The sequence below is a fragment of the Shimazuella sp. NTD248 genome, assembly GCF_059510395.1.
On the sequence record NZ_JCAJZT010000001.1, the window covers coordinates 403,701 to 516,259 of the forward strand.

Below are 112,559 nucleotides of genomic sequence, written 5' to 3' on the forward strand. Positions count from 1 at the left end.
AATAAATACGAGACCTACTTGCTGATTTGTTTGATTTACGATTCTCATCCATGCGACTCCTCTTTCTAATGTCTTTGTTCTTAATGATAAAGAGGTTCCATGACAAATACTGTCAGTGTATATAAAAATATAAATCGTAGATTAGCAGATTACGTTTTACTTAACCTTAAAGTAAAAAACCCAGTACACCTAAGTACTAGGTTAATCATTTTCAAATGCAACTGCATGGGCGATACAAGGGATGTTTTCTCCTTGTTGATACGAAACAGGGCTGAGCAGTGCACCTGTAGCGATGACAAGAATGCGTTCTAGCTTACCTTGTTCCACTTCTTTCATCAGCTTTCCATAGGTGACTACTGCACTGCTGGCACAGCCGCTTCCACCAGCAAAGGTTTCCTGTTCAGGCTTATAAATCATCAGCCCGCAGTCGGAAAATTGCGCTCCCATGTCATAACCTGCTTGAAATAAAAGTTCTCTTGCGATTGGATGTCCGACAGTAGCTAAGTCACCTGTAACAATGAGGTCGTAATCTGCTGGTTTTCTGCCTGTATCTTGAAAATGCGAAATAATAGTATCTACTGCCGCAGGAGCCATAGCAGAGCCCATATCAAATGGATTTTTTACTCCGCGTTCCATCACTTTTCCGATTGTGGCATAGCGAACGCGAGGGCCAGTATCGGCTTTCCCTAATACCGCTGCCCCAGCTCCTGTAACGGTCCACTGGGCTGTACTTGGTTTTTGTCCACCGTATTCGGTCGGATAGCGGTATTGCTTCTCTGCTGTACAATTATGACTGGATACTCCTACAATAGCATGCTGGGAATATCCAGCATTCACAAACGAAGCACCGATTGTCATCGATAGCATAGACGAAGAACAAGCACCGTATATCCCCATGAAGGGAATTCCTAATTTTTGTGCGGAAAAAGAGGCAGTGATATTTTGGTTTAATAAATCCCCTGCTAAATACACTCCGATGTCAGTCGGCAGCTTTCCCGATTTTTGAATAGCTGCATCTACCGCAGTGGAAAGCATCTTTCGTTCTGCTTTTTCCCAAGTGTCCTCTCCTGCATATAAATCATCAAACGTGTGATCTAAATGTTTTCCGATGATCCCCTCAGACTCCATCGGTCCACCGACAGCAGCAGAAGCTAAAACTCTTGTGTCTGGGTTGAATTCCCAAGTTCTACCGATCATGTTTTAGCCTCCTACCGCCATGATGACCAATGTCCGAATCAAACTGACTACAAAGGCAGAGAATACACCCCATACGATAACAGAACCGGCTAATTTAAACATATTTCCACCTACACCGAGCACATAACCTTCTGATTTATGCTCTAAAGCAGCAGAGGCAATCGAATTCGCAAAACCAGTGACTGGCACTGCTGTACCTGCTCCAGCCCACTGCCCAATGTTGTCATATACCCCGAAACCAGTTAAGAGGCATGTAATGATGACTATAGTTGCGACTGTCATACTGCTTGCTACATCTTTTGGATATCCAAAACCTTTATAAAGCATGTTTAAAGCTTCACCGATAATACATATAAAACCGCCTACGAAAAATGCCTTTAAACAGTTTGCTAAAACTTTTGGTTTTGGACGATGTTTTTGCGCCAATTTATCATAAGCTTGATCTTGTTGGATTTGTCTAGCTTGTTGAGTGGACAATGAAATAACCTCCTAATAATAACAACGTTATTTTTTGCGTTTGGAGGTTATTTATACAAGATTCAATGGTTGTCTTGAACAGATTTCACTCTTGAAAATAAAAAAAACCACTGCAATAGTGATCGAAATGTACCCTATAAAAAGTGGTTGCCCTCAACTGGATGCTGAGGGCGGTGAGTGGTGTCCATCCCATAGCTAAAATTCAGCTATGAGACGGACGGACCTCTCCGGTCGCAGCCTGGAGGGCTACGACCGAAATTATGGTGCTGGCATCCCGCCCTTCCTACCCGCCGAAGCGGGTAGGCTGGGGCCTAAGCCCCTGGCGGGATTTTGGGGCTCCCGCCCCCTTAGTGGCGCTCAGCGCCACTGAGTTTGTGGCGACTCTCCCGCCACCGAGTTATGGCGACTCTCCCGCCACCGAGTCGTGGCGCATCCGCGCCACTGCGTTGGCTCTCTGAGCCACCAGAAGTTTTATATATTCCACGCCTACTAGCGGTTCACAGGACGACGTATCCTACACACTACACTTCCTCATGCGCACATTCCCAGTCAGTAAACCTGTGGGCTCCTCTTCAGCTGTGTTCGCAGAAATATCAAGGACTAATGTCCTCAACAAATCAGCGACTACAGCATTGTATGAGAAGCTTGTTATTCCTCCACAGATTATACCTTCTGGTACAGTACGCACTCAGTTGTGCAGCTTTACAGATACGCCGCCCCTTCACCCGGGTTCGACATAATCAGTATATCATGAAAGCAATTGAAATGCGTGTTGAAAATATAAATTTATTTGTAATTTATTAAGATGTCAAAAAAGCTACCAGCAATAAAACACTGGAAGCTTTATAAATTTTTATAAATCGTTAGAAGTATGATGATTATGTGTTTCAGAAATTTCACTTAAGGCATCACTTGCCTCATTTTGATATGGTGAGCGGACCGCCATATCTCCTAAAGATACAACACCAATCAACTGATTTTGATCAACAACAGGCAGACGTCTAATTTGTGCTTCAGCCATTTTTTCAGCTGCTTCATCTACTGACATTTCCGGTGTACCATATACCAATTGAGATGACATGATATCCTGTAATGGAGAGGAATTCGGCTTTTTTTCTGCAATTCCACGAGTGACGATATCCCGGTCCGTGATGATCCCTTTTAATTGCCCATTTTCACAAACAGGTATCATTCCGACATTTTCATTTCTCATCATCGTAGCAGCTTCAAACAAATTGTCATCTGGAGATAGATGAGCGATATCTGTTGACATAATATCCCTTACCTTATGCATCTATCAATGCCCCCTTTTGCGGTTAGCATAACCGCATTTCATAAGGGACATGCATCTTACATAAAGGAAGCAAGTAAAGTCGGTTTATTCGTTTCAAGAGAAGCTTCATGCAAGTACTGGACAGCCCCTTTGACCAGCAGCTCCAACCCTAGTTTCATCGCTTCTTCATCCACATCAAATCTCGGATGGTGATGAGGAGCTGTAATTCCTCTTAATTCGTTACCAGCACCAACAAAGCAAAAAGTTCCCGGGATCTCATTTAAATAATAAGCAAAATCTTCTCCGCCCATCATCGGGGCCATCTCTTCGACTTTGTCTTTTCCTACAATCGATTCAGCGACTTTCCACAAACGCGCTGTTTCCATATGATTGGTGACAAGCGGGGGATATCCTTTGCGAATTTCAATTTCGTAAGCAGCTCCATACATATGGCAAGTATCATGCACTACTTCTTTAATTCGGCGAAGCAAAAATTCACGAATATCCGGGGAAAAAGCGCGTACTGTCCCTTTCCATTCACAAGACTCGGAGATGACATTGGATGCATCACCACCATGGATACTTCCTATGGAAATAACAGCTGAACGAACAGGATCGATTTGCCGGCTGATGATGGATTGGATGTTGACAATGGCATGTGAGGCAACAGCGATTGCATCGGTTGTCGTGTGGGGCAGCCCTCCATGACCACCTTTACCAATGATGTTGACGGTAAATACATCGCTCGATGCAAGCATAGGCCCCGAACGAAAACTCATATATCCAGTAGGAAGCGGGGACCAGAGATGCACAGCATAAATTGCGTCTACTCCCTCTAAAACTCCCGCCTCAATCATGGCTTTAGCACCACCTGGCAGCATTTCTTCGGCATGTTGAAAAATAAATAAGATATTTCCGTATAATTGCTCTTTCATTGTCGTAAGAATAGATGCTGCACCCATTAACATTGCCATATGTCCGTCATGTCCGCATGCATGCATCACCCCTGGCACACGAGAACGATAGACACAATCTTTCTCATCTTGAATGGGTAAGGCATCCATATCAGCACGCAGGGCAATCGTTGGACCGGGATGACGACCGCGAAGCAGACCTGTGACGCCGCCGCCTCCAACTCCTGTCCGCACTTCTAATCCTAAACTTTCCAAGTGTGCTGCCACACGCTTGGAAGTTTCTCTTTCTTGAAATGAAACCTCCGGATATTGATGAAATGTTCTTCTCCATGTCACTACTCGCGGAAACAATTCCTCGATCCACTGTTTCATATATTTACTGCTACGTTTACACATAGACACATGTCCATGTGAAAATTGTTCGATGTTTCCTAATCACTCGTCGAAATAAGATAAAAAAAGGAAAAATAAAAATATTCTGCACGAGTATTAAGAAATCATACCTCCATCTCACCTATTTTCAGCATAACATTCAGACACATATCTAGTTGTAGCAGTGTACACCTGCCTTTCTTTGAATTTTTTTCGATTTGTAGTACAAGCACATCCAATGGAAATTGTTTTCACCTCCTTGTAAATTCCCGAGATTGTTACCTTGCTTTCAGATGGGGTAACATACTATCATGATTTAAGTAGAGATCAACATACACTTTAGGGGGTACTAATATATGCTTTTTCCTGAAGCAAAAACAAAAGGATTTAAAAAAGAATTTAAAGAAATTGAGCACCTGATGAAGAAACTCGGTTTCGCTCGGTGGGCTTGGGATTACAGAAAAGTTACATATGATTACAAATATACTGCGGATGGAGTCGATTATTACCTGCGTCTGCCATGTCGTGTGATAAATGACAAACAATTGGAAAATCCAAAAGCTGTCGTAGAAACAGATACCCCTGTTTTTGCCCGTCATTTCTTTCCACATGGATTAGATAATGATACCCTTGTACCAGAAAAACTCCAAGAGGAAGTTCACGAAAAAATTAACGAGTTGGAAAAAAATTTATCAGCATAAATGAAAAGAGAAGAGGTGGAAGGATTTCCTTCACCTCTTTTCGGTTCTATGTAGGGAAAAAGGGAAAAAGAAAACTACCCGATTGGCAGCTTTCTTTCCTATACAACATCTAACCTATACCATTTTCTAAACTTTCTTCATCAAAATGGTTGTCACTTTTTTGACTGTTTTTTTCTTTTATTTCAACGCCTTCAACTTTTACGTTTACTTCGACTACATTTAGTCCTGTCATATTCTCAATTGCTTGTTTCACTTCTTTTTGCAATCTGCGGCATACATCATGAATAGGGACACCAAATTCTACAATAACACGAAGACTGACGGCTGTCTCCACCTCACCGGCTTCCACTAAGACGCCTTTTCGCATATTCTTCCCGCCAACACGTTTGGCCCAGCCTTCTGTAATACCCCCAGACATACTGGCAATACCATTTACTTTACTTGCGGTTAAACCAGCAATAACGGCTACTACATCATTAGATATTTGAATCAGATTCTGTTCTGCCATATTGTTTGCTACTGCATGCTTACAAGTAGCATGTTATCCCCCTTCCTGGTTGTCATGGTGGACGAGGAAATCTATGTCGGAAAATTCGCAAGTAATTGTTACAGTTACATTTTATACAATTTACGGTACTATTTCAAACGCTTTAGCTCACTTTGTAGCCAGCGATTTTTACCATCATCTGAACTTGTGGATGAGTTAAATTAACTTTATATCCATAAAATATTTTATCTTCTATCTCTATCTCATAAGGAAGTAGATACTTTCCTTTGACCAATCGATTAAACAAATGATTGGATTCTAACTCATCAAGATGGAATTTGCGTGACATATCATTTTTAATCCATGTGCTCCCATAACTTTTTCCTATGTTGTTCGGATCACGATACCATTCATAAATTTGGACAACTGTATTGTGAATTAAACGATCTACCTGAGAGAGAGTACTTAATTTTTCGACATTTAGAAATTCAAGTAAGTTATGTGCTTGATCACAGAACTCATGCAGTTGAGCCGACTTGGATAAACTTTCATCCCATAAACAAAATAACTCTACCCTTTTTCCTTTTGACCATAAGCGATCTAAAAGAGGAATCATATCTTGATCTGCACTTACGATAACATACGTATGAATTTCTGGTATCTGATACAAGACCTCCATGGTATCTAAACACAGTTGAATATCAGCAGCATTTTTACGTTCTTTACCTTCTCGCCCATTACTGTATACTTGATTTACATGGACTCGTTTTTTTTGTAAACTCATCATGGACAAGTCGACTTGTTCAAAATCGGCATATGCTTCCATCATACGAATCGAATCTTTACCATAATACTCAGTTAATCGCACAAACAAGTTATGGGAGTCATCGGGATGGTCGGGGTCCATATGGTACTTCTTTAGCCCGTAATAAACATTTTCTAAATCGATGAAAATAGCTGTATCCTTCCGATAATCCACTTGCAGCCCCTCCTTCCATATTTAAGCATGTTGGGAATATTCTCTGAAATTTATTGTTTTCCTGCTTTTTTCTGGTGATAATCATTCGACTTTTGAAGGAAACATATTGACAAATTTCGTGTTTTTTGTATGTCCATTGCCAATTAGCAAATGATAACGCAAAGGAGTTAATGCTATGAATCAAAAATGGTTTTACCCTGTACTCATTCTTTCTACCATCGCCAGCGCAGCAGCAAAATTTCTCGGCGGCAATCAATCCCTCCAGTTTGCCCTCGCTTGTCTATCCTTATTATTTTGGGCAGGCTTGCTAGGAAAGGCTACTGAAAATGTAGCACATTATGCTGGAGAGAGGTTAGGCGGATTATTGAACGCCACATTTGGAAATGCAGCGGAATTAATTATCGCCATCTTTCTCGTAAAAGAAGGACTATTCGACATGGTGAAAGCCAGTATCACCGGTTCTATTATCGGTAACTTACTACTGGTGTTAGGATTGAGCGTTTTTGTTGGCGGATTAAAATTTAAAATTCAAAATTTTAACCCGCTTCTGGCCGGCCATAATGCGTCCTTGATGATGCTTGCAGTCATCGCTTTAGTCGTTCCTGCTGTCTTTCTTAAAGATCTGCCTGCTGTTAAGATCAATAATGTGAGCCTTATTATCGCTTCTGTACTTATTATCGGTTATTTATTATGGCTCTACTTCTCCCTTGTTACACATAAAAAGGAACTTGGCGAAAACATTGATGGGGCCCCAAACCGCGAACATGAAGAGCCTGATTATTCCATGGGAATGTCCATCTCGCTTCTCGTCGTTTCTACTGTGTTTGTTGCCATCCAGAGTGAATGGTTAGTACATACGGTTGAACATGTAGCAAAAGCATTAGGTTGGTCAGAATTATTTGTCGGTGCTTTCTTGATTGCCATTATCGGCAATGCCGCAGAACATAGTGCTGCTGTCTTCTTAGCGATGAAAAATCGCATCGGTGCTGCTGTAGAGATTGCGATCGGCAGTAGTTTGCAGATTGCCTTGTTTGTAGCTCCAGTACTTGTATTTGTCAGCCTTTTGTTTCATAAACAGATGAACTTAATTTTTACAGCATATGAATTAACTGCCATTGGCGTATCAGCCATTATCGCATCTTCTATCTCCAGGGACGGCTCGACGAACTGGTATGAAGGAACCCTGCTCTTAATCGTCTATATTATTTTAGGTACAGTATTCTTTGTTGTTTAGTCCACCTGCTAGGTGGGCTTTTTTCTTTGCTTCTCATAGGAAAATAACAGATAAAGAAGAAGTAAGAGGAGATAGGAGGAATGGAAAATGTCCGTTTGGCGCTTTGAAAGAGAAGTAGAAAATATAAAAATCGAGATTTCCCGTTTGGAAAAGGTCATGAATGAAAAACAAGATGACTTCCAACTTGCTACGAGAAGAGGAGACGAGTCCAAAGCAAGACAAGATCGAAGAAGACAGCTGCAAATTAGCAGCAAAATCCGCATGCTGACTCGAGAGCTGATCTTAGCAGAAAGAAAGCTGGAGCAAATTATGGAAGAGACAAATACAAAAATATCCCCTACAAATAGTGGGGATATGCTAACTTTCTAAAAGAATCGTATATAAATCTGCTAATTTTTGTTCTAGTTCATGTAAAAGTTGCTGACCATCTTCTCGATAGATCAAACCAACTCGAACTGCAAAATCGATCTCCCGAGACAATCCAAACATTTGCGTATCTAGAACTTCTTCGTATAAAGGACATTTAGGTAGAGTTAAGTTGGCGAGTTGGACTGCGATCAACTGCTCTATCTTTTTTGCATCTTCTCGCAAAAGGAACAATGCCTTCTGTTTACTATCAGTCTCTATTGGAGCGGTCAAGAATGAAACCCCCTATCTACCGTAGGTACACGGTTCTTCTTGAATATCTATGTTCATTATAAATATCGTAATGCACCTATGCTACAATTAGTTTATCATGAATAAGATCATTTTTGCAAAAGACTATAGAGAAGAGGATAAAAGCTTATGCATGACATCATTCTAGTAACTGGAAATGTAAAATTTAAAATCACACTCGATCCCACCATATGGATCTTTGATGACCGTCGTTTTGAACTCGAAGACCGCATCCCAGAAACCAATGGATTAGCTATTGAAATAGAACCCTTCATCCACAATACAGTACCCGCTGAGGATACTACGCATGCTGTCTGCCATCTTCAAGACGGGGAAAAATTTCATGTTCCTTTAGCAGCTCTACTGTCCAGTTACCTCTGTTTTGCCATTGATGGAAAACCGATCAAAGAAGGTGGACCTGCACTTCTATACTTTGCAGATGGTTCGAATAAGGATAATCCAATAAGAGGTATTAGAGAAATAGAAATGGCCTAGAGTGCCTCTTATTTCCCTTATTTGGAAAAGACGAGGGCACAAAATGAATCAAAAATTGATCAACACCATTAATAAACACGGACCACAAAATCCTAAATTAAAGCTTGTAATCCACTTATTAGCTTTAATCTTCCTTTTTGCAGTTGGTTATTGCCTCTTGTTTTTATTAAATGCACATCTCGTCACCGCCATATTAATTGTTGGCTGGACTTTTTTATTTCCCATTGTCTCTTTGCCTCTCACCATTCGAGCTTGGAAACAGTATAAAAATTAAGAAATTGGCGATCATTGTCCGAACTAAAGGAGATGATCGCCTTTTTTTACTGTTACTTTAAAATGCTATTTTTCATGTACCAATTACAGGCTGTTTGTTAAACTACTGTTCTCTATTCGTATAATGTCTTTTTTTTACTATTGTAGCTTCAGTTTTAAAGCAGGGCGCACGCCGTCACGAGCCAGACTGACATTTGCATAGCTGCGAATACTGTAACTTGGACCGACAAAAAACGCACGTGAAGACTTGTTTCCTTGTGTTCGCAGCCACCACCAGGAACAGCCAGCTTCTTCATCATTTCTGATGATATAGTTATCTTTGTTCGTTTTATCGTATACATATAAACTGCATCCATCGGGTTTTTTCGTTTTGGCAAATTCCGTTCCAACTGCCTGCCGCAAATTCTTGCTGTGCATATCAGATAAATCCTTTATCTCAGTAACGCTGAGCAAAAAAACTTTGTCCTTTGTGTCTGGGGTGCCTTCTCCATTGTCTGTGCAATGAGTCGTCTTTATAAATTCCTTTTCGGTGACATTGAATGCAGTGTTGTAGAATCCATCGTTCAGCCACTTGCGCAAATCACAGTCACACCACGTAATATCCACACAATCATGCCATGTAGTATCCGCACTTATACCGTGATACCGTTTGCAGTCTAAAATGTACTCGCTCAAAAGAAACAGCTCTCCGTCTGAATTTCGCAGTACCCGCCATTTTATCGGAGTCCTGTCCGTGCCATCCTCCGTCTGTGGATAGGTGCCGAAAATAATAATTTCACCAGACTTTGCTTTTCGCACGGTATTTTGGAATTGTGAAGTCGTTTTCGAGCTTGATTCGGATTTCAGACTTTGCGAGGTCAGTTTGTCCTCATCATAATAGGAATGGAACATGTATGAACCTCTTCTTTCGTTATATAGTATTGGCAAACTTTCATAGGCTTATATTAAACACTGTCTGCGTTTATTTCTAATGAATCGGAAGATTTGTATTTCATAATCGGAATCATAACCAATGCACCGATCAAAAGGAGCATACCTGCACCCGTGTAAATCGATACAAGCGAATAGGTGCTTTTCAAAGCTCCAGCAAAAGACATGGATAATACCATCATTCCCATAAACATCGGATTGAGCAATCCGTTCACTCGTCCAACAATAGAGGAATGGGACCATTTTAAGATCATGGTACTAATCCCAATATGAATACATGGCGTTACCAGCCCATTTATAAATTGTATGGTCAGCGTTAGTGTCACACTTGTTGAATATCCAATGATAACCGTACAAAGTGCACTAGTCATCATTCCAAATGCCAGCAGATATTGCGGTTGGATGCGCTTTGCGATAACCGCAATGACCCCGCCTCCTATCAGCATGGCTCCCCCGCTCACCATCAACATGTACTGCAAAAATTCTTTTGATTTACCCAATCTCTCTGTGACGATGAACAAGTTGAGTGCTTGAATCAGGCCGACAGCCAAACCAGCCAAAGCAAACGTAACTCCAAGGGTTCTGAGCAACGGTCTCTTCCATACATAACGAAAACCTTCCATAAATTCTCTTTGAAATTGGTTCTTTTCCATTTTTGAAGCGGGTTTGATCTTATCTTTTGGCAATCGTATGAGGACAAGAGCCGAAAACAAAAATACAAATCCCATGACCATAATCGATATTTCCAGTCCGAAGTTGCTGTAACAAAACGTTCCCAACATGGGGCCAAGAATCGAGAAAGTTGCCATTAACGACTGAAATAACGCCATCATTTGCTGTAACTGATGCTCAGGAACATGCTCCTTAATAAGTCGCATTCCCGATGGTTGTGAGAACTGAGACAAGATAGCCGAGATAAACGTTACAAAATATACCAACTGCCATGTACCAAAGTGTATAGCTGACAAAACTAGAAATACCGAGACGGCAGAAAGCAAATCGCACCAGATCATAGTCTTTCTTGGCATCCAACGATCTGCAAACGTTCCGCCAATAAAGGAAAATACAAATATTGGCGAAAATTCAGCCAAACTGATTAACGATATCGAATATGGATCATTGTGGGTTTTATCTGCGACATACAGCAATATAGCGAAATTCCGCACCCATATTCCAATCTGCAAAAGTATATTTGATAATATAATTGTTTGCACGAATCGATTGCCGACCAAATTTGACTCCTTTACAGCTTCTTGCTTTGAGTTCAAATTTATCCACTCCTTTTTTCGTTCATCTTTATTCCTTTTAACCTGTGTACAATCGTACTACATTGACGCAATCTTTCGGTTTATAAACAAAAACTACTTGATTTCTCTAGTTTTTTTTCATTTAATATTGTTGCTGAACTTTAAACTTACACTTTAAGTAATGGGGAATCCGATGGATATTTTCTATACACCTAAACAAATTGCCGAACAACTAAATGTCAGTACGACAACCTTACGAAGGTATGAAGAGCTGGACTTGATACCCGATGTTCCAAGAACAGCCAGCAACCGCAGATACTATACACCTTCACATCTGCAAGCCTTTACCAGCCTTCGAGCACTGCTTAAAGGATATAATATTCCTACTGCCTATGAAGTAATGAAAAAGATAAAACAAGGGCAAACAGAAGACGGGCTTTGGTTAATCAATCAGCAGTTACACGATATACATATGGAAAAACAGCGAGTGGAATCCATCCTAAACATGATCCAACAAACCGATTTTGCAAAATACAAAAATAATAAGATAACCGATGCGATGACAATTGGGGAAGTCGCAAAAATATGCGGAGTCAATCCCTCCGCCATCCGACATTGGGAAAAAGAAGGATTGATTCGATCAGAACGAAATACTCAAAATGGATACCGGATATTTACAGCCCGTGAACTAAGAAAAATTATCGTGATCAGCAGTTTAAGAAAAACGGTTTACTTCATAGAAAGCATGAAGCAGCTGCTCGATGATCTGGACACAAGAAACTTGGAAAGCGTCAAAATTTCCTTTCAACGTGCTATCAAACAACTAAATGATCAATTGACAAAACAATATGAAGCGATCGCTGCAATGATGAAATACATCCAAATGAGATGAAGCTTTGCATAACTAGGCAAATTTCATTTACTACTTCAGTTGAGTAAAAAGAGAAACAAATAATCCCAGCGAAGATACCCGTCCAAGCCTTGAGCACAAGTCTCGTTAAGTCGCTATACACCTAGTCTTTCTTTGTTTGGCTGTAGGGTATTTTGTATTTCGGAGGACAGTCGTGGAAGACATGGATAACCTGTTCACGAAGTGATAGGATTAGGCTCAATGCTGTCAGGATAGCAGCTCCATGGCTGCGCGTTCTTTATCCGCAATCTCAAGCAAAAGTTTCGACGCATGCTGTAGCTCTTGTTGGTTACCTGTTCTCCCCATAAGGTCGATCGAAGCAGAAACACTGACCCACATTGGAGCAATCTCCGTAAACAAATGGTGGGCTTGTTCGATTTTCGGGTCTTCCAATAGATCAATACATTCTTTTAGGAAATCCCTGTACAGATTCCGAAACAAAGCACCGCCGGTTCCAGCACGCTCCATCAACAAAGCTGTCAGGTATAAATCATGTTCGATATTGTTACTGCGGGATGGCCACTTCAAGATTTCAGCGCTCATTTTAACAATGCCTTTATTTCCTATATTGCGAATGGGCGGGTTCAAATAGTCATACGAATTCTTGGTCAAGGAAGCACGTACAGCAGGAATAAGCGGTGGCAAGGCGTCGATCGGCTCAAGTGTAAAAGAACGATTCCTGGAACTCATGGACCCCTTCGCGTTTCTGGCCGCAGCCAAGCTGGTCAACCGCGTCTTCACCAATCCTCCCTGTTGTCTAGTGTCCGCCATATAGGCATATTCGTCATCGATACCGTATAGGACCGCATAGTGACCGGCAAAGTGCACTTTGTTCATGAAATAGTCCAAGTAATAAGAGTCCAATTTCAACCCGACCGGAATGCCGTGTCCGATGCAGCTTTGTACATTCTTCCACGCTTTATCGACAGACGATGTTTCTTGGATTCTGACGGTCAACCCCAGCCGGGCAGTAAGATTGGCCGTCAATACATCCGGTTTCACCCTTCCTCCGATGAACGGAAAGTCCATCCTCTTCGAGTCCCAATATATAAATCCGAGCCCTTGCCCAAGTCCGAACAGCATCGGTTCCGACAGCTGGACTCCCCCAAATTGCAGCAAATTCCCTATGGCGGTCGTTTCACAATGTTCGCCTTGATAGAAAACGAAACCATCAATGATTTTGGTCATATTCCTCTGTCTCCTCTAACAATTCTTTAACTAGATCAGCAACAAACGCTCGCTCGCTTTCGATGAGGCTTATCCGATGCAAGAATAGCGCTCTTACGTTCAGCGGCAATCGAACGCCGCCTTGCGATTCATACTCTAGCTCTATCTTTTTTGAAGTCACTCGAAGAAAATCCAACCGATTTCGCAGAGCTTCCACAGCTTCGTCCTTCCCGACAAGATGCAAAGCAGCTAGGCCAAGATCGAAACGGCTGTCGCGCTCTCTTGCAGATGACAGGCTGTCTAGTATTTCTTGTTTCAGTTTGGCAATACCGGTTTTGGTGAGGGAAAAACGATTCGGCACAGGTCCCTTGCCGGATTTTCCGTCGGATTCCTCGGTTACAATCCAACCTTTATTGCTCAGCTTCTTCAGTCCTGCGTAGATCGAAGTCGTACCGATATTCGCCCATTCCCGATAACCGCGTTGATCGACTAATTTTTTAATATCGTACCCGGAAGCCTGACGACATTCCTCAATCATTTGCAGCAACATGAATTCTACATTGGAAATTGGGTGCATGAAAGAGCTCCTTTATTTTAATAGTTCATGTATGTAATATAACACTAATGAAATAGAAGTTCAATAATCAGATCTATTAGGGAACATGGCTTATCAGCTTTGATTGACTGAATTTCTTGCCGTGATCGCTGAAGAAATAGGCGGGGCTGACCGTCCGGTGTTCATGAGGGGATTGAACTAACCTGACAACATTGGGTTATATTTTAAAAATAGCATCTATCGTAAATTACTCCATTTTTTTATAAAGAAAATTGACAAAACAATCGAATCGTATAAAGTTACACGTAAAGGATACAAGGTGATTTCATGGATAAAGAGACAATTATACAAGTATTATCAGAACAATTTAAATTAGTAAGAACCGAATTTGACTACCATCAAGAAGAAATGGCTATGATACTTGGAATTTCTAAAAAAACACTGGTACAAATTGAAAAAGGCCGTCAAACGGCAACATGGATACAGATCGTTTCCTTAAGTGCTCTCTTCCAAAACAGCACCATACTACAAAATGCATTAGGCGGTAATCCACTAGAAGTCCTTCAAACGATTGCTCACACTCACTATGAGCGACAAAGACCAAAAACGTTAGGCGGGAAAGTTTGGTGGGTGGAAAAAGAAAAGCAGAATGGATTTGTTTTACAGAAAAATGTGATAACAAATCATTACCGCATATTGGATCACGAAAACCGCCGATGGGACAGCTCGTTTGATCAGGATTTCATCTATGAGCGCTTTAAAGAAAGAATTAGTTCGAAGGAAAGATAGGGGTATTTTTATGTTTTTCCGTATGGGGTTTCATTATTTAGGATTCTAAAGTTATTTTGTAGAGACTGTGATTTCCAATACGAATAAAAGAACTTGGCTAAACAAAATAACGTAATATTTTGGATAAATCTCTTGTTAGAGCTTTATCCTTTTTGTAGGATTCATTCCGGTGATAATTCGGAAGAATATGAGGCTACTCCTTCCATGATTACTTGTAAAATAATATTACTCATTTGGTCTGAAGAAATGGATATCGGTTTTTGACTCCATTGGACAGTTGGTCCAAATATTGCCCAACTCACAGTATTTACTATTGTTTCAAGAGTACTAATATCTTGTCTGTCATCATGTATTCTTTGTTTTATTAATTCAAACAAGAACTGAGTTAATTCTTGATGGATTACTTGCTCAAGAAGGGGAGCTGGTACAATTGAGGGCGGATTTTGATGATGGTATTTATTCTCAAAACAATCTAATATCGTTCTGATGATTATATGCAAGGTCTTTTTATCCCATTTGGGTTCGGGAGGGAGTGCATCCTTTAGCAATTGTTGGAAATTTCTGCGAATGAAACTATCCAGTAATGTATATTTATCTGCAAAATGGAGATAGAAAGTCCCTCGATTTACATTAGCTCGATCTGTAATATCTTGGATGCTCATTGACATAAAGCCTTTTTCACGAATAACTTCCCTAAACGACTGTTGTAGTAATTGACGCGTGCGCTGAACACGTCTATCTTCTCTCCTTTTTGAATTCTCCATAGACTATCCTCCTCTTTCCATCCATTACGATTTTCTCAACAAGTTTTCTATTATGTTCAATATTCAACATCAACACATATCTGATTATTGAGGATTCGTGTATTCATTCTTAGTATAGAGGATAGGAAATGATATAGAAATATAAAAAGTATAAAGGAGAAAAAATATGCAACCACCAGTATCGATTCGTGAAAAATATACAACAGCTATTCATGCACTTAGAGATATAGCCAATGGATACTATTCTTTAGGAAGATTTGATGATGCGAAACAAGTTATTCGTCAATTATTTTTACTAATAAATAAAAAGGAAGTACTACAAGAGGATCATCTTAAACTATTACTTGCATACGGTAAAATACTCGTTGTTAATCAATTTCTTAACAATACGGACACTGAACTTATGTTTTCGGTCATTTCCGATGCAAAACAAATTGCGGAAGATACAAATGATCAACCAAGGTTAGCAGATTCCTTAAGCTTGCTTGGACAGGCACATTATTTCTCTACCCTCAATAATAGTGCATTAGGGCACTTTCCTCCCGAAAAATTGGATGAAATATTAAGGTATTACCAGCAAGCATTCAATCTTCGAAAAGCATCCCAAAATACGAAAGGAATTAGCGAGTCTCATTTTTTAATGGGGAATGTCTATCAGTTTAGACAACAATATGATCTAGCTCAAGAAAACTTCATTGAGGCTAAGAGAGTTGCTGAACAATATGATCATCTATCTGAAAAAGCTGAACCAGCCCGTCACCTAGCATATCTAGCATTAATGAAAAGTGATTTAGATCAAGCACTTCACTACGCATTGGAAGCTCTAAATTTTCGTGAAGAAGAAGGATTTAAACCCTATATTCCCTTAGATCATCTTTTAATTAGTGATATCTATTTAAAAAAAGAAGATACATCAAAAGCTTTGTTTCATACTCAGCAAGCACATGCGATTGCTGAAGAACTCGGAATAAAAAGACTGTTAGCCAATGCCTTCATTAGTTTTGGGGATATTCAAACAACCAAAAACGAGATTTTGCAGGCGAGAAGCAATTATGAAAAAGCTCTTGTACATATGCAAGAGATACAACTTCCCTTTGGCATTTCCAAAGCTAAAGATTGCCTCAATCGACTTAATAGGAAACACCCCAACAAATGAAAAAAGACTTGAGAACCACTAAGTCGATGGAACTCAAGTCATTTCGTGTTATACAGATAACTTAGGTATAACCCGTTTCTTATTCGTCCTGAGGCCATGTATTAGAATACACCTCAGAAGTGAAACGGGTACTTTGTGCCGCTTGACTTGGATTTGTGTATGTTTGTTAGCAAATTTGCTCCAGAGAGTAAAAAGTAATAAGTAGGACGCCTCACACAGATGGGGCGTTTTCTTATGTGTATAGCGTTTAAAAAGGTAGACCACTGAGGGAATAGCAAAATGTCTTCTATATAGCGTGAGAGGTAATGCAACTGGATGGCTTCAGTTCATGACAGACCACTATATCAACACAACATCAATTAAATGAAACCTTTGCCAAATCCAAGACGAGGTAAAATGAATTTAATGGCAATTAAGATTAAGAAGATTATCATCGAATCACCTCTTCCTATCATTGGAGTATCAGTAGCTATATATCTTATGTGGTGGTTTTTAAGTTTGTAAAGGTATCTAACCTATTTTTTTGTTCAATGTAAAATTAATTTGGGAGTTGAGATATGCACGCGGGTGGTTTTCATTTGGAGGGGAACCAATCCATTGCAAATTGTTTCCAATCATATTTTTATGCCAATAAAAAGGCACTGAAGTAAACATCTATAATGATTATTTCTTATATGACAAGTAAATATATTAGATAGGAAACAATATTCTATAAAAGTGTAATTAAAATCTAGTAGACACCATTCCGCTGATGAACAGGTGTCTATTTTGATCCAGTTGTTGAAGTGAATGATTTATCATCATAACCCTTTATACACATTAAAAATGTTGCTGACTTAAAAACCAGTCTAGTTTGACTGGTATGGTAGTTGATCTTATGAAGTTACTGTTTCATCATCATCACCCATATAGGTAATCGAAAAATTAAAGTATGTCATAAAAATCCCCCTTCATTGTCTGACCAAGTTTTCTCTGAAGAAAATATAACTTCTCCGCCCATTGAGAAAATTCTTTTCTGTCATTAATTTTATCAAAACAACCAGCCAATTCATACACAGCAGTATACTTTTGTTCTAAGTATCCATGTTTATCGCAGAGTACAACTGCTTCTTTAAATAATGAGATAGACTTCTCGTATTTTTCTTGCTTTTTTGTACAAATCCCAGATACAATCAAGATTTTTGTTAATCGAACATCATCATTGATTTCCCTACCTATAAGTAAAGCATTTTCCATACACTCTTGAGCTTTTGACCATTCATGTTGAGTTGTATACAAATTGGTCAAATAGGTATAAGCATCTGCATGTCTTCGAGGGGATTTTCGCTCAGCATCTATGTCTAAAACAAGATTAAAATATTCGTGAGCTAGTTCATATTTTCCCTGTTTTAAATAAATGCTACCTAGGATATTTAAAAAATCAAGCAGTAAACTTTTTGGCAATAAGTTTCGCTGGGTAATCTCAATACTTTCCTTGCAACATTGTTCTGCTTTTTCTAGTTCATTATTCTTTATCAAAAGAGAACAATGAGATTTATATAAGTGTAATTTCACTTGTATTCTCTGAATCTGATGAATGGATGACCAAATTTGTTTTATGCACTTGAATGCTTCTTTGATTTGTCCTGATTTGTTTAAATAAAATATGTTGTTACAGATTAAGGCATATTTAATTTCATTTTGTTCTTCTATTTGAAATTGCTTTAGACCTTTTTGTATATAACGAATTGCACCATGAATATCGTTTTGCCTATAAAAACACGTACTTAGCTCGTTATAACATTTTGCAACCAAGTGTTGTTTCGCTAAAAATACCTGTTTTTTACAAAGATCAAGCGTCTTTGTCCATAGTTTTTGTGCTCTTTCGATGTTATGAAGAAAAAATACATGTAATCCCTTCAAGTAATTAGCATAAGGAAATAGAGCGTGATATTCCTTAGGCATATATCTATTAAGAAGGTCTTTTGCTTGTGTTAAATCCCCATCATTTAACATGTTCTCCACGCATTCCAACTTGCGACGCAATGTCTCCATCTCCAGCAATTCCCGCCGTTTTAGCTCCTCTACTCCCTCTCGATCATACCCAAGAGTTTGAAATAAGTAGAATACCTTACTCTCGGATGGGTTTCCCTCCATATTCTCGATGTGAGAAATGGTACCCATCGAAATATTTTCGTCTTTCAAATTTTCCAACGTAAGCCCTTGATCCAATCTGATCTTTTTCTAGCTATGTATGCAAGAAGGGGTAAATCGTTTTGAAAGGTCATTTGTTTCCCTCGCCCCGATCATTTTTCATAAATTTATCCCATATTATGATGGATTGGTCATTTAATGGCAAATATTCTTTTTTCATTGGAGATTATGAATTATATTGAAAAGGATTTTGGATAAAGGGTTTTTCCAGTTGTTTTTGTTTCCATCAACACAAATATTCAATTCTAATAGTGGCATAGATTGAAACATTCATTATTGATGGAAATTTATGCATTTAGATTTAAAGACCTATCACGCAAAAAGCCCAACAAGATGTTGGGCTACTACGAAAATCATATGAATGGGAAATATCAGCTATTTTGGATGGTTTGATCTAATTTCTTTGCAAATTCCTGAGGATGTGCTACCAATCCCACATGATTACCAGGAAATTCAGTTACCTGTAATTTGAGGAGTTCTGCTAATGCTTCTGTATATCGATAAGGGAAATAACCCTTTGATTCTGAGCCAGCAGCAGAGATGATTTTCATGGATGAGTGACTTAGAGCAGATTTCAGTTTAGAAATATCTAACACAAAATCTTTTAAGGCAGGGACTTCATGCAAGATGAAAAAGTTAATATCTTTTAATTTTTGTTCTGTGAGGTTTATGGGTCTTTCAGGCTTATAAACAGCTTTTATTCCCATTTTATCCGCGAAGTCTGTCATCGCTTTAATGCCATCTGTTTGGAAATCTTTGTTTAAATCATGTAAGGTTTTTGCTGCTTCTATCCGTTCCGATCCCGTTAATAGTTCTGGCATCGGCGGCTCAAATGCAATAAGTACTTTAATTTGTTCAGGATGGTGAGCAGCTAAATCTAAGGCGATCACCGCTCCAGAGATGTATCCCAATACGTATGAAGGCTCGTTTGTGAGATGAGCCAGTAGGAGACTTGCGTCTTCGCTATGTGTTCTTATTTGGTAAACTTCATTTTCATCAGAAAGCTTACTTCGGCGATGTCCTCTGCGATCATAAGTGACAACTGTATATCGATCGGAAAGATCATCTGCAATCGGAAAAGAATCTGCATCTCCATTTCCACCATGGATAAGAAGGAGAAGCGGTCCTGATCCTCGTTTCTCATAGTAGATAGTAGAGCCTGAAACCGCCAATGTTCCTTTTTCTATTTTCTTCATTGCTCATTACCCCTGTCTTTTTATCTTCTTTTTAAGCCTACATTTTGTATGAGGGATAAAAAATGCAGAGAACAATTAGGAAATAAATTTTACATACAAAAGAAGCACCGATTTTTAAGAATCAGTGCTTCTTCTATTCAACGGGAATAAACGATTTTTTTAATACTCTCTATCGATAGAAAATGCTCCTCGGATAACCGAGCGATTGTTTTTCCTTTTTGGAACGATTGTTTGATAAGTTGATTTCGTTCATCCATTAATTTTCGGGAACCTGTACATGTACCCCATTTCTTGTAGGATGACTTTGTCTTCGGAATGTACAATGTCTCTCCCTGTACATACTTTTGAATCTCTGTCAGCAGTCTCTCCGGTAGAATAGCAGTAGCGTTTCTGCTTGCCATTGATGCCAGCTCCTTATTTTGTATGATCTGAAATAAGGGGCAAAGCTATTATCGAAGAGGTTTACTTTGGCGATTTAGAGTATCTCCCCCTCATGCAAAGTATCGCCCTTCTCGATAACAGTCTTTGCATGAGACGCTTCGGAATCTAGCTGTAGGTGATAAAACCTTAATTTCACTAGAACCACCTCCTCTAAACAAATTTCACTAAAAGAATAGCATCATATTTTAAAAGAATAAAATTTCGGGTGAAAAAATCGAAAAAAATACAGATTCATTATATCAATAATATTCAAAAAGGAGCGAACCAAGAGTGGCGGTTCCCATAAGAAAAATCGTTCACATAAACAGGATTATTCTTTTTTTTAGAAATATAAATTCTTTGATAAACGTAGTATAATCAGAATAAGTCAGTGAGGGGTAGTTACCCTCTTGTCGATTAGATGGGAGCACATTGTGTTGCTCAAAACGTTCGGTTGGTCGTTCGTGGTCACAGCGTTCGGCCTGTTCGCCGCCGTCCTCTACGGAGGATGGCAGGCATTCGGCATCGTGGCGATCCTCGGGGTCCTTGAGATCTCGATGTCGTTCGACAACGCGGTAGTCAACGCCGGCATCCTGAAGAAGATGAATGCCTTCTGGCAGAAGATCTTCCTCACGGTCGGCGTGTTCGTCGCAGTCTTCGGCATGCGGCTGGTCTTCCCAGTCGTGGTCGTCGCGATCAGCGGCAAGCTCAACCCGTACGACGCAGTCCACTTGGCACTCACCGACAAGGTCCAGTACCAGCAGATCGTCACCGATGCCCACCCGGGCATCGCGGCGTTCGGTGGGATGTTCCTCTTGATGATCTTCCTCGACTTCATCTTCGAGGACCGGGACATCCAGTGGCTGCGCTGGATCGAGCGGCCGCTGGCCAAGCTCGGCAAGGTCGACATGCTGTCGGTCTGCATCGCTCTGATCGTCCTGCTCATCACCTCCTTCACCTTCGCGACCCACGCCCACCAGCACGGCGGCGCGCACGTCGACAAGGCGCAGACGGTCTTGATCGCCGGCATCGCCGGTCTGATCACGTACATGATCGTCGGCGGCCTGTCCGGATTCTTCGAAGACAGGCTGGAGGCCGAGGAGGAGCGCGAGCGCGAGGAGGAGGAAGAGGCCGAGCGCACCGGTAAGAAGAAGTCCCTGGTCATGCTCGCGGGTAAGGCCGCGTTCTTCATGTTCCTCTACCTGGAGGTTCTGGACGCGTCCTTCTCCTTCGACGGCGTGATCGGGGCGTTCGCCATCACGAACGACATCGTACTGATGGCGCTGGGTCTCGGCATCGGTGCCATGTACGTCCGGTCGCTGACCGTGTACCTCGTTCGCCAGGGCACGCTCGACGACTACGTCTACCTGGAGCACGGCGCTCACTACGCGATCGGTGCGTTGGCCGTGATCCTGATGGTCACCATCCAGCACGAGATCAACGAGGTCATCACCGGCCTCACCGGTGTCGTGCTGATCGCCTGGTCCTTCTGGTCGTCCGTCCGGCGCAACCGCGCAGCGGCGGCGGCCGAGGCCAAGGCTGTGGCTGAGACCACACAGTAGTACAACAACCGAATATCTCCATCTTGCCCCCCGCATTCCAACCTGGTGTGTGGGGGGCAACGCTTTATTTATTATCTGTAAAATCAGAAATTTTACCCCCTTAAATAACCCGTCACATTCTGCTAGAGAACAGGACGGTTTGAAGTAATCAAATCAATTGAGAATAATAGTTGATTCATTTGATTTTGTTATCTTCCCATTTTTGTGCCCAATTTCGCATTTCAGTAAGAACATATTTAAAGTCTCTTCCTTTATCCGTTAAAGAATATTCAACGGTTACAGGAACGGTAGGAAACACGTTACGGTTGATAATGCCATTTTGTTCCAGATTGCGGAGTGTATCTGTTAATGATTTCGTACTGATGCTGTCTAAACTTCTTCGTAATTGATTAAAACGTTTCGGACCATTATAAAAAAGTTGGCCGAGAACCAAGAATGACCATTTTCCACCAAGGATTTGCGTTGCCTGATGAATAGAGAAAAGACATTTTTCCTCTTCTGAATTTGTACTCATGTTATTCATCCTTACAAAAATATAGTAAGTTTATTATTTGAAACAATATATAAAAATATTGCCTACTTTAAATAGTATTCCTTAGCATCTACAATATCAATAGATGGATTATTTACACATACTTAGCCAAATACAACAAAAACATAGAGGAGGAGAAAAATGACATCTTCAAAAACAATATTAGTAATAGGAGCAACTGGACAACAAGGAGGCGCAGTTGCAAGACAGTTAGTGGAAAATGGATGGAAAGTTAGAGCATTAGTACGTGATCCAAATAAAACAGTTTCACAATTTCTTCAGAAACAAGGTGTCGAAATAGTGCAAGGTGATTTGGACAAACCTCCTTCCTTGTTGGAAGCAATGAGAGGCGTTTACGGTGTTTTTAGTGTTCAAGCATTGGATTTTGATGATCTTGAAAAAGAAGTACGTCATGGGAAAACCGTTGCTGATATTGCCAAAAAAGCGGAAGTATCACACTTTGTTTACAGTTCTGCTGCTGGTGCTGATCGTAATACAGGGATAACCTCTTTTGAAAATAAGAGAAGAATAGAACAATATATTCACTCTTTGAATCTGCCAGCCACCATTCTTCGACCTGTTATGTTTATGGATAACTTCCGGTTTGTTCTTCATCAAGTGAATGGACAAATTAATCTTCCCTATATGGGTACTCCTGAAACAAAAGTACAAATGATTGCTGTGCATGATATTGGTGTACTTGCTAGGAAGGCATTTGATAATCCCAATCAATATATTGGAAAAGAGCTTGAAATTGCCGGGGATGAGCTTACTGTTTTACAAATCACAGAAACAATCTGTAAAGTTTTTGCTATACCTGCACAATACCAATCATCGGCTCCGGAATCCGTACATGAGCATGATGGAATAAAAGCTACCCAGTTCTTTGAGAGAGAAGGTTATAAGTCAAACATAAAATCTCTACGACAACTCCATCAACAGCTATTGGATTTTGAAACTTGGTTACGTCAATCCGCTATACAATTGTAAATATAAAATAAATAAACTGACGCTTAACATACAAACAGTTGGTTTATTTGCCTTTGGGTACTACTGTTGACTGATCCAATGGATCATATGACCCTCATTTCTCAAATCGCTCAGAATAACCCTAGTAGGATTATAGAAACTGAGTACTGCTATATCACCTACTCAAATGTTGCCTTTTCCAACTTAACTGATTTCCCCTTTACTTGCTTTAATGTCGTCACGATAAGAAAGCTGATAATCACTAGTAAGAGCCAAGAACTTATTTTTCCAAAATCAACAAGACTCCATGCATCGATTTGATTTGGATATTGCCATGCTCCAAAGAACGTAGCAATATTTTCGGCTACCCATATAAAAAATCCAATGAGAACAAAAGAAAGTGCGAGTGGCATACGGTAACGAGTTTTATTAACCTCGAATGTTACCCATGACTGCCAAAAGATGATAATGACAAGTCCGCATAAGCCCCAACGAACATCGATCCAGTAATGGTGAGTAAAAAAATTCACATAAATCGCCGTTGCAAGCGAGACAACAACGAAAAACGGCGGCCAATTAACCAGTTCAACCTTGAACCTCCTCCACGCTTGACAAAGATAGCTGGCGACACTCGCATACATAAATCCGCTGTACAAAGGCACTCCCAAAATTTTAAAATAACCTTCCTCTGGGTAAGCCCAGGAACCCATATGTACTTTGAAAATTTCAAGAGCCAGTCCAATAAGGTGGAACAAGGTGATAACTTTTAACTCATCTCGTGTTTCCAATCCAAAACGCACCATCCCGACTTGCATCAAAAGGCAGATAAGAAGCAGCCAATCATACCGTGGCAAGAAGGGAAGGGGAATTATTTTTGTAAAAGCCAAAGAAGCAAAAATAACGACAGGAAACAAACAGGATAAAGCTTGTTCCCATCCAAAACGAATGAGTTGTTTTCCCGCTCTCATGATTTATGCCTCCATTTGTGTGTAGTTACATACATGAGTAGCTCCCCTTAAATGATGAGAATCTTCTTGTCCCATCTCATCTTTTCTATTCCAACATCTTATATCCGGTTTTCTTCCTCTGTTCGGTACTCCAAAATATCTCCAGGTTGACAGTCCAAAGCCTTACATATCGCCTCTAACGTTGTTAATCGAATTGCTTTTGCCTTTCCATTTTTCAATATGGAAAGGTTAGCCATTGTTATTCCCACTCGCTCCGAAAGTTCCGTGACACTCATTTTCCTTTTTGCGAGCATCACATCAATATTGATAATAATCGCCATGTTATTCACCTCAGATCAGACTATTAAATCATTTTCCGCTTTTATATCGATGGCATTTTGTAAAAGTCTTTGGAGTACAGCAGCGAAAACTGCGATAACAATGGAAACAAACATAAAGACCAACCCGATGACGATGAAACCTGGAGCATCATCCATCTCCGCCAGAAGATAAAAGAGCGGCATACCTAGTAAATATAAGATACTGATTGAAATCGCACAGTGTTTTATATTCTTTAATGATCTTACAGATAATTCCGAGAAAGCTTTATTCATATCAATGTAGTTTAAAAGTTTAAAAGCTTGATACAGAGCAATGTAAAAAGGTACCGCAGTGGCATACAAATCGATGAAGACAAGATATTTCATATAAGCCATTTCTGGAAATAATTCTGCTGCAAGATTCGCTATCTTTGGAACCAAAAATATGCACAAAGCAAGGATTGGAATACCTATAAGAATAACTGCCAGCTTTAGAAAAAGAGTAGACCCGCGATTCATGAAAAGCACCTCACTTGTTTGTCGATAAGTTGACTTTACCACTTTATTTATCGTTTTACAATAAAAAAATATCCCATTGGAATATACTATTATCGTTATAGAATCTGTTCGATTCTAAACAAGAGAAAAAGCATTTCTTATGATAAGAAATGCTCTGTATAACTTAAAACTATTTCATTTATTTTTGTGGCGAAAACACCCGTGAATTCATTCGAGGGATGAATCGCCACGGTTTTTGATTTTCTTTTTTGACAAATCCATCCATATTTTGTATATTAGGATTCATTCTAGTCTAGAAAAGAGGTGAGAAATTCATGTATTTCACCATCAAACAACAACTTAAACATCTTTTGAAAGAAGAATATCTGCTTTTGAAAGAATTGTGTCATACTGCTAAAAACCTGTACAACCAAGGTCTATACCAAGTGCGTCAGCATTATTTTCAGGAGAAAAAATATCTGAATTACCAGAAAAACTATCATCTCTTAAAAGGTAGCGAAAGTTATAAGCGGTTGAATAGTAACATGGCACAACACCTGTCGTAAGTTGATCAACTACTGTTTGAAATATCGTAAAGGGAAAGAGAGCCCCCAAAGCTGCACAGTTTTAAACCTACATCATTTCGATGGTCTAATGGTAACATCATACCCATGCTTTTGAAATAAAGCTATTAATTCATTTCCACTGATGAGTTTGAAAGGTTTATCCGCAACAAATTTACGTGAATCATTACCAAAATAACTGGTTGTCACCAAGATCCCCTTGATTGCTCCTTCGTGTTGAACAACACCGAATAAATCACGTACGGATGAGGAAGGAACAACATTGTTGTATCTTTTAGCCTGAATAACTATTTTTCCACCTCTAATAGGATCAGGGTCAAATATTACTGCATCCACTCCCCAATCTCGACTGGATTGTGTAACTTTCACTTCTGCTCCTTCATGTGAAAATTCCCTTGAAAATAATTCTGCAATGAGATGCTCAAAATCTTTCCAATCCATGGATGCTAAATTTGTCTCGGAATTTATAGAGGCTAATATCTCTTTGGATTCTACAAATCGGGGATCTTCACGATTTAACTCCATAATTGGCTGTATTGGGGCTAACGCAGATAATGGACCAGCAGATAATCCTTTTAGTTTTCTAAAACATTCCTTCGGTTCGACTCGACGTAAATTATAAGATTCAAATTCGGTACGTTCAGCCCGACAACTTAAAATACAAGATTCAAAATCGTTTCCAGTTTCTTTGTCAATCCCTCTTACCCAACCATTAAAAATCACAGTTTTGCACTGTGAGATATAAATCGAATGAAATACACTATGTATCGTACGTAAGCAGATTTGATATAGGACATTTTCATAGAAATTGTTAAATTCCGCTTTCTTCATTGGTATAGGTTCAATCTGTTTTCTAACAGCTACAAACTTATGTGATTTCGTATTAGAAATTTGCTCAAGATTAGGCAATTGACAGGTTATTTGAATCGTTTCGAGTTGAGGGTCAAATATTACTTCTAACTTGTCCAATTTTAACTCTTTCGGATATTTCGCTTTTGTTAATAACAGCTTTGTAAATTTTTCAACAGCTGCTTTATCTCCCGATTCAAAATCCTTTTTAAACTGTTCTATATCTTTGTTATGACTAAGAATTTCATTTTCATATTTACTTTTCTTTTTTTCATACTTCGCTTTTTCAGATTCTAATCTTTTTTTGTAGTTTTGCAATTCCTTTTCATAAGTATTCTCAGCTTCTATTACCCTTTTCTTATATATCTCCTCTTTTTCCTTTTCTTTTTTCAAGCGCTGTTGTTTAAAAAACGGGATTAATTCCAACCACTGATATTTATTTGGTATTACCTCTTTGGTAACTTCTTTTTTTATTGGAGGTTTCTCAAGAAAAGTAAATAAGGAATAAGGACGTTTTTCTTTTTTTAAATCTGACCATTTTAATCTGTCATCCAAAGAATTTATTAAAATATTATTAAATTCTTTTATTAGTTCCAGCGTTTTCTTTGAATCCCGTTCTGCCTGTTCCTTCATAACTTCAATACGATCTCGTTCACGCTGTCTTTTTTCTTGATCTTCCCATTTCTTTAATTGTTCCTTAACTTTCATTGTCAATTCGGATGAACTAGTGGCCTTAATTTCCTTCTGTTTATTAAGATAAGAATTGGTTATTATTTTTGAGTAGACATACTTACTCATGATTTCCTCCTCTTTTGGTGATGATTCTATTTTATCACTAAATTCATTAATATTTAAATAAATACATAAATCAAAAAATAATTCCAACTTTATATACTTTCACAAACGGGTAAAAACATGAATCTTCATCATGTACATGAAGCTATAAATTAAATGCATAACTTCTACAATGAGAGAACTCCAAAAAAACAGGCAACCGTCACCAATTGCAAAAGGTAACGATCGCCATTATTTTTAACTATCTACTCCATAGACTAGAACTATAATTTTCCTACTTCAAATTCTCCGGATTTAGTGCCTTCAGATCATCTACAACAAACAATCCATCTTTGCGGATCAATTCCCCATCAAAGTAAATTTCTCCACCACCGTATTCTGGACGTTGAATGCAGACCAAATCCCAGTGAATCGCCGAGCGGTTGGAATTGTCTGCTTCTTCGTATGCTTGACCCGGGGTAAAGTGGAAGCTGCCATTGATCTTCTCATCAAATAAAATATCGCGCATTGGATGGTTAATATTTGGGTTAACTGCAAGGCTAAACTCCCCAATGTATCTCGCACCTTCATCGGTATCAAAGATTTGATTGATCTTCTCCGAATTATTGGCAGTAGCGTTGATGATTTTGCCATTTTTAAATTCCAGTTTTACATTGTCAAATAAGAATCCATTGTAGATGGTTGGTGCGTTGTATTGGACTGTCCCGTTCACAGAGTTTTTCACTGGAGCTGTGAAAACTTCTCCGTCTGGAACATTGTGTTCCCCAGCGCAACTGATGACAGGAATCCCTTTGATGGAAAACTGCAAGTCTGTTCCTGGGCCTTTGATATGTACATGATCAGCTTTTTCCATTCTAGCTACTAATGGACGCATCGCTTTTTCCATTTTGACATAATCAACATTGCAAACATCAAAGAAATACTTCGTAAAGCCTTCTGTACTCATGTTGGCAAGTTGTGCCATAGAGCCTGAAGGATAACGAAGTACTACCCATTTTGTATTGTTCACCCGTTCTTCGGTATGGACTGCATGGGAGTATGTACGGCTGTATTGGCTCATCAAATCGTCTGGAACATCGCTATATTCACTGATGTTTTCGCTTCCACGAATACCGATATAGCAATCCATTTTTTGCATCTGTTCCAATCCGATTTGGGTCCAGAAATCCAAGTGATCTGAATTTGTACCCAGTAATAGACTACGGTGTACAAGTTGATCTGTTAATTGTACAAAGGGAAGTCCTTTGGCTTTATATACTTCTTGCACCAATGCAACAGCTAGTTCTTTATCTTGGCCGAATAAATCGATCATTACCTTTTCTCCTGGTTGTACTCTACAGGAGTGATTGACCAAAATATGAGCTAAGGTAGACACACGCTCATTTACCATAATTAAGAAACCCCTTTTCCAAATTAAGATTCACAGGTAGAATAGGTAAGGTAATACAATACCATCCATTTTATCAGAAAAAGTGTTTCGCGGGGTAAAGAAAAATAAAAAATTAGGGGGATACATAAATGTTTCACGTTCAGCAACCAACTGGCACCAAAGAAGAACAATATACATCCATGATCAAACAACTGAAATCCCTTTTGGAAGATGAGCGGGATTGGTTAGCAAATATGTCTAACACGGCAAGCTTTTTAGCGAATGCGCTCCACGAGATAAATTGGGTTGGGTTTTATGTTATGAAACAAAATGAGTTGGTATTGGGACCATTCATGGGAAAACCTGCTTGTGTACGCATCGCTGTTGGAAAAGGAGTTTGTGGAACAGCAGTCGCTGAAAAGCAAACGCAAGTCGTAGCAGATGTTCACCAGTTTCCCGGACATATCGCTTGCGATGCAGATTCCCGTTCCGAAATCGTGATCCCTCTTGTCGTCGGAAACAACGTGATCGGTGTACTAGATATTGATAGTCCTGTTTTAAATCGCTTTGAATCCGTTGATAAAACATACCTTGAACAGCTTGCTGCCGTTTTGATGGAAGCAACCGACTGGAAACCGCTTTTATAAGACCTTGGTTTTAGGAAGGAGAATTTATGAAAAAAATTAGCTTAGCTTATCAAATTTTAATAGGTCTGGTGTTAGGAGTCATCATAGGCGCCGTCTTTTATGGTAACCCAAAAGTAGTTACCTACTTGCAGCCGATTGGTGATATTTTTCTTCATCTTATAAAAATGATTGTTATTCCTATTGTAGTATCTACACTGGTCGTTGGTGTAGCAGGAACAGGAAGCTTTAAAAAGTTAGGGAAATTAGGCGGAAAAACGCTTCTTTACTTTGAAATTATAACAACGGTAGCCATTTTAATTGGATTACTTGTTGCAAACGTTTTCCAACCAGGTCATGGTGTTCAGATGCAGCACTTACAAAAAAGTGATATTGGTTCATATGTATCAACAGCCAAAACACAAGAGAGCCATAGTTTTGTGGATACTCTCGTCAATATTGTACCCACCAATATCGTAGAATCCCTCGTAAAAGGCGATATGCTCGCTATCATTTTCTTTTCTATTATGCTAGGTCTTGGGATCGCTGCGATTGGAGAAAAAGGGAAACCCGTTTTGGCAATATTCCAAGGAATCTCGGAAGCAATGTTTTGGGTTACCAATCAGGTGATGAAGTTTGCCCCATTTGGTGTTTTTGCGCTCATCGGAGTTACGATATCGAAGTTTGGTATCCATTCCCTCATTCCGCTTGGCAAACTCGCGATAAGTGTATATGGGGCAATGATATTCTTTATCATCGTCATCTTCGGATTGGTAGCCAAAATGGTTGGAGTGAACATCTTCCATCCGATCCGGATTTTAAAAGACGAACTCATTCTCGCTTACTCTACCTCAAGTTCGGAAACCGTTCTCCCGAAAATCATGGAGAAGATGGAGAAGTTTGGCTGCTCTAAAACAGTGACTTCTTTTGTTATTCCGACGGGATATTCCTTTAATCTCGATGGTTCCACCCTTTATCAAGCATTAGCTGCACTGTTTATCGCACAAATGTATGGAATCGATATGCCCATCAGCAAACAGATTATGCTTGTACTTGTCTTGATGCTCACCTCAAAAGGAATCGCCGGTGTACCTGGGGTATCTTTCGTCGTCTTGCTGGCTACGCTCGGTTCTGTAGGAATCCCAATGGAAGGACTTGCCTTTATTGCAGGTATCGACCGGATTTTAGATATGGCTCGCACTGTTGTGAATGTCGTTGGAAACTCTCTTGCTACTGTTGTGATTTCCAAATGGGAAAAGCAGTATGATTCGGAAAAAGGGAAAGAATATCTGCAATCTTTAAAAAGTGCAGTGTAAAAAATTACAATTATTATTTTCGTGAATAGTACTCTATAATAAAAGCATAAGTAATAGGCTCGATTAGGTAGGTTACGTGAAGCCCGACGCTGATGCTGTGAAGAAACTCGATGAAGACCGATGTGAGTGCCCCAAACCCGGGTGTACCTGCCAAAGCGCGATTCCTAAACCTGGAATGACATGTTCGGACTGCAAGGATGGCTCCCACTTTAGCTTCGGAAAGCGACCGTACTAGTCGGGACTAGTGCTTGGGTGATCCGATCGGCAACGATCCGGATCACCCGCCCGCTATTATCCCTATATAGTAAAAGCATGGCAGATGCCATGCTTTTTTATCTTTCTATTAATATATTATTTTCTGTCCCGCGATAAGCCAGATACATGCGATAAGCCCTTCTCATTTCTTCTTTCATCCACTCTGGAAAAGGTTCATCTGCTAATTTTTTCATTTCTACCCAGCGAAAATCATCATGTTCAGGGCTTAATTCGATTTCTCCGATCGGATTACAACAAGCAAATTTCATGATAACCAAATGTTTTTCATCCATGATCTCATCATAGATATATGCTGGGGAAATTACTTTTATAGAGAGTCCGGTCTCTTCTTTCACTTCTCTTGCAAGCGCATCCATTATTTGCTCTCCTGGTTCTAAACCGCCACCAGGAAAATCCCAACCGTGTGATTGCCGATCTTTTCGTTCTTTTTTAGAACGAGTTAGGATCAGTACCTTATCTTGATCGAAAATAATCGCCTTTGGTGCAATCTTGACTGGCTTCTTCACTTTTTCACCTGCCTTTTAATTCAGACGGAAAAAGGTAGAACTTGCAGTTGCGATTATTTTACCCTGCTCATCTTTTACCTTGCTTTCCATCGTAATAATGGTCTTTCCTTTTTTTACAAACTTGGTATAAGCATAGAGCCAGCCTTCTTTTCCTGGTGAGAGAAAATGTACCTGCAAGTCAATAGTGACCGCGCTTGTCTCTAATCCCAGTGCTTGAACTGCTGTTGCTCCCATCGCTGTATCAATAAACGTCGCGGTAATACCACCATGCAAGATCTTATATCGATTTTTTAATTCATCTGTTACACACATCCGATGGATGTATGCATCTTCCTCTTCGTCATACTTCATAAATTGGAAATTCATCATTTCTTCAATATAAGCAAGGGGACTTACTCTTGTGCGTTTTAGAGCCTGGACTAATTTGTGAATGGTATTGATTTCTACTTCTGATAGATCTCGAATTTCAGCTTCTAGTTTCTCAAGTGTCATATTCATCGTCCTTCATCTTTGTCTCGTCTTTATTATAGTTTTTTTCCGTCCACTCTACACCCCATCTATAGATATGTTGTTTAATTTAGAATATATAAAATATTATTTTTAGAAATGGTGCAGAAATCTACATCCATCAAAAAAGGCATCCCCTCTAGAAGATACCCTAAATCAATCAAAGCCAAAATACTTTTTGCAGTTCATTTATTTGATTTATATGTGAGATACCGATGGCCGCCGATGCTTGGAATCTCCGAGCATCGGCGGGTTGTGCACAGGGTGGTTCCCCACTTACTTTTCGTGGAGATCCTTATCGAGCGACGTCCGCGGCTGTGTCTGCTGACCGAGCGATGACTTCGTCACGCTCTCGTCGAACGAAGGCCGAGTCACCTGACGGGACACGAGCCTCTTCGCCGCCGGCTTCTTCCTCCTCGTGCCGCCGAAAAACGAGCGGAGAACGAAGTAGCCGATGCAGACGATGAAGAGGAGGACACCGATGAAGAGCAGCCAGTCGAGCCACTGCACTCCGGTGGAGGATGGTGCACAGCTCCCACCATCGAAGTCATCGAAGTCGATGCCTCCGCTCCCGTGGCGGCGCCTGCTCGCGAGCACCATCTGCATGGCGATCGAGTGAACCATGTTCTTCCCCTGTCACTAGGTTGCGTACTTCTAGTATAGCGATTTTCTCCTAGTAAAGATAGAACTAGGGGGAATGAAATGAAAATTTATGTACAAAAGAAAATTTCAATAATTTGAACATTCCATGAAATAACACAAATCTGGTATAATAAATAAAAAAAGTCGGCTCCCTCCCAAAAGTAAGGGTTTACGTCATGAATAACCTCTTTCTCGGTCCTGTTCTTGTTCTGATTGGACTGTACACCTATCTGCTCTTCTTCGATAAGCTTCTCCGTGCCGGCCGTCCTCAACCCTGGCACGTGACTGAAACAGAGAGACGTTCGACAGATAAGCGTGTCCGTGTATACACGGTCTTGGGTTATAGCGGTATGACGATCACACCAATCGGTGTCACTCTGACGGTGCTGGGTCTCTCTCAACTTCTTGGGTAGCTCTGACTTCGGAGCTGGCAGTCGGTGGATTCTCCTTCCAAATTGGAAAATACCACCGACCCACTTTCATACTCCTATTTCACTCTTTTTCCCCCTAATTTTCACGCCTTCTGCTATAATAATGCTTATTTCAAAAATGGAGCGATTAGCAGATATGCGTTTACGTAGAAACCCCAAAGCAATCGAGTTATTGACCACTCATTCCTTAAGTGTAACTGACTACGAAGATCAAAAAGGAAGCTGGAAGAAAATCTTCCAAAATCCCCATCCTATCTATGTCGAACTTGGTACTGGAAAAGGACAATTTTTAGCAAAAGCATCTACTGCGTATCCAGAGATCAACTGGATAGGTGTAGAAAAAATTCAAGAACCTCTCTTATTAGCAGCACGAAAAGGTGAAGAAACAGCAAATGAAAATGTCCGTTACTTATGGCTAGACATTGTGAAAATCCAAGAAGCATTTGCACCTGGAGAAATAGATCGGTTTTATCTTCATTTTAGTGATCCATGGCCAAAAACAAGACATTATAAACGTCGCTTGACTTACCGAGATTTTTTGGAAGTTTATAAAACACTTCTTTCTCCAACAGGTGACCTTATTTTAAAAACAGACAGCGATAATTTGTATCAGTTTTCCATAAACGAGCTTCAAGAAAACGGATGGAATGTCATCGAACAGAGCGACGATTTACATCATAGCCAGTGGGCAGAAACGAATATAACGACCGAATATGAGGAAAAGTTCGCAGGTCTTGGGATGCAGATTTATTATTTGAAGGCAGTTCCTAGCAGAAAAAACGCTAATGAATAAAGAAACCCAATTGAAAAAGTCCTCTGAAAAATCACCTCTCCACTATCAAGAATTTGAATACATGGAATTTTTATTGGAAAAAGCAAAAAGAACAACAGAAACTATTGGTAATCCGGAAAAGTAGTTTTATCTCTTGTACTCCGAACCTATATCTTGTATAATATTTGCTTGTATGGCTCTAGAAATATCCCTCCTATGGGAAAATGAGGATAGCACGCAAACGATAGGTGAAGGGATCACCCTCACTGGTTCGCCCTATTGGATATAGGTACCTGCTCTTACCGCCGCTATCCGGATGAGTATGGTAAGCATAAGCGGATCAGCCCCTGTCATTTGCAGAAAAACGCAAATGAAAAGGAGTTTTACAATATGGCACGTTATACTGGCCCAACTTGGAAATTGAGCCGTCGTCTTGGCATTTCACTATCTGGAACGGGGAAAGAATTATCTCGTCGTCCATATGCTCCAGGACAACACGGCCCAAACCAACGTAAAAAATTAAGTGAGTACGGCATCCAGCTTCAAGAGAAACAAAAACTGCGTTTGATGTACGGTATGAACGAAAAGCAGTTCCGTAACTTGTTTGTTCGTTCTGGTAAGATTAAAGGGATTCACGGGGAAAACTTTATGAAGTTGCTCGAATCTCGTTTGGACAACCTTGTTTTCCGTCTTGGTCTTGCACGTACCCGTGCACAAGCTCGCCAATTGGTTGTACATGGTCATGTAACCGTTAATGGAAAAAAAGTCGACCGTCCAGCATACCATGTAGCACTTGGCGATGTAATCAGTCTTCGCGAAAAAAGCCGCAATTTAACTATTGTAAAAGACGCTTTAGAAGACCGTACGTTTACACCAGAATATGTTTCTTTTGATCCAAACAAACTAGAAGGTACTTTTACCCGTCTACCTGATCGTTCTGAATTACCAGCTGAAATCAACGAAACCCTTATCGTAGAGTTCTACTCTCGTTAATCGTTTCTTGCAAAAACTCCTCTTTTCGAGGAGTTTTTTTGTATAACAAAATAAATAATTCTCTTCTTGAAACAAGTAAAAGGTTTGTTTGGGAAAATTCTTGTGCATAATAATTAAATTGATCGAGTCTTGTAAATAAATGTATTTTTCATCGACCAATAGGATCAACTTTGCTATAATATATTTGGCATACCTGAACGGAAGGAAATAAATGCCTTATCTCAGTCTTACAAGAGAGCAATATCAAAACTGGAGATACCCCACAATCAACACATTCAAAAGAATTCAACAAGACATTGAGTGTGTACTCTGGGATTTTGATATTCCTATCGCTCACATGTTTGCTGGCTTGCCTGCTCCATCTGTTGCTCAGTTTCTAAGAGACTATCTATGGGAACGGCAACTGGATCAGGTAGAAGATCGAACAGACAATGATCCTCATGCCATTTATCGCAGGGGAAAGAAGTTCTATAAGACCCATCGTGATACCTATTTTGAACTAGAAAAAAAGCTGACCGAAAAGGAATGTGAAGCAGCACGACTATCCAGACCCACACCTGACGCACAAGAAGTAATTGCTGCACTAGACAAAAAGGGAATCCAACAAGCAATCGCGACCAATAACTCTCCAAAAGCTGTAGGGATCTACTTGGAAGAAGCAGGTCTAACTCAATACTTCCATGGAGACATTTTTGGTCGAGAAGATCCTTACCCCGGATTTCTCAAGCCCAGTCCATTTATGCTTGTAAAAGCAATCGATCTGCTTGACGTATCTCCGGAAAGAACCCTGATGATCGGAGATTCGGTTACAGATTACCTAGCAGCTGAAAAAGCGAATGTCCGCTTCCTCGGCTTCACCTACACACCTGATAAATGTGCTTAGCTTCATGAAGCAGGCGCAGAAGTTGTAGTCAGCACATATAAACCTTGGCTACAACTACTCGGTCATTAGACACACCTGTCCTGAAGGACTGCTCCAGCCCTAGATTGGAATGATTTTCCAAATGTGGGCTCCAAACATAAAATCAAAGAAAACCTCTCTATCCTTTCTTTTTCTCCCTTATCCACAAGATAATTCTCTTGACTACTTCTCTGCACACACGTCTTTACTTGTGATACAAACCATAATTCGCTGTTCATTTTCCGTTCATAAAGAAGCATTACAATAGAACCACATTAGGACGTTGGAGGGAAAAACGTGAAGCAAACAGATACACCCCCCAAATCAAAAACACAGTGGAAAAAGTTTTTGGATTTGGTTCAATTTCAGAAGTTACCAAAATCGTTAATTGCCCTTGTACTCGGATTATCTTTGCTTTCTACCATTGCTGGTCTTGTCGTGCCTTGGTTTACCAAAGATGCCGTAAACGTGATGACAGCTGGTTCTTTAACTATATCCACCGTGCTCCTGCTTGTTGGAGCTATCTTAATCCAAGCGGTGATGTCCAGCTTTGCTACTTATAATTTGGCCTATCTAGGTGGTTTGGTGGTTTCCAACCTACGGAAAAAGATTTGGGCGAAAACATTGACCTTACCTATTTCCTACTTTGACAAAAATCACTCTGGGGAAACCGTCAGTCGAATTAATAACGATACAACGATTGTTCGAGATCTGATCTCCAACCAATTAGTATCGATGTTTAGCGGAGTTGTGTCCTTAGTTGGCTCTCTATGTATCCTCTTTTATTTGGATTGGTCCATGACACTGGTGATGTTGATTGCGGTCCCGATCATTGTATTTGTTATGCGGCCTATCGGAATGAAAATGAGGGGAATATCCAAAGGAATCCAAGAAAAAACAGCAGTTTTCACCAGTTTACTAACCCAAGTAGTCTCGGAAATCCGCTTAGTAAAAGCGTATAGCGCTGAACCCGTAGAACGAAAACAAGGCGAAGAAGAGATCGATCGATTATTTCAATATGGTTTAAAAGAATCACGTTTAACCTCTATTTTGCAGCCATTATCAGGTCTTATTATGATGTCCATGCTGGTCCTCATCATCGGTTATGGCGGGATGCGAGTCGCATCTGGAGAACTAACAGCAGGGGAATTAGTTGCTTTTATTCTGTATCTCTTCCAAATTCTCATGCCTGTCACCATGATGACCCAGTTTTTTATAGGGCTGCAAAAAGCAATGGGAGCTACAGAACGCATCTCAGAAATCTTGGAATATGAAGGCGAAACAGATGTACAACATGAAAAAGCTACAGCGGTTAATCCACAGTTACCTATTACCATTGAAAATGTATCTTTTGCATATGAAGGCAAAGATACCATTCTCCACAATCTGAATTTCCAGATTGAACCGGGAAAAGTTACTGCCCTCGTGGGTCCCAGCGGAAGTGGGAAGACAACATTTTTTGCGTTGATGGAACGTTTTTATTCTCCAACCAGCGGTGTAATTCGCCTAGGAGACCATTCGATCCACGAATTCAGCCTTCGAGATTGGCGCACTGCCATCAGTTATGTTTCACAAGAAAGCCCGCTTCTCGCTGGGACAATCCGCGATAATATTTGTTACGCGATGTCAAGAGAAGTAACGGAAGAGGAATTACTCAGGGCAGCAAAGTTAGCCTATGCAGATGAGTTTATTTTGAACTTACCAGACGGATTTGAAACAGAGGTTGGAGAACGAGGAATGAAGCTTTCAGGCGGACAGCGGCAACGCATCGCTATTGCCAGAGCAATCTTACATGATCCAAAAATTTTGATGCTGGATGAAGCAACTTCTAACTTGGACTCCGCATCAGAGCAAGTGGTTCAAGAAGCACTGCAAAACTTAATGAAAGACCGGACAACACTTGTCATCGCTCACCGCTTATCCACAGTAGTGGACGCAGATAAAATTGTAATATTAGAAAAAGGAAAATTAACCGGAGCCGGCACCCATGAACAATTGCTACAGAGCAATAAACTCTATCAACAATTGGTTCAACAACAGTTTAAGGTGGAACTAGCAGGTTAATGAATACAAGAAGGTGCTTTATTGACAAAAGCGCCTTCTTTTTATGTATATCCATTTTTTTGTTGTTAAAAGCGCGACGCCCGACTACTCACTCTTCTTGAGTGAGCAGCCGGGCGCGAGACTAGTTGCCTAGCCTCAGTGCGTCAGCTTCATCACGTTGGCAAGGAAGTCAGGCTCAGGCACCCTGACGACCAACTCCAGGTCGTAGCCATCGCGCTTTGTCGTCTTGATGGTCGTGAGGCTGAGGACATCCTCCTCCTCGTAGTTCTTCACGACCGCGCCGCTGGAATTCACGATGTTGAGGTCGCTTCCTGCGGTGTACTCGAACGAGTTCTTGCAGTGGATCGCCACCTTACAGCGCTTGCCACCTTCTAGCGATCGAGAGTCATAGGTCATCTTTCCCTCGATGGCACCACAGATCTTCGACAGCGGGCTCTCTTCGGTGACCAGAGCAGACTTGTAGTCGCTGGAGGTGTCCACCGGTTCCCACTCGTTCGGGAACGAGTCCGTCACCTCTGTGACCAACTCAATCTTGTAGCCATCAATCGACAGCAGCTTGATGACATCAACGGTGACGAAGTCGGCTCCCTTGAACACCTTCACCATCTGTGTGTAGGGGTCCACGACGTGGAGATCGCTTCCCGCGATGTAGGTGAACTTGATCGGGGTGTAGATCCTCACACTGCGCCGGAAGACATTCTTCTTCGAAGAGATGTCCCGTTCCTTTTCGATCTCACCGAAGATGACAGACCGGTCATCGGAGTCGGCGGGACGGATGATGGAGTGAATGGAACCCATGAGGTCCTTCTTCCTTGGTTGATTGCTGACACTTATTGTAAGCATACCATCTTGGTCATAGGAACACATTATCATTTTTCTATTTATTCATTTTCCTAGTCAAAAAAAGCCACCTTACTAAAGGTGACTTGGTGTTCATGATTAACCTAATTCCGCCAAGAAGTACTTCTTCTTCCCTCTGCGGATTACCAAAAATTTATCATCAATTGCTTTTAGGGTATTTACTAAAACGCTTGTGTCTGTTACTCTTTCATCGTTGACAGTCACTGCTCCATTTTGCATAAATTCTCGTGCTTCTCGTTTCGATTTTGCTGCTCCTACTTTTATCAAAACATCAACCAGTGGAATTTCGTTTTCTTGGATCAACGCAGATGGAACATCTTGAAAACCTTCCGCAATCTCAGAGCTACTTAGCATACTCACTTTTCCTTGGAACAATGCAGCAGTAATATTTTGGCTGCTTAAAAGTGCTTGTTCTCCATGGACGAGTTTTGTCATTTCTTCTGCTAATGCACGCTGTGCTTGGCGTTTTTCTGGTGCAGTTTTTACTGCCTCTGTCAATTCTTCGATTTGATCTTTGGTTAAAAAGGTAAAATATTTGAGGTATTTGATAACATCTGCGTCATCGGTATTTAACCAAAACTGATAGAATAAATATGGAGATGTCTTCTCTGGATCTAACCATACTGCTCCGCCTTCGGTCTTTCCAAACTTCGTGCCATCACTTTTGGTGACCAATGGAATGGTCAGACCAAACAAATCATCTGATTTGCTTCCAGTTTTGCGGATTAACTCTGTGCCAGCAGTGATATTTCCCCACTGATCACTGCCACCAACTTGAAGCTCGCATCCATATCGACGATGTAATTCTAAGTAATCGAATGCTTGCAAAATCATGTAGCTAAACTCTGTAAAAGAAATTCCTTTTTCAAGTCGTGAATTCACCGATTCTTTTGCTAACATGTAATTGAGCGGGAAATGCTTCCCTATATCTCGTAAGAATGGAATCAATTCTAACTCACCCAGCCAATCGTAATTGTTCACCAATAGAGCTGGATTTTCTGTCATCTCAAAATCAAGGAATCGAGACAGTTGTGAGCGAATGCTATCAGAGTAACTCTGTACGACTTCATTGGTGTTCAATGTCCGCTCTGATGCTTTACCACTTGGATCTCCAATGAGTCCCGTTCCACCGCCCACTAATGCAATCGGCTGATGCCCATACTGCTGAAAACGGCGGAGCGTGAGAATAGGAAGCAAATGTCCAATATGCAAACTATCTGCTGTAGGATCAAATCCGGCGTATAAGATGATAGGTTTTTGCTCTAGTCGTTGGTCCAGTTTCTCTTGATCGGTAGTTTGATAGATCAATCCTCTGTAAGCTAAATCTTCTAGTAAACGCATTGTTAAGTTCACTCCTTGTGAAAGATTACTTCCTAATTTCAGCAGGTACTTGTTGCTGTTTTTGCTTCTCAGCAAATAGCTCTGTAATAGGAATTGCTTCACCGCGTTTATATTTTTTGGTGAGCAATAATTTGGATAACGCATCTGCAAGTGTTACTTTTTTTGGGTCTGACAACTGTATCACACTCCTTTTTTGGAGATTTTTAGTGAAGTAACCAAGCCATACAAGTGGAGAATATAAAAAAACTCCATCCCTAAAAAGGGACGGAGCTATGCCCGCGGTACCACCCTTGTTGAAAACCAAAAGTTCTCCACTCGAATAAGATATAACGGGTCTCCCGTGCGTTTAAACGCAAAGCTTCCTAAGTGTAATTTGATCCGATGTGTTCGACTGGTTCGCACCTAACAAAACGAAAAACATTTTGTTTTCCACCAGCTCTCTGAACGATACAAACATGGGACTACTCGCTTAGTTCAACACTTATTGTTTTCAAATTATGATATAATATTACCTTATCGCCAGGGAGGTATCAAGGTGAATCTACAAAAATGGATAAAGAAACCCCATGTAGACACCAGTCAAATTGTACGTTGGAGTATACGAACAGTAATTACTATTGTAATCCTTACATTGACAATAGCAGCAATTGTGATTGGTGCAGGGGCTGGTATCGTCTCTGCTGTTGTAAAAGATGAGAAAGTTCGAACCAAGCAAGACTTTGACAAGGAACTAAACAATTTATTTCAAACCAGTTATGCTTACTTCCAAAACACAGATAAAAAGGGAAAGCCAGTAGCAATTGGGGCACTGCGTTTTGATAATGATCGAGGTATGATCAAAAAAGTCAGTGATGTAACTCCTTATTTGGTCAATGCATTCATCTCTGTAGAAGATAGAGATTTCTATACGCACAAAGGAGTTGTTCCTCGATCTATCATCCGTGCCGCTTTCCAACAAGCCGTTGGCAGTGAGGTCACTACTGGCGGTAGTACACTAACTCAGCAATTGGTCAAAAATATCGTACTAAAAAACCGAAAAAAAGATATTGAACGAAAAGCGAATGAAATTGTTTTAGCGCTTCGCATGGAACAGATGTATAGCAAAGATGAAATTCTCGTCTACTATATGAACAGCGTCTTTTTTGGGAAAGGTGCAAACGGCCGGAAGATGTATGGTGTTCAAGCCGCTGCAAAAGGACTTTTTAACAAAACTCCGAAAGAGCTCAATCTCGCTCAAGCTGCATACATAGCTGGTATGGTTCAACGACCAAATGCATTGAATCCGCTTGATGAAGATCCAAAAAATTATAAGCGTGGCATGAAACGATTAAAGCTAGTATTAACCGAAATGCTTCAAAATAAAAAAATCACCAAAACACAATACGATGAAGCCATTCATTTCAACATCAAAAAATCACTCGCCAAACCTTCTGATTTTGATAATGGTTATGAGAAATACCCATTCATCATGTTTGCAATGGAAGATGAAGCAGCAGAGACTTTGATGGAAATGGATAACCTCAACATAGAACAACTCAGCAAAGAAGGGAAATATCGTTCTACTTTAGAGGAATATAAAAAGAAAGCTGTTACTGGAGGTTATCGCTTCTATACAACGATTGATGAAGGACTCTATAATGCCGTTAATAAAGCAGCAACAAAAGGACTGGAATTCAACAATCGTAAGTATGGTGGAAAAGAAACACATGAACAGCTCGGGGCAACCATTATCAATAACAAGACTGGTGCTGTCTTAGCGTTTGTTTCGGGAACAGAGTCGTTTGATGATAACCAAAAAGATCACGCTCTGCAAGTACAAAGACAGCCAGGCTCTTCCATCAAACCGCTGCTTGTTTATGGGCCAGCGATTGAAGAAGGAGTCGTATCGCCTCACTCGCAAATACTCGATGAACCTATTATGAAAAGTGACGGTTCTGGCTATTACAAAAATGCAAATGGAAGTTATAAGGGATTTGTAACCGTTCAAGATGCATTAAAATGGTCCTATAACATTCCTGCTATCAAAACATTTAACGCCTTAGGACATCAAAAAGGATTTAATTACTTGAAGGAATTAAATCTACCTCCTTCTCCTAAAGACGGAGAAGCCGCAGCTATCGGCGGGGCAACAAATGGTTACACCGTGGAAAAAATGACTGCTGCCTTCTCTACTTTTGCAAATGAAGGCTTGTACAACAAACCTTATATGATTTCTAAAGTAACAGATGCTGATGGAAAAGTGTTATTTGAAAGAAAGCAAAATTCAAGACGAGTCTTCTCACCGCAAACAGCTTATCAAATGACGGGCATCTTAAAAACGGTTCTCAGTGGAACGGCAGCTTACATCGGAGCACAGATTCCTTCAGGTTATGAAGTAGCAGGCAAAACAGGTACCACTTCAGATGAAAAAGATTTATGGTTTATAGGATATACTCCTGAAGTAACAATCGGGGTATGGAGTGGTTACGACTATAACTTCCCTATGGATTCAAATGATAAGTTTTCTAAAAAAGCATGGATCAACATTTTTAATGCTGCAATTGAACAAGCAGCGGATATCATTCCGAGAGGAACAGATTTCGTTAACCCTGGGGATATAGGGCCAGAAAAATGCGGATTTGAATGTGACAAAAAGAAAAGTTATGAGGATGCAAATAAATCAAAAGGAAAAGCGAAAGAGAAAAAGAAAAATGATCACAAATCATCCGAATCTACTAAACCATCTACTCCTTCCACTCCTCCGCCAAGCAAAGATGAAGATGATGGCGATAAGCCTCCCAACTCAGATGGTGGCAGTTCAGGTGATGGATCAAACGGAGGAGATTCGAACGGCGGTTCCTCAAATGGTTCTAATGGAGGATCAACCACTAATAATGGGGGATCATCCAACGGTAGCAGTAATGGTAGTGAGACTAGTAATAACAACGGTGGTTCAAGTAATTCGGGTGGTTCTCCAACAGATGGAGGAAACAACTCTCCTGTGATAAATAATTAAAAAGCCCCTTATACGGGCTTTTCTTCTTGGGTATATTTACCTTCGCGAAGAAAACATTGTCACAAGAAATCTATAAACTTATTTCAAACCTGCTGTGTTATAATTCGTACATATGAGGAGGGAAATCGGAGAAATGCAAGAGCAAAATAATATACCGGTGAACACCAAGAAAAAGCGGAGTAAAAAGAAAATCATCTTGGTTACACTTTATGTAATAGTAACCCTCGTTTTAGTTGCGGCAGTTGCAATTTTTGGCGTTGGGTCTGGAATTGTGTCAGCGTACACAAAAAGCGAAAAAATCCGTACCAAGAAAGATTTTGATGAAGACTTACATGGTTGGTCAGAAACAAGCTATGCTTATTTTCGAGATGCCACTACAGGACAACCCAAACTAATCGGTGCGATGCACAATGAAAAAGACCGTGTACTCGTTCGTAAATTGTCAGATGTGGATCAAAATTTGTTAGATGCTATATTGTCTACCGAAGACAGACAATTTTACTCTCACAATGGGATTGTACCAAGTTCCATCTTACGGGCAGTCATGCAGCAAGTAACCGGTAGTGAAGTAACAACAGGTGGTAGTACCTTAACACAACAATTGGTCAAAAACGAAATATTAGGAGACAGACACAAATCCTTAGAGCGCAAAGCATTAGAAATTGTAAATGCCTTGAGACTAGAAAAGTATTATTCAAAAGAAGACATTTTTGTGAGTTATCTTAACAGTGTTTATTTTGGCAAAGGTGCAAATGGTAAACACATGTATGGAGCAATGGCAGCTGCCCGCGGACTTTTTAACAAAGACATCAAAGACTTGACCCTTCCAGAAGCAGCTTACATTGCTGGAATGTGTCAACGTCCTAATGCATACAATCCCTTTTCTACAAATGATGAAAAGAAACAAAAACAAAATATCAAACTTGGTAAAAAACGCATGAAGCTCGTACTTGACAACATGGTAGTCAACGGGAAAATTACCGCTCAACAACGAGATGAAGCTGCTAAATATGACATCACGAAATCATTTGCCAAACCAAGTGATTTTAAAAATGCTTATGCAACCTATCCTTTTGTCATTTCTGCCATTGAAAGTGAAGCGATCAAAGACTTGCAAGAAATGGATAAAAAATATCATCCTGACGAAGCAAAAGAAAGATCTTATAAGTATTACAGCGATAAAGTGCGCGTTGGGGGATTAAAAATCTACTCTACAGTGGACCAAGCACTTTACGATAATATGAATAAATCGGTAAAAAATCTTGATTTTCCTCGTCGTAAAATCAATGGAAAGTTGATTCGAGAACAAATTGGCGCTGTGATGATAGAAAACAAGTCAGGAAATGTGCTTTCCTTCTTTTCTGGTACAGACTTTGATGAAAACCAAAAGGACCATGCTTTTGATGCTCAGAACCAACCAGGCTCCTCTATGAAGCCACTCTTATCATATGGACCTGCCATTAACGAAGGTGTTATCTCACCGAATTCGATTATCGTCGACGAACCGATAAAGAAAGAATACAGCTCTCAATATTATAAAAACGACGGCGGAAATTTCCATGGTGCAGTAACTGCTACAAAAGCATTGCAGTTCTCATACAATATTCCTGCAATCAAGGTTTTCCGGGCAACCGAAGACAAATTAGGCGGCAGACAAAAAGTCTTTGATTATATACGTGCAATTGGAATGCCTCCAAATGAAAAAGATGGAGAAGCACTTGTACTCGGTGGAGCTACATACGGGTATACAGTGGAACAAATGACTGGTGGATATTCCATGATTGCAAACGGAGGAAAATTCAATAAGCCGCACTTAATTTCTAAAATTACGGACTCGCAAGGAAATGTTATTTATGACTATGCAAAAGAAAATGCACCAAAAGAAGTATTTACACCACAGACTGCTTATCAATTGACAGGGATGTTAAAACAAGTAGTAAGAAATGGTACAGCAGAAGGATTTATTGGACAAATATCTGGATATAATATCGCTGGTAAAACAGGGACAACATCCAGCCAATATGATCTATGGTTTGTTGGATACACTCCTGAAGTATCTATGGGTGTTTGGTCTGGTTATGATTACAACAAAAAGGGTGACCATGATTTAGCAAAAACAGCATGGGTGAAACTGTTTAAAGCAGCAGCATCTACTAATCCAACGCTGATACCAAAAGGGACTGATTTCCAAGACCCTGGCGGCTCGTCCGATGATAAGTGCTTTGAATGTAATCGCCAAGCTCCTGATACCTCTAATTCCAATAACGGACAACAGACACAAGGGCAACAACAAGAACAGCAGCAGCAACCAAGTACCAATGCAGGTGCCGACACACAGTCAAATACGAATGCTGGGCAATCCGATACCACTAATAACAATCAATCAACACAAAATCAAAATGGTATTCTCCCTGGCACGATTGATAAACGTAAAGAAAATTAATCATTCATCGAAAAACCCGCTTCTTCTCTATTGGAAGAGCGGGTTTTTCGATTTGATGAACATCTATCATGCTAGATTTGCATTTCTATTTCATAATAAAATCGTCACAAGAATCTATAAATTTCACCAATACCTCCTATGATATAATTCTTACATACATGAGGAGGGAAATTAAAGAAATGCAGGAACAATATAATAGAAAAGTGCCTCCCAAGAAACAAAAAAAGAAGAAAATATTCTTGGTGACACTTTATAGCATACTAACTTTTTTCCTAGTTGTTGCCGTTGCTGTACTAGGAGTAGGAGCCGGTATCGTATCAGCTTATACAAAAAATGAAAAAGTTCGAACGAAAAAAGATTTTGACGAAGACTTAAATGGTTGGTCTGAAACGAGTTATGCTTACTTCCGCGACGCTACTACAGGAAAACCGAAACTAATTGGAGCCATGAACAACGAGAAAGACCGAGTTTTAGTCAGAAAACCAAGTGATGTAAGCCCTAATTTACTCAATGCATTATTTTCAACTGAAGATAGACAATTCTATACCCATGATGGTGTTGTACCAACAGCTGTATTACGCGCTGCCATTCAACAAGCTATGGGAAGTGAGGTAGTCACTGGCGGTAGCACCTTAACTCAACAACTAGTAAAAAACGAAATCTTAGGAAATCGCGAGCGATCTTTAGAACGTAAATCCCTAGAAATTGTAAATGCTCTACGCTTGGAGAAATATTATAAAAAAGACGAGATTTTAGTGAAATATCTCAATAGTGTTTATTTTTTTAAAGGCGCCAATGGGAAACATATGTATGGTGTGATGGCCGCAGCACGAGGACTTTTTAATAAAGATGCAAAGGATTTGACTCTTCCAGAGGCAGCTTATATAGCTGGAATGGTTCAGCAGCCTATCAAATACAATCCTTTCTCCACTGATCCAGAGATACAAAAAGCAAAAATTAAACGTGGCATGAAACGCATGAAAATGGTTTTAGATTACATGGTTGCCAATGGGAAAATTACTCCTGCTCAACGAGATGAAGCTGCTAAATATGACATTACGAAATCTCTTGCCAGGCCGAGCGATTTTAGAAATGCATACGAAACTTATCCTTTCATTATCTCTGCTGTAGAAAGCGAAGCAATCAAAGTCTTGCAAGAAATGGATAAAAAATACCATCCAGAAGAAGCAAAAGATAGACCTTATAAGTACTACAGTGATAAAGTACGCGGCGGTGGTCTAAAGATATATTCTACTGTTGATCAAGCACTCTATGAGAGTATGAATAAATCAGTGAAGAATATAGACTTCCCTCAACGAAAAATCAATGGTGTTTTGGTTCGGGAACAAATTGGTTCTGTAATGATAGAAAACAAAACCGGCTCTGTCCTTTCATTCTTTGCAGGAACAGATTTTGAAGAAAACCAAAAAGACCATGCCTTTGACGCACAAAACCAACCTGGTTCTTCGATGAAACCACTGTTAGCTTATGGACCTGCGATTAATGAAGGTATTCTATCTCCAGACTCAATTATTGTAGATGAACCCATCAATAAAGAATTCAGCTCAGCAGTATATAAAAATGCGAATGGAAAATACAGTGGTCCTGTTACTGCTACTCGAGCATTGCAGTTTTCCTATAATATACCTGCAATCAAAGCATTTCGAGCGACTGTCGATAAATTGGGAAGTAAACAAAAAGTATTTGATTACATAAGAAAGATGGGCATGCCACCCAATAAAAAAGATGGAGAAGCGCTAGTTCTAGGTGGTGCTACATATGGTTACACGGTGGAACAGATGACTGGTGCTTATGCCATGATTGCGAATCATGGAAAATTTAATAAGCCTCACTTGATCCAAAAAATTACTGATTCCCAAGGTAAAGTTATTTATGACTATGCAAAAGAAAATGAAACAAAAGAAGTATTTACTCCACAGACTTCTTACCAATTAACAGGGATGTTGAAAAAAGTAGTACAAGGAGGAACAGCGGAAGGATTTATTGGTCAGATTAAAGGATATAGTATCGCTGGAAAAACAGGTACGACCACAAGCGAATATGATTTATGGTTTGTAGGCTATACTCCAGAAATATCTTTAGGTGTATGGTCTGGATACGACTACAATAAAAAAGGCGATCATGATCTAGCGAAAACTGCATGGGTGAAGCTATTTAAAGCAGCAGCAGCTACTAATCCTAGCCTAATACGAAAAGGCTCTGACTTTCAAGATCCTGGTGGTTCATTTGGAAATAAATGTTTTGAATGTAACCGTCAAGTTCCAGAACAATCAGAATCAGATGATAACCAAGAATCTCAAAAAGATGAACAGAAAAAGAAAGACAAAAAGCAGAAAAACGGAGAAGAGCAGCAGCCTAATAAAAATACAGGTATTGTTCCTCCAAAGGATTCAAAGCACAAAAAACAGGAAGAATCTTCCGATAACGAATCAAATAATACCTCTCCTGATAACAATGGACTATTTTCAAATAAACCAAATAAATCAGAAGAGAATGCATCCGGGTAATACAAAAACTCACTTCTTACAAGTAGAAGTGAGTTTTTATTTTGAGAAATAGGTATAAAAACTAGATAAAATAACCACTCCAAATCTCAACAATTTCATATGATAACTAATAAATCAGTTATTTTATATAAGGTAGGTGTAGTTTGAATGACTTGGAGAAAAAGAATTCATAAGAATAAAAAATCTTATAAAAGACCAGTGAGAAAAGAGAATCGAGTTCTCGAAAATAAAGCAGAAACCGAAAATAAAGGAGAGATTACCATCGATCTGTATGGTGCAGGAATAATAAAAACCAGTCAACTTCCGCTAACCATAAGTTATAAGGATGAGGATACGGAAAAAGAAATCAAAATATCCGCTTTAGAGGAAGAACAGGAAGAAAAGCTACTCACTATTGCATCTGATGATGATGACGACGACGATGATGATGACGACGATGATGACGACGATGACGATGACGATGACGATGATGACGATGATGACGACGATGATGATGACGATGATGATGACGATGATGATGACAATCGTGTTTCTGGCGACGACTGTGATGACGATGATGACGATGACGATGACGATGACGACGATGATGACAGTGATGATCACCACCACAAACATCACCATAAACATCATCACCATAAACACCATCACCACAAACATCACAAACATCACAAGCATCATCACGATGATGACGATGATGACGATGATAAAATCGAAGAGTAATAATAGAATAGAATCAAAAATTACTATAAAAATCTATCTTCAAAATATTTCTAAAGCCATTCATCAAAAGATGAATGGCTTTTTACTAATCTTCTAGTGTAGATAAATCACCTGTTGGAAGTCCAAGTTCCCATGCTTTCAACACCCGCCGCATAATTTTCCCACTACGCGTTTTAGGTAATTTATCTTTAAATTCAATCTCACGAGGTGCAGCATGTGCCGCCAGACCACTTTTAACGAAAGCAGCAATTTCTTGTTTTAACTCTTCTGATGGAATATAGCCATCACGAAGAGCGATAAAAGCTTTGATGATCTGACCACGTAATTCATCTGGCTTACCAATCACACCTGCTTCTGCAACTGCTGGGTGCTCTACCAATTTGCTTTCTACTTCAAATGGTCCAACTCGCTCCCCCGATGTATTGATAACATCATCATCTCGTCCTTGGAACCAAAAGTATCCATCTTCATCTTGGTAAGCGGTATCCCCTGAATAATACCATCCGGGAATCCGAAAATATTCTTTATACTTTTCCGGATTATTCCAAATGGTTCGCATCATAGACGGCCAAGGAGTTTTTACTGCCAAGTGGCCCATTGTATTTGGCGGCAATTCATTTCCATTATCATCAATGATCGCAGCATGAACACCAGGAATTGGGCGTCCCATCGAACCTGGTCGGATTTCCATTTGTGGATAATTGGCAATTACTATTCCACCTGTTTCTGTCATCCACCAAGTATCGTGAATCCGTCTATTATACACTTTTAATCCCCAACGAATTACTTCTGGATTCAGTGGTTCTCCTACACTCATAATATGTCGAACTTTACTTAGATCGTATTTTTCTACCACTTCATCTCCCGCAGCCATCAACATGCGAAAAGCTGTAGGAGCACTATACCAAACAGTTACCTGATTAGATTCTAAAGTTTGATACCAATCGTCTGGACTAAAACGTCCTCCACGGATAACATTGGTGACCCCATGAAGCCATGGCGCAAAAATCCCATAGGAGGTACCTGTAACCCAACCAGGATCAGCAGTACACCAGTATATATCATCTTCTCTAAGATCAAGTACATATTTTCCTGTTTGATAGTGTTGAATCATCGCATGATGAACATGCAAAACTCCTTTTGGTTTTCCCGTGGAGCCAGAAGTATAATGAATAATCATCGGGTGTTCCAAATCTACCCATTCTATCGAAAAATCCGAAGATTGACCTGCCACACCTTTTTCATAAGAGTGGTGACCTAACGATTCATTATCTTCCCCGCCTACCAAAATAATTTTCTTTAGGTGAGGGAGTTCCGCAACAGGAACACGCTTTAATAGTTCTGGTGTTGTAACAAGTGCTACTGCTTCACTATTATCCAAACGATCCTGCACAGCAGCAGTCATAAATGCTTCAAATAACGGACCAACAATCGCACCCACTTTTAAAACTCCAAAAAAACTGGCATAAAACTCTGGAGTTCGTGGCAAAAAGATAAATACACGATCTTCTTGTTGAATATGTAAGCGTTTTAAAAAATTAGCAAATCGATTAGAATTTTTTCTTAATTCTTCATACGTAATATTTTCTTGACGTACTGGGTCACTATAAGAAAGGGCGACTTTACTCCCTCTGCCTTCTGCTACGTGTCGATCCACACACTCATAGGCGACATTCACTTTACCTGTTTGATGCCAACTAAATACTTTTTCTACATCAAACCACTGAAATAGTTCTTTTTCTTTATCATAATCCAGTAGATTATTTCCTGTTGTCATAGGTTTAATAGATGCAAGATGTTCCAAAAAAAATCGCCTCCTTACATCCATGATATAGGAAAAACCAGCTTCTATCCAGATGTAAGAATGAGAAGCTGGTTTTTTCTTTTGTAGAAGTATCTACTAAATAACTTAGCCCGTGTGTATACAAACTAAGGTATCTTAGTGATGCTTGGGCTGAAAGGTATGACAATCAGTCTCTTCACTTGTTTCAGCTTCTTCTTCGCGCTGGTTAACAACGTAGATCTGATCTGCTTGACATGAGTTCCCTTGCCCCCAGTAGGTACAACTGTCAACCTCACACATCACATCTTTTGGCATCAACAACACCTCCTCACTTACTTGCCGAGTAGATTTTGAAACCTTGTTGATGCACTCTATGGAAAACGAGCTGTGCTCGTAGTTGTTAAACTGCCCCGTTTTCCTGCAAAAGATGTAACATAGATATTACCAAATTACATGAACGAATTGCTGCCAACTCCGTAAATTTGACAAAATCAACTGGAGCTTCATGATCCGCTCGATCAGACATAGAGCGAATCACCACAAAAGGAGTACTTGTCTGATAACACACATGAGCGACTGCTGCTCCTTCCATCTCGACACAATCCCCACCTAGTTCTTGATGGAGAAATTTCACAATGAAACGGTCTGAAATGAATTGGTCTCCAGAAAGCACCTTACCTGATCTTACATTTATCGAATCCAATGATTCTAGCTTTGTAGCAGCTTTTAAAGCTGTCTGAACAAGATCTGGATCTGCCTGATACTCAGAAACGGATTGATATGGTATGGTACCACGTGGGAATCCTAAAGTACTCGCATCAATATCGTGTTCTTGGCAACTCGTTGAAACGATCATATCACCGATGTTCAGCTCTGGATGCAGAGCTCCCGCCACACCAATGAATAAGATAGCAGATACGTTATAATCTCGGATCAAGCTGAGAGCAGAAATCGAAGCATTTACTTTTCCTACTCCAGATTTGGTAATAACAACAGGGACATCTGCTAATGTACCTGTAATAAAGTTATTTCCAAACCGTTCTTCTGATTTTGTTCGCTCCATATTCAATAACAATTGTTCAATTTCTACATCCATCGCACCTATAATTCCAATCATACTTCGCCCTCAACTTCTACCAGTGGCTGCGTAGAATTTCGCAGTTTGATCGAATGTGAAAGAGTTACTTGCCCTGTCTCTACTTCTTCTCCATGCATATATTTGGTCAATAAACGCATTGCCACTGCTCCCAGATCATACATTGGGACATCTACTGTACTTAATAAAGGACGTACTTGTGAAGCAACCGGAATATTATTATATCCAATTACTTCCATATCATCTGGTACTTTTTTGCCACTGTCTAAAATAGCATGAATGGCACCAACTGCCATTTCATCACTCAAAACAACCGCCGCTTGTGGCAATTCACTCAAACCAAGTAATGTCGTCATCGCTTGGAAACCAGAGTCATATCGGTAATCCCCAATCCGAATCAAACGCTCATCGAAATCTATTTGATGATCTTCTAATGCTTGTCGATATCCTAAATAACGTGGATATCCTTTTACCATATCTGTTAATGGCCCACCGATCAAAGCTATCTTTTTATGGCCTTTTTCAATAAAGTGAACGGTTGCATCATAGGCTGCTTGCTGCTGATCGATCCCAACAGCAGGTAAAGAGTTATCTTCAACTTTTGTTGCAACCAATACAACAGGGACATTCGTATGATCATAAATACGACGGTGCTCTTCTCTTACATTTCCACCGAGAAAAAGGAGTCCATCTACTTGTTTTTCTAATAAAGTTTCAATTAACTGCGTTTCTCTTTCTTGTTGGAGGTCAGAGTTGCACAAAATAATGTTATAACGATACATGGTTGCAATATCTTCGATACCACGTGTCACTTCTGAATAAAAAGCATTGGATATATCTGGGATAACGACACCGACAGTTTTTGTCTTTTTACTTGCCAGACCACGAGCTACAGCATTTGGCCGATAACCTAATTGCTCGATCACACTTAAAACTTTTTTGCGGGTCGCTGGCTTTACATTGGAATTCCCATTGACTACTCGAGAAACGGTAGCCATTGAAACTCCTGCTACACGTGCTACATCGTAAATTGTAATAGTCTCTTTCTTTTTATCCATAATCTCTGCCTCTCTACTAAATAGAAGTATCATAGTTAGTATAACAAATTAAGCAAAAAAAAGACCTGACACTTCCGTTTTTGAAAAAGATATTTACAAAAAAGTGTCGGTCTTCCTTTTTATTTTTGAGCCATTAGTTGCAGGACATACGGGAGAGTATCTCCCATGATACTTGTCCATGCATTGGGAGACCCTCGATTGATCCAAATCACACATCCAGTAGGTGCTAAGGCACGAAATAATTTTTTAGTTGATATTAATCTCGGTACCATCTGAGGGAGGCTTTTGTTACGCCCGTGTGCTTCATCAATCAATGTTTGGGCATACTCTTCGGAAGTGAAGAAATCAGCAATTTGATTTTCATTTTGACTTGCTAAAATCACCATTTTCCCTTCCATATCTACAATTACCCATATTCTCCTCAAATCAGCAAGTGCTCGACACACTTCCCAACCATTTGCCATCCCTTGTCCTTCATTGGTTGCTGTTTCTAATACCCGCAAGCCATACTGTACATCTTCTGGAATATCAGGATTATTAGAAATCGGTTGATGAGCAAGCGGATTTGGATCAGGTTCTACATGCTCCTCGATAACCTGTTGTTTTTCAACAGGAGTCTGATTTTGCTGGGGGGCAGGTTCTGGTTCTGTCTCTTGAACCGGTTTCTCCACCACGGCTTCTGGTTTTGATTCTTGGATTGGCGGAGTAACATTTTGTTCTCCCTGTTCATTGTTATTGGATTGGAAAAAGAAACTCGTTTGCGGAACGGCTTCTGAAAAACCATCATCATCGTCATCCCACGGATTGTCAAAAGCAGAATACGTTTTTTGTGAATCAGAAGATGTTTTTTGCTCGGTAGATGGAACCGCATTCTCTATTTTTTGGATAGGTTTTTGGTTTTCCTCTAGAGAAGCATGTTTTTGTTCAACAGGTGGTACAGTATTTTGGATTTCTGCTTGTTTCACAACTTCCGCAAGCGGTTCTATGACTTCTGGCTTTACCTCTGGTACGGCAGGTGTTGGTTCTATTATTTCTTCTTTTATTTTGGTTACGAATGGCTTTGCTTCCACTTCGTTTTGAGCTTCTTCTTGTCCAATGGAAGGAGTAGTCGTAAGACTTTCTCTCTCTTCTACTTTTGCTTTTTCTACAGGTGCAGTCAGTACATATGTATCGGAAAGCTTTCTATCCTTGTTAGAGGTAAGGGGCTCTTCTTCTAGAAAAGCTGATTCCCAATCACCAATTTCTTCTGTTGATGCCGATTTTTCTTCTTCAACTGGAATTTCCACAGGGATAGTTACTGCTATTTCCTCTTTTAGTGCAGTAGGAGATAAAGCAGCATCCGAAACCTCAGGAATAAAGGAGTATGAATTGGTGGTTTGCTCCACATATCCCGTTTTGGAACCATCCCGAATTTGATTTACTTGTTCGGGATTAAGTAAAAAAGCTTCTGGCAATCCATAGTTTACATATAACGTTTTGGAACCCAATCGTTCCAAATAACGGAAAATATCTTCCCAACTCACTGGTGTTGCTTGGCCGCCGCTCTTCTCCGCACTTTTACTCGCTTCTTCTTCTCCTGTATACACCACAATTGTCGAAAAACCTGGTTGATAAGAACCTTTCAATACAGACGAACCGTTCTTAATCACCCAAGCTGTGGATTGCTTGGAAAACTTATTGATACAATAGCAGCGAATCCAGTCTAAAAGCTGATGTCGTACAACAAAAAATCGTGAATCCAATCCAGGATTAAACATCAGTCCTTCTGCATTGGAGCGATAAGCTTTGAGCATAAATTGTAAAGAAGGTTCTTCGGTCATCTCTAAAAATTCCGGCTGCCTGACCCGTACTATTTTCGCGGCTTCTTGATCCGTAAAAGCGATGATATATTTGGAACCAGGTCGATTACTTCTAGCTAAAAGAGGTTTTTTCCCCATTGATGATTTCTGATATAAAACGGTTATTTGTAAAACATACTGCGCAAAATATTGAAATAATTCCTCCGGTTTTACCTGATAGCGATTCGCTTTTTCCAGGTATTCTCTCGCACTCACGAACAATCTTCTCCCATCCAACTTTCCTGTAGTAGTAGGTTTATCATACCAAAATGAGGCTACTATGCGAAACCAAAGAATACAAACAAAAGTAACAAGTAAAGTACTAAAATAGTACCCATCTATGTTAAGCATAACCGTGTACAAAGGAAAGTATTTAAATCTATTTATCTAAAAAATAAAAATTGTATTTGATACTCACTTCTTGATATACCTATATGGAGGTGATAAATATGGGACAAGAAAAGTCAAAAAAATATAAAGACAACACAGAAAAAGGGGAAGTCAAAATTGAAAAAGCTGTGCCTAAATCAAAGAAAAGAACATATACATTTGAAGATCTTATGTCTAAAGTTACGAAGGAAAATATAAATAAATTTGATTGGGGTATACCTATGGGAAAGGAAATTTGGTGAACATTCCTTTACATGCCCTGTTCGAAAAATCACACCAATTAAACAAAAAAACGTAATTCCAAGGAAGTACGTCTAGTCAAGTCCAGATATACTGATGTGTAAATGACCCCCAAGCGCTTTTACAATATTCATTAGATTTTCCAACGTAATATTCTGATCTCCATTTTCGATACGGGAGATAACACTCTGTTTAGTATTTAATCTCTCCGCCAATTGACCTTGAGTAAGACCTTTTTGCTTACGCAATAGAATAAGCTGCCTAGCAACTTCATATTCTACCTTCGTTTCTTCCCAAACTTGACGAAATTCTGGATCTTGCAGTTGCTCTTCCAAAAAATCATTAAATTTTCTCATACTTCCCCTCCTCTTGCTGTCTAAAAAATTCTTCCTTGTATTGTAATGCTCGTTCTAACTCAGATGGAGGTGTCTTATTTGTTTTCTTTGTAAATGAGCTTAATAGTACTAGTTTATTCATATACCAGTGAAAATAAAATACCCTACTAATATTATTACCTTGCACGATACGTAGTTCACTAACTCCTTCTCGTAAATATTTGGTATGCGGCAAACCAATATTTGGTCCCATTTCACTGATCAAAGCGATGGAACGAGAAATCTTGGCTCGCATTTTTTTGTCTACTGATAACAAGTATGCTCAACTGGTACTTCTCCATTTTTTCTGCTATAAAAAATAATCTCCCAATTCATGATATATATGCCACTAATTGTTAATTGTGCTGAGTAATATTCCTTGGAAATACAATAAAAACCCCCAGACCACGTCAAATGGTTTGGGGGTTCTTATTCTATATCTTAGTTAAACTTACTTCGATTCCACCAAAGCTGGAAGCAATTTCGAAGCATGCAAATCGGTCATAAATTGATCAAAAGTAGGGATATCGATCTGTTGTTGTGCATCGGATAAAGCTACAGCTGGGTTTGGATGTACTTCTACCATAACTGCATCTGCACCAGCAGCTAAAGCTGCTTTTGCAAGTGGTACTAAAATATCGCGACGTCCAGCAGAGTGTGTAACATCGACAACTACTGGAAGGTGGGATTCGTTTTTCAACAGTGGTACTGCGGAAATATCCAATGTGTTACGCGTCCATTTTTCATACGTACGGATACCGCGCTCACAGAGAATTACATTTTTGTTTCCACGATGAACGATGTATTCTGCTGCATGCAAAAATTCTTCCATCGTAGCAGATAAGCCACGTTTCAACAGCACAGGGGTTTTAACGTCTCCAGCTGCTTTTAGCAGCTCGAAGTTTTGCATGTTACGGGCACCAATCTGAATGACATCCACATATTTTGTAGCGAGTTCAATATCGCTTGGGTTTACAATTTCACTGATTACTTGCAGGCCAAATTCGTCTGCAACACGGCGCAAAATCTCAAGACCTTTCACACCGAGCCCTTGGAAATCGTATGGAGATGTACGAGGTTTAAACGCTCCACCCCGCATTAAAGTTACCCCATTTTTCTTCAATGCTTTGGCTACTTCACGGACTTGTTCTTCTGACTCAACGGAACAAGGACCTGCAACAATGGTTGGTTTCCCATTACCCACTTGAGTTGTACCAAGGGTAACAACTGTATCCTCAGCTTGTTTTTTTCGGCTTACTAAAAGATGTTTTTTAGAATCATCTTTTTGCAATTGCAAAGAAGCTTTAAAAATTTGTTTAAAAAGGTGACGAACTGCCTCATTATCAAATGGACCTTCATTATGTTCAACTAAGCGATCGAGCATTTGTTTCTCGCGCTCAGGATCAAACTTGGTTACACCCTGCTTTGTTTTTATATCAGCGATTTCTTGAACAATACTCGCTCTTTTACTCAATAATGTAAGTAATTCCAGATTGATAGAATCTAGCTCATCACGCAATTGTTTCACATTTGCATCACTCAAACTTACTCGCTCCCCTCAACTCTACTAAAATATTCATTCATTTTAACTGAAATATGTCTATATGTCATCTACCATCCGTAAAAAAAGGCAACTAAAATAGTTGCCTTTTATTTCTATTTTGCTGTATATATATCTTTTTCTTCATCTGCTTCATCATTTATCGTAAACTCTGTTACACCTTCTCCAACATTTTCTTTTATGGAAGTCAATTTGTTTTGAACTTTATCTTTTACTTCTGCCATTTTCCCAATCATATCTGTACTCTGTGTTTTTACATCCAACACAATTTTTTGACCTTTATCTCGAACATAATTGAATTTTTTATTGATATCATCTCTGACTTCTTTTCCCGCTTTAGGAGCTGTTAAATAGGCCAATGTTGCACCTAGAGCTACTCCAAATGCTGCACCGATCATAAAGTCTTTTAGGTTCATTTGAGTTTCAGTTTTGGACATCTTTCATTCTCCTTTTTTCATTATTTTGACGCCACTCTTGAACTAGATTCATAGCAGCACCAACAATCGCAAGAATACCACCGAGCTTTTCCTTGTTTTCAGCAGCTGCTTTTGAGACAAAGGTAGAGACTTCATTCATTTGCTGGCCTATTTGATCAATCGCTTTAAACAATGTTTTCGTATTTTCTGTTTTATCTTTGACATTAGCTACAACGGCTTTCGTTTCAGATACGAGCCCGTTTGTATTCGTGAGCAGCTCATGGGTATCTTTTTCCAAGATGCTTACAGTCTGATTGACCGCAGCTAGTGTTTTCTTAAGCTGTCTTAAGGTCACAATGAGATAAATAACCAGTAGTACAACAGCAACCGCTATTACTCCTACACTTACTTCGATAATCACGCTCTACTCCCCTTTTATCATTTGCAAAACTGCATAAATTTGGATTACTTTTCTTTTTCAGTGTCCCACATCTATAATAGAAAAGGAGCACAATATATTAACATGAGGTGACAATATAAATGGAACGTACGATCGTTGTTATGAAAGGCGACCAAACTGGTCAAGAACTCCTAGATGAAGCTCTTCGCGTCTTAGATCCAAGTGTAATTCAATTTGATCTTCAATTTGAAACCTACGATCTCAGTTTAGAAAATAGACGTGCTACCAAAAACCAAGTGGTACATGATGCAGCAAAGGCAATGAAACGAGCAGGTTTTGGACTAAAAGCTGCTACTATCACTCCAGAAGAAAAAGGAGATATCGGTAGTCCAAATGCCATTTTGCGCAAAGAAATCGATGGCAAAGTTATTATCCGCACTGGTCGTCGAATTCCTGGTGTAAGACCAATTGGCGGTACATATGCTCCTATTTCCGTCATTCGAATGGCTGTAGGTGATGCTTATGGTGCCAAAGAATGGCGGGAAGGCGATGGCATGGACGAAGTAGCATACCGCACAGAAACAATCGACCGCAAAACATGCCGTGCAGTAGCTGAATACGCTTTTCGTCATGCCAAAAAGATGAAAGCCAAAGTATTTGGCGGGCCTAAGTATACCGTCAGTCCTATTTACGAAGGAATGCTAAAAGAAGAGATGGATGCTGCAAGCCTTCGTTACCCAGAAGTACGCTATGAACCTCAACTAATTGATGCTACCTATGCATTACTACTCAATCATGCAGGTGATCCATTAGTTATTCCTGCTTTAAACCGTGATGGCGATTGCTTAAGTGACATGGTCTTGCAGTTATTTGGTTCTATTGCAGGTGCAGAATCTATCCTCCTTAGCTTTAATGATCAATTTGAACCACAGACCATCATGGCTGAGGCTCCCCATGGAACAGCACCTTCCTTATTTGGGAAAAATATCGCAAATCCCATGGCGATGATACTGGCAGGTGCATCCCTACTCACCTACATGAACGATCGAAAAGCAACTGCTGCATCTCGGGCAATTTATGAAGCTACCATTGAAACTGTACATGAAGGCATTCGAACTGCTGATTTGTCTGGGAGTGCTACTACTACTGAGTTTACAAATGAGATCATCGCTAAGATACAAACCAAGTTGGAAGTGTGGAATACTTTGCAAGGATTTTAAACAAAAGCGACGGGGGTCATCTTCCGTCGCTTTCTTCTATTATTGCTATATTAAAAATAATATACAAAATATTGATTCATTTGTCAAAAAAGGAATAACAATGGTGATTCACTTGGAATCTCAAAATTTCACAACATTACGAGCGAGAAAACCCACGGTTTAAATCGTGGGATAAAAGCGAGCCTTGGACGAGGAGAAGGATTTTTCCTTCACCAGTCCAACCTTTGAAAAAAGCAAGTTTACAATCAATTCGCATGGTGATATATGTATATCGCAGCAGACGAAAACCGTGGGGCACACAGAGTTTGCTTGGTAATGAAATAGCCATAAGGCTATCGTCCCAAAAATCCAACGGCTTAGCAGTGTGAAGCTGCTAAATATGAATATACAGAAAAAAACAGCTTTCTGATGCCAAAGCTGTTTTTTTCATCCATTTTTTACTTTTTCTTTCCGTATTTTAAGCTTTTTTTACCTTCTAATATATCTTTGCCAAGCTGTGGATTTGCTTTTATCGTTTCTGCAAATTGTGTCACTTCTTCTTTGTCTACATCTGCTTGTGTGACCTTCATTAAATATTCGATAACAAGCGGCATACCTCCACGATCAAAAGCTCTTTTTGCTCCACCCATGATCTGACTCAATTGTTCTTCACTCAACACTTTTTGTCCCATAACTGCATTAATCATATTTGTCAATTGTCCTAAACTTGGCTCATTACTCATTCCTGCACCTCCATCTATTCTCCTTGGCTATCCTATGCCTACTTGTAAAAAGTGGGTACGATTTTTTAGCCTAAAATCGCTTCCATCTAGGTTTTTGTTTAATCCTTTCTCTAAAAAGCAGAATAAACTGAGACAAATAAACAATACCAACACTCTTTTCTTTTCTGGTGTCTCTATAATCTACTCTTCTGCCAAATAAACGCCTTAGTCAGAAACCTAAATTTCTAATACAGGGCAAACACCTGTACAAAGCGAGAAATATCCGCATAAGGTAAATCAGCTCCGATTCAATTCGGTGCATAAATTGTAAGCATGACCAGGGAGGTTTCCACTATGAGCGGTTTTGGCGGTGGAGGATTCGGATTTGGATGGCATCGCCTTCTTATCTTTATCCTAGTAATTGCAACTATCTTTGTCTTTGCTGGTGGTTTCGGTTTCGGCGGAAGATGCTGTTAGGATAACACCAGATAGATTTCGTTAATTCTTACCTAATTGAACCTATTTCTTGAGAAAGGAGGTGTCAAAATGGGCGGTTTTGCAGGAGGCTTCTTCGGTTGGCACCGTTTGCTAATCTTCTTACTTGTCATCGCTACTATCTTTGTCTTTGCTGGTGGCTTTGGATTTGGCGGCGGCGGTTGCTGCTAATCATTTTCAATTTAGTGAATAAGGAGGTGTCAGAATGAGCGGATTTGGCGGAGGATTTGGTGGAGGTTTCTTCGGTTGGCACCGTTTGCTAATTTTCTTACTTGTTATCGCTACCATCTTTGTCTTTGCTGGTGGCTTTGGATTTGGCGGCGGCGGTTGCTGCTAATCAACGCAGTCTAGTAAATAAGGAGGTGTCAAAATGAGCGGATTTGGCGGAGGATTTGGCGGAGGCTTCTTCGGTTGGCACCGTCTGTTAATTTTCTTACTAGTTATCGCTACCATCTTTGTCTTTGCTGGTGGCTTTGGATTCAGTGGAGGATGTTGTTAATTCCTGAAATCCAGTAAGGAGGTGAATAAAATGGGTGGATTTGGTGGAGCTTTCTTCGGTTGGCACCGTTTGTTAATCTTCTTACTTGTTATCGCTACCATTTTTGTATTTGCTGGTTGCTTCTAATAAGGAGACACAGCCTAGGGAATTATCTCTAGGCTGTTTTCTATATCACATACAAAAGAAACCCCTTGATCGCTCAAGGAGTCTTTCTGTTATGGCAAGTGATGCAAACGTATTCCTGTTTTATCCTTTTCTAAAAGTTGCAGCAACAAATGATATTCCTCAAGCAGCATCGATTCAAAAAAGCGCATCTCGTTTTTTAATTTGTTTTGTTCATCTTTATAGTTGTCGAACTTTTGTTCATAATAAGCTAACTTCTCTTCAATCTCCAATAGGCGTTTTTGTAGTTGCTCTTCTTTCTTCGAAATAGCTCCCACCTCTTTTCTACACCTGCTTCTCTATATTATGTTGGAGGAGCTGAATTTGTTTTCCCAACGATACTCTTGGGTATAAATGATTCACTCTTAGTTACACCTGTCTCCTTTTTGAGCTGTTCAATCAAGGAAACGAGTTCTTCATATCGAATTTTTACCTCTTGCTGCACCCATTCGACTGAATTATTTTCCTGCTTAAAATTTTGATTTTCCTGTTTTAATGTATTTACTTTATCCTTAATTTGAGAAATAGACTGAGTTAAACGAGATATCTCTCTTTGCTGCTTCACCCATGTTTGTTCTGTTTGTTTTAAAAGGTCTATCGCCTCTGAAAATGTTTCTATTTTTGACTTGCGTTTTTTCTCTAACTGAGTGTAGACTCTCTTTTTCTTTGCCTCACTGTATGAGGTTGGATTCTGGCTTCTAAGTACTGCATTCCAGCGAAATCCGCATGCACCTGCTGTACGTCCTATCTTTTTCCCTACATCGGAAAATGCTGTTAACTGTGTTCCTCCTTTACTAATCGTATGGAGTACCATCTCACTTAACAATTGATCTTCTTCTGAGGTCCAACGTCTGCCTTTCACGTCATTCATCCTCCTCCTATAAGCAACTTTCTATTCCTATTAAATTGATTATGTTTTTTTTCATAAAAAATGCCCATGTCGGGCTAAAGCAACATGGGTTTTTACAACTTTTATTTTATTTCTGGCAATTCACAGATGGGAATGCCCAATTTTTCTAGTTTTGCTTGTTCTAAAATCGTTACTCCTTCTGGCAGCTTCTGCAAACAAAGTTGCAGCCATTGCAAAATACTCGATACCGATACCCCTTCATGCTCAGGTTGATAAGGGGTAAGATAGCGGATAGCTGTCTCTGATAATTTTCTCGCTCCACGGACTTTCCCGCGGTTTAGCTGATGCATAACAGCGGCAATCTGAATCAAGCCATGATAGAAATCATTGGTTCGATCTTGCTGCCAGAGCTCTTCTAAAACTTCATGTGCTTCCCAGTACTCACCTTGGTGATAGTGCTGAAAAAATTGAATATATAAGGGATGGTAACTGTTCATATATTTCCTCCAAAAGAAAAAGACCAGATTTTCTGGTCACATGAAAGAGGGTCAAAAAAAGAAAATAGAAGCGTGGTAGCTTAACAACTGCTAAAAAAGCAGCTTAAAGATGTAAGCAAGGAGGTCAGCCCTACCTACAGAGCACATTGTATCACAATGACATATTTTTGTCGATATTGTGACCGTTATTTATCAAATTTTTAGCAAAAATATACATTCTTTTGGATTAAACTTTCTCTACTAGCGAATCAACAAAGCATGATCTACTTTGATACAACGATTCATAACAACGATTAATCCATTTTCTCTAGCGAGTTTAGCAGCCTCTTCATTTTCTACCCCAAGCTGCATCCACAATGCTTTTGCTTTAATTTTAACAGCTTCTTCTGCAATTGGATAAACGGTTTCACTACGGCGAAATACATCGACAATGTCGATAGAATCTTCTATTTCCAATAAACTTGCATAAGGTTTCTCTCCAAGAACCGGCTCCTTCAACATCGGATTTACCGGATATATCCGATATCCAGCTTGTTGCAATGCTTCTGCTATCATGTAACTCGTTCGCTCAGGATTACTGGAAAGTCCTACAACGGCAATATTTTTTGCTTCTTTGAGTAATTTTGCTCGCTCTTGATCTGTTGGATTCATGTTTTCTCACCTTTCTTTTTTCATGCTCTTTTATCTTATCATTTCCTAATTTCTATGCTATAAATAAACAATTATTTTGTGGTACGATAGCAAAAGATTACTTCCGAATAATAGAAGGGATATGACATGTTACAGACACCTACAAGTCTCTGGATAAACAGATTAGCTTTGCTCATGCGAGCTGTACCAGCCGAAAACAATCAGGAGATCCAACATAAATGTATAGATTTTATGCAGAAGCTCGATCGCGGGGAACTTGCTATCGCTTTTTGTGGTCACTTTTCAGCAGGGAAATCTTCCTTGATGAATCATTTATTTGGGATGTCTCTCTTGCCGACAAGCCCTATTCCAACGAGTGCAAATGTCGTAAAAGTAAAACACGGCCCAAATAAAATTCAAATGCGCTACTTTAACGGAACAACACAAGAAGTGATAGGTGCCTATACAGATGAAGCATTTCAGGCGCTTTGTCAAGATGGAGAAAAAGCTACAGAAGTAGTAATCGAGCGATTGGACGTACCGTTACCACCTCATGTCGCAATCGTCGATACCCCAGGAGTCGACTCAACCGATGAGGCTCACCGTATTGCGACAGAAGCAAACCTTCATGTATCAGATGTTATTTTTTATATGATGGATTACAACCATGTCCAAGCAGAAGGGAACTTGCAATTTGTAAAAGACCTCACAGATCGAGGAAAGCAAGTTTATTTGATCATCAATCAAATCGATAAGCATCGAGTCAAAGAGCTCTCGTTTGCTGATTTTCAAAGGGGAGTTGCAGCCTCCTTTGCAGCTTGGAACATTGCTGTCGCTGGCATTTATTTTACAAGTTTGAAACAGCCTGATCATCCTCATAACCAACTAACACAAGTGAAAGCACTCCTTCATCAGCTTTATGAGCAAAAAAATGAGCTGATGGAGAAAAATGTGGAGCGTGAAATCAGCTATCTCATTGACCAATATATCCATAAAAAGACGGCTCTGCTTCCGGCTTTGGAAACACTTCAGCTAAAGCGTGAAGAATGGAATAAAAAAGAACAAAACGACTTACAACAATTGGAACAATGGAAATACGAAAAACAACAAATTTCCAATCAATTGATGAAAGACCTCGATCATCTGTTGCAAAATGCTTACTTAATGCCAGCTAGTTTGCGAGAACTGGCCAATTCCTATCTAGAAGCGATGCAGCCCAATTTTAAAATGGGTCTTTTGTTTGCGAAAAGCAAGACGGAGCAAGAACGAAATCATCGGGAACAACAATTTCTCCAATCACTGAAAGAAACCGTATCTACCCAGTTGACCGGACATATCACCGATTTGATAAGTCAACATGCCAGAAAATATATGATTTATCAGCCATCTTTGGCCGATGAACTGCATCAAGCTGTTCCTCATATTACCGTTGATTTGCTGCGTAGTACAATCAAACAAGGCGCTGGACTCAGTGGAAATTATGTTTTAACGTATACAACCGATTTAACGGAACAGATCAAATCCTTATATCGGGCATATGTACGACAATATTTGACCAATCATCTACCCGAGCTGGAAACCAGCCTTCAACAGCAAATCCGACAAGGGCAGATGGACTTACAAGAGACCCAGAAAGACCTCAAACAAATCCAACAAGATATACAGACACATGCAAATATCCAAACGGAACAGCAGGCTTTGCTTGCGATCATAAAAGATGGACGAGAACAAGCGCCAACAGAACTAATCGAAAAATGGCTGCAACAGGAACAAATCGTACAATCTACCACTCTGATCACAGAAGAAAAAACAACTTCTCCATCAGAAGTGATACCAATGGCCCCAACTTCGGAAACGAACACAGCACAACAACAAAACTTATTGCTGCAAGCGGAGAAAGTATTGAAATCATTGCCCGAATTGCAGCCCTTTTTTGAGCGATTGCGAGCAAAACGCATCCAGATGGAACAACAACAATTTACGGTTGCCTTGTTTGGTGCTTTTAGCGCAGGGAAATCTTCTTTTGCTAATGCTTTATTAGGGGACGCCTTGTTACCTGTATCTCCAAATCCAACAACAGCTACCGTCTGCCGTATATGTCCTCCAACTTCGGAGCATGTACATGGTACAGGAACCGTAACTTTTAAATCGAGTGCAACCTTGTTCCAAGAGCTGCATCATCTTTTTGAACTGTTTCAGCAAAAATCTTCTGCATCTGATTTCACAGGTCTTGTGGAAGAAATACCAAAGCTTCTTAGCCGTAAGCTAGAAACGACACGCCAAAAAATGGCCATCCCTTTTTTGCGTGCGATTCAAAATGGATTTGCGGATGTAAAACAGGTGTTAGGTCAAACGACTGCGATGTCTCAAACAGATGCCATCTCCTATATGGCGGATGAAGCAAAATCTGCTTTTGTAGAAGAAGTAGCGTTGTACTATGATTCTATCTTAGCGAAACTAGGCATCACATTAGTAGACACACCTGGAGCGGATTCTCTGCATGCACGGCATACAGATGTTGCTTTTCGCTATATGAAACAAGCGGATGCTCTATTGTTTGTAACCTATTACAACCATGCATTTTCCAGAGCTGATCGAGAACTTCTGATTCAGCTTGGCAGGGTACAAGATTCCTTTTCTCTCGATAAGATGTACTTTATTGTCAATGCAGCGGATTTGGCAGCTTCTCAGAAGGAACTGGAGAAAGTAGTCGACTATGTCGCTTCCCAGCTGAATCAATATGGCATTCGCCATCCAAGAATGTTCCCTGTTTCCAGTTTGGCCTCCCTGTCGGACAAACAAGAAAATCGCGAGCTCAATCCTGCATTTTCTCGATTTGAGCAAGCATTTCTCAGCTTTATCCAAGAAGACTCTCGTGCTGCGACAATAGGCCGCATGATCTCTGATGTCGAGCAAGCAGGCATTTGGATCACAGAAATGCTTACAGCCATTTCTGCCAGCGAATCGGAGAAAGCAGCACAACAGCAACAATGGGAACAGGCTAAAAACACATTGGTCCAACAATTTTCCAGCCTAATCAGCACAACGGAAGAACGTAATCTCGCTCAAGAAATCAAAACATTGCTTTACTATGTAGGAGAACGACTCCGTTTGCGATACTATGATGAATTTGCATTCTACATCAATCCATCTGCCATCCGGGAGTCTGGTAGAGCAGGCAGAAAGCAATTAACTACCGCTGCAAAAGAACTACTTGCCTTTATTGGCAATGATTTGATACAAGAATATCGAGCTACTTCATTACGATTAGAAAAGTGGATACAGACAACCCTTGAAACCTTTACCAAAGAACAAAATAATCACCATTATCGATTGCTCTCTGGTTTATCCTTAATAGAACTAGAAGACATCATAAAACCAGAATTAACATGGACACAGCCTGTTTGGGAAGAAACCGATCCAAACTTTCATAAAGCAATCCAACTCTATAAAAACGGCCAGTCCTTCTTTGAACAAAATGGCCGCGATAAGATGAAAGAACAGTTGAAATTACAGGTAGAGGAAGTACTAAACACTCATATTGCCGAAATGACTGACGAATTCGCTGCTACCTATACTTCTACATGGCAGCAAAATATCAAACAAATATCCAAGCGATGGATCGAGCAAGTCACCGATCACTTTGCGCGCCTTGAAGCGAGTATACAGGGGCAAATGGAAGAGAAACCGCTGATAGAAGCGAAGACTAAGTTAAGTCAGTTACTCACTGGGTTAGAGGGAAAATAAGGGAAAATGGTTCAACATTAAAATAATAGTGAACTCAAAATACGATTGAGACAACTCTTGTGTGGATCATTGAAAATAGCCTTGAGAATCGCAATATGAATGGTTCTCGAGTTAAAAATAAGAGAATCCTAGCTTACAAATGGCTAGGATTTTTTTCTTTTTGTTGTTCATTATTAACAAGACAACATTATTTTCTAAGAAAAAAGTCATAGTAAAAGAATTTCAATCTCACTAAATCGCGGGGGGACTCATCCCGCTAGTCCGCGAGACGAGTCCCACAACAGTGCTGACTATTTAGTTATTTCACGACACCGACGAAAGAACCTCGGACTTGGATACCCCTGAAGTCGATGTGGTCGCCACCGTGGATTTCCGTCTTGGTCGTGCCTTGCTCGCCGGAGGGGTTGGTGAGCTTAAGTCCCTCTCCGTTGGTATTGAGCTCCACCTTGTTGACAAACCACGGATCTTCGAGTCGCCACTCTGCGGGGGAGATCCTCGTCAGAGTGATCTTCACGAGCTCCTCCACACCATCGATGCTCCTGCCGACGAACTCATGAGACCAAGTTTCACGCACAGCCATCTCGTAGCAGATGTCTTCGTACGTGAGCGCCATCCCAGCGTAGATGATCTTCTTCGTTCCGATCACCACACCACCAGGGGGCCGACAGACACTTCCTGCGACATGGCGGCGCGTGAAAGGTTTTCGTTCTTGATCACCACCCTCTCACGAGCGTAGACAGACTCGTAGTTCGAGCCATCGATCTCGACGACGTCCCATCCCATGAACTCGGCAGTGGGACTGTCATCAAAATCGGGGATACGGCTGAAGTTTGAGCGCGGGATGTGCAGGTGTCGCATACAGCAAGCCTTTCTGTGTGTTTACACTGTTGTGGAGAAGTACAACTATAGAACATACTTCCCATTTTATATAGTTTATCAGAAAATAAGCAGCAAACTGAACTTATTCAAGAAAAAATCCGCGACACAAGGGGATGGTTCTCTTGTCGCATTGTTTTAACCTGCTATTTTACACTTCTTCCTCTTCCCTCACAGGCACTGCAAATATATCGTAGTTCTTCCCAACTATCTGTACAAGATTCTCCTCCAACCTCTCCTGTCGTACATCAACCAAATCCAATGTGATCTTCTGTCCATCTGTCGTTTCCAAATGAATATAGGATACTTCCTTCATCCCTCTTCCTCCCTTTCCAATTGTAATAATACACTCGTTATGTACTGTTCCAACTCATGGATTTTCTTTAACTCCAATGTTGCAATATATTGCACTGTCTCCATATGTAACTGACGAACCTCTTCTATATTTGCATGCTGGATAAACTCGCAGACACTATGCCATTCTTGTTGGGTGATCTCTAAAGGATGGGCATTTTCTGTCTGGGATAAACCACAATGAATCAGCTTATAAATCGCATCGATCCATTCTTTTCTCGATCGCGCATCGCGAAACGCTTCGATCAACACGAAATACTGCTCTCCTTCACAAGCATAAACAAAAAACCCCGCGATCTTTTTACAGGTATCAAAAGGTCTCCCTTTCTCCATCCCTTTCCTCCTTGCAGAAAGAACGTTGATAGGTCAACTCCACTGCATTCCTTGCTGGTGAAAATAAATAATTAGCACTCGTATAAAAAAAGTATTTCTCATCGGTTTTCAAAAAGGAAAGAAACGCTCCAACTGACTCCTTATCACCTGATATTTGAACGACCAAATTCATTCATCCATCTCCTCTCATTGTCAACTTTTGTAATAATTTTAAAATATTTAGAAAATATTGTCAATTTTAATTGTTTTCTTGCTCTTTCTTACATTCTTTTGTGACATAGGCAGGTTTATTCTAGGAGTCCATCTTATTTTAAGAATGTAAAATGTCATCGTTAAAATAAGGGCACTTGGAGGAAAATGATAAATGAATATAAAAGCAAGTAAAGAAAAATGAAGCAAATTTTTTTCTTAAAGATCACTCCTAGAAAGTTGGTGTAAAGCTTGGAAACGCTTGAATCATTTCTACGCGGAATCAAACCAGCCTACCTAGTTACACACATGTATGAGATGCATATCGTAAATAAACTGAAGAATCAAGGCTACGCCTATTATTTTGATGATCATGAATTTGGCGGTTCAACAATTTTCTTCCAAACAGAAGAGATGCGAACCCAGTACATAATCGAGATGAAAGATGTAGATTTTAGGGAAAATATTTTGGTCACTGGTAAGTTTTTAGGATTCCCCCCTATTGCTGCTAAGTTTTTTGCTGATGTATATGATAACCCAGAGCTTAAGGATAAACGTGCTGCCTTTCGATATCATGGGTATAGATTCGCTGGAAACATTGATGATACAGAGGAAATCGCTTCATGGTTATGGGAAAATGTGCCGGCTCCACTTGCTGAGGTAGAAGTTGAGTATAAAAACGAAGTAAAAACAATCGAACCAGCTATTGTCCTCTAAACCACCTCCTTCGAGGTGTATTTTTTATCGCTGTTTAACATTTACGTTTATATTATTATGGAGTTGAAAATACAGAAAAATCTAATAACTATCCCTTGTAATAATTAAAAAACAATTTCTCTTCTGGAGAAGTAGAGTTTGTGGTCATATCGCAAGGTGAAAACAAGTGGATCTCCCTTGGTTCCGATCATACTTTTCATAGACATTCACCTATTCTTTTCCAAAAAGAAGGAATATCCTTACTTTCTATTTAATGTAACCTTAACTATTTTCATTATTGGAAAGGCAGGAGAATAATGACCAACCGAAGTGTAAGTAAAGAAAAAATGGGAGAAATCTTTCGTTTGCGTAGAAAAGAATTAGGCCTTCGTCAAGAAGATGTTGCGATGAAAGCAGGGGTTTCCATTTCCACAGTGAGCAATTTGGAGTTAGGAAATCATACGGTAAAAGAAGAGAGTATTGCTGCCTGTGCGGAGGTGTTGGGTGTTGCAGAGGATATATATGGACTTCTTTCGGAAGCGGAACAGAAGGAACAGGAAGTAAAAAGGGAACTGGAGAAGATTGAGAAAATAACCAAAGCAAACCCAGATGAGGCACTAAATCAACTAACAAGGTTAAATGAAACGTATACCTTTGAAAATAGCAAAACACTATTACCTTTTGCTAACTATCTCTGGGGAAGATGTTATTTTGAGAAAAGAAAGTGGCAACAAGCTGAAAAGTTCCTTGAAGAGGCAGCCAAATTGATTGAACAGCAATTTGACCTAAACGAAGAACTGAGAAACTCCAATCTACTGGCTGCTTGTTATAATAGTTTGAGTAGTATTTATTTCTATCAAAATAATCTTAATCAAGCCCTTGAAGTTACGGAAAAAGGATTAGCATCATTTATTTCAGAAGGAAAACGAGTCTATGTATATTACTTTCTTTTATATAACAAAGAACTTTTCCTAGAAAATACACATAACTTAGAAAAAATAAATGAAGCATTGGAAAAAACTCAAGAGAAGATTTCCAAGATCGAAAAAGAAGGAAAACTCCTAGAAAACGTAAGACTGTCAGTTATTATACAACACTACGACACCTACGCAACTTTACTAAACCGAATGGGATTTACTGATAAAGCATTAAAATATGCACAAAAAGGAGAAAAAATAGCTTGGTTAAATCATGAATATGATGCATTATTGATACTTTGGACAACACTCGGTACTATCTATGTAAATAAAAATGATCTGTTATCAGCTAAAAATTGTTTTTTACAAGCTTTACATATCCAACATAAGATAAAACAAGAAGTCTTATTATCTAAAGTACACTCTCACTTAGGAGAGCTATTATTACAACAAAATGACCTATTTCTTGCTAATGAGCATATCAAAACAGCATTATCTATTAGTAGAAGACACAAGGATATTCTAGGACAAATTAATTCACTAAAAATACTTGGTCATTGTTACCTTTCTAAGAATTGTTTTGATGATGCTATTGAACAATTTAAAACAGGATTCCATCTAGCAACAGAACATGAATTATATGAACACCAACTCGATTTGTTAGATAATCTAAGTAATAGTTATGAGCAACATGGAGATAGAGAAAATTTTCTTCTTTGTTTGGAACAATCCTATCGGATACGCGCAAACAAAAAACTGGAGGACGTCAAAGATGAAACTTGATGGTGGTTGGCCTGAAGAATAAAACATCCCAATACCCCCACAGTGCGGACGAGTTTTCGTCCGTTTTCCATTTCTATATATATTATGGTAGAAGCAGCCAACTGGTATTGGTCTACATACAAACAGGAAGAAGCCCTAATTAGGTATGTTAGATCGGTCAATCGTAGACGGCAACTATTTGATTTCCCTTATCGAGAGCAAGAAGGATTACATAACTTTACAAAATAAGCTCTCGAAATCATCCATCCAAACAGAATCCATGGCTCCTTCGCATCTACCCTGTTTGGATGGATGCGAGGGGCCAAGACGACCTCAGAGTATGTCACTAGAAGCGATTATTCACGGCTTCCGGCGTCGAACCTGGGCTTCAGCCCGCTGCCTCTGGAGTCGTCGGGTGCGGGGACTTTCGGTCTCCTGTCCCTTGATGCCTCGGATTTGGAAACTTTCGTTCCGTCGGGTTCGAGGACTTTCGGTCTTACAGCTGGAAGTCCCCGAAGACTGAACATCGGATACGTGCTGCTCAGGTCGCTTGAAACTGTATCGAATGCCCTGAATGATCAGCATGATCAGGAGAAGAACCAGTCCAGCAATGAACATTAGGTATCCCCATTGTGCTCGTTCGATACTGTTGATTCGATCCTCCGTCGTTTCGGCAGAATCGTATTCGATCGCAGAACGAATCATTTCGAATAGCATCAAGGAGATACCACCCAAAGTCAAAGCACCCACGAGAATTCCAAGAACAAGCGAAGCCCTCTTGAACAGCTTCTTTGCCATAACTCCCCTTTGGTCGTCCTTCATTCTTGCTATAAATTATATACTTTTAGATGAAACGCGGAAACAAGCAATAGCCATTTGACTGTGAGTTGGTAGGTTTTTATGTTTTTTTAGAAATATTATTATGCTATGTCCTTTACATGTATCACCTTTCTGTCTTGGCCTTCTATTTTCTACGAGGACTTCAAATGCAAAATAAAATGTCTTTTATTCATTCTTTTCTGATGGGATACAGAAGGATGCTTAGAATTCCATTCTCTAACTACTCTTCATTGTGGAACTAGTAGTGATAAGCTAGAATTGTAGGTAGGTTTTAGAATTCAGGAGGATTCCATGCGGAATACCCCAGCCACTCGGAAGGTTCTCCATTCATTGCTGGATGCTCATAACTCTGGGCAACTGGTATATGGTCGCCAAATCTACAGAGAAAAGGAGCTGCTTAGCGGAACTGTCTACCCGATTCTTGCTCGTCTCTGGAAAGAAGGTTTGGTAGAGAAAGAGAGGGAGAAGGGGGAAGTAGAAGACCGTCCTTTGCGTTACTACTACCGACTCACCGAAGCTGGTGTCCAAAAAGCTAGGGAGGTAAACCCAGAGTAAATTCTCCTGATTAAAAATCCCATTATCTCTTGTGGAAGCAACATGACCGTCTGGAGCAGTTGATTCGGACGGTCGCAAACTTTTATTCATTTAAAACGCTTATATATTTGGAATAATCAGTTATTTACGAACCCGTTGTCCTGCGCAAATTCTTTCCAGAACGCGCAGGACACGACCTCCATGTGGAGAAATGAGCATCAGGCGGCAGGAACCATCTTACCGGTCTCGCCGTCGAACGTCCACCAGTCGGCGGCCCCGTCGAGCTTCTGCGGTCCGCAGGCGTCCGCGTCGTACGGTCGGGTTGTGATCGAACCCACGCAGCCGTACTGCGTCATCCTGTTGGCCTTGAAGCTGTTGTTCTCCCGGTCGATGATCAAAGAGAGGCCGCCACCCTCGATCCGCGTGAGATTACCGTCGTCGCGGGGGATGACGTCCTTGATGTTGTCGGTGAGGAACGTTGCACAGCCGATCCCGAGGATGATCTCTACATAGCCGTCGCGGTTGATCACGTACTGGAGCTCACTCTTGATGATCTCCGACATGGATGCCTCCTATAACCAGACTCATTGACGCATGTGTTACGCGTAGCATGCTCTTTTGCAGTGCTAGATGAGTTCTTATTCAAATATATCACACAATCAAATAGGCGATATAAGAAATTTCCTGCTTTTATGAATCATTCCCATAAAGAAAACACCATTGTAACTGCGAAAAAAGAACCGTCCCCTTGTCGCAGTTTTCCTTTCCCTCGCTTTTATTTCTTTTTATTTACCTTTTTCATCGGAATTTAATTAAATATTTGAAAATTCAATTTTATCTATCAATCATTGTGGTACTATAGTATTATAGCCACCATCTACTGAGGGAGACGCCATGACGACGGTTGAGTGCGACGCCAAGGGCAACATCAAGCAGATCTCTGCTGGGCTGTACGTTCTCGTGTTCGGCGAAAACGTTACTGTCCAGCCGAAGAAGTTGAGGAACAACGCCACCATCTTCAGGGTCTGGTCTGCTGGTGTATCCGAGACGCTTTCGGACTACCGTGACACGGTCCGCTTCGGAATCGTTAACCCTGAGGACACCGATGACGGATTCAGCACCTGCAAGGGATTCAACGCTGACTGGCTGTACCTGTGCCCGTTCAGGGGTATCATGCTCTGGGACCCGGCGAAGAACAAGTGGGTGGAGACTGACTACAAGTAGTCTCCACCCACTTGTAGCTCCCTTCACTGCCTCCTGAAGTAGAGGGACGGATCTCCATTCTGAACGGTAAAACGTACAGAGTGGAGAAGGGAAAATAATATCATTTATATAGATGAAATGGATCAGCTATCAGTACGACAAGGGAACGGTTCTTTTGTCTCATTCAGTAAGTTGTTTGTTTTGCTTTACTGACCGAAGCTGCAACACGAAAAGCCCTGCCTCCTTAAGGAGCAGGGCTGTATTCTTTGTATCCCATTATATTTAATCTCTCAATATCTCCACTTTCTCCACTCTTTCCGTTTCCTTTTGAAACGTAATCACAAGCCACTCGCTGTCAATCGATGGGTACGATCGTTCATCCCCCAAATAATACACCATATTATTCGCTTTTTTAAAGTAGGCATCTTCCGTTGGCGAACCTAATAACCTAATAACCTCTGCTTTTGTTTTACCTTTCAACGGATGATGACGAAGTAGATCATCGACAATAAAAACACGCTTATCTTCAAATTTTTTCCACTTTTGAGTACTAAAAGAATGATCGTTTTTATCCATTACGATCATAATGAAAATCAAAATGCCCATTAACAATCCAGCCACTAGGATAACACGAAAATACTTACGCAAGCCTCCACCTGCTTTACTTATCAATCTTATCTACTATGTACACGCTGATACATGATTTTAATAGCAAGTTCATCTAACCTATCACAATCAACTGCTTCTATATCTCGTAATAAAATAGTGACTGTGCCATCTTTTTCACCATAATTGGAAACTTTAGCAATCCTGATGATATCATTCGTGACAGATGTGACAAACCCAATAATAAAGTCTGTACTTTCTCTGCTCTCATCACTAATTTTAATCGATACCAATCTTTCTGTTTTTGCGGCGGTTTTTAATACTTCTGCTAACAAATTTTCATCTTCTCTTACTGGAGATGAAAACAAATCGTAGTGTTGCTGATTTTGTATCTTGTGTAGCGTTTCAAGTTTCTGTTCATATTGACTGTACTGATCAACCCGATAAATATCTACTAATCTCCTCGCAATATGACCATCCACTATACCTTCTGATGTCACATGTTTCATCAAAAAATATTCCTCTGTTATTTGCTCCAAAAATCCCGCATTAAAATGTTCTTGGTCAGAAATATCCGTATAAATGGAGATCATTTCATTTGATTCCATTGCTTTTACTAAGATGTCCCACATCGGATGGTTACTCATTATATATTCACAACCTATCTACTACTGAATATTTCCATTATATCTTATTTTCTTTTTCTACATAAAAATAAAAAAACCTAGCTTTGAAACAAAGCTAGGGGCACTCTCTCAATTATCGTTAGAAACTCTTTTCTTTTTTCTACTATATCGGAAGTAATAGTAGATATAGCATACAACCACAAATCCTAAACCGTAAAATAAACTCGCTCGCTGCTGAGCATCAAAAACAGGGAAGATCAAAAAGACGGCACACAGTATAAGACATAAGATCGGGAGAAACGGATAAAGTGGAGTGGCAAACTTCAAATCGCTCACTTTTCCACCTTCGCGCAAAAACTGTTTCCGAAAATTATACTGCGACAAGGCAATGCTCATCCAAGCAATGGTAACGGCAATTCCAGATATGGATGACAAAGCGATGTATACGGTGTCTGCTGCGTACACACTGGTCAAGAGGGACAAGAGGGAAAATATCATCGTTAAGATAAGAGAAGCCATCGGAACGCCACGCGAGGATAGTTTTCCAAATACTTTTGGAGCCATACCAGAATGCGACAAAGACCACAGCAATCGAGTAGAGGCATAGAGACAAGAGTTTCCAACAGATAAAAGTGCGGTGAGAATGACAAAGTTCATGATATCAGCGGCAAAAGGAATACCAACCATATCAAATAAAGAGACAAATGGGCTTTCCAGAACACCTAATTCTTTCGCTGGGAAGATAGCGGAAAGAATGACAACAGAGGCAATATAGAAGACAAAGATGCGGACTAATACATTTCTGATCGCTTTTGGAATATGCTTTTCTGGATTTTCACTTTCTCCAGCTGCAATCCCGATTAATTCCGATCCTTGGTAAGAGAATACGACATTCATCATCGTAACAAACACAATGGAGATACCAGCTGGAAATAGACTTCCCGTTGTAAAGTGGGATAAAAAAGGAGCTGCTCTGCCATCCATATGAATCCATCCAAAAATTGCACCACAACCGATGATAATAAAGAGAATTACGGCAACTACTTTGATCCCTGCAAACCAATATTCAGATTCCGCAAACCCTTTTGTTGTCAATGCATTTAACAGAAACAATAAAGCAATAAAGATCGCACACCAAATCCATACATCTACATGGGGGAACCATCGTTTCATCAGCATACCGGCAGCCGTAAATTCGACACCAGCAGTAGTAGCAGACCCTAGCCAATAAACCCAGCCTACCGTAAATCCGGAAGCAGGCCCAATATATTTGGATGCGTACACTTGAAAGGCTCCTGTTTCCGGCATTCTCACTGCAAGTTCACCTAAACATGTCATTACCAAATACAAAAGCAGACCGCCGAACAAGAAGGCTAAGAGAGCGCCGCCATAACCAGACTGGTTAATAATATAACCCGTGTTTAAAAACAGGCCTGTCCCAATCACCCCACCGAGAGACAACATATAGAGGTGCCGACTCTTCATGGATCGTTCAAGTTGAATGTGTTTCTCCTGTCTCATGGAACTGCTCCTTCCCCGAGTGGGTTATTTTATGCCTTTTCATCGTCTTAAAATAGGTGAAGTGAGACAGGTCGGACCACCTGTACCCAAATAGGAGATTTCTTTTCCTTTGTATTCCAAGACTTCCACCCCTTCTGCTTCCAACAACTGCTTAATCTGAGGATTACCAGCAATCAGCATACACTTCCGAGGGGATAGGGCCAAAATATTGCATCCTAAGTTGTCATACTCCTGATCAGATACTTCCAGCAACTTCACACCTCGAGTGATCAACAACTCTCGCAACACAACTGGCATTAATTTGGAGTAAACTACTGCTAAATCTTGATCGATAAAGCTAATAAAGGACATCAAGTGTAAACATTCTTCAGGGCCATTTCCATGTGGAAGGTGAACCACAATAAACTCATCCACAACCTCTTGGGTCAATTCCCGCAGTTGGCGGATTCCTTCATCATTCGTCCGATATCCTCTTCCAACGACCAAAGTTCGTTCATCCAGCCAGACTACATCACCACCATCGACTCTGCCTTCGCCAGTAATCTTTCCAAGAATCGGAATAGAAAGATCGTTGAAGTAATCTTTGATTGCCCCAGCTTCGGGTCTGCGAAGATACTTTCCAGATTTAAGCAAAATGGCACCTTTATTTGTGATTTTCACGGGATCATGTGCGTAGATCGAATCCAAACCGACTGTATCGTTTCGTGGGAGAAAGTGAATTTCAGGCACGTGCTTTTGCAAGATAGATAAAAATTGATCATATTCATGAACTGCTTCTTCATAGTTTGGGCATCGTATATAGATAAATTTTCTCCAGTTTTCTTCTAAGTGTTCTTGACTGATAAAGGCATCCTTCGGGTGTTTGACCATGATTCGTTCGATACTTCCAACCATACTCTGACATCCAAACCTCACGAGATCATCCCCATTTTGATTAGTCTAAAATCTCAAGGACAAACAGCTCAATCCGCCATCTTGCTTTTGTATTTCCGACATGTCTAGCGCGATTGTCTTATACCCAGCATCTTCGATTTTTTTCTTGGAAGTCTCATAACCTTTTGGGATAATGACATAGTCATTGATGCGGATACAGTTCGCACAATATTCCTCTTCAGCATCAATAACGATTTTGTTATACCCCTCAAAATCAGGATGCTCGATGAATTCTCCTGCAACTACTAAATCATTGTTTCCTAAATATGCGATTCCTGTTTTTAGATGGAAAAACTTCTCAAGCGGAACAATGGTTGTTTCATAACCATATTTTTGCTGGATTGCGGCAAATTGTTCTGCTCCTTCTCGATTGGTTCTTGCGGAAAGACCTACATAAAAATGCTTGTCCACTTGTAATACATCTCCACCATCTAAAAAACCAGGTGCTTGGATTTTTTCTGCGCCACTATAAAATTGTTTCAAAACTTCTTCCATCTCGATGATTTCACCATTCCGACTAGGTGCGCCCGGATTTGTGACAACGGCACATTCCCTTGTCAGCACAGCAGTATCTTCTACAAATGTTGAGTCAGGATATTTTTCATCTGCCTCTAACACCGTAACATCAAGTCCACATTCCTTTAAAGCAGCCACATACTGCGCATGTTGTGCTTGTGCTTTTTCATAATCTGGTTTTCCTAGATCAGATGTAGTTAGTCCATTTACATAGCTCTTACTTATTTTCTTCACAATAGCTCTTGTAAACATCAAAAAGCCTCCTTCAAATAGCTTAAATTTATAAGTTTCCACATTATGAAAACGCTTTCCTAAAATAGATCATATTCCTATTTAAAAGATAAAAAGACGCACTGTCAATATAATTATAAATTTATTTTTATAATGATTCATGAATACAGTGATTTAGATAGGTTTCATATATCTTTACAGTTCAATCAGAATAGAACTATAAAAGAATAAATATTTTAATAATCAGGAATGTGATGCAAATTTGACATTGATAGTCAGACTTTATGCGACAAGAGAACCGACCCTTTGTCGCATAAATAACAAAAAAAGCAACTTGAGTACATCATGTCTCAAATTGCTTTTTGTTCTTTTTTCGTTTAAACAAGCTGTGCTTCGTAGCCATCTACAACTAAATCGAGTTTTCCTGATTTTGGATCGATAACCAATCCATGCACAGCCACATCTTTTGGCATAAGAGGATGGTGATGAATCATTTCCACACTGTGTTTTACGCTGTCTTCTACGCAGTCAAAGCCGTGTAGAAACTTTTTGAAGTCTACTCCAGAATAATAAAGTAAATCTAAGCTTTCTTGGCTGACTCCGCGGGCTTTCATTTTTTCCAGCGTACTTTCTGCTTTTATTTTTGCCATTCCACAGTCATGATGCCCGACAACACAAACTTCTTCTGCACCGAGCTCATAAATGGCCACTAGAATACTTCTCATCGTACTTCCAAATGGATGAGATACAATAGCGCCGGCAGTTTTAATGATTTTTACATCACCGTTCCCCACGTCCATTGCTTTTGGCAATAATTCTACTAAACGTGTATCCATACATGATAAAATTACAAGCCGTTTATTAGGAAACTTATCCGTTTTAAATTGCTCGTATCCCTTCTTTTCGATGAATTCTTTGTTATGCGTTAAAATTTGATTTAATAATTTCAAGTTTAAGTCCTCCAAATCATTTCTATAATGATTTCTATCTCATTTGGCTTTTAGTGTACCATTTTGTTACTCTCTTACCAAGTCACTTGAGGAGTTCCTATGTATCTCCACCAGTACCTATAATTTATCAGAAAAAAAACTTTTCCTTGGTTGACGTCGTATAAAACGATATTTTAGAATCATAACTATACCGATATCGACATTTTAATCCACCGAACTCATTTTACTTAATTTTCATAAAATATCACCACAGGAAGGGCTTTTACTATGTTTTCGTTTGTTATCCCTTGTTATAATGAAGAACCGATTATGCATCGGTTTCATAAGGAACTTACAACGATTCTGCAAGAAAATCAGATTCCTTATGAACTTATCTTTATCAATGATGGCAGCAGAGATAGAACCTCTGAGATATTAAAAGAGATTACAGAAAAAGATCAACATGCTCACTATATATCCTTTAGTCGTAATTTTGGGAAAGAATCTGCAATGTTAGCAGGGTTAAACTTCTCTATTGGTGAAGCCGTCATCATCATGGACGCTGATCTCCAACATCCACCTAATCTTATCCCTGATATGGTACAAGCATATCGGGATGGATATGACCAAGTTATCACCAAACGAAATCGCAAAGGAGAAAGCAGGACACGAACTATGTTCGCCAAGTTATACTATCGGTTGATGAATGGAATGATCGATGTGATGCTGACGGATGGTGTGGGGGATTTCCGTTTACTCAGCCGCAGAGCAGTAGATGCGCTTTTGTCTTTGCAAGAATACAACCGATTTTCAAAAGGATTATTTTCTTGGATCGGGTTTCAGGAATATGTCATTGAATATGACAATGTCCTTCGCGATCATGGGAAAAGTAAATGGTCCTTTGGACAACTCCTAAACTATGCAATGGATGGATTGATCTCTTTTAACAACAAACCTCTTCGTTTGGCTATCTATTTAGGATCATTTGTTACCATCACTGATATTTTCTATATTTTGTACTCCTTTATTCAGATTTTGATGAATGGCGTCGTCATCCCTGGATACTTTACGATTATTTCTTCCGTTGGACTGTTAGGCGGCATTCAACTCATCTCCATCGGTGTCATCGGAGAATATATCGGTAGAATTTACTATGAATCCAAGAAAAGACCTCACTATATTATTGAGGAAAAACGAATCCAAACCCAGCGAGTCCGGGAAAAGTCAGCAAAGGAAGAGCTCATATATAATAAGTAAATAAAAAGACCCTATTCAAGTAGTACAGAATAGGATCTTTTTATTATCATCTAATATCTTCTGTCTTTCCTTATTCTTTCACCTGTAGTACCATTTTTCCTGTTGATGAACGATCCTCAATGCTTTTATGCGCTTTTGCTATGTCTTCAAACTCAACTACATCCGTTACATCTACTCTTACTTGTCCACTTGCCACATATGGCAATGCTTTCTTTGCTGCATTTGCTACTACTTTTGGATGATACACACTCATCAATTGGAGATTAAAGCCAAGTACAGCTTTGCTGCTAAACCAGAGTTCGTTTGCAGATACTGATACATCCTCTGCTTCACTCGCATTACCCATGACAACTAGTCTGCCAAGTGGTGACAGGAGCGATAGTCCTGTTTCTCTGGCATCTCCTCCCACTTGGTCAATGACAATATCTATACCACTGCCTCTGATCGCTTCAACATATTCGTCACGCAAGTATACTTCATCGTATCCCAAACTTTTTGCGTATGTTACTTTCTGTTTACTTCCTACCACTCCGATCACTCTTCCTGCTCCTAAAGCACGTGCCATTTGTCCAATCGCACTGCCAACACCACCAGCTGCTGCATGCACCAATACCGTTTCGCCTTTTTTCATATGCGCCACATCGGATAAGATCATCATCGCTGTTGTTACATTGGACGAAAAAGCTGCTGCGACTTTCATATCTACAGCATTTGTTTCCAAATCTAGTGGAATTACGAGGTCTGCGTCTACTTTTACCACTTCCGCATATCCACCACCATTTACAATAGTCAATGCAGCAACAGCTTGACCGATTTGAAATCCAGTAACTCCTTCTCCTATCTCGCGAATGATACCAGATACTTCGATCCCGGGTACAAACGGCAATGGCAAGTCTGCTACCACTCCTTTGCGAAATAATACTTCCGCATAATTGATCCCTGCATAAGCAACATCAATGGTAACTTCTCCTAGACCCGGTTGTGGTGTTATTACTTCTTTTTGAGTTAAAACAGACGCTTCACCAAATTGTGGAATGATAATTGCTTTCATGTTCTTATCCCCTTTTGTTTATGTTTTTCTTTTTGTCCCTTGTGCTGTAATTCCATTTTAGCTGCTGTATCATTCTGTACGAGTTTTTCGTTATACTATTAGTACCAATAACAGCTTAGGAGAGCGATCGGGATGCAAGAAAATAAAAACATCAAAGTACTGGGGGAATTTTTGAAATCAAGACGTGCCAAAGTACAGCCAGAAGGATTACATGTCTCCACTGGCAGCAGAAAACGCAGAACTCCAGGGCTTCGCCGGGAAGAAGTAGCTTATTTATCTGGAGTGAGCAACACTTGGTACACTTGGCTGGAACAAGGCAGAGACGTCAATGTCTCACAAGAAGTATTAGCGAGCATTGCGAAAACACTTCAACTAAACGAAGAAGAACAACGCCATATATTTCGGCTCGGGGGATATCCAGTTTTTGCGCCATCACAGCCATTGGAACGAGTAATCAATCAGGAGTTACAACTAGTAGTTGATAGTATCCTCTATCCAACTTTCATTGTTGGATTTCGAACCGATGTTATCGCTTGGAATGACTTATACTCTCTGATCTTTCCAGTAGATTTTTCAAGTCAAGATGAAAAATACCGCAATATGACATGGCTCGTTTTTATGAATGAACCAGTGCGAAAACAAATTGTAAACTGGGAAGAGTTTGCCCAATATACAGTTGGTGTTTTTCGCAGTTCTTATGATCAAAATGAAAATGACCCTTGGTTTCAAACGTTTGCAAAAGAATTATTGGAAAAATCGCCAGAGTTTGCTGCTTGGTGGGAAGATCATCCGATCAAACAAAAATCAGGGGTTCATTTGAAAATTCGCAGTCGTGACGGAGAAAATATAGTAGAATATCGGATTGTATCCTTTTTTCAGATCAATGGGGAAGAAAATGTACACTGCTGTGTTTATACACCTGTAGCAGAGGAAGAGAATCTGGACAAGTATGAACAAAACAAAAAAGCAGCACCCCCTAGACAGTTGTCGTAGGGGGTGGGGGAAGTTCTTGAAATTGCTAGTAGAGCTTCCCTTGAAGCAGCGAAGCCTTGGCTCGCTGGTCAGCATCACGCTGCTGTGCAGCATCCGCCTTCTTCTGGCCCACCTCTGCCAATCGAATGACAGCAGAAGCCACGAAGAAGCCGAAGGCGCAACCAGCAATGAAACCCTTCTTCACAACTTCCTCCTTCGTCTCTCGGACGTACGTTTATGGTATCATAATTTTCACTTTATGTTTCATCCCCTTAGGAAAAAGCAGCACCCCCCTGAGACATGGCCTCAGGAGGGTGAGAGAAAGTTCAGGCAGTTGTGTTCAGCGGCGGCGCCACTTGAGCAGTTTGCTGCTCTTGGCACGCAGGCCGTGGCTCTTCGCCGAACGCTGCTCCCTCTGCGGCTTGGCGTTCTCGTACATGCCCCATATCCAGAGCGCGCCGAGAATCAGTGCCGCGAGCGCACCACCGCCCACTTCTCCTGCCTTCTTACCTATCTTCTTCATCACTTTCCCTTCGTCGTTACGGACGTTGCATTTATTTTATCATAAGATTTCTGTAAACATCTAGACAAATCGGAATACTGCAACACCCTACGAAGAACTGCTAGGCTTTGGTTTATTGACCAAGATTTTCTTCGATACGATAAACGTGAAAGGAATGGCAATCAACGATGCTAGTAACGGAGCAATATTTTTATCCATTCCTAATTGATCTACTAATAAATAAACGCTGCTTGTCGTCACGGTAACATTTACCACGTAGGTGAGGGGAAATTGGAAAAATTTCTTGAGACTGGGTTTTGTTTTATAAGTGAAATACGTATTCATAAAAAAAGAGCCAATCATACTGAGCACAAAAGCACTGATATGCGATATGAGATAAATCCAGCCAAATATATGCAAAAATAAGAGATATAATCCATAGTAAGTGCCTGTATTGATAACCCCGACGATGCAAAAACGCATGAGCGGGTAATACTTTTCAACATTCATGTGTGTAACTCCTCACCAGCATTTATCATGCTGTATTATACCTCAGAACGATAAAAAGATGGTTATTTTTTTCATTTTCACCTTGAAGTCCTTCTTTAGAAATTATATAATTTTTATCAATTATTTATAGAGATGGGAGAGAGAAAGAATGACATCAAAGCGTACGATGTTTGATAAGATTTGGGATTCACATGTTGTCTATCAAGAAAGCGGGAAACCATCTCTCCTCTACATAGATTTGCATCTGATTCACGAAGTCACATCCCCACAAGCATTTGAAGGATTGCGTCTAGCCGGGCGTTCTATCCGCAGACCTGACTTGACTGTAGCGACAGTTGACCATAACATCCCTACGACCGATCGCTCTCTGCCAATCGCTGATCCGATCTCACGCCAACAAATTGAAACGCTGAGAGAAAATTGTCAAAATCATAAAATAACTTTATATGACTTGGACAGCAAAAATCAAGGGATCGTCCATGTGATTGGGCCAGAGCTCGGGCTTACCCTGCCAGGTAAAACCATTGTCTGTGGAGATAGTCACACTTCTACCCATGGAGCTTTTGGCGCATTAGCTTTTGGAATTGGAACAAGTGAAGTAGAGCATGTGATGGCCACTCAATGTTTGCCTCAAGCTAAGCCAAAGACAATGGAAATACATTTCAAAGGCAAACTGCCTTATGGAGTCACAGCAAAAGATGTTGTTCTACACTTGATCAACCAGATTGGAACCGCTGGTGCAACCGGATATGTAGTGGAGTATACCGGGGAAGCAATCCAGAATATGTCGATGGAAGAACGGATGACGATTTGTAATATGTCCATCGAAGCTGGAGCCCGTGCAGGCATGATCGCACCAGATGAGACTACTTTCTCTTACTTAAGAGGACGGAAACATGCTCCAAAAGGAGAAGATTGGGAACAAGCAGTTGCCGATTGGAAAGAATTAGTGACCGATGAAGGAGCGGCTTATGACACTCGTGTCGAAATCGATGTCACCGAAATCGCTCCCCAAGTAACATGGGGAACAAGCCCAGGAATGGGAGCAGACATCACCCAATTGGTACCTGATCCTGCTTCTTTTGCCACGAACACGGAACAAAAAGCAGCTGAACTAGCCTTACAATACATGGGATTGACTGCTGGTACACCAATGGCGAAAATTGCAATCGACCGAGTCTTCATCGGTTCCTGTACCAACTCCCGTATCGAAGACTTACGCGCAGCAGCAGAAGTAGTCGCTGGCTACCAAGTAGCTGCTACTGTTCAAGCGATGGTTGTGCCTGGTTCACAGCAAGTGAAAGAACAAGCAGAAGAAGAAGGCTTGCATCAAATATTTCTTGATGCAGGATTTGAATGGCGTGAAGCTGGTTGCAGCATGTGTCTTGGCATGAATCCAGATATCATTCAGCCCGGTGAACGATGTGCTTCTACTTCCAATCGTAACTTTGAAGGACGACAAGGCAGAGGCGGAAGAACACATTTAGTCAGCCCTGTCATGGCCGCAGCAGCAGCTATTAAAGGCCACTTTGTAGATATTCGAGATTGGAAATTCAACAGAGAGGAGAAAAAACATGGAATCCCTTCGTAAACACCAAGGTCTTGTCGCACCCCTTGACCGTGCACATATCGACACAGATGCAATCATCCCTAAACAATTTTTAAAACGCATTGAACGTTCCGGTTTTGGTCAGTTTCTCTTTTATGAATGGCGTTTTGACGAAGCAGATCAGCCCAATCCCTCCTTCGTGCTCAATCAACCTGCATATAAAGGAACCTCTATACTATTAGCCAGAGAAAACTTTGGCTGTGGTTCCTCTCGTGAACATGCACCATGGTCTTTAACCGACTTTGGCTTTCGTGTTATCATCGCTCCATCCTTTGCAGATATCTTTTATAACAACTGTTTCCAAAATGGACTCCTGCCATTGGTGCTTTCTGAAGAACAAGTACAGGAATTATTTGAACGAACAGCCGAGCATGAAGGTTATCAATTGACTGTGGATATAGAAAACTTAGTGATTCGAGATGACTTTGGATTGGAATGTTCTTTCGAACTCGATCCCTATCGCCAGCACTGTCTTGTAAATGGGTTGGATTTTATCGGATTGACCTTACAGCATGAAGATAAGATCACAGCATATGAAAAAGCAAAACTAGTAAGCTATTGAACACAAAAACGTATGGGGAAAACCCATACGTTTTTTTATGTTAACTTCGACCTTTAGGGGGGTCGTCCGAGATAAGTCCAAAAGCGGCACGATAGATAGGAAAAATTGAAAAAAGGGAACAGAGACCTCTTCTATCAAGCACTTTCCAACTCTAATTTTAATTTCCCATCGAAAGGTTGGGGTTGTTTTTCCAAATCAATGACATAATCACCAAATCGTTTAATATGTTCCGTCAAATAAGGACTAATTGCACTTAGGTCCTCTGGGTTTACTGGATAACCTTCTTTTCTAAGCTCAATTTACCTAGAATAATTTATTAACAGCCCACTTCTATAACTTTTTTTCTCAAATCAATACTTTAGTAGTTAAGTCCAATTATAATTTTTCTTCATCCGTTATTGGCTCCAACCATACCAGAGTCCCCGACAGTGACGGCAATGTGTTCAAACCAACTATCTTTTGTAGCATCATGCCAGTGTTTGAGACCATCATAGGTGACAATCACATCGCCTGCTTTTAAGAATTGAATAGTTTTTCCTTCTTCATTTTTTGTCATATTAAATTCCCCATTAAACTATTCATTAAGGTCTAATTAATACTTTAAGTGCTTCACGATTATTCATAAGGCGATATCCCTCAGGAACACCGTCCAAATCAACGGTTACGTCAAAAACACGACCTGGTTCAAGGGTTCCATCAAGAATATCCGGTAATAATTCATCCATGTATGCACGCGTTGGCGCAGGACCCCCCGTAAGCTTAATATTACGTCCAAAAAGACTTGCAAACCCAACAGGAGCATCATCATACTGTGGAACACCAACACGACTAATAACTCCGCCAGCTCGGACAACTCCAATGCTCATCTTGTAAGCAGGCATCAGCCCGACACATTCAAGGACAACATGTGTTCCTTCACCATTAGTCAATTCTTTGACTTTCGCTATACCTTCGTCTCCGCGTTCCGGAATTATATCTGTGGCACCAAATTCTATACCAAGATCTGTCCGTTCCTTATGGCGACCCATGAGAATGATTTTCTTGGCACCTAATTTCTTCGCTGACAGTACAGCAAGAAGTCCAACAGCACCATCACCAATAACCGCTACAGTCGTATTCTCGTTCACTCCTCCCATCACAGCCGCATGATAGCCAGTTCCATATACGTCAGATAATGTTAACAGTGATGGCATTAATGGAGAGTTTTCATCAATTTCGTCAGGTAACTTAAACATACTTCCTTGTGCTTGAGGCACTCGAACAAATTCCGCCTGGCAGCCAGTCATAAAGGCTCCATGCTCACAAGAAGTCATTAATCCTTCTTGGCAAAATGGACATGTATTATCTCCAACAGCAAAAGGAACGACAACCAAATCACCTTTCTTGAATCCAGAAACTTCTGAACCCATTTCTTCGATTCTTCCAATCACTTCATGCCCCATTGCTTCCCCTTCGCCATGCTCATGGGCATGCATGTTGCGATAAGGATGCAAATCACTTCCACAAATACAGGCAACCACTACCTTCAAAACGGCATCTGTCTCTTCTTGCAATGCTGGAATCGGTAACTCTTCTACGCGAACATCACCAGCAGCGTACATAATATTTGCTTTCATACTAATTTTCCACCTTTTCATTAAAATATTCCTTATTGATTATAAAACTTAAAGTAAACTCTAAAGCTAGGCCTGACGTGTAACCTGTGCCCCAATAAATGGTTCTCCTTTTACAGTCAGTGCGTATGCTTCGTTACTTTCCTGGTTATAAAGCCAAGTTAAACGTAGTAGCTTATAATCAAGGTCAGAATTTACTGCCCGACGCGAAGATCGGGGAGATTCAAACACTCCTCGAGATTTCCAATCATCGCTAAATTAAGACCAATCCCTCAAAATGCTACTATCCAGGGGCTTTGGAATGCTTTTGTCGGTTAAACCAACCATCTACTATTCAGTTTCTATGGGCTTTTCCAACCCCAGAATCATTTTCCAAGTCGAGGAACCATTTGGAGGGAGAAGGTTCTTCAAGACTGCTAAAACTACCGCTGGAAAATGAAATCAGATGAACTTTTTCAGCTTGTGAAACAAAGACCATTTCCGGTGGATCGTGCAACAGCTCGTGGAAAAAGTCGTTTCCTCTTATCTTTGCTCAGCCAATTAGAATTGCTGATCTAAGACAGTCAGCAGTATGACTAGGACATCGGTCTCTTCCTGACAATGAGATGTTTCTCGCGCTTAAGAGGGTTGTAATTTTGCACCTTCTTCTGCTAGTTTCTTGGTAGTTGCTTCTCCAATTCCACTAGAAGCCCCATAACAATAACTGCTTTTCCTTTAATATTTGACATGATTTTTCCTTTTTCATAATAGTTCTTATACACCTTACAACTTAAAGTTAACTCGAAGTCAATAATTTATCATTTGGCATAAATTCTTTGAGTCTTGCTCATTTTCTCTTTTACCAAGACAACGCCAAAACCAATAATAGCAATCACTAATATCAAAATGGAATTTGCGAAAATCAGGGATTGAACTCGATTCACATGTAGTAACTGTGAAAATACTGTTCCCTCATAAGGAGAAAAGGTAGCACCTATGTTATAAGCAACCAACACCATCGTTGTCCCCAATTTTGCAATCGCAGCCGTTTGTCGAGTAAAGATGTGAAGTAGATATGGCATCATACATCGAAAAGAAAATCCAATGATCATCGAACAAAATGTGGTGAGAAAGATACTTTCCGAAACTGTTACAACATACGTAAAAATTCCCATCAAAAGCAGGGAAAAAGGCATAATGTAATCCCTCAGCACGGAAAAGATTTTTCCAAATGAAAACCCTGCGACAAATGCTCCTAATCCAATAAAAGCAATCATATTGCTACCATTCGTAGCATTACCTATATTTTTTTCTAAAATCAAAGGAGTAATTTGGATATTGTAATTGATAAAAAGACTTACGATCACAAATAACAAAATCCCAAAACCAATAATCCCACCATAAGAACTTCTATTGTGAGAACCGTTTGGTATCGGAATTTGTTGTTCTTCTTTTCTTTGTTCCAATTGCTTCTTTTCATTTGGAACAAAGAAAAAGAATGCGAAAAAAATCGGGAGTGCTATCGCATACACAAGAAATGAGGTATACCAATTAACTTTTAACAACTGTCCCACTAAAAGCGTTAATAAGATACCGCCTAGTCCTTCAAAAGAGCTTTCCATTCCTATGATTCTTGCTTGTTTACTTGGTTCGTTTGGGTACAAATCACTGATCATTTGAATGATTATGCGATTAAACAAACCAATTCCGAAACCAAAAATGCAACGGGAAACAAACAATAAGGAAAAAATATCATGCTTTAGTGCGGGAAATATGCCTGATAGGAAAACAAGTCCTAGACCAATCAGAATGATTTTTTTCTTTCCCATCCACATTTCTAGCCGATTCCCAATTAACACAGCAAGAATCACAAATAGGGAAGGAATAGTTGTTAATAGCCCTACATGTGTTGGACTTATTGTCGGAAAATCTTTTGCGATTGCTGGAATGTTTGCAGCAATCACTGGACCAGAAGAAATTAACAACGCAACAGACAGCAAGGCATATGTTTTTAACCTGTCCATCTGAATCAAAATAATTCAACTCCTTTCATCACTGAGGGTACTTATTCTTGATTATTTTCTGCAGGAGGTTTTATTTTTAATTCAGCCTCACTTACAAGTAATTTCTCATGATAGTCTTCGATTTTTCTATCTAATTTCTTAATGGTTTCATCTATCTCTTCTCGTTTCTCTAACAGTCGCTGTCTTTCATCCACAAGAATATTTTTTCGAGCTTTTATGGTGTTATCTCCTTCAAGAAATAAAGTTGTATATTCCATTAAAGACTCTATCGTCAATCCAGCATCCCGCATACATTTGATAAACTCAATCCATTTGATATCATCCTCATCATAATCTCGGATGCCACTTTCTCTTCGATTTACTGGTGGAATCAAGCCAACACGTTCATAATATCGAAGCGTTGCCGCTGTTAGATCAAACAGTGTTGCCACCTGTGCAATATTCATCGTTCTTCACCTCGCTATCTTTCACGAATCAAACCTATCACTTAAAGTTAACTTTAAGTCAAGAAAAAAATTTCTTAAGCTGTTGAGCTTTTTTGAGGAATTGTTACTTGCGTTAAAGTGTACTTTAAGATCTATACTGCATTCTGTAATGTACAAAGAAGGATGGAGGGAATCATAGTAATGGCAGAAAAACAAACGGCAGGAAGAGACTTATTGGGAGAGTTTGCACCAAAATTTGCTGAACTAAACGATGATGTCTTATTCGGTGAAATTTGGTCAAGAGTGGAAGAACTATCGCCTCGTGATCGTAGCATGATTACTGTCTCGGCATTAATTACTGGAGGTAATTTTGAACAATTAATTCCACATCTTCAGAAAGCGAAGGCAAATGGAATAACAAAAGATGAGATGGTGGAAATCATTACACATCTTTCATTTTATGCAGGATGGCCCAGAGCTTGGTCTGCATTTAACATTGCAAAAGAAATCTATAACTAATAGAAGAAAGAAGGAATGAAAAATGGCAAAGGAAGAATTAAACAATAGCACCATCTTTCCATTGGGACAGAAAGTGGAAACAAACTTTATTGGGGATGCGTACTTACACATGATATTTACCGATCATGCGCCATTGAATGCACCAATCGGGAATGTAACCTTTGCTCCAGGAGCCCGTAATAACTGGCACTCTCATAAAGTTGGACAAGTTTTGTTAGCTACTGGCGGGGAAGGTTGGTATCAAGAAAAAGGAAAAGCCGCTCAATTACTCAAAACTGGAGATGTGGTGAATATTCCACCGAATGTGAAACATTGGCATGGTGCTACAAAAGATAGTTGGTTTGTGCATTTAGCCATTACACCAGGGGAAACAGATTGGTTAGAACCTGTAGATGATGAAAGGTATAAGAAATTGTAAAACAAAACGCATCGGGTCTATAGATTCGATGCATTTTGTTTTACATATAATCGTTTAAAGTTCAAATCCCTCTATTTCATGGTATTCAGGAGAGGCATATCTAATACAACAATAACAATTTGTTTAACCATTATCAGTCCCCTCCATTCGTCTAATATCATTTGTTTATTTCGACCTAATCTATCCAAGGACTGAATGTATAAAACATCCCCATCCCTAAACATGCGCTTCATCAACTGATATTCTGGTCGTTTAAAGTCTTTTTGGGGGTTGGCCGAAAATAGCCTATAGCCTTTCCTTGGTGTTTACTCCAAGGTTTATAATTGAAACAGAATACAAACAGAATATGAGGTGAACAGTTATGAATATTAAACAAGCTGCGGAAATGTTTGATTTAACAGTTGATACTTTACGATACTATGAAAGAGTTGGCGTTATTCCGCCTGTTCATCGTAATGAGAGCGGCTATCGCGACTATACTACAAGTGATTTGAATTGGATTTACTTAGTTAAAAATTTGCGCAATGCAGGTCTATCAGTTGAGTCTTTAATCGAGTTTGCGACTTTAGCACAATTGCGAGAAACGCAAAAAGTTGAAAAAGCCCAAAAACAGGTATTGCAAAATCAATTGAAAGAGTTAGATGAAAAATTAGCTGAAATGAATCAAGTACGAGATTTACTGGTCTATAAAATTGAAACTTATGATGAACATATCGCTAAATTTAAGACTGGTGAAATAAATTCCGAAAACGTTGAAAAACTATGGGAAAGAAAAAGAAAAAGTGATTCTCTTGCTATGGAGTAAACTCCAGAGTTTATAGTTAACAACGTAATCAAAAATAGCTAATTGGAGGAATTTTGAATGCAAACTGTTACATTAAACAATGGCGTAGAAGTACCAATTTTAGGATTTGGGACATATCAAATCACTGACACTGAACAAGCCGAAGCTTCGGTAAAAGCAGCTATCAAAGCTGGATACCGTCATATCGACACCGCGCAAAGCTATGTGAATGAAGAAGCTGTCGGCCGTGGAATTGCTGGTTCAGGTGTTCCGCGTGAAGAGCTATTTATCACCACAAAAATTTGGGTGGAAAATGTCAGCTATGATGGCGTTAAGTCTTCATTCGAGCGTTCATTGAAACGTTTAGGTTTAAAATATGTTGATTTATTATTGATTCACCAACCATATAGTGATGTTTATGGTGCATGGCGTGCAATGGAAGATCTTCAGGAGAAAGGAAAAATTCGTGCGATTGGCATTTCAAATTTTGCGGTAGACAGAGCTGTTGATTTAGCTGAATTTAACAAAGTAACTCCACAAGTCAACCAAATTGAGATCAACCCATTCCAGCAGCAAGTGAAAAATATTGAAGCGTTAAAAGCAGAAGGCATTATGCCGGAAGCATGGGCACCATTTGCTGAAGGGAAAAACAACATTTTTAATAATCCTATTTTAGTTAAAATCGGTGAAAAATACGGCAAATCAGTTGCACAAGTAATCACTCGCTGGTTAGTTGAACAAAATATTATCGTATTGGCGAAATCTGTAAAATCAGAGCGGATGGTAGAAAACATTGATGTATTTGATTTTGAATTAACTGAGGAAGACAAGAAAGAAATCGCAACATTAAACGAAGGAGAAAGCCAATTTTTCTCTCATGCTGATCCAGAAATGATTCGCTGGATGGCAGGTCGCAAAATGGATGTTTAATTACTTACTTTCACTTGCCTTGGAGTAAAGTACAAAGGGATAGTTAAGTTATAACAAGCAAAGGACATGGTGAAAATGAAACAAAGAAAGCTGGGAAACAGCGGAATTTCGGTTTCCGAAATCGGCTTAGGATGTATGGGAATGAGTTTTTCATACGGAGATAAACCGGATAAAAAAGAAATGATTCATTTATTGCATAAGGCAGTAGACTTAGGTGTTACTTTATTTGATACCGCTGAAATCTATGGGCCATATGAAAATGAAGAATTAGTCGGAAAAGCTTTATCTCCTTATCAAGATAATATAACCATTGCCACAAAATTCGGCATTCACATGGAAAACAGCAAGCAAGTGGTTGATTCCAGACCAGAGTTGATTCGCTCGTCGATTGAAGGCTCGCTGAAAAGACTGAGAACCGATTGTATTGATTTATATTATCTGCATCGAGTAGATCCAAATGTCTCAATCGAAGAAGTTGCAGGCGTAATCCAAGATTTAAAAAAGGAAGGAAAAGTTAAGGAATGGGGATTATCAGAAGCCGGAGCAGATACTATCAGACGCGCGCATGAAGTTGAGCCGCTCGCAGCACTTCAAAGCGAGTATTCACTTTGGACACGAGAACCCGAAAATGAAATATTACCGCTTCTTGAAGAGCTTGGCATCACTCTAGTTCCATTCAGTCCTCTTGGAAAAGGATTTTTGACAGGTACTGTCACCTCGGAAAAGGAAATTGAACATAATGATTTCAGAAAGTCTTTGCCTCGATTCCAAGCTGAAGCTATTGAGAAAAACCAAGCTTTAGTGAATTTACTTAAAAATGTTGCAAAAGAAAATAACAGTACACCTGCTCAAATTGCTTTAGTATGGATATTGGCTAAGAAAGATTGGATTATTCCAATTCCAGGAACAACAAAACTCCATCGGTTAAAAGAGAATATCGGAGCTACAGATGTTCAATTATCAGCTGAAACAGTAAATCAAATCACTGAAGCTGCGAACCAAATTCAAATCGTTGGGAATCGATATACGCCTGAAATGGCTAAAAGGGTTGGTTTGTGATTGACGATGAAACTAATTCTTTATAAACATTAACGAAAAGGAAGTTCTCTACCCTTGAATTCATGCGGAAGCTCTGTCTTGGACAGCTTTCTTCTGAATGGATACTGGCTCTGTTTAAGTTGGCTCGTGAACGCTCTAGTGAGAGATCTTTATATTAATTTTGGTAAATCAACAGACCTGAGTTATTGTACTCATTTATATCAAAAGCAACCTAGTGTTTTATGATAATGACTAGGTTGTTTTTTAAATAAAATTTATTATCTTTCTGAACATGAGCTATAAACCTGTATCATCACTAATGTCTACATTTTTCTCTATCTATCGTGCCGCCTTTGGACTTATCTCGGTCGCCCCCCCTTAGGGGACAATGCTGGAAATGAATTATAAATCACTACCGTAAGAACAGTAGCCAAAACTACCTTTATCAGATCATATGGTAAAAAGGAAACAAAAGATTGCAAAAATGTTTTCAGATCAATTGACACATGCATGACAAACCAAAACCAACAAATACTTACCATGTTGATAACCCCAATCCCGCCGATTGCGTAAATAAAAAATAGCGATAGCCATGACACACGATTATATGTTATCCGCACCATGCCACCGATAATAAAAGCAGCTACCAAGTAACCTAAAAGATATCCCCCAGCAGGACTTTGGAATAACTCTGAACCCCCTACTGCTCCACTTAGTATAGGCAATCCACTAACAGCTAATAAAATCCAAAGCAGCACACTAAACGCTCCCCATCTGGCGCCTAAAAGCCCTCCAGCCAGCATTACAATTATGCTTTGAAAGGTGAAATAAGCAGTCCCGCCAACCGGAATCGCAATAAATCCAGAGATGATCAAAAGCAAAGTAAATACAAGAGAGAAAAGAAACTTTCGGATAAAAGACAATGACATAGGCATAATTCCTTTCTGTTTATGGTTAATATTATGATAATTTCTAGAATATACGTTGTCAAACTCAGTGTTTATAGGAAAATACAGAAATTAAAGCAAAGCAAAAAACGTATGGAATCCTTCTCCATACGTTTTCTTTATGTGAACATATTTGATTTTCGAGCCCGAACAGCCGCTTCTTGGAAGCAGTTGTTCAGGAGTGCTCCGCATGGAGCACTTCACAGGAATAGTCCTGTGGGCTCTTGTGCTCGACTATCGCCGAGGCGCGTTCTCGCCGGTGACCGTGCCGTCCGCGTGAACGATGCGCACGTTGTCCCGGACATCGAAGTAGTAGGTGCAGTTGGACTGGGGATCGTCGATGAAGGACGATACCTGGAACGGCACGTTGACCGGATCGAACTCGTCGGTGACCTCGGTGGTCAGGGTCAGACCATCGAAGCTGACGAATCGCTCGGTCACGAGAACGGAGACAGGAGCAACAGAAGCCGACACAGGAACCTCCTTGTAAGGCAGAATCTTACTTCTATCTTAAAATTCATTTTTTACAAGGTCAATATATCATTTAGATTTTGCTGTTCTCTCCTGTGGTGAAAAAGAAGGCATTGCTCTATAAAGAGCAACCGTCAAAATTGTCGCCAATACCGCCTTGGCAATATCCCCTGGTAAAAACACCACAAACACTTTATTAAAGATATCCATACTAAAAGGCAGATGAGAAACAAACAAAAACCAAGGAAAACCAATAGCGTTAATAATGACAACAGCCCCAATGATAAATACAAGAAGCAGTTGCCACCAAGCGACTTGCTTATTTCTCCCCAATCGCTCAATCATCCATCCCACTAGAAACGCTGCAATCAAAAATCCTAAAATATAACCTCCTGTTTGCCCGAATAATACTCCAAGTCCTCCAGACCCACCACTTAGCACCGGAGCTCCAACTGCTGCTAATAAAATCCAAACGAGTACACTAATTACCCCCCAGCGTGAACCTAAAATACTACCAGCAAGTAAAACCATCATCGTTTGTAGAGTGATTGGTACAGGTCCAATCGGGATGGCAATCTGGCCGCTTATTGCCAATAGTGCTGCAAATAAAGCAGCTAGTACCATATTTCGAATCAAAATAGAAGAAGATGACATATAACATAATTCCTTTCTAATTAACATTCTTTATTATGATAATTTTAATAACTTTTATTGTCAACTTATTTAATTTTATTTGTTTACAATTGGTATAGAGCTGTTTAATAATGGAATAGTTCCTCTATTTTTGCGCAATGAATAGATCGAGACACAAAAAATAGAACCTACATCAATATAGGTTCTATCGAACAATAAAATAAAAAGTTAGGATGTAATTGGTTTTTTCAAGAAAATACCATAACTAATTGCGGAAACGATTAACAAGACTGCACCGATAAGAAATACATATTCAAAGGACCCTGTAGCTTGGACTATTGCACCTGTAACAATTGGAGCTAACGCAGCTCCTATAAAACCGCCAAAGTTTTGGATGGAGCCGAGGGACGCTACCATATTCTTTGGTGCTACATCTGTTGCCAATGTCCAAATCACTCCTGTTGGAACAGAAGAAGCAAAATAGGCGAGCGATAGCAGCACGATACAGGTGTTAATGTTTGATACATAAGGAATAGGATTGAACTACCCCCACTTATCAAGCTTGAAGTGGGGGATTCCTACATCCCGAAGGACTTCAGAACCCTTCCCGTTCAACGAGGTTGGTTAGCCATACAAGCTGTCAGAAGTTTCCTTCACGATTGATTTTGCTGTTTTAAAAAGAAAGAATGCAGGATCGTGAACTTGAGAGAGATAAATGGAAATTTGCCAACTGGAATACCTATGTACAGAGCATCCAACAGAAACAATGCTTATGGGGAGATGTGGAAATGATCCAGTTTGACAACAGTTCACCTATGGCAGATACAGAAAAATTATATGATCTATTTCCTTTTTAACAGGAAGCGGTGATCTATTTTTTTGAAACCTTCTCATAGAGATAAAAAAATTCACATTTTTGGATGGGTTTACTTCCTTTCCTTGTCTAGTTTTCTATTGTAAGATTGGATAAGTCAGAAGGGAGCTACACAAAAGATGTGGGAAATATTTTGTGGGTTTATACTCGGGATGGTGGAAGGCCTGACGGAGTTTGCCCCTGTGTCTTCAACTGGACATATGATTTTAGTTGGTGATTTACTCGGTTTTAAAGGTCAAATTGCTTCTACATTTGAAGTTGTGATCCAACTCGGTTCTATTTTAGCAGTTGTTGTCGTATTCCGACAACGAATCTTAAATGTGTTAAATTTGCCAAAGCAATGGGAATTAATCCGAGATCAATGGCATGGGGTGAAAAAAGATCGGGAACCTCATCTCAATCTATTGCACATTCTAGTAGGAATGATTCCTGCTAGTATATTAGGTGCACTTTTTTCTCATATTATCAAGGAAAAGCTTTTTTCAACCGCTACTGTTATTGTTGGACTTGTAGCTGGCGGAATATTGATGATCGTGGCAGAAGCTTTTCGTAAATCTCGTCCTACGACAACGCATGTAGATTACATTACGTATAAACAAGCTTTTACCGTTGGTCTGTTTCAATGCTTAGCACTCTGGCCCGGTTTTTCACGCTCTGGTTCCACTATATCTGGTGGATTACTAGCTGGGATGAATCATAAAGCTGCTTCGGAATATACTTTCATCCTCGCCATTCCGATGATGGTAGCAGCAACAGGCAAAGATTTGCTGGACAACATGGGCGCTCTTCATGCTAGTGATCTTCCCCTGTTTATCGTCGGATTTTTAAGTGCTTTTGGCTTTGCTTTACTAGCAATTCGCTTCTTCTTAAATCTCATCTCTAAATTCAAATTAACACCATTTGCTTATTATCGTTTTGCGGTCGCCATTATTTTTGCACTCGTTTTATATCTATAGAAAAAATACCCCATCTTTCAAAAGATGGGTATTTTTTCTACGCATTTTCATGGTTACAAGACCGCATTATAAGCCAATATATTCCATGAGATTTCTTGACAGAAATCTTCGTTTTTTATAAAATAATGTGGACGGTGATCGAAGCGCGTGAGCGCTAACGATCCTCCCGTCAGGTTTTACTTCTTAGAAGCAAATAAGCTTCTGAGTTTAACTAAACCACTGCGGATGGGCGTCCAAACCGAAGCCGTGTGGTTTAGGAGAAACCTAGCTACTAGCAGTACTCCTACTGCGGTAGCTATTTTTAATAACAGCGGTAATGGAGTGATCAGTTCCAGTACAGAACTGGACAAAGGCTCTAGCAATGCTTTGAACGCATTACCAGCTGCCTCAAATCTCCCTTCACCAACCATTTTCTTTACTACTTCCTTTCCGAAGTCATTCATCACATCACCGAGAATGGTTCCACATACTGCTAAGAATGCAGGATTTTCTCCAAGCTTTTTCAACATCGACTCAGATTTCTCCTGACCTTGCAGCATTGACTGTTCGCGTTGTTTCGATTCTCCTAAATGCGAGAGTACAAGCTGTTGGATCTGTTCAGACTGCAATACATGCTGTTTCGTATGCTGCGATGTTTGCTTGACTTCACTCATATCGCTTTCCAGTTTTTCCAGTCTTCCCAGCTTTTCGTTAAGCTCTCGGATAACCGACACTAACACTTGATGCTCTTGAGCCATTTGATGCTTCTCGGTTGTTTGATCCAGTTGTTGTTTCTTATCGGAAGTAGGTAAGGTTTGTTCCAAACGCAATTGATCTAACTGTACATTGTTTTTCATACATATCGTCTCCTCATAATGTCAAATGAAATTTCAAGTCAAAGTAACAAAGCGACAAGAAGTTTCACCTGAACAAGGAGGATCAATCGCGCCCACACGCATATTCGATTTTTTAGCCACCGTCCACATTATCCACCCCTAAGGGCAGAAAAAAGGTGTTTCTGTTGGATAGCAACGCTATCCAGCTGATCCCGCAGGGAATACCAGAGGTACTCACCATACACAAGACCAGCAGTACCATAGCTAATTCCCGCTTAACGCAGCTGTCTTTCACTATAGTGCGATCCTATCTGATAAGGATTCGTTCAACCAATCGGGAACGATTCAACTCAACCAAAACAGATCAAAAACAAGACATATCTCCATCTAACCATAACGGCAACGTATATTCAATATTAAGGATAGATTGTCAAATCTGACAATTTTTCGTCACCAACTGAAGTGCTAGAGAACATGAAAAAAGTGTAGGACTTGTCCCCCTACACTTGGTATTTCTTCTTACAAGTTATGTACTAATCATGAGATTTCTTTCAAAGAACGTGAGTGTTCCAATCTTCCCATAAGTTTTACTTTTTGGAAGCAAAGATGCTGTTAATTTTAGCTAAATTACTACGGATTAACTGCCAAACCGTTGCTGTCAAGCGCACAAGCATTGGTTTTTCAGGATCTGATGATTGGATTAATGCCCGTACAACGGCTTCCAGTTCTGTTGTACCGATTTTCATTTCTACAACATCAGTTTTCCTTTCTGTGATAACATCTTTCAGGTTTGCGAAAATGCCTTCCTGTTCTGTGATAATATCTTCCCATTCTGTAACACGTGCTTCATCAGCGATAATGTCTTCCAATTTTATGATCTCAGTTTTAAGTTCTGTAATCACGGCTTTCCTTTTTGGGGTAATGTCTTTCAGTTTTGTGTAAATGTTTTCCCTATTTGCGATGATAACTTTCCGTTCTGCGATAATATCTTCCCATTCGGCAGCATCGGATCCCATATCCGGGGTACGGGCCTCCATTTCTACGACATGTGCTTCCATTTTTGCGTTATCGACTTTCAGTTCTTCAGTACTAACTTCTAGTTCTTCTACACTAGCTTCCAGTTCTGCTGTACTGGCTTTCAATTCTGCTACACTGGATCTCAGTTCTATGTATTCTTCGGACCACTTATCCTTTGTAACGTTATGTTGCTCAGTTAGTATCTCCTCAGAAGCAGGGAAAGAGCTATTATCTTTTTCTTTCATACATCATTCCTCCTAAAAGTTTAGAGTCAAAGTGACAGATAACATTTCATCTAAAGGGGGTTACATCAAGATAGCATCACTATTTGTCTGATTTTGCAGGGAATGAGTTCAACCGTACACTAAACCAACAGTCATAGCTAATTACTGTTAAAATGAAGCTGTTTTTCATCATGGAGTGATCTGATTGGGGACGAGACGCCCGCCAAGATCAAAAACAAGATATACCCCCACCTAACCATAAAGGCAACGTATATTCAATGTTTAGGATAGATTGTCAAATCTGACAATTTTTCATCCCAACTGAAGTGCTAAAGAACATGAAAAAAGTGTAGGATTTGTCCTCCTACACACGGTATTTTTAGTTACATGGATTTAGCAACCATAACAAGTAATAATTTTAATAAAATTTCGCAGAGCGTGAGTGTGACTATCCTTTGGTCTTACTTTTAAAAGTAAACATGCTTTTCATTTTAGCTAAAAACGACTTCGGTTTCTTCTGACTTTCCAGTATCGCTTGTTGACGCTGTTTCGATTCTTCTTGATTCTTTAGTCTGGTCTGTTCCATCTTCTGTAATGTTTGCTTGATTTCGCGCACATCGCTTTCTAGTTTTCCCAAGTCTTCGGTAACTTGGTTAGCTAATGATTGATGCTCCTCGGTTGGATCTTGCTTATCCTTCTCTTCCGAAATAGGTAAAGACTTTCCAAAACTCAATTGTTTTTTATCCATTTATAATTCCTCAAATCTGTAATTTCTTGCTTCCCTTATGGGACTTGGAGCTCATTTCATCCCCGTAGTCAGATGAATTTTCTCTACACATTTTGCTATGTCTGCGTTGATCTGTGAACCTTTAAATCGCAGCAGCTTCCATTTGTGCTTTTTGCGAATATAGTACGCTTTTTTACGATCTCGAGCTTTTTGTTTTTTCGAACTGTGATATGCTGCACCATCGCACTCGATGATCAGCTTATATTTAATGATGGCTAAATCACAACGATATGGTCCCATGACATACTGGGCTTTCACACGATAACCTGCCCTTGTCAGGGCAACATATAAGTTTCTTTCAATCGGACTTTTTCTTGTACGGATATAATGAATATCTGGCAATTTCCCCGTCTTTAACCACTGATAAAAAAACAGACCAATACTCCCTATATCATCCCGAAAACGAATCCACTGAATGAATGGTGTTGGCAATGGATTACACTCCTAGTAGTAGATAACGACATTATTTTCATCATATCATATCTATTCATACAATTCTTTCCTTAGAAAACTAATGATTACCAACCTGTATGAGAAAACTCATACTTTGTCCATACCAATCTCGAGCATTCACCATAAAAGAGTGAGACTTTTGATCATGCTGGGATCGAAAAATTCCAAAAGCAATATCCGCTGGGATGGCAGCAGATAATAAATGCCCCATACTTTTCTTGGGAAACTGATCTATTAGCTTCTCCAAAGGAATCCCTAACTTCCGATAAGCCGCTAATTCTTCTTGATCTAGCTTTACGTCTGCACGACCGTCAGGGATAAAAAAGTCTATTTGCTCCACTTGTGTGTCTGCTTGTCCTAATGCCATTGACAACGAATCCTCTAGGTTGTCCGATAGACCAATCCCTTTTAGCGTACCTAAAATAGAAGCTCCTCTTTTTATCGCATAGTCCTTCTCTTCCACTACCAGAATAACACTGCCTTCGGCAACAATATGACCACTCGCTTGATCTGAATAAGGTCGATATTCTCCCTCAGGAGAAACAAATCCATTGGATTGCAAAGATTGGTATACCAATGGCGTTAATGGTGCTTCTGCACCACCAGCTAGAACTGCTTTTACTTTACCCAATTGAATCGTTTGTACCGCATGTTGCAGGGCAAATCCTCCACTTAACAAATCCGATGAAATCGTTTTACTATATCCTTTGATTTTCTTTTTTATGGATATTTCACCTTGTGGAGCAGTTGGAAACCAAGCAGTTGCTACATAAGAGTTAATCATAGAGAAACCTTCACGATGCAGCGCAGCAAGTTGAGACTCCACATAGCTCCACCCACCAAAACAATTGCCTAAAACAATGCCCATTTCGCTTTGATTTGTAGGATTCAGCAAAAAATTTGCGTCATCTAATGCTTTATTAGCAGCAACCATAGCCATTGCAGTAAAACGATCTATCTTCTTCAATTGTCTTTTTGGAATCTCAGCCAAGCCTTTTTCATCTATGGGAGATACAATATAGGACGAATTTTCCCCTTTAAAAATCTGTTGCTGTTGATAAGTGGATATCCCAGTATGGATTTTTTGAAAGAAGTCTTCTTTGTCCATACCTGCTGGTGTCATAAGTCCGATTCCTGTGATCACGCACTCTCTGTCCATTTGATTACCCCTCATATCTACTAAGCACTAGACTGGAATGGATACCTGAAAATCCACTGCTCACCTTTAGAGCAGTTTGTACAGAAGCTTGATAGTTGGATCTAGTAATGACATTCAGATCGCATTTGGGATCTTGTTGCTTTACATTGATCGTTGGAGGAATAATATGAGTTTGAAGCGTCTGAATTGTGCTGATTAACTCGATGCTATTGGATGCAGACAATGGATGTCCGATTTGGGATTTAACAGATGTTACTGGTATATTTCCTGCCCTTTCTCCAAAAATGTAATGCATTGCATTACTTTCCGCTCTATCATTTTGGGGAGTGGAAGATCCATGTAAGTTTACAAAATCAATTTCCTGCTGATTGATTTCCGCATCCTCGATTGCCAATTGAATCGATTTTGCGATCGGGATTCCGTCTTCTGCTATATCTGTCATATGCTCCGCATTGTTACAGCTCCCATAACCCAACACTTCAGCTAAAATGTTTGCTCCACGATTTAGCGCATGTTCTAATGATTCCAAAACAAGAATGCCACAGCCTTCTGCTAGCACAAATCCATCCCTGTCTGTATCAAATGGTCGTGAAGCTCCTTGCGGATCATGGTTTCTCTTGGAAGTGGCATTGATTTTCCCAAAAGATGCAACTACTAATGGCGTAATAGGGGCTTCTGTTGCACCTGCGATAACCACATCAGCCCAATTGGTTTGGATAGCTTGGAGCGCATATCCAACCGAATCCAATCCACCAGTACATCCGGTAGTAATAACGTTATGACCACCCGTAAAGTTGAACTTTTGCGCTAATATCCGGCTGACTGTCTGAAATTGAAACCATTCATATACAACAGGTCCAGCATGAAAAGCTGAGATTTCCTGCGTTCCCTTTTTGGAAAGGTTTTCAAAGCTCTGTTCCATACTCTCTATATTTCCAATCGCACTGGAGATATAGACTGCACTTCTACTCGGATTATAATCTTTTAATTGCGCTTGTTCTATCGCCTCTGTAGCTGCTTTTACTGCAAACTGACAGCTGCGGTCCATAGTTGGATCAAAGTCATATTTTTCAGGTGTGAATTCGTTTACTATCCCTGCCATTTGGCTAAAATCTTCAGGTATTGGGAACTTCGTTACATGCCTGACACCGGAGATTCCTTGTTGATTACTCCTCCAGAATTCCTCTACCCCTATGCCAATTGGAGAGACAACCCCCATTCCAGTAACCACGACGCGCTTCTTCATCTGGAGTTACCCCTTCTTAAAATATTGTTTTAAGGTGTCTAGCTCCTGTTCCAACAAACTCAAGCTTTTCCTCACAAAATCTTCAGGCGAGTCTTTTGGAAGGTATAAATGAAAGTTCACCCTGCAACCATCATCTGTATCTTGAATAGAAATATTAGCCTTTTCTTCTTTATTGCTAAAGATCGAGTTAATTTGAAGATAATCTTCTGCTGCCTTTTTATTTACATCAATCCACGTCAATGAATGCCCTATTTTTGTTGCCATTTCATATTTATTATCTTTTTTCTCTACAACCCGAGTAAAAAAAACAGTCCAAATCGGTAAGTTTTCCACTTTGGAAACAAAATCGCTTACTTTTTTGCGTGGTGCACGGATCTCTGTACTAGCCACATGATGAACGACATCCATCAATGATTCTCCTCCTCTATCATTGCTACAACTCTTGTCCATCCTGCACCAGCTCGATGAATTTTAACGGGAAAACAGGATACTTTAAATCCAAATTCACATGGAATCATATGCAGATTGGCCAATCGTTCAATCTGACAATATTCCTGCTTTCGACCATAGCAATGAGCTGGCCATAAAACGTTTTTATCACCTGTTAATCGGTATTCTTCCAGCATCCGCCCAAACGGTGGATCAAATCCAAAGCTGTCCACTCCAATAATCTTTACACCTTTGTCTACTAACCATTGTGTTGCTTCTACCGAAACCCCTCGGAACTTCGTAAAATATTCAGGTTTACCCCACAAAAGATCAGCTTTCGTTTGAATGAGAACAATATCGAAGGGTTTAATCTGATATCCAATACCCTCTAAAAAAGTTACTACTTCGTCTAATGTAACTGGATATTCAAGATGAGGGTCGGCACGAATGACAACTCCATCCCCGTAACACCACTCAAGCGGGATATCTTCAATCGTCTTAGCTGATTTTCCTTCGCATATCGGGCCATAGTGCATAGCAGCATCCAAATGTGTGCCAGAATGCGAGGTTATCTTGATTCGTTCCAGAGACAGCCCAAGACCATCAGGGAAATCTTCTTTCGAAAGCCCAGCTGGAGCTCCTAATATCTCTGCTCCTTCTTCATGAGTGATGTATTCAATCTCAACGGGTTCTGGTTCGCTGGAAGTCCACTCTAGGGTGACACTTAAATCAATAAACTTCATCGTGCTTCACCTGAATTTTTTTGTTTAAAATGAACAGCAAACGATTCTAGAATTTTCCCAAGCCGTTTTGTAAGAGCATCTGCGTATTGATCCATTCGTAACTGGTAATCATTCCTTTCTTCTCCTGTCTTTTCGGAAAGAAGAAACTGACGAGAAGCTATCACATTTGTTCCATCATTTGCTTCAATAAAACTCCATGATCCTGTATGATAAGCCAATCCTAGTGGCGGATCAGGACTGAAGAAAACAATTTCATTGGTATCCAAAGCAAAACGAATTGTTCGAACATATTCTTTCACGTCATTTCTCCACACCTGCATCGCAAATTCTTGATGACGGCCATCATCATACAACACCAATACATTATCCACGGGGTCCCAAACCTTCTGCCACTCTCCAATATTCCAAAATAAAGCGAATACTTCATTTTTTTTGGCTGGAATAAACTGTGATACTTGAATAGCACGTTGTTTTTGTTCGATGTATGTTTTAAAGGAAGTGAGATTTTGTATTAGGTAAAATGAGATTTTCTGTTTAAATGCTTCTATATCTTTCAGGGTGGAATTTTCGGATTTTAATTCAAAGTTTCGAGAGGCTTGAACAAGTGTATTACCAGTTTGGCCGTTTGTTTGAAACGTCCAAACTCCACTCATATGTTTCACTCCTGGCGGTGTTTGCGTTTGAAATATTTCAATCTTCTTCATGGGATCACAAAATCGGATAGAACGAACCGTTTCTGATCCGGTAGGACGGTCTACTTCCATAAAAAACTCCTGATGACGCCCATCATCATATATAACCTTCACATCCAAACAATCTGGAAGTACTTCTTTCCACTTCTTTATATCGGCATAAGCAGCGTAGACTTCATCCAGTGCGGCTCCAATTTCAATCGTTTTTGTGACATTCAACCCTTGTCCCCTCCATCCTCCATAATCTTTTTCCACTGGTTTAGTGTCGTGATAGCGTGTTCATGTAATTGTTCATTGACAATGGAAGCAACTTGATTTTTGTCATCGGTACCAAAAATCTCTTCCATCCGATCTATCTTAAGATTCCAACGATGTATCAAGGTAACATGTGTTTGATTCTTTTCTATTCCTTTGATGATCCAAGATCCTGTATGATGTTCTAAATATTTTGGCGGTTCAGGTTGGAAGAAATCAACTCTATTATTTTCCATTCGTCGAACAGAGCGCACAGATACTTGGTTTTTACCTGTGTCTACGTTCATTAAAAATTCTTGGTATTGGCCATCATTATAACGAATTTCAATCTTTTTAATGTGTTCCAAACGCTCTTCCCATTTGTTCAAATCCCACAGTGCTTCTCGAAATTGCTCTGGTGCACAGTTTATGGTGATTTCATCTGCTCTTTCAAACTCAAAAGGGCTTTTATCTGACTGCTTCTGCTTTAACACTTCTATCACTTCAGCTATTGTATTCGTGCGGACAATTTCTCCATCCTCTAATTTCATTCCAAGGTCATCTTCAATCAAACCATATAACTCTACAATCTCTTGTGAATCCATTGCAAGATCATCCCCAAGAGTAGCATTCATCTTTAATTCATCTACTTCAATATCCATTTTGCTAAGAAGATCTTGAACCACGTGGATATCCATGTCTTAACCTCCATTTTTCTCACTCTAAATAAATACTTCACTCATGACTAAACAATAAAAGTATAAACTAAGATAAATCCTGAATCCGGGGAATTTTATAAATAAAAAAACGATAAATATAATTTCTTAAGTAAGATTTGATTGTTATCATCATTTCTACATAAAAGTACTTATCCAATCAAAAGCTCAATTAAAAGTAATTATATTTATCTACTTTCAAGGCATAAATAAGCCCCTATTTAGCTGAATATTATATTGCTTATGAATTACAAGTCAAGCGGTAATTCCAGCCTGCCAACTTCGGAATATAATGATTTTTTCAATTTCCATCAGACTATTTTTTTGCGACAATAGTCTATATCATTCGTGAAAAGGGGATTTTTCCTTGGAAAATAAAATTTTAGTTGCTGATGATGAAAAAAGTATGAGAGATATACTTTCTTATGCACTTCGCAGAGAAGGATATGTGGTTGAATTGGCACAAGATGGTGAAGAAGCATTACAAAAAATTGGGCAGTTTCAACCTCAAGTTGTCATCTTAGATGTCATGATGCCAAAAATGAGCGGCTATGACATATGCCGTAAAATAGAGTCCGACCAGCATATTGGTGTGATTTTACTCACGGCTAAAAACGATATTGTCGATAAGGTACTCGGCATGGAATTAGGAGCAGATGATTATATCACCAAACCTTTTGATATCAGGGAGGTACTAGTAAGAGTCAAATCATTGTTCCGTCGCTTATCCAAGCATCAAAAGCCTGCCAGTGAGAGCGAAGAATATACCCTTCATGACCTGTTGATCAATCAAAAAGGGCGGAGAGTTGTTGTCAATGGAACATTTATTTCGCTTACATTAAAGGAGTTTGATCTATTATTTTTATTGATCTCTCACCTCGAACGAGTTTTTACAAGAGAAGAGTTACTAGATTTGGTATGGGGAATGGAGTATTTAGGCGGTACGCGTACCGTAGATATTCATATTCGCCGGCTTCGTCAAAAATTAGGAAGCCCTTATGATAACTTATTAAAAACGGTGCATGGGGTTGGATATAAGTGTACGAATATATTAGGTGATAATCGATCATGAGGAATAGTTTGAAAATAAAATCAGGGATTTTCTTAGCTATTCTATTAATCGCTACAGTCGCATTTTTAGGCTTTTTTATATTAAGAGGAATCAAAAATGACCAAGAGAAAAAGCAAGAAACATATTTACGAGAACAAAGCAATATCGCCAGTGTGTATGTGGAACAGATTATTTTAGCAGAATCAAACAGTCCAGATGATTCTGATTGGGAAGATGACCAACAAATCTATCAAAGAATGGGTCCACAGATTGCTATGCGATTAGGTACTATCACTGGAATGGATATCGTTTTGTATGATTACAAAGGAAAAAAAATCGGCAGTTCCGGTTTTGGCAGTTTTGATCCAAAATTAGTCCAGTTTGGACTAAAAAATAAAGTGGCATACAAAACGGCAGGAAATATGTTTTATTATGTTGCTCCCTTAAATAACGGCTTCACTGGTGCTATTGGGTTTGGTTATTCGCTGCAAGAAAGTAATTATTTTTACCATACCATTTTTAACCTGTTCCTTCAGTTTGGCATCGTTGTTATCATCCTGAGTTTTCTGATTTCCTACTTTTACTTTTTTCCCATTACAAATGGGATTTTACGTTTAAAAGAAGCCACCGAACAAATCGAACAGGGCAAATATATCACCAATCCTCCTCTAAAACGATCAGATGAACTCGGTAAACTGAGCCAAGGAATTTATTCGATGAGCCAACAAATCGAACAAAATATTATTACGATGAAGCAAGAACAAGCAAAGTTAAATATGGCAGTAAAAAAACTAAAACAATTAGAGAAACAACAAAAAATATTCATTGGAAATATAACCCATGAGTTTAAAACTCCGCTGTCCGTCATTTTAGCTTATATGGATTTGCTGGAGATGTACCGAGATGATCCAACATTAATAGATGATGCACGAGAAAACATCAAAAAAGAAGCAGAGCGTTTGTACAATCTAGTGGAAAAAGTTTTACACTTGGCTTCTGTAGAAAAATATGACTTTGAAATTCAACAAGAAAAAATAGAATCAAGTGATATTTTAGCAGAATTATGTGAGCGAATGAGCGGAAAAGCACAAAAGTTTGATGTTGATCTCAAATGCGACCTTAGGCAAGCATTTGTCTGGATGGACAAGGAAAGTTTTTATCTGATTTTTATCAATTTATTGGATAATGCCATCAAATACAATGTTCAAGGTGGAAGTATCCTTCTTACCAGCGAAGTAAAAGAAAATACCTTGAACATCAAGCTGCAAGATACTGGAATTGGTATTCCTCCTGAGGCGATCGACAAAATATTTGAACCCTTTTATACCGTAAACAAAGATCGAGCCAAATCATCTGGCGGGACAGGGCTGGGATTAGCGTTAGTTAAGCAATTAGTAGAAAAGCAACAAGGTACCATTGTTTTCCACAGTGAGCACGGAGATGGTACAGAAGTTTGTCTCACCTTTCCTTTATATGATGGAAAATGATTTTACATATTCGAAACAAATCCTATATCTTTCTGAAAAATACGCTCGATAAAATTGCCCTAACAACATATAGAGGAGAATAAAAATGAAAAGAAAGAGCGGCAAATGGATTGGATTTGTATTGGCAGTTTCCCTCACTTTGACAGCTGCGGGATGCAGTGCGAACACCTCATTGGAAAAAATTACGGTAAAGGACAATAACGAGGTTGCTTACAACCAAATGATGATGCAGAAAATAGACACATACAAAGATGTAAGTGCGATTGATTGGCTGAATAATGATCAGGTTTTTACCAGTGAGAAAAATGATTTAATTCGTTATGACTTAAAGACCAAACAAGCAGAAACGATTTACAAATCTAACAAATCTAATTATAAATATTGGAATGTATACCCTTCTCCAGATAAGAAACATGCCTTTATCGAAGCAAGTAACAGTGATGATGGTACCAATAACTTTTGGTTTATGATGGATGTAGAATCAAAAAAACTAATTCCTGTATCATTTGAATTCTCAAGTGATCTATTTATTCAATCGAGAATTTGGTCTGATAACGAAAAATTGATTATTACAAACTATAGAGGTGGAATATACGAAGTTTATGTAAACGGAAAAACTGCCAAAATAAAACATACTCTCGAAGATGTAGAAGACTTTGAAGACACATTTAATACCACACAAGTAAAAGATAAATTTTTTTACTTGGACGAATATAAATTAATGGTCTGGGATAAAAAGACGAATAAAACGAAAATGCTAATGAATCCCGTTGAGAATTTCACTATATCTCCTGATAAAACCAAAATCGCAGCAGAGAAAATCATTCCAGTTAATCCAAACGAAACATTCGAAGGAAAGGATAATACAAAGACAAAAGAAAACCTTGTTGTGATGGATTTATCTGGAAAAATACAAGCAGTAGTGGATAATAGTTTGGATATAGGAGGAGTAGGTTGGTCCCCTGATTCAAAGAAAGTGGCTTACGATGGCGGAAAAAGTACATCCAGTGAACTGTATATCTCTGATGTATATAAACCTCAACCTAAATTAATAGCTGTCAACGTTCTTGGATTTTTTCTAGATCATGATCCGATAAAATGGAGTCCTAATGGAAATAAACTGCTCATCAACGGTTATTCTGACCCTGTCAAAGGTCCAGATTACAGCTCTCCTGTTCTTTATATCATCACATTGGGTCAACATACTTGAGACTTCCACAACACACAAAAAAGGGCCTCCTAGGTAGGCCCTTTTTTATGCAAACAAACTTCCATGTTGTTTTGTCCAAGAGATGTGAAAAATACTCATTTTAGTCAAACAATTTCTAAATTGATTGTTATATCATAATATTCATAAAGTAAAAAACATTCAAGGAGTTGTTTTATTTTGAAAAAGATCTTTTCCTTCGTTTTTGTCCTAACACTTCTTTGTACGTTCGGATTACCATCTTCCTCTTTAGCTGCTAAAGATTCTTGCAGAGGTGCAAAAACTTATGTCATTTTGTATAAGCAAAAAAATTTCCAAGGAGAAAGTAAGAAATTTTGCAAAAGTCAAGATTTAGGGAAAGATTGGAATAATAAAGCTTCTTCAGCAATCTTTATTGTGAAAAAAGGGAAAGAAGTTACCTTATGGGTAGATTCTAAAAGTTCAGGTGGAAGCGCTGGAATATTTGCTAGAAATAATAAGAAATTTTCTGATTTTTCAAAAGTAATAGACGAAAGAAGTGGTGGTAATTTTGATGATCAGATTTCTTCTATCGAATTCAAAAGGTAGAAGAAATCCTTCAGAATAAAGAAATGGCTTACACGATTTATACAGCGATTTTTTGCACCAGCAACCAAAAAAGAGCCTCCTAGGAAGGCCCTTTTTTATGCAAACAAACTTCCATGCTGTTTTTGTTTCCAAACATATCGGTAATACACATATAACACAATGAGCATGATCGTGTCTGAGATCGGATACGAGAGCCAGATACCAAGTAGTCCCAATGGACCTGATAAGACAGCTGCTATTGGTACCATGATCAGCCAGATACAACCGATGACAATGATCGTCGGTACGACCACGTTTCCTGTTCCTCGCATGACACTTGACAAAATCATCGCATTTCCCATAATCATCATCGCCCATAACACTGCGAACAGCACATCATCAGCCATCTCAATCGTAGAGGGATCACTTAGAAACCAACTCAGAATAGGACTACTAAACAAGTAGACAAGCCCAATCAAAACAATTCCGATCAAATAATTGAGCCCAAGCGAATGACGCAACAAAGCCTGCAATCGATGACTCGCCCCTGCACCGACAAACTGAGCTGAAAACACCCCTGCGGCCATTCCTAAACTCAGCATCGGCATCTGAACGAAGTTCAGTACTTGGATCACTGCTCCATAAGCTGCTGTCGCCTGTTCCCCGTGCTGATTAACTAAAAATACTACAGCTACTTCCGATAAAGAGATAGCGATCATCTGCACACTGGATGGGATACCAATTTTAATTAACAACTTTAAAATGGTAAGGTCTAGTTTCCAATTTCGGAAGAAATCTCGATCTAGTGCTAACACATGTTTTTTCCATTTTAAATAGAAAAGGAGTGCTACAAAAGAGAGCAAGGTCGCTAAAACATTGGCAATTGCTGCTCCCGTAAGACCCATCCGAGGCAGTCCAACCCAACCAAACGTAAGGACAGGAGTCATGACGATATTTAATATCGTACTTATCAGCAAAAAGACAAAAGGTGTTTTGGCATCTCCTGTTCCCCGTAAAATAGTAGTATAACTTACATAAATAAAGATGAGGGGAAGACTGGCAAAAATAATCTTGCCAAATTCAGAGGCTTCTGGCTGAATACTTGGAGCAGCCCCAATAATTTGCAAAATATCATCAATAAAAAAGACTCCAATAAATGCCATTACAATCCCTAGTAAAAATGAAAACTTAATTGTGGTATCTACTGTTTTCGTCAGCTCTTTTAATTTCCCAGCTCCATACGCCTGTCCTATTAACACGAGACTACCTGAACCGAGACCAATCACTAAGGAAATAAGGAAGAAGCTTACAGGCATGATCGTACTGACCGCAGCCAAGGAAGTCTCTCCCAAACCCTGACCTATGATCATCGTACTTACAACCCCACCTAGCGATTGGAGTATATTGCTAAGCATCAATGGTATAAGAAAAACGATGATAGGCTTCCACATCGATTTTTTAGGATCTAATAAGTCAGGGTGAATGTTTTGGTTTGTTTCTGTAGAATTTTCTACTTCTGTTGGTTCCATTGGAATAGGTGCTTCTATTACCCCTACAGAAGCAGTGGATTTTGTATTTTCTTCCATTGTTATCACACCCTTTGAAACTGTATAAAATTTTTGTAAAGTAAGATTCGAAGTATACAGATTAAGATAGCATGTTATTCCCTCTTCTCTGCTCAAAAAAAGGAGCCATAGCGGCTCTTTTTCCCATCAGCTTATATTACCTATAATTTGCTTTTTTTACAAGATCATTTGTAAATTTTATTTCCCTGCTAAATTTGCTCGATTATTAAATTCGACATAATCTATATTGATATTGAGCAGCAAATTATCTTTTCCCGTCGCCTGATCTGTTACCAAAATAAAATCACGTCCAACTTGACGCAGAACACCATTCACCACCCGATTGTTCCGTTCTGTATTCTTTTCATACGTCAAATAGACCGTAACATTCTTCCCTACATTTTTAGCCAGCAAATCTTCTGAGTATTTCCTTTCTGTTCGTTGCGCTAAACTTGGTTCTTGCGGCTGATTTGCCAAATATGCACCATATGGATCATACCAATACATCACATAACCTCCTCCACTTTCCGCTTTTAATACACATCGGGACAATCTGCTGGTGTAGGGATAAAGAAACAATGAGCTTTGAATCTTCCGCTATTTGATTGACCAAACCACTTAGCTGGACAATTTCCAGGCGGTTTAAAAAACCAAAGGGCATTTGACGCTGGATCAACTCGTGTTCCATCGATGACCCGCTGTGCCAGACGAACATCGCGATCTCTGGCCCGCTGATAAAAATATCCTTTTAATGTCGATTCAAACCCGCCAGGTCTCTGAAATACCATTTTGGTAATGGTATTGATGTCTTTAAAGTCCAAGCATCTGACTTTGACTCGATTTACTCCCACATTACCGACGAGCAGCATACCTGTATTTCCATCTTCTTCTGCTTCTGCCCGCATCAATCGAGCCAAAAGCTGTACCTCTTCTGGCTTATACCTTATCACGGCCACGATGTCATCACCTCTTAGCAAAACTTATGCAAATAAATATTTTTTTATCCCTGTTTCCGTTCATTAATAGTTATCCTTGCATCATTTCCATCCAGACAAAAAAGTGCCATTTTGCTAAAGACAGAATACACAAAAGCCCTTTTAGGAATAAATTTATCTGGAAACATTTGTAGCCTACTAAGCGAACTCCTATTTGCATATAATAGATATCACAATCATATGTTCCCGGAAGAAGTGTTCGCAATGATATTACTCGTCGATATCCAATCCTTCTATGCGAGTGTTGAAAAAGCCCGCAACCCAGAGCTAAAACACCGTCCTGTCGTCGTTTCTGGTGACCCAAATCGTAGAAACGGTGTTATCCTTGCCGCTTGTCCTATAGCTAAATCCTATGGAATCAAAAA

General features: G+C 39.7%; 131 protein-coding genes, 2 pseudogenes and 1 other annotated feature (2 of these 134 cut by a window edge). Of the genes and pseudogenes, 50 read left to right on the plus strand and 83 right to left on the minus strand.

What is annotated here, in order from left to right; all coding sequences use genetic code 11:
* The 5 genes from AC5WOE_RS02145 to AC5WOE_RS02165 all read right to left on the minus strand — a co-directional run.
* A protein-coding gene (locus AC5WOE_RS02145; protein WP_496051795.1) for an alpha/beta fold hydrolase crosses the window boundary here: on the minus strand, positions 1-48 show its start. Its footprint begins 678 nt before the window's first position; the window shows 48 of its 726 coding nt (coding positions 1-48); the start codon lies at positions 46-48; its stop codon lies off the left edge, out of view.
* 153 nt (positions 49-201) lie between these two features.
* Positions 202-1,197, minus strand: a complete 996-nt coding sequence (spoVAD, locus tag AC5WOE_RS02150; RefSeq protein WP_496051796.1) for a stage V sporulation protein AD — start codon at positions 1,195-1,197, stop codon at positions 202-204.
* Between the two features lie 3 nt (positions 1,198-1,200).
* Entirely contained in the window at positions 1,201-1,674 is a 474-nt protein-coding gene (gene spoVAC, locus AC5WOE_RS02155) for a stage V sporulation protein AC (RefSeq protein WP_496048348.1), read from the minus strand.
* Between the two features lie 853 nt (positions 1,675-2,527).
* Positions 2,528-2,968 (minus strand): CBS domain-containing protein, encoded by a 441-nt coding sequence (locus AC5WOE_RS02160; RefSeq protein ID WP_496051797.1) that lies wholly within the window; start codon positions 2,966-2,968, stop codon positions 2,528-2,530.
* 56 nt (positions 2,969-3,024) lie between these two features.
* Entirely contained in the window at positions 3,025-4,233 is a 1,209-nt protein-coding gene (locus tag AC5WOE_RS02165) for a M20 metallopeptidase family protein (protein WP_496048350.1), read from the minus strand.
* A 356-nt stretch (positions 4,234-4,589) separates the two neighbouring features.
* On the opposite strand from AC5WOE_RS02165, the gene AC5WOE_RS02170 reads away from it, so the two are divergent.
* Positions 4,590-4,934 (plus strand): YugN family protein, encoded by a 345-nt coding sequence (locus AC5WOE_RS02170; RefSeq protein ID WP_496048351.1) that lies wholly within the window; start codon positions 4,590-4,592, stop codon positions 4,932-4,934.
* A 109-nt stretch (positions 4,935-5,043) separates the two neighbouring features.
* On the opposite strand, the gene AC5WOE_RS02175 is transcribed toward AC5WOE_RS02170, so the two are convergent.
* Together AC5WOE_RS02175 and AC5WOE_RS02180 are read right to left on the minus strand one after the other, a co-directional pair.
* Positions 5,044-5,442 carry an Asp23/Gls24 family envelope stress response protein gene (locus AC5WOE_RS02175; protein ID WP_496048352.1) on the minus strand — a complete coding sequence of 133 codons (399 nt, stop codon included), beginning with the start codon at positions 5,440-5,442 and terminating at the stop codon, positions 5,044-5,046.
* Between the two features lie 142 nt (positions 5,443-5,584).
* Positions 5,585-6,400 (minus strand): NYN domain-containing protein, encoded by an 816-nt coding sequence (locus AC5WOE_RS02180; protein WP_496048353.1) that lies wholly within the window; start codon positions 6,398-6,400, stop codon positions 5,585-5,587.
* Between the two features lie 175 nt (positions 6,401-6,575).
* Here AC5WOE_RS02180 and cax point away from each other — a divergent pair, with 175 nt between their 5' ends.
* Both cax and AC5WOE_RS02190 read left to right on the plus strand, forming a co-directional pair.
* Complete coding sequence (cax, locus tag AC5WOE_RS02185; protein WP_496048354.1) at positions 6,576-7,634, plus strand: calcium/proton exchanger; 1,059 nt, start codon at positions 6,576-6,578, stop codon at positions 7,632-7,634.
* 87 nt (positions 7,635-7,721) lie between these two features.
* Positions 7,722-8,003: a hypothetical protein gene (locus tag AC5WOE_RS02190; RefSeq protein WP_496048355.1), complete on the plus strand. Its 282-nt coding sequence runs from the start codon at positions 7,722-7,724 to the stop codon at positions 8,001-8,003.
* On the opposite strand, the gene AC5WOE_RS02195 is transcribed toward AC5WOE_RS02190, so the two are convergent.
* On the minus strand, positions 7,992-8,273 hold the full coding sequence (locus AC5WOE_RS02195) for an Fpa/YlaN family protein (protein WP_496051798.1): 282 nt from the start codon (positions 8,271-8,273) through the stop codon (positions 7,992-7,994). The genes AC5WOE_RS02190 and AC5WOE_RS02195 overlap by 12 nt on opposite strands.
* Before the next feature lie 147 nt (positions 8,274-8,420).
* Here AC5WOE_RS02195 and AC5WOE_RS02200 point away from each other — a divergent pair, with 147 nt between their 5' ends.
* Complete coding sequence (locus AC5WOE_RS02200) at positions 8,421-8,786, plus strand: hypothetical protein (protein ID WP_496051799.1); 366 nt, start codon at positions 8,421-8,423, stop codon at positions 8,784-8,786.
* A 43-nt stretch (positions 8,787-8,829) separates the two neighbouring features.
* Positions 8,830-9,060 (plus strand): hypothetical protein, encoded by a 231-nt coding sequence (locus AC5WOE_RS02205; RefSeq protein WP_496051800.1) that lies wholly within the window; start codon positions 8,830-8,832, stop codon positions 9,058-9,060.
* Between the two features lie 137 nt (positions 9,061-9,197).
* Here AC5WOE_RS02205 and AC5WOE_RS02210 read toward each other — a convergent pair whose 3' ends face one another.
* Together AC5WOE_RS02210 and AC5WOE_RS02215 are read right to left on the minus strand one after the other, a co-directional pair.
* The gene (locus AC5WOE_RS02210) at positions 9,198-9,950 is read right to left on the minus strand and encodes a DUF6273 domain-containing protein (RefSeq protein ID WP_496051801.1); all 753 of its coding nucleotides are present in this window, start codon (positions 9,948-9,950) and stop codon (positions 9,198-9,200) included.
* Between the two features lie 53 nt (positions 9,951-10,003).
* Complete coding sequence (locus AC5WOE_RS02215) at positions 10,004-11,257, minus strand: MFS transporter (RefSeq protein WP_496051802.1); 1,254 nt, start codon at positions 11,255-11,257, stop codon at positions 10,004-10,006.
* Positions 11,258-11,429: 172 nt separating this feature from the next.
* Here AC5WOE_RS02215 and AC5WOE_RS02220 point away from each other — a divergent pair, with 172 nt between their 5' ends.
* Positions 11,430-12,128 carry a MerR family DNA-binding transcriptional regulator gene (locus tag AC5WOE_RS02220; RefSeq protein ID WP_496048361.1) on the plus strand — a complete coding sequence of 233 codons (699 nt, stop codon included), beginning with the start codon at positions 11,430-11,432 and terminating at the stop codon, positions 12,126-12,128.
* A gap of 225 nt (positions 12,129-12,353) precedes the next feature.
* Here the strand turns inward: AC5WOE_RS02220 and AC5WOE_RS02225 are convergent, their stop codons facing one another.
* Positions 12,354-13,334, minus strand: a complete 981-nt coding sequence (locus AC5WOE_RS02225) for a BtrH N-terminal domain-containing protein (protein ID WP_496051803.1) — start codon at positions 13,332-13,334, stop codon at positions 12,354-12,356.
* Complete coding sequence (locus AC5WOE_RS02230; RefSeq protein ID WP_496051804.1) at positions 13,318-13,890, minus strand: PadR family transcriptional regulator; 573 nt, start codon at positions 13,888-13,890, stop codon at positions 13,318-13,320. Before AC5WOE_RS02230 ends, AC5WOE_RS02225 begins: the two co-directional genes overlap by 17 nt.
* 306 nt (positions 13,891-14,196) lie before the next feature.
* Here AC5WOE_RS02230 and AC5WOE_RS02235 point away from each other — a divergent pair, with 306 nt between their 5' ends.
* Positions 14,197-14,658, plus strand: coding sequence for a helix-turn-helix domain-containing protein (locus AC5WOE_RS02235; protein WP_496051805.1), 462 nt, complete (start codon positions 14,197-14,199; stop codon positions 14,656-14,658).
* Positions 14,659-14,819: 161 nt separating this feature from the next.
* Here AC5WOE_RS02235 and AC5WOE_RS02240 read toward each other — a convergent pair whose 3' ends face one another.
* Positions 14,820-15,422, minus strand: coding sequence for a TetR/AcrR family transcriptional regulator (locus AC5WOE_RS02240; protein ID WP_496051806.1), 603 nt, complete (start codon positions 15,420-15,422; stop codon positions 14,820-14,822).
* Between the two features lie 166 nt (positions 15,423-15,588).
* Between AC5WOE_RS02240 and AC5WOE_RS02245 the strand changes: the two genes are divergently transcribed.
* Entirely contained in the window at positions 15,589-16,578 is a 990-nt protein-coding gene (locus AC5WOE_RS02245) for a tetratricopeptide repeat protein (RefSeq protein WP_496051807.1), read from the plus strand.
* Between the two features lie 924 nt (positions 16,579-17,502).
* Here the strand turns inward: AC5WOE_RS02245 and AC5WOE_RS02250 are convergent.
* The 3 genes from AC5WOE_RS02250 to AC5WOE_RS02260 form a co-directional block, all read right to left on the minus strand.
* Positions 17,503-18,771 (minus strand): tetratricopeptide repeat protein, encoded by a 1,269-nt coding sequence (locus tag AC5WOE_RS02250; RefSeq protein ID WP_496051808.1) that lies wholly within the window; start codon positions 18,769-18,771, stop codon positions 17,503-17,505.
* A 371-nt stretch (positions 18,772-19,142) separates the two neighbouring features.
* Positions 19,143-19,967, minus strand: a complete 825-nt coding sequence (locus tag AC5WOE_RS02255) for an alpha/beta fold hydrolase (RefSeq protein ID WP_496051809.1) — start codon at positions 19,965-19,967, stop codon at positions 19,143-19,145.
* Positions 19,968-20,104: 137 nt separating this feature from the next.
* Positions 20,105-20,368, minus strand: coding sequence for a CD3324 family protein (locus AC5WOE_RS02260; RefSeq protein ID WP_496048369.1), 264 nt, complete (start codon positions 20,366-20,368; stop codon positions 20,105-20,107).
* A gap of 456 nt (positions 20,369-20,824) precedes the next feature.
* Here AC5WOE_RS02260 and AC5WOE_RS02265 point away from each other — a divergent pair, with 456 nt between their 5' ends.
* Positions 20,825-21,949 carry a DUF475 domain-containing protein gene (locus AC5WOE_RS02265; RefSeq protein WP_496051810.1) on the plus strand — a complete coding sequence of 375 codons (1,125 nt, stop codon included), beginning with the start codon at positions 20,825-20,827 and terminating at the stop codon, positions 21,947-21,949.
* Positions 21,950-22,124: 175 nt separating this feature from the next.
* On the opposite strand, the gene AC5WOE_RS02270 is transcribed toward AC5WOE_RS02265, so the two are convergent.
* Complete coding sequence (locus tag AC5WOE_RS02270) at positions 22,125-22,463, minus strand: winged helix-turn-helix transcriptional regulator (protein WP_496051811.1); 339 nt, start codon at positions 22,461-22,463, stop codon at positions 22,125-22,127.
* A gap of 159 nt (positions 22,464-22,622) precedes the next feature.
* Here AC5WOE_RS02270 and AC5WOE_RS02275 point away from each other — a divergent pair, with 159 nt between their 5' ends.
* A complete protein-coding gene (locus AC5WOE_RS02275) occupies positions 22,623-23,471 on the plus strand; it encodes an NmrA/HSCARG family protein (RefSeq protein ID WP_496051812.1) in 849 nt (282 codons plus the stop codon).
* Between the two features lie 158 nt (positions 23,472-23,629).
* Here AC5WOE_RS02275 and AC5WOE_RS02280 read toward each other — a convergent pair whose 3' ends face one another.
* The 3 genes from AC5WOE_RS02280 to AC5WOE_RS02290 form a co-directional block, all read right to left on the minus strand.
* Positions 23,630-24,418: a DUF817 domain-containing protein gene (locus tag AC5WOE_RS02280; RefSeq protein ID WP_496051813.1), complete on the minus strand. Its 789-nt coding sequence runs from the start codon at positions 24,416-24,418 to the stop codon at positions 23,630-23,632.
* 98 nt (positions 24,419-24,516) lie between these two features.
* Positions 24,517-24,738: a helix-turn-helix domain-containing protein gene (locus AC5WOE_RS02285; RefSeq protein ID WP_496048375.1), complete on the minus strand. Its 222-nt coding sequence runs from the start codon at positions 24,736-24,738 to the stop codon at positions 24,517-24,519.
* 15 nt (positions 24,739-24,753) lie between these two features.
* The gene (locus tag AC5WOE_RS02290) at positions 24,754-25,236 is read right to left on the minus strand and encodes a DUF2975 domain-containing protein (protein WP_496048376.1); all 483 of its coding nucleotides are present in this window, start codon (positions 25,234-25,236) and stop codon (positions 24,754-24,756) included.
* Between the two features lie 314 nt (positions 25,237-25,550).
* Here AC5WOE_RS02290 and AC5WOE_RS02295 point away from each other — a divergent pair, with 314 nt between their 5' ends.
* Positions 25,551-25,781: a hypothetical protein gene (locus AC5WOE_RS02295; RefSeq protein WP_496051814.1), complete on the plus strand. Its 231-nt coding sequence runs from the start codon at positions 25,551-25,553 to the stop codon at positions 25,779-25,781.
* A gap of 72 nt (positions 25,782-25,853) precedes the next feature.
* Here the strand turns inward: AC5WOE_RS02295 and AC5WOE_RS02300 are convergent, their stop codons facing one another.
* Both AC5WOE_RS02300 and AC5WOE_RS02305 read right to left on the minus strand, forming a co-directional pair.
* Positions 25,854-27,446: a restriction endonuclease gene (locus AC5WOE_RS02300; RefSeq protein WP_496051815.1), complete on the minus strand. Its 1,593-nt coding sequence runs from the start codon at positions 27,444-27,446 to the stop codon at positions 25,854-25,856.
* 271 nt (positions 27,447-27,717) lie between these two features.
* A complete protein-coding gene (locus tag AC5WOE_RS02305; protein ID WP_496048377.1) occupies positions 27,718-28,833 on the minus strand; it encodes an aminopeptidase in 1,116 nt (371 codons plus the stop codon).
* Positions 28,834-28,961: 128 nt separating this feature from the next.
* Here AC5WOE_RS02305 and AC5WOE_RS02310 point away from each other — a divergent pair, with 128 nt between their 5' ends.
* Positions 28,962-29,459: a GAF domain-containing protein gene (locus AC5WOE_RS02310; RefSeq protein ID WP_496051816.1), complete on the plus strand. Its 498-nt coding sequence runs from the start codon at positions 28,962-28,964 to the stop codon at positions 29,457-29,459.
* A 26-nt stretch (positions 29,460-29,485) separates the two neighbouring features.
* Positions 29,486-30,751, plus strand: coding sequence for a cation:dicarboxylate symporter family transporter (locus AC5WOE_RS02315; protein ID WP_496051817.1), 1,266 nt, complete (start codon positions 29,486-29,488; stop codon positions 30,749-30,751).
* A 332-nt stretch (positions 30,752-31,083) separates the two neighbouring features.
* On the opposite strand, the gene AC5WOE_RS02320 is transcribed toward AC5WOE_RS02315, so the two are convergent.
* From AC5WOE_RS02320 to AC5WOE_RS02330, 3 genes are all read right to left on the minus strand, one after another.
* Positions 31,084-31,533 (minus strand): NUDIX hydrolase, encoded by a 450-nt coding sequence (locus AC5WOE_RS02320; RefSeq protein ID WP_496048380.1) that lies wholly within the window; start codon positions 31,531-31,533, stop codon positions 31,084-31,086.
* 15 nt (positions 31,534-31,548) lie between these two features.
* Positions 31,549-32,031: a PaaI family thioesterase gene (locus AC5WOE_RS02325; protein WP_496048381.1), complete on the minus strand. Its 483-nt coding sequence runs from the start codon at positions 32,029-32,031 to the stop codon at positions 31,549-31,551.
* A 285-nt stretch (positions 32,032-32,316) separates the two neighbouring features.
* On the minus strand, positions 32,317-32,664 hold the full coding sequence (locus AC5WOE_RS02330; RefSeq protein ID WP_496048382.1) for a hypothetical protein: 348 nt from the start codon (positions 32,662-32,664) through the stop codon (positions 32,317-32,319).
* Between the two features lie 585 nt (positions 32,665-33,249).
* Between AC5WOE_RS02330 and trmB the strand changes: the two genes are divergently transcribed.
* The 4 genes from trmB to AC5WOE_RS02350 all read left to right on the plus strand — a co-directional run bounded on the left by trmB (position 33,250) and on the right by AC5WOE_RS02350 (position 37,843).
* The gene (trmB, locus tag AC5WOE_RS02335) at positions 33,250-33,906 is read left to right on the plus strand and encodes a tRNA (guanosine(46)-N7)-methyltransferase TrmB (RefSeq protein WP_496051818.1); all 657 of its coding nucleotides are present in this window, start codon (positions 33,250-33,252) and stop codon (positions 33,904-33,906) included.
* A gap of 369 nt (positions 33,907-34,275) precedes the next feature.
* Positions 34,276-34,878, plus strand: coding sequence for a 30S ribosomal protein S4 (gene rpsD, locus AC5WOE_RS02340; RefSeq protein ID WP_496048385.1), 603 nt, complete (start codon positions 34,276-34,278; stop codon positions 34,876-34,878).
* Positions 34,879-35,089: 211 nt separating this feature from the next.
* Complete coding sequence (locus tag AC5WOE_RS02345; protein ID WP_496051819.1) at positions 35,090-35,761, plus strand: HAD family hydrolase; 672 nt, start codon at positions 35,090-35,092, stop codon at positions 35,759-35,761.
* Positions 35,762-36,076: 315 nt separating this feature from the next.
* A complete protein-coding gene (locus tag AC5WOE_RS02350) occupies positions 36,077-37,843 on the plus strand; it encodes an ABC transporter ATP-binding protein (protein ID WP_496051820.1) in 1,767 nt (588 codons plus the stop codon).
* Positions 37,844-37,978: 135 nt separating this feature from the next.
* On the opposite strand, the gene AC5WOE_RS02355 is transcribed toward AC5WOE_RS02350, so the two are convergent.
* The 3 genes from AC5WOE_RS02355 to AC5WOE_RS02365 form a co-directional block, all read right to left on the minus strand.
* Positions 37,979-38,641 carry a hypothetical protein gene (locus AC5WOE_RS02355; RefSeq protein WP_496051821.1) on the minus strand — a complete coding sequence of 221 codons (663 nt, stop codon included), beginning with the start codon at positions 38,639-38,641 and terminating at the stop codon, positions 37,979-37,981.
* Positions 38,642-38,782: 141 nt separating this feature from the next.
* On the minus strand, positions 38,783-40,045 hold the full coding sequence (tyrS, locus tag AC5WOE_RS02360) for a tyrosine--tRNA ligase (protein WP_496051822.1): 1,263 nt from the start codon (positions 40,043-40,045) through the stop codon (positions 38,783-38,785).
* A 25-nt stretch (positions 40,046-40,070) separates the two neighbouring features.
* The gene (locus AC5WOE_RS02365; protein WP_496048390.1) at positions 40,071-40,220 is read right to left on the minus strand and encodes a hypothetical protein; all 150 of its coding nucleotides are present in this window, start codon (positions 40,218-40,220) and stop codon (positions 40,071-40,073) included.
* Positions 40,221-40,302: 82 nt separating this feature from the next.
* Positions 40,303-40,532 (minus strand) — a binding site (T-box leader).
* 48 nt (positions 40,533-40,580) lie between these two features.
* On the opposite strand from AC5WOE_RS02365, the gene AC5WOE_RS02370 reads away from it, so the two are divergent.
* The 4 genes from AC5WOE_RS02370 to AC5WOE_RS02385 all read left to right on the plus strand — a co-directional run bounded on the left by AC5WOE_RS02370 (position 40,581) and on the right by AC5WOE_RS02385 (position 48,731).
* Positions 40,581-43,040, plus strand: a complete 2,460-nt coding sequence (locus tag AC5WOE_RS02370; protein WP_496048391.1) for a transglycosylase domain-containing protein — start codon at positions 40,581-40,583, stop codon at positions 43,038-43,040.
* 133 nt (positions 43,041-43,173) lie between these two features.
* Positions 43,174-45,483: a transglycosylase domain-containing protein gene (locus tag AC5WOE_RS02375; RefSeq protein WP_496048392.1), complete on the plus strand. Its 2,310-nt coding sequence runs from the start codon at positions 43,174-43,176 to the stop codon at positions 45,481-45,483.
* A gap of 179 nt (positions 45,484-45,662) precedes the next feature.
* A complete protein-coding gene (locus AC5WOE_RS02380) occupies positions 45,663-48,011 on the plus strand; it encodes a transglycosylase domain-containing protein (protein ID WP_496051823.1) in 2,349 nt (782 codons plus the stop codon).
* 147 nt (positions 48,012-48,158) lie between these two features.
* Positions 48,159-48,731 (plus strand): hypothetical protein, encoded by a 573-nt coding sequence (locus AC5WOE_RS02385; RefSeq protein WP_496051824.1) that lies wholly within the window; start codon positions 48,159-48,161, stop codon positions 48,729-48,731.
* 85 nt (positions 48,732-48,816) lie between these two features.
* On the opposite strand, the gene acsA is transcribed toward AC5WOE_RS02385, so the two are convergent.
* The 5 genes from acsA to AC5WOE_RS02410 form a co-directional block, all read right to left on the minus strand.
* Positions 48,817-50,508 (minus strand): acetate--CoA ligase, encoded by a 1,692-nt coding sequence (gene acsA / locus AC5WOE_RS02390; RefSeq protein WP_496052036.1) that lies wholly within the window; start codon positions 50,506-50,508, stop codon positions 48,817-48,819.
* 162 nt (positions 50,509-50,670) lie between these two features.
* Entirely contained in the window at positions 50,671-50,829 is a 159-nt protein-coding gene (locus AC5WOE_RS02395) for a DUF1540 domain-containing protein (protein WP_496048395.1), read from the minus strand.
* Positions 50,830-50,914: 85 nt separating this feature from the next.
* On the minus strand, positions 50,915-51,631 hold the full coding sequence (locus AC5WOE_RS02400) for a 5'-methylthioadenosine/adenosylhomocysteine nucleosidase (RefSeq protein ID WP_496048396.1): 717 nt from the start codon (positions 51,629-51,631) through the stop codon (positions 50,915-50,917).
* Entirely contained in the window at positions 51,628-52,668 is a 1,041-nt protein-coding gene (gene ccpA, locus AC5WOE_RS02405) for a catabolite control protein A (RefSeq protein WP_496048397.1), read from the minus strand. The genes AC5WOE_RS02400 and ccpA overlap by 4 nt, the downstream gene beginning before the upstream one ends.
* A gap of 119 nt (positions 52,669-52,787) precedes the next feature.
* Complete coding sequence (locus AC5WOE_RS02410) at positions 52,788-54,722, minus strand: hypothetical protein (protein WP_496051825.1); 1,935 nt, start codon at positions 54,720-54,722, stop codon at positions 52,788-52,790.
* A 233-nt stretch (positions 54,723-54,955) separates the two neighbouring features.
* Between AC5WOE_RS02410 and AC5WOE_RS02415 the strand changes: the two genes are divergently transcribed.
* Positions 54,956-55,138: an AbrB/MazE/SpoVT family DNA-binding domain-containing protein gene (locus tag AC5WOE_RS02415; protein WP_496048399.1), complete on the plus strand. Its 183-nt coding sequence runs from the start codon at positions 54,956-54,958 to the stop codon at positions 55,136-55,138.
* A 72-nt stretch (positions 55,139-55,210) separates the two neighbouring features.
* Here the strand turns inward: AC5WOE_RS02415 and AC5WOE_RS02420 are convergent, their stop codons facing one another.
* From AC5WOE_RS02420 to AC5WOE_RS02440, 5 genes are all read right to left on the minus strand, one after another.
* The gene (locus tag AC5WOE_RS02420; RefSeq protein WP_496048400.1) at positions 55,211-55,492 is read right to left on the minus strand and encodes a helix-turn-helix domain-containing protein; all 282 of its coding nucleotides are present in this window, start codon (positions 55,490-55,492) and stop codon (positions 55,211-55,213) included.
* The gene (locus tag AC5WOE_RS02425; RefSeq protein ID WP_496051826.1) at positions 55,479-55,787 is read right to left on the minus strand and encodes a type II toxin-antitoxin system RelE/ParE family toxin; all 309 of its coding nucleotides are present in this window, start codon (positions 55,785-55,787) and stop codon (positions 55,479-55,481) included. Before AC5WOE_RS02425 ends, AC5WOE_RS02420 begins: the two co-directional genes overlap by 14 nt.
* 174 nt (positions 55,788-55,961) lie before the next feature.
* Positions 55,962-57,053 (minus strand): bifunctional 3-deoxy-7-phosphoheptulonate synthase/chorismate mutase, encoded by a 1,092-nt coding sequence (locus tag AC5WOE_RS02430; protein WP_496048402.1) that lies wholly within the window; start codon positions 57,051-57,053, stop codon positions 55,962-55,964.
* 113 nt (positions 57,054-57,166) lie between these two features.
* Complete coding sequence (locus tag AC5WOE_RS02435) at positions 57,167-57,508, minus strand: YtxH domain-containing protein (RefSeq protein ID WP_496048403.1); 342 nt, start codon at positions 57,506-57,508, stop codon at positions 57,167-57,169.
* Complete coding sequence (locus tag AC5WOE_RS02440) at positions 57,495-57,908, minus strand: DUF948 domain-containing protein (RefSeq protein WP_496051827.1); 414 nt, start codon at positions 57,906-57,908, stop codon at positions 57,495-57,497. Before AC5WOE_RS02440 ends, AC5WOE_RS02435 begins: the two co-directional genes overlap by 14 nt.
* Before the next feature lie 119 nt (positions 57,909-58,027).
* Between AC5WOE_RS02440 and AC5WOE_RS02445 the strand changes: the two genes are divergently transcribed.
* Positions 58,028-59,107, plus strand: coding sequence for an isocitrate/isopropylmalate family dehydrogenase (locus AC5WOE_RS02445; RefSeq protein WP_496048405.1), 1,080 nt, complete (start codon positions 58,028-58,030; stop codon positions 59,105-59,107).
* 136 nt (positions 59,108-59,243) lie between these two features.
* Here AC5WOE_RS02445 and AC5WOE_RS02450 read toward each other — a convergent pair whose 3' ends face one another.
* On the minus strand, positions 59,244-59,435 hold the full coding sequence (locus AC5WOE_RS02450; protein WP_496051828.1) for a hypothetical protein: 192 nt from the start codon (positions 59,433-59,435) through the stop codon (positions 59,244-59,246).
* A 109-nt stretch (positions 59,436-59,544) separates the two neighbouring features.
* Complete coding sequence (locus AC5WOE_RS02455; protein ID WP_496048406.1) at positions 59,545-59,829, minus strand: bacteriocin; 285 nt, start codon at positions 59,827-59,829, stop codon at positions 59,545-59,547.
* 333 nt (positions 59,830-60,162) lie between these two features.
* Between AC5WOE_RS02455 and AC5WOE_RS02460 the strand changes: the two genes are divergently transcribed.
* The 4 genes from AC5WOE_RS02460 to AC5WOE_RS02475 all read left to right on the plus strand — a co-directional run bounded on the left by AC5WOE_RS02460 (position 60,163) and on the right by AC5WOE_RS02475 (position 60,802).
* Complete coding sequence (locus tag AC5WOE_RS02460; RefSeq protein WP_496048407.1) at positions 60,163-60,285, plus strand: hypothetical protein; 123 nt, start codon at positions 60,163-60,165, stop codon at positions 60,283-60,285.
* A gap of 69 nt (positions 60,286-60,354) precedes the next feature.
* Complete coding sequence (locus AC5WOE_RS02465) at positions 60,355-60,474, plus strand: YjcZ family sporulation protein (protein WP_496048408.1); 120 nt, start codon at positions 60,355-60,357, stop codon at positions 60,472-60,474.
* 34 nt (positions 60,475-60,508) lie between these two features.
* Positions 60,509-60,640: a YjcZ family sporulation protein gene (locus tag AC5WOE_RS02470; RefSeq protein ID WP_496048409.1), complete on the plus strand. Its 132-nt coding sequence runs from the start codon at positions 60,509-60,511 to the stop codon at positions 60,638-60,640.
* A gap of 33 nt (positions 60,641-60,673) precedes the next feature.
* On the plus strand, positions 60,674-60,802 hold the full coding sequence (locus AC5WOE_RS02475; protein ID WP_496048410.1) for a YjcZ family sporulation protein: 129 nt from the start codon (positions 60,674-60,676) through the stop codon (positions 60,800-60,802).
* A gap of 215 nt (positions 60,803-61,017) precedes the next feature.
* Here AC5WOE_RS02475 and AC5WOE_RS02480 read toward each other — a convergent pair whose 3' ends face one another.
* The 4 genes from AC5WOE_RS02480 to AC5WOE_RS02495 form a co-directional block, all read right to left on the minus strand.
* Entirely contained in the window at positions 61,018-61,242 is a 225-nt protein-coding gene (locus AC5WOE_RS02480; protein ID WP_496048411.1) for a hypothetical protein, read from the minus strand.
* Between the two features lie 26 nt (positions 61,243-61,268).
* The gene (locus AC5WOE_RS02485) at positions 61,269-61,835 is read right to left on the minus strand and encodes a hypothetical protein (RefSeq protein ID WP_496048412.1); all 567 of its coding nucleotides are present in this window, start codon (positions 61,833-61,835) and stop codon (positions 61,269-61,271) included.
* 101 nt (positions 61,836-61,936) lie between these two features.
* Positions 61,937-62,311 (minus strand): DUF309 domain-containing protein, encoded by a 375-nt coding sequence (locus AC5WOE_RS02490; RefSeq protein ID WP_496048413.1) that lies wholly within the window; start codon positions 62,309-62,311, stop codon positions 61,937-61,939.
* 240 nt (positions 62,312-62,551) lie between these two features.
* The gene (locus tag AC5WOE_RS02495; RefSeq protein ID WP_496048414.1) at positions 62,552-62,962 is read right to left on the minus strand and encodes a CoA-binding protein; all 411 of its coding nucleotides are present in this window, start codon (positions 62,960-62,962) and stop codon (positions 62,552-62,554) included.
* A gap of 126 nt (positions 62,963-63,088) precedes the next feature.
* Between AC5WOE_RS02495 and AC5WOE_RS02500 the strand changes: the two genes are divergently transcribed.
* Positions 63,089-66,688 carry a dynamin family protein gene (locus AC5WOE_RS02500; protein WP_496051829.1) on the plus strand — a complete coding sequence of 1,200 codons (3,600 nt, stop codon included), beginning with the start codon at positions 63,089-63,091 and terminating at the stop codon, positions 66,686-66,688.
* Between the two features lie 298 nt (positions 66,689-66,986).
* On the opposite strand, the gene AC5WOE_RS02505 is transcribed toward AC5WOE_RS02500, so the two are convergent.
* From AC5WOE_RS02505 to AC5WOE_RS02525, 5 genes are all read right to left on the minus strand, one after another.
* Positions 66,987-67,334, minus strand: coding sequence for a hypothetical protein (locus tag AC5WOE_RS02505; protein WP_496051830.1), 348 nt, complete (start codon positions 67,332-67,334; stop codon positions 66,987-66,989).
* Positions 67,331-67,546 (minus strand): hypothetical protein, encoded by a 216-nt coding sequence (locus AC5WOE_RS02510; RefSeq protein ID WP_496051831.1) that lies wholly within the window; start codon positions 67,544-67,546, stop codon positions 67,331-67,333. The genes AC5WOE_RS02505 and AC5WOE_RS02510 overlap by 4 nt, the downstream gene beginning before the upstream one ends.
* Before the next feature lie 169 nt (positions 67,547-67,715).
* Positions 67,716-67,880, minus strand: a complete 165-nt coding sequence (locus tag AC5WOE_RS02515) for a hypothetical protein (protein WP_496048417.1) — start codon at positions 67,878-67,880, stop codon at positions 67,716-67,718.
* A complete protein-coding gene (locus AC5WOE_RS02520) occupies positions 67,877-68,251 on the minus strand; it encodes a hypothetical protein (protein WP_496051832.1) in 375 nt (124 codons plus the stop codon). Before AC5WOE_RS02520 ends, AC5WOE_RS02515 begins: the two co-directional genes overlap by 4 nt.
* A complete protein-coding gene (locus tag AC5WOE_RS02525) occupies positions 68,229-68,423 on the minus strand; it encodes a hypothetical protein (protein ID WP_496051833.1) in 195 nt (64 codons plus the stop codon). Before AC5WOE_RS02525 ends, AC5WOE_RS02520 begins: the two co-directional genes overlap by 23 nt.
* Positions 68,424-68,692: 269 nt before the next feature.
* Here AC5WOE_RS02525 and AC5WOE_RS02530 point away from each other — a divergent pair, with 269 nt between their 5' ends.
* The 4 genes and pseudogenes from AC5WOE_RS02530 (at position 68,693) to AC5WOE_RS02545 (ending at position 72,210) form a co-directional block, all read left to right on the plus strand.
* On the plus strand, positions 68,693-69,157 hold the full coding sequence (locus tag AC5WOE_RS02530; RefSeq protein WP_496051834.1) for a hypothetical protein: 465 nt from the start codon (positions 68,693-68,695) through the stop codon (positions 69,155-69,157).
* A 125-nt stretch (positions 69,158-69,282) separates the two neighbouring features.
* Positions 69,283-69,411: pseudogene (locus tag AC5WOE_RS02535) on the plus strand (hypothetical protein); the annotation flags it as partial.
* Between the two features lie 42 nt (positions 69,412-69,453).
* On the plus strand, positions 69,454-70,836 hold the full coding sequence (locus tag AC5WOE_RS02540) for a helix-turn-helix domain-containing protein (RefSeq protein WP_496048421.1): 1,383 nt from the start codon (positions 69,454-69,456) through the stop codon (positions 70,834-70,836).
* Between the two features lie 1,110 nt (positions 70,837-71,946).
* A complete protein-coding gene (locus AC5WOE_RS02545) occupies positions 71,947-72,210 on the plus strand; it encodes a PadR family transcriptional regulator (protein WP_496051835.1) in 264 nt (87 codons plus the stop codon).
* 197 nt (positions 72,211-72,407) lie between these two features.
* Here AC5WOE_RS02545 and AC5WOE_RS02550 read toward each other — a convergent pair whose 3' ends face one another.
* Complete coding sequence (locus tag AC5WOE_RS02550; RefSeq protein ID WP_496051836.1) at positions 72,408-72,752, minus strand: hypothetical protein; 345 nt, start codon at positions 72,750-72,752, stop codon at positions 72,408-72,410.
* A 331-nt stretch (positions 72,753-73,083) separates the two neighbouring features.
* On the opposite strand from AC5WOE_RS02550, the gene AC5WOE_RS02555 reads away from it, so the two are divergent.
* Positions 73,084-73,413, plus strand: coding sequence for a hypothetical protein (locus AC5WOE_RS02555; RefSeq protein WP_496051837.1), 330 nt, complete (start codon positions 73,084-73,086; stop codon positions 73,411-73,413).
* A 261-nt stretch (positions 73,414-73,674) separates the two neighbouring features.
* On the opposite strand, the gene AC5WOE_RS02560 is transcribed toward AC5WOE_RS02555, so the two are convergent.
* From AC5WOE_RS02560 to AC5WOE_RS02585, 6 genes are all read right to left on the minus strand, one after another.
* Positions 73,675-74,040: a hypothetical protein gene (locus tag AC5WOE_RS02560; RefSeq protein WP_496051838.1), complete on the minus strand. Its 366-nt coding sequence runs from the start codon at positions 74,038-74,040 to the stop codon at positions 73,675-73,677.
* Positions 74,041-74,066: 26 nt separating this feature from the next.
* Positions 74,067-74,630, minus strand: coding sequence for a hypothetical protein (locus AC5WOE_RS02565; protein WP_496051839.1), 564 nt, complete (start codon positions 74,628-74,630; stop codon positions 74,067-74,069).
* A 123-nt stretch (positions 74,631-74,753) separates the two neighbouring features.
* Positions 74,754-76,145 (minus strand): amino acid permease, encoded by a 1,392-nt coding sequence (locus AC5WOE_RS02570; protein WP_496051840.1) that lies wholly within the window; start codon positions 76,143-76,145, stop codon positions 74,754-74,756.
* A gap of 39 nt (positions 76,146-76,184) precedes the next feature.
* Positions 76,185-77,039, minus strand: a complete 855-nt coding sequence (locus AC5WOE_RS02575) for a dimethylarginine dimethylaminohydrolase family protein (RefSeq protein WP_496051841.1) — start codon at positions 77,037-77,039, stop codon at positions 76,185-76,187.
* A gap of 45 nt (positions 77,040-77,084) precedes the next feature.
* The gene (locus AC5WOE_RS02580; RefSeq protein ID WP_496051842.1) at positions 77,085-77,846 is read right to left on the minus strand and encodes a dimethylarginine dimethylaminohydrolase family protein; all 762 of its coding nucleotides are present in this window, start codon (positions 77,844-77,846) and stop codon (positions 77,085-77,087) included.
* 356 nt (positions 77,847-78,202) lie between these two features.
* Positions 78,203-78,775 (minus strand): beta-class carbonic anhydrase, encoded by a 573-nt coding sequence (locus AC5WOE_RS02585; RefSeq protein ID WP_496051843.1) that lies wholly within the window; start codon positions 78,773-78,775, stop codon positions 78,203-78,205.
* 267 nt (positions 78,776-79,042) lie between these two features.
* Between AC5WOE_RS02585 and AC5WOE_RS02590 the strand changes: the two genes are divergently transcribed.
* Positions 79,043-80,011, plus strand: a complete 969-nt coding sequence (locus AC5WOE_RS02590; protein WP_496048433.1) for a glycosyltransferase family 2 protein — start codon at positions 79,043-79,045, stop codon at positions 80,009-80,011.
* Positions 80,012-80,081: 70 nt separating this feature from the next.
* Here the strand turns inward: AC5WOE_RS02590 and AC5WOE_RS02595 are convergent, their stop codons facing one another.
* Positions 80,082-81,062 (minus strand): quinone oxidoreductase family protein, encoded by a 981-nt coding sequence (locus AC5WOE_RS02595; protein WP_496048434.1) that lies wholly within the window; start codon positions 81,060-81,062, stop codon positions 80,082-80,084.
* Positions 81,063-81,194: 132 nt separating this feature from the next.
* On the opposite strand from AC5WOE_RS02595, the gene AC5WOE_RS02600 reads away from it, so the two are divergent.
* On the plus strand, positions 81,195-82,055 hold the full coding sequence (locus AC5WOE_RS02600) for a helix-turn-helix transcriptional regulator (protein WP_496051844.1): 861 nt from the start codon (positions 81,195-81,197) through the stop codon (positions 82,053-82,055).
* A 25-nt stretch (positions 82,056-82,080) separates the two neighbouring features.
* On the opposite strand, the gene AC5WOE_RS02605 is transcribed toward AC5WOE_RS02600, so the two are convergent.
* From AC5WOE_RS02605 to AC5WOE_RS02615, 3 genes are all read right to left on the minus strand, one after another.
* Positions 82,081-82,239 (minus strand): hypothetical protein, encoded by a 159-nt coding sequence (locus AC5WOE_RS02605; RefSeq protein ID WP_496048436.1) that lies wholly within the window; start codon positions 82,237-82,239, stop codon positions 82,081-82,083.
* Positions 82,240-82,374: 135 nt separating this feature from the next.
* Entirely contained in the window at positions 82,375-82,557 is a 183-nt protein-coding gene (locus AC5WOE_RS02610; RefSeq protein ID WP_496051845.1) for a hypothetical protein, read from the minus strand.
* A gap of 87 nt (positions 82,558-82,644) precedes the next feature.
* Complete coding sequence (locus AC5WOE_RS02615) at positions 82,645-83,046, minus strand: GtrA family protein (RefSeq protein WP_496048438.1); 402 nt, start codon at positions 83,044-83,046, stop codon at positions 82,645-82,647.
* A 148-nt stretch (positions 83,047-83,194) separates the two neighbouring features.
* Here AC5WOE_RS02615 and leuC point away from each other — a divergent pair, with 148 nt between their 5' ends.
* Positions 83,195-84,637, plus strand: coding sequence for a 3-isopropylmalate dehydratase large subunit (gene leuC / locus AC5WOE_RS02620; RefSeq protein ID WP_496051846.1), 1,443 nt, complete (start codon positions 83,195-83,197; stop codon positions 84,635-84,637).
* On the plus strand, positions 84,621-85,217 hold the full coding sequence (leuD, locus tag AC5WOE_RS02625) for a 3-isopropylmalate dehydratase small subunit (RefSeq protein WP_496051847.1): 597 nt from the start codon (positions 84,621-84,623) through the stop codon (positions 85,215-85,217). The genes leuC and leuD overlap by 17 nt, the downstream gene beginning before the upstream one ends.
* A gap of 134 nt (positions 85,218-85,351) precedes the next feature.
* Here leuD and AC5WOE_RS02630 read toward each other — a convergent pair whose 3' ends face one another.
* The 3 genes from AC5WOE_RS02630 to AC5WOE_RS02640 form a co-directional block, all read right to left on the minus strand.
* Positions 85,352-85,516, minus strand: a complete 165-nt coding sequence (locus AC5WOE_RS02630) for a Tn3 family transposase (protein WP_496048817.1) — start codon at positions 85,514-85,516, stop codon at positions 85,352-85,354.
* 89 nt (positions 85,517-85,605) lie between these two features.
* Positions 85,606-85,773 carry a cupin domain-containing protein gene (locus AC5WOE_RS02635; RefSeq protein WP_496051848.1) on the minus strand — a complete coding sequence of 56 codons (168 nt, stop codon included), beginning with the start codon at positions 85,771-85,773 and terminating at the stop codon, positions 85,606-85,608.
* A 25-nt stretch (positions 85,774-85,798) separates the two neighbouring features.
* On the minus strand, positions 85,799-86,833 hold the full coding sequence (locus tag AC5WOE_RS02640) for a zinc-binding dehydrogenase (RefSeq protein WP_496051849.1): 1,035 nt from the start codon (positions 86,831-86,833) through the stop codon (positions 85,799-85,801).
* A 432-nt stretch (positions 86,834-87,265) separates the two neighbouring features.
* On the opposite strand from AC5WOE_RS02640, the gene AC5WOE_RS02645 reads away from it, so the two are divergent.
* A complete protein-coding gene (locus AC5WOE_RS02645) occupies positions 87,266-87,388 on the plus strand; it encodes a hypothetical protein (protein WP_496048444.1) in 123 nt (40 codons plus the stop codon).
* A 239-nt stretch (positions 87,389-87,627) separates the two neighbouring features.
* Here the strand turns inward: AC5WOE_RS02645 and AC5WOE_RS02650 are convergent, their stop codons facing one another.
* Positions 87,628-88,833 carry an MFS transporter gene (locus AC5WOE_RS02650; RefSeq protein ID WP_496052037.1) on the minus strand — a complete coding sequence of 402 codons (1,206 nt, stop codon included), beginning with the start codon at positions 88,831-88,833 and terminating at the stop codon, positions 87,628-87,630.
* 41 nt (positions 88,834-88,874) lie between these two features.
* Positions 88,875-89,279 carry a MerR family transcriptional regulator gene (locus tag AC5WOE_RS02655; protein WP_496051850.1) on the minus strand — a complete coding sequence of 135 codons (405 nt, stop codon included), beginning with the start codon at positions 89,277-89,279 and terminating at the stop codon, positions 88,875-88,877.
* 180 nt (positions 89,280-89,459) lie between these two features.
* Here AC5WOE_RS02655 and AC5WOE_RS02660 point away from each other — a divergent pair, with 180 nt between their 5' ends.
* On the plus strand, positions 89,460-89,777 hold the full coding sequence (locus AC5WOE_RS02660; protein WP_496051851.1) for a carboxymuconolactone decarboxylase family protein: 318 nt from the start codon (positions 89,460-89,462) through the stop codon (positions 89,775-89,777).
* A 22-nt stretch (positions 89,778-89,799) separates the two neighbouring features.
* Positions 89,800-90,195, plus strand: a complete 396-nt coding sequence (locus AC5WOE_RS02665) for a cupin domain-containing protein (RefSeq protein WP_496051852.1) — start codon at positions 89,800-89,802, stop codon at positions 90,193-90,195.
* Between the two features lie 74 nt (positions 90,196-90,269).
* Here AC5WOE_RS02665 and AC5WOE_RS02670 read toward each other — a convergent pair.
* Positions 90,270-90,458: pseudogene (locus AC5WOE_RS02670) on the minus strand (recombinase family protein); the annotation flags it as partial.
* A 98-nt stretch (positions 90,459-90,556) separates the two neighbouring features.
* Here AC5WOE_RS02670 and AC5WOE_RS02675 point away from each other — a divergent pair.
* From AC5WOE_RS02675 to AC5WOE_RS02685, 3 genes are all read left to right on the plus strand, one after another.
* The gene (locus AC5WOE_RS02675; protein WP_496051853.1) at positions 90,557-91,000 is read left to right on the plus strand and encodes a MerR family transcriptional regulator; all 444 of its coding nucleotides are present in this window, start codon (positions 90,557-90,559) and stop codon (positions 90,998-91,000) included.
* Between the two features lie 57 nt (positions 91,001-91,057).
* A complete protein-coding gene (locus AC5WOE_RS02680) occupies positions 91,058-91,909 on the plus strand; it encodes an aldo/keto reductase (RefSeq protein ID WP_496051854.1) in 852 nt (283 codons plus the stop codon).
* 75 nt (positions 91,910-91,984) lie between these two features.
* Positions 91,985-92,968, plus strand: coding sequence for an aldo/keto reductase (locus AC5WOE_RS02685; protein ID WP_496048450.1), 984 nt, complete (start codon positions 91,985-91,987; stop codon positions 92,966-92,968).
* A 338-nt stretch (positions 92,969-93,306) separates the two neighbouring features.
* Here AC5WOE_RS02685 and AC5WOE_RS02690 read toward each other — a convergent pair whose 3' ends face one another.
* The 4 genes from AC5WOE_RS02690 to AC5WOE_RS02705 form a co-directional block, all read right to left on the minus strand.
* The gene (locus AC5WOE_RS02690; protein ID WP_496051855.1) at positions 93,307-93,876 is read right to left on the minus strand and encodes a biotin transporter BioY; all 570 of its coding nucleotides are present in this window, start codon (positions 93,874-93,876) and stop codon (positions 93,307-93,309) included.
* 252 nt (positions 93,877-94,128) lie between these two features.
* Positions 94,129-94,368 carry a hypothetical protein gene (locus AC5WOE_RS02695; protein WP_496051856.1) on the minus strand — a complete coding sequence of 80 codons (240 nt, stop codon included), beginning with the start codon at positions 94,366-94,368 and terminating at the stop codon, positions 94,129-94,131.
* A 66-nt stretch (positions 94,369-94,434) separates the two neighbouring features.
* The gene (locus AC5WOE_RS02700; protein ID WP_496051857.1) at positions 94,435-95,019 is read right to left on the minus strand and encodes a biotin transporter BioY; all 585 of its coding nucleotides are present in this window, start codon (positions 95,017-95,019) and stop codon (positions 94,435-94,437) included.
* A gap of 207 nt (positions 95,020-95,226) precedes the next feature.
* A complete protein-coding gene (locus tag AC5WOE_RS02705; RefSeq protein WP_496052038.1) occupies positions 95,227-95,532 on the minus strand; it encodes a hypothetical protein in 306 nt (101 codons plus the stop codon).
* Positions 95,533-95,684: 152 nt separating this feature from the next.
* Between AC5WOE_RS02705 and AC5WOE_RS02710 the strand changes: the two genes are divergently transcribed.
* On the plus strand, positions 95,685-95,855 hold the full coding sequence (locus tag AC5WOE_RS02710) for a hypothetical protein (protein WP_496051858.1): 171 nt from the start codon (positions 95,685-95,687) through the stop codon (positions 95,853-95,855).
* A gap of 136 nt (positions 95,856-95,991) precedes the next feature.
* On the plus strand, positions 95,992-96,828 hold the full coding sequence (gene bacA / locus AC5WOE_RS02715) for an undecaprenyl-diphosphate phosphatase (RefSeq protein WP_496048455.1): 837 nt from the start codon (positions 95,992-95,994) through the stop codon (positions 96,826-96,828).
* A 176-nt stretch (positions 96,829-97,004) separates the two neighbouring features.
* Here bacA and AC5WOE_RS02720 read toward each other — a convergent pair whose 3' ends face one another.
* The 10 genes from AC5WOE_RS02720 to AC5WOE_RS02765 form a co-directional block, all read right to left on the minus strand.
* Positions 97,005-97,664: a hypothetical protein gene (locus AC5WOE_RS02720; protein ID WP_496051859.1), complete on the minus strand. Its 660-nt coding sequence runs from the start codon at positions 97,662-97,664 to the stop codon at positions 97,005-97,007.
* A gap of 566 nt (positions 97,665-98,230) precedes the next feature.
* Positions 98,231-98,905: a hypothetical protein gene (locus AC5WOE_RS02725; protein ID WP_496051860.1), complete on the minus strand. Its 675-nt coding sequence runs from the start codon at positions 98,903-98,905 to the stop codon at positions 98,231-98,233.
* Positions 98,906-99,332: 427 nt separating this feature from the next.
* Positions 99,333-99,632: a hypothetical protein gene (locus AC5WOE_RS02730; RefSeq protein ID WP_496048458.1), complete on the minus strand. Its 300-nt coding sequence runs from the start codon at positions 99,630-99,632 to the stop codon at positions 99,333-99,335.
* Between the two features lie 51 nt (positions 99,633-99,683).
* Positions 99,684-100,103 carry an endonuclease domain-containing protein gene (locus AC5WOE_RS02735; RefSeq protein WP_496048459.1) on the minus strand — a complete coding sequence of 140 codons (420 nt, stop codon included), beginning with the start codon at positions 100,101-100,103 and terminating at the stop codon, positions 99,684-99,686.
* A gap of 79 nt (positions 100,104-100,182) precedes the next feature.
* Positions 100,183-101,283: a beta-ketoacyl synthase N-terminal-like domain-containing protein gene (locus AC5WOE_RS02740; RefSeq protein ID WP_496051861.1), complete on the minus strand. Its 1,101-nt coding sequence runs from the start codon at positions 101,281-101,283 to the stop codon at positions 100,183-100,185.
* Positions 101,284-101,287: 4 nt separating this feature from the next.
* Positions 101,288-102,529, minus strand: coding sequence for a beta-ketoacyl-[acyl-carrier-protein] synthase family protein (locus AC5WOE_RS02745; protein ID WP_496051862.1), 1,242 nt, complete (start codon positions 102,527-102,529; stop codon positions 101,288-101,290).
* Positions 102,530-102,535: 6 nt separating this feature from the next.
* Positions 102,536-102,940, minus strand: coding sequence for a hypothetical protein (locus tag AC5WOE_RS02750; RefSeq protein ID WP_496048462.1), 405 nt, complete (start codon positions 102,938-102,940; stop codon positions 102,536-102,538).
* Entirely contained in the window at positions 102,937-103,701 is a 765-nt protein-coding gene (locus tag AC5WOE_RS02755) for a cyclase family protein (protein ID WP_496051863.1), read from the minus strand. Before AC5WOE_RS02755 ends, AC5WOE_RS02750 begins: the two co-directional genes overlap by 4 nt.
* On the minus strand, positions 103,698-104,612 hold the full coding sequence (locus AC5WOE_RS02760) for a type II toxin-antitoxin system RatA family toxin (RefSeq protein ID WP_496051864.1): 915 nt from the start codon (positions 104,610-104,612) through the stop codon (positions 103,698-103,700). Before AC5WOE_RS02760 ends, AC5WOE_RS02755 begins: the two co-directional genes overlap by 4 nt.
* The gene (locus tag AC5WOE_RS02765) at positions 104,609-105,325 is read right to left on the minus strand and encodes a hypothetical protein (protein WP_496051865.1); all 717 of its coding nucleotides are present in this window, start codon (positions 105,323-105,325) and stop codon (positions 104,609-104,611) included. The genes AC5WOE_RS02760 and AC5WOE_RS02765 overlap by 4 nt, the downstream gene beginning before the upstream one ends.
* Positions 105,326-105,710: 385 nt before the next feature.
* Between AC5WOE_RS02765 and AC5WOE_RS02770 the strand changes: the two genes are divergently transcribed.
* From AC5WOE_RS02770 to AC5WOE_RS02785, 4 genes are all read left to right on the plus strand, one after another.
* The gene (locus tag AC5WOE_RS02770) at positions 105,711-106,415 is read left to right on the plus strand and encodes a response regulator transcription factor (protein ID WP_496048466.1); all 705 of its coding nucleotides are present in this window, start codon (positions 105,711-105,713) and stop codon (positions 106,413-106,415) included.
* An 8-nt stretch (positions 106,416-106,423) separates the two neighbouring features.
* Entirely contained in the window at positions 106,424-107,881 is a 1,458-nt protein-coding gene (locus AC5WOE_RS02775; RefSeq protein WP_496051866.1) for a sensor histidine kinase, read from the plus strand.
* Between the two features lie 85 nt (positions 107,882-107,966).
* Entirely contained in the window at positions 107,967-109,091 is a 1,125-nt protein-coding gene (locus AC5WOE_RS02780) for a TolB-like translocation protein (protein WP_496051867.1), read from the plus strand.
* A 177-nt stretch (positions 109,092-109,268) separates the two neighbouring features.
* Positions 109,269-109,655, plus strand: a complete 387-nt coding sequence (locus AC5WOE_RS02785) for a hypothetical protein (protein WP_496048469.1) — start codon at positions 109,269-109,271, stop codon at positions 109,653-109,655.
* 95 nt (positions 109,656-109,750) lie between these two features.
* On the opposite strand, the gene AC5WOE_RS02790 is transcribed toward AC5WOE_RS02785, so the two are convergent.
* The 3 genes from AC5WOE_RS02790 to AC5WOE_RS02800 form a co-directional block, all read right to left on the minus strand.
* A complete protein-coding gene (locus AC5WOE_RS02790) occupies positions 109,751-111,220 on the minus strand; it encodes an MATE family efflux transporter (RefSeq protein ID WP_496048470.1) in 1,470 nt (489 codons plus the stop codon).
* A gap of 177 nt (positions 111,221-111,397) precedes the next feature.
* Positions 111,398-111,706 (minus strand): spore coat protein GerQ, encoded by a 309-nt coding sequence (locus tag AC5WOE_RS02795; RefSeq protein ID WP_496051868.1) that lies wholly within the window; start codon positions 111,704-111,706, stop codon positions 111,398-111,400.
* Positions 111,707-111,732: 26 nt separating this feature from the next.
* Entirely contained in the window at positions 111,733-112,155 is a 423-nt protein-coding gene (locus AC5WOE_RS02800) for a cell wall hydrolase (protein ID WP_496048472.1), read from the minus strand.
* A 243-nt stretch (positions 112,156-112,398) separates the two neighbouring features.
* On the opposite strand from AC5WOE_RS02800, the gene AC5WOE_RS02805 reads away from it, so the two are divergent.
* Positions 112,399-112,559 carry the start of a DNA polymerase IV gene (locus tag AC5WOE_RS02805; RefSeq protein WP_496051869.1) on the plus strand. 1,060 nt of this gene lie beyond the right edge of the window, so 161 of the gene's 1,221 nt are visible here — the first part of the coding sequence; it begins with the start codon at positions 112,399-112,401; the stop codon falls past the right edge of the window.

What these genes read in the sequence shown, in the direction of transcription:
- spoVAD (WP_496051796.1), bottom strand. Translation starts at nt 1,197, where the DNA reads ATGATCGGTAGAACTTGGGAATTCAACCCAGACACAAGAGTTTTAGCT.
- AC5WOE_RS02160 (WP_496051797.1), bottom strand. Translation starts at nt 2,968, where the DNA reads ATGCATAAGGTAAGGGATATTATGTCAACAGATATCGCTCATCTATCT.
- AC5WOE_RS02165 (WP_496048350.1), bottom strand. Translation starts at nt 4,233, where the DNA reads ATGAAACAGTGGATCGAGGAATTGTTTCCGCGAGTAGTGACATGGAGA.
- AC5WOE_RS02170 (WP_496048351.1), top strand. Translation starts at nt 4,590, where the DNA reads ATGCTTTTTCCTGAAGCAAAAACAAAAGGATTTAAAAAAGAATTTAAA.
- AC5WOE_RS02175 (WP_496048352.1), bottom strand. Translation starts at nt 5,442, where the DNA reads ATGGCAGAACAGAATCTGATTCAAATATCTAATGATGTAGTAGCCGTT.
- cax (WP_496048354.1), top strand. Translation starts at nt 6,576, where the DNA reads ATGAATCAAAAATGGTTTTACCCTGTACTCATTCTTTCTACCATCGCC.
- AC5WOE_RS02190 (WP_496048355.1), top strand. Translation starts at nt 7,722, where the DNA reads ATGTCCGTTTGGCGCTTTGAAAGAGAAGTAGAAAATATAAAAATCGAG.
- AC5WOE_RS02200 (WP_496051799.1), top strand. Translation starts at nt 8,421, where the DNA reads ATGCATGACATCATTCTAGTAACTGGAAATGTAAAATTTAAAATCACA.
- AC5WOE_RS02205 (WP_496051800.1), top strand. Translation starts at nt 8,830, where the DNA reads ATGAATCAAAAATTGATCAACACCATTAATAAACACGGACCACAAAAT.
- AC5WOE_RS02210 (WP_496051801.1), bottom strand. Translation starts at nt 9,950, where the DNA reads ATGTTCCATTCCTATTATGATGAGGACAAACTGACCTCGCAAAGTCTG.
- AC5WOE_RS02220 (WP_496048361.1), top strand. Translation starts at nt 11,430, where the DNA reads ATGGATATTTTCTATACACCTAAACAAATTGCCGAACAACTAAATGTC.
- AC5WOE_RS02225 (WP_496051803.1), bottom strand. Translation starts at nt 13,334, where the DNA reads ATGACCAAAATCATTGATGGTTTCGTTTTCTATCAAGGCGAACATTGT.
- AC5WOE_RS02230 (WP_496051804.1), bottom strand. Translation starts at nt 13,890, where the DNA reads ATGCACCCAATTTCCAATGTAGAATTCATGTTGCTGCAAATGATTGAG.
- AC5WOE_RS02235 (WP_496051805.1), top strand. Translation starts at nt 14,197, where the DNA reads ATGGATAAAGAGACAATTATACAAGTATTATCAGAACAATTTAAATTA.
- AC5WOE_RS02240 (WP_496051806.1), bottom strand. Translation starts at nt 15,422, where the DNA reads ATGGAGAATTCAAAAAGGAGAGAAGATAGACGTGTTCAGCGCACGCGT.
- AC5WOE_RS02245 (WP_496051807.1), top strand. Translation starts at nt 15,589, where the DNA reads ATGCAACCACCAGTATCGATTCGTGAAAAATATACAACAGCTATTCAT.
- AC5WOE_RS02255 (WP_496051809.1), bottom strand. Translation starts at nt 19,967, where the DNA reads ATGAAGAAAATAGAAAAAGGAACATTGGCGGTTTCAGGCTCTACTATC.
- AC5WOE_RS02260 (WP_496048369.1), bottom strand. Translation starts at nt 20,368, where the DNA reads ATGGCAAGCAGAAACGCTACTGCTATTCTACCGGAGAGACTGCTGACA.
- AC5WOE_RS02270 (WP_496051811.1), bottom strand. Translation starts at nt 22,463, where the DNA reads ATGAGTACAAATTCAGAAGAGGAAAAATGTCTTTTCTCTATTCATCAG.
- AC5WOE_RS02275 (WP_496051812.1), top strand. Translation starts at nt 22,623, where the DNA reads ATGACATCTTCAAAAACAATATTAGTAATAGGAGCAACTGGACAACAA.
- AC5WOE_RS02280 (WP_496051813.1), bottom strand. Translation starts at nt 24,418, where the DNA reads ATGAGAGCGGGAAAACAACTCATTCGTTTTGGATGGGAACAAGCTTTA.
- AC5WOE_RS02285 (WP_496048375.1), bottom strand. Translation starts at nt 24,738, where the DNA reads ATGGCGATTATTATCAATATTGATGTGATGCTCGCAAAAAGGAAAATG.
- AC5WOE_RS02290 (WP_496048376.1), bottom strand. Translation starts at nt 25,236, where the DNA reads ATGAATCGCGGGTCTACTCTTTTTCTAAAGCTGGCAGTTATTCTTATA.
- AC5WOE_RS02295 (WP_496051814.1), top strand. Translation starts at nt 25,551, where the DNA reads ATGTATTTCACCATCAAACAACAACTTAAACATCTTTTGAAAGAAGAA.
- AC5WOE_RS02300 (WP_496051815.1), bottom strand. Translation starts at nt 27,446, where the DNA reads ATGAGTAAGTATGTCTACTCAAAAATAATAACCAATTCTTATCTTAAT.
- AC5WOE_RS02305 (WP_496048377.1), bottom strand. Translation starts at nt 28,833, where the DNA reads ATGGTAAATGAGCGTGTGTCTACCTTAGCTCATATTTTGGTCAATCAC.
- AC5WOE_RS02310 (WP_496051816.1), top strand. Translation starts at nt 28,962, where the DNA reads ATGTTTCACGTTCAGCAACCAACTGGCACCAAAGAAGAACAATATACA.
- AC5WOE_RS02315 (WP_496051817.1), top strand. Translation starts at nt 29,486, where the DNA reads ATGAAAAAAATTAGCTTAGCTTATCAAATTTTAATAGGTCTGGTGTTA.
- AC5WOE_RS02325 (WP_496048381.1), bottom strand. Translation starts at nt 32,031, where the DNA reads ATGAATATGACACTTGAGAAACTAGAAGCTGAAATTCGAGATCTATCA.
- AC5WOE_RS02330 (WP_496048382.1), bottom strand. Translation starts at nt 32,664, where the DNA reads ATGGTTCACTCGATCGCCATGCAGATGGTGCTCGCGAGCAGGCGCCGC.
- trmB (WP_496051818.1), top strand. Translation starts at nt 33,250, where the DNA reads ATGCGTTTACGTAGAAACCCCAAAGCAATCGAGTTATTGACCACTCAT.
- rpsD (WP_496048385.1), top strand. Translation starts at nt 34,276, where the DNA reads ATGGCACGTTATACTGGCCCAACTTGGAAATTGAGCCGTCGTCTTGGC.
- AC5WOE_RS02345 (WP_496051819.1), top strand. Translation starts at nt 35,090, where the DNA reads ATGCCTTATCTCAGTCTTACAAGAGAGCAATATCAAAACTGGAGATAC.
- AC5WOE_RS02355 (WP_496051821.1), bottom strand. Translation starts at nt 38,641, where the DNA reads ATGGGTTCCATTCACTCCATCATCCGTCCCGCCGACTCCGATGACCGG.
- tyrS (WP_496051822.1), bottom strand. Translation starts at nt 40,045, where the DNA reads ATGCGTTTACTAGAAGATTTAGCTTACAGAGGATTGATCTATCAAACT.
- AC5WOE_RS02375 (WP_496048392.1), top strand. Translation starts at nt 43,174, where the DNA reads ATGCAAGAGCAAAATAATATACCGGTGAACACCAAGAAAAAGCGGAGT.
- AC5WOE_RS02380 (WP_496051823.1), top strand. Translation starts at nt 45,663, where the DNA reads ATGCAGGAACAATATAATAGAAAAGTGCCTCCCAAGAAACAAAAAAAG.
- AC5WOE_RS02385 (WP_496051824.1), top strand. Translation starts at nt 48,159, where the DNA reads ATGACTTGGAGAAAAAGAATTCATAAGAATAAAAAATCTTATAAAAGA.
- acsA (WP_496052036.1), bottom strand. Translation starts at nt 50,508, where the DNA reads ATGACAACAGGAAATAATCTACTGGATTATGATAAAGAAAAAGAACTA.
- AC5WOE_RS02395 (WP_496048395.1), bottom strand. Translation starts at nt 50,829, where the DNA reads ATGCCAAAAGATGTGATGTGTGAGGTTGACAGTTGTACCTACTGGGGG.
- AC5WOE_RS02400 (WP_496048396.1), bottom strand. Translation starts at nt 51,631, where the DNA reads ATGATTGGAATTATAGGTGCGATGGATGTAGAAATTGAACAATTGTTA.
- ccpA (WP_496048397.1), bottom strand. Translation starts at nt 52,668, where the DNA reads ATGGATAAAAAGAAAGAGACTATTACAATTTACGATGTAGCACGTGTA.
- AC5WOE_RS02415 (WP_496048399.1), top strand. Translation starts at nt 54,956, where the DNA reads ATGGGACAAGAAAAGTCAAAAAAATATAAAGACAACACAGAAAAAGGG.
- AC5WOE_RS02420 (WP_496048400.1), bottom strand. Translation starts at nt 55,492, where the DNA reads ATGAGAAAATTTAATGATTTTTTGGAAGAGCAACTGCAAGATCCAGAA.
- AC5WOE_RS02435 (WP_496048403.1), bottom strand. Translation starts at nt 57,508, where the DNA reads ATGTCCAAAACTGAAACTCAAATGAACCTAAAAGACTTTATGATCGGT.
- AC5WOE_RS02445 (WP_496048405.1), top strand. Translation starts at nt 58,028, where the DNA reads ATGGAACGTACGATCGTTGTTATGAAAGGCGACCAAACTGGTCAAGAA.
- AC5WOE_RS02450 (WP_496051828.1), bottom strand. Translation starts at nt 59,435, where the DNA reads ATGGCTATTTCATTACCAAGCAAACTCTGTGTGCCCCACGGTTTTCGT.
- AC5WOE_RS02455 (WP_496048406.1), bottom strand. Translation starts at nt 59,829, where the DNA reads ATGAGTAATGAGCCAAGTTTAGGACAATTGACAAATATGATTAATGCA.
- AC5WOE_RS02460 (WP_496048407.1), top strand. Translation starts at nt 60,163, where the DNA reads ATGAGCGGTTTTGGCGGTGGAGGATTCGGATTTGGATGGCATCGCCTT.
- AC5WOE_RS02465 (WP_496048408.1), top strand. Translation starts at nt 60,355, where the DNA reads ATGGGCGGTTTTGCAGGAGGCTTCTTCGGTTGGCACCGTTTGCTAATC.
- AC5WOE_RS02470 (WP_496048409.1), top strand. Translation starts at nt 60,509, where the DNA reads ATGAGCGGATTTGGCGGAGGATTTGGTGGAGGTTTCTTCGGTTGGCAC.
- AC5WOE_RS02475 (WP_496048410.1), top strand. Translation starts at nt 60,674, where the DNA reads ATGAGCGGATTTGGCGGAGGATTTGGCGGAGGCTTCTTCGGTTGGCAC.
- AC5WOE_RS02485 (WP_496048412.1), bottom strand. Translation starts at nt 61,835, where the DNA reads ATGAATGACGTGAAAGGCAGACGTTGGACCTCAGAAGAAGATCAATTG.
- AC5WOE_RS02490 (WP_496048413.1), bottom strand. Translation starts at nt 62,311, where the DNA reads ATGAACAGTTACCATCCCTTATATATTCAATTTTTTCAGCACTATCAC.
- AC5WOE_RS02495 (WP_496048414.1), bottom strand. Translation starts at nt 62,962, where the DNA reads ATGAATCCAACAGATCAAGAGCGAGCAAAATTACTCAAAGAAGCAAAA.
- AC5WOE_RS02500 (WP_496051829.1), top strand. Translation starts at nt 63,089, where the DNA reads ATGTTACAGACACCTACAAGTCTCTGGATAAACAGATTAGCTTTGCTC.
- AC5WOE_RS02510 (WP_496051831.1), bottom strand. Translation starts at nt 67,546, where the DNA reads ATGCGACACCTGCACATCCCGCGCTCAAACTTCAGCCGTATCCCCGAT.
- AC5WOE_RS02515 (WP_496048417.1), bottom strand. Translation starts at nt 67,880, where the DNA reads ATGAAGGAAGTATCCTATATTCATTTGGAAACGACAGATGGACAGAAG.
- AC5WOE_RS02520 (WP_496051832.1), bottom strand. Translation starts at nt 68,251, where the DNA reads ATGGAGAAAGGGAGACCTTTTGATACCTGTAAAAAGATCGCGGGGTTT.
- AC5WOE_RS02525 (WP_496051833.1), bottom strand. Translation starts at nt 68,423, where the DNA reads ATGAATTTGGTCGTTCAAATATCAGGTGATAAGGAGTCAGTTGGAGCG.
- AC5WOE_RS02540 (WP_496048421.1), top strand. Translation starts at nt 69,454, where the DNA reads ATGACCAACCGAAGTGTAAGTAAAGAAAAAATGGGAGAAATCTTTCGT.
- AC5WOE_RS02545 (WP_496051835.1), top strand. Translation starts at nt 71,947, where the DNA reads ATGCGGAATACCCCAGCCACTCGGAAGGTTCTCCATTCATTGCTGGAT.
- AC5WOE_RS02550 (WP_496051836.1), bottom strand. Translation starts at nt 72,752, where the DNA reads ATGTCGGAGATCATCAAGAGTGAGCTCCAGTACGTGATCAACCGCGAC.
- AC5WOE_RS02555 (WP_496051837.1), top strand. Translation starts at nt 73,084, where the DNA reads ATGACGACGGTTGAGTGCGACGCCAAGGGCAACATCAAGCAGATCTCT.
- AC5WOE_RS02565 (WP_496051839.1), bottom strand. Translation starts at nt 74,630, where the DNA reads ATGTGGGACATCTTAGTAAAAGCAATGGAATCAAATGAAATGATCTCC.
- AC5WOE_RS02570 (WP_496051840.1), bottom strand. Translation starts at nt 76,145, where the DNA reads ATGAGACAGGAGAAACACATTCAACTTGAACGATCCATGAAGAGTCGG.
- AC5WOE_RS02575 (WP_496051841.1), bottom strand. Translation starts at nt 77,039, where the DNA reads ATGGTTGGAAGTATCGAACGAATCATGGTCAAACACCCGAAGGATGCC.
- AC5WOE_RS02580 (WP_496051842.1), bottom strand. Translation starts at nt 77,846, where the DNA reads ATGTTTACAAGAGCTATTGTGAAGAAAATAAGTAAGAGCTATGTAAAT.
- AC5WOE_RS02590 (WP_496048433.1), top strand. Translation starts at nt 79,043, where the DNA reads ATGTTTTCGTTTGTTATCCCTTGTTATAATGAAGAACCGATTATGCAT.
- AC5WOE_RS02595 (WP_496048434.1), bottom strand. Translation starts at nt 81,062, where the DNA reads ATGAAAGCAATTATCATTCCACAATTTGGTGAAGCGTCTGTTTTAACT.
- AC5WOE_RS02600 (WP_496051844.1), top strand. Translation starts at nt 81,195, where the DNA reads ATGCAAGAAAATAAAAACATCAAAGTACTGGGGGAATTTTTGAAATCA.
- AC5WOE_RS02610 (WP_496051845.1), bottom strand. Translation starts at nt 82,557, where the DNA reads ATGAAGAAGATAGGTAAGAAGGCAGGAGAAGTGGGCGGTGGTGCGCTC.
- AC5WOE_RS02615 (WP_496048438.1), bottom strand. Translation starts at nt 83,046, where the DNA reads ATGAATGTTGAAAAGTATTACCCGCTCATGCGTTTTTGCATCGTCGGG.
- leuC (WP_496051846.1), top strand. Translation starts at nt 83,195, where the DNA reads ATGACATCAAAGCGTACGATGTTTGATAAGATTTGGGATTCACATGTT.
- leuD (WP_496051847.1), top strand. Translation starts at nt 84,621, where the DNA reads ATGGAATCCCTTCGTAAACACCAAGGTCTTGTCGCACCCCTTGACCGT.
- AC5WOE_RS02635 (WP_496051848.1), bottom strand. Translation starts at nt 85,773, where the DNA reads ATGACAAAAAATGAAGAAGGAAAAACTATTCAATTCTTAAAAGCAGGC.
- AC5WOE_RS02640 (WP_496051849.1), bottom strand. Translation starts at nt 86,833, where the DNA reads ATGAAAGCAAATATTATGTACGCTGCTGGTGATGTTCGCGTAGAAGAG.
- AC5WOE_RS02645 (WP_496048444.1), top strand. Translation starts at nt 87,266, where the DNA reads ATGAAATCAGATGAACTTTTTCAGCTTGTGAAACAAAGACCATTTCCG.
- AC5WOE_RS02650 (WP_496052037.1), bottom strand. Translation starts at nt 88,833, where the DNA reads ATGGACAGGTTAAAAACATATGCCTTGCTGTCTGTTGCGTTGTTAATT.
- AC5WOE_RS02655 (WP_496051850.1), bottom strand. Translation starts at nt 89,279, where the DNA reads ATGAATATTGCACAGGTGGCAACACTGTTTGATCTAACAGCGGCAACG.
- AC5WOE_RS02660 (WP_496051851.1), top strand. Translation starts at nt 89,460, where the DNA reads ATGGCAGAAAAACAAACGGCAGGAAGAGACTTATTGGGAGAGTTTGCA.
- AC5WOE_RS02665 (WP_496051852.1), top strand. Translation starts at nt 89,800, where the DNA reads ATGGCAAAGGAAGAATTAAACAATAGCACCATCTTTCCATTGGGACAG.
- AC5WOE_RS02675 (WP_496051853.1), top strand. Translation starts at nt 90,557, where the DNA reads ATGAATATTAAACAAGCTGCGGAAATGTTTGATTTAACAGTTGATACT.
- AC5WOE_RS02680 (WP_496051854.1), top strand. Translation starts at nt 91,058, where the DNA reads ATGCAAACTGTTACATTAAACAATGGCGTAGAAGTACCAATTTTAGGA.
- AC5WOE_RS02685 (WP_496048450.1), top strand. Translation starts at nt 91,985, where the DNA reads ATGAAACAAAGAAAGCTGGGAAACAGCGGAATTTCGGTTTCCGAAATC.
- AC5WOE_RS02690 (WP_496051855.1), bottom strand. Translation starts at nt 93,876, where the DNA reads ATGTCATTGTCTTTTATCCGAAAGTTTCTTTTCTCTCTTGTATTTACT.
- AC5WOE_RS02700 (WP_496051857.1), bottom strand. Translation starts at nt 95,019, where the DNA reads ATGTCATCTTCTTCTATTTTGATTCGAAATATGGTACTAGCTGCTTTA.
- AC5WOE_RS02710 (WP_496051858.1), top strand. Translation starts at nt 95,685, where the DNA reads ATGCAGGATCGTGAACTTGAGAGAGATAAATGGAAATTTGCCAACTGG.
- bacA (WP_496048455.1), top strand. Translation starts at nt 95,992, where the DNA reads ATGTGGGAAATATTTTGTGGGTTTATACTCGGGATGGTGGAAGGCCTG.
- AC5WOE_RS02720 (WP_496051859.1), bottom strand. Translation starts at nt 97,664, where the DNA reads ATGAAAAACAATGTACAGTTAGATCAATTGCGTTTGGAACAAACCTTA.
- AC5WOE_RS02725 (WP_496051860.1), bottom strand. Translation starts at nt 98,905, where the DNA reads ATGAAAGAAAAAGATAATAGCTCTTTCCCTGCTTCTGAGGAGATACTA.
- AC5WOE_RS02730 (WP_496048458.1), bottom strand. Translation starts at nt 99,632, where the DNA reads ATGGATAAAAAACAATTGAGTTTTGGAAAGTCTTTACCTATTTCGGAA.
- AC5WOE_RS02740 (WP_496051861.1), bottom strand. Translation starts at nt 101,283, where the DNA reads ATGGACAGAGAGTGCGTGATCACAGGAATCGGACTTATGACACCAGCA.
- AC5WOE_RS02745 (WP_496051862.1), bottom strand. Translation starts at nt 102,529, where the DNA reads ATGAAGAAGCGCGTCGTGGTTACTGGAATGGGGGTTGTCTCTCCAATT.
- AC5WOE_RS02755 (WP_496051863.1), bottom strand. Translation starts at nt 103,701, where the DNA reads ATGAAGTTTATTGATTTAAGTGTCACCCTAGAGTGGACTTCCAGCGAA.
- AC5WOE_RS02765 (WP_496051865.1), bottom strand. Translation starts at nt 105,325, where the DNA reads ATGGATATCCACGTGGTTCAAGATCTTCTTAGCAAAATGGATATTGAA.
- AC5WOE_RS02780 (WP_496051867.1), top strand. Translation starts at nt 107,967, where the DNA reads ATGAAAAGAAAGAGCGGCAAATGGATTGGATTTGTATTGGCAGTTTCC.
- AC5WOE_RS02790 (WP_496048470.1), bottom strand. Translation starts at nt 111,220, where the DNA reads ATGGAAGAAAATACAAAATCCACTGCTTCTGTAGGGGTAATAGAAGCA.
- AC5WOE_RS02795 (WP_496051868.1), bottom strand. Translation starts at nt 111,706, where the DNA reads ATGTATTGGTATGATCCATATGGTGCATATTTGGCAAATCAGCCGCAA.